Origin of the sequence: Hydrogenophaga taeniospiralis CCUG 15921, from assembly GCF_001592305.1 — a bacterium.
Lineage (GTDB): Bacteria > Pseudomonadota > Gammaproteobacteria > Burkholderiales > Burkholderiaceae_C > Hydrogenophaga > Hydrogenophaga taeniospiralis.
This window is the reverse complement of record NZ_BCWR01000005.1, coordinates 396440-508395: the sequence shown is the minus strand read 5'-3', so window position 1 is coordinate 508395 and position 111956 is coordinate 396440. Positions and strand designations below refer to the sequence as shown.

The following is a 111956-nucleotide window of genomic DNA, read 5'->3' as shown; positions in this document are numbered from 1 at the left end:
ACCGCGAACTGCACTGGCGCCAGCTGACGGCCGTGTTTGTCAGCGCAGCCAAAACCACCGCCGTGATCATGTTTCTGGTGGCAGCCGCCATGGTCAGCGCCTGGCTGATCACGGTGGCCGAGATTCCCCGCCAACTGATCGAGCTGCTGCGCCCCTTCATGGATCACCCCACGCTGTTGATGATCGCCATCATGCTGCTGGTGATCGCTGTGGGTACCGCCATGGACATGACACCCACCATCCTGATCCTGGCCCCCATGCTGATGCCTGTCATCAAGGCCGCCGGCATCGATCCGGTCTACTTCGGCGTGCTGTTCATCATGAACAACGCCATCGGCCTGATCACGCCGCCGGTGGGCACGGTGCTGAACGTGGTGGCCGGGGTGGGAAAGATGCGCATGGACGAGGTCACCCGAGGCGTGCTCCCCTTCATGGCGGCGCAATTTGCCATGATGTTCCTGATGGTGCTGTTCCCCTCCATCGTGCTGGTGCCCATGCGGTGGTTCACGGGGTAGTGCGCCTGGACCTGCGCCCCGTGGCGCAGGCGCAGGTCAGGCAGCGTGCAGAACACCATGCCTTGAAAGAGCTGGCTCTTAAAGCTCGGTAGTTTTCCCGAGTCCATCATCGCCAGCATGGCGCCGTACCGGTCTCACTGAGTTGAAGTGTTACTGGTCGGGGGTATTCCCGGATGCCCGATCTGTTATCGCAATACGGAAAAAAACGATTGGCGCTTATACCGGTGCCTCTTTAGCATCGCCGTCGCCAACTCGCCGAAATGAGCGAGAAGCAACGAGCCCGTCAAATCGTGAGTCCGTCCGTTAAACGACGCTGTACTTGCGATAGCGGGAATTGGGCAAGCCTTTCAAAACGACCGCCTGCCAATGAGGTGCGAACAAAAAAGAGGCTGCCTTCCACGGAGACAGGAAATTACTTGTGAAAACTTTTTTCAAATCGATTCGGTCGGCTGTTGCCGCCACCATGCTCACCGCTGCTTTCGGCGGCGCACAAGCGCAGTCGGCGGGTTACCTGCTGGTTCATTTCACCGGGGAATCCGCGCACGGTGAGCAAACCTACATGTCCGTCAGCACCGACGGCATGTACTGGACGGACCTGAACAACAGCCAGCCCGTCCTCAGGTCGACCGTGGGTGAGAAGGGCGTGCGCGACCAGACCATCGTGCGCTCACCCGATGGCTCCAAGTACTGGATCCTCGCCACCGATCTGCGCATCGCCAGTGGCAAGGGCTGGGACGCCGCCCAGCACAGCGCCAGCACCAAGCTGGTCATCTGGGAATCCACGGACCTCGTGCACTGGTCCGAACCGCGCCTGGTCGACGTCGCCGGCGCCATCCCGAACGCGGGTTGCGCCTGGGCGCCCGAAGCCATCTGGGACCCGGCATCGAACGCCTACATCGTGTACTGGGCGACCATCTCGCCGCTCAACGGCGTCGACAAGCCACGCATTTACTACGCCAAGACGACCGACTTCCGCACCTTCACCGCGCCGCAGATGTACATCGACCGGCCCGGAACGCAAGGCATCATCGACACGCAGATTCTTGAGATTCCAGGCAGCGTCGGCGGGTACAAGTACGTGCGGGCCTCGGGCGATGGCCAGATCACCGTCGAAGGCAGCCAGTCGGTGTTGGGCGCATGGACGACCATTGGCGATCTGTCTCAGATCGGCCTGACGGGCAGCATGGTGGAAGGGCCCATCCTTTTCCAGTTCAACAACGAGAGCAAGTGGGGCATGTGGGTCGACCAGTACGCTTCGGGCAAGGGTTATCTGCCGCTGACCTCGACCAACATGGGCAGTGCGCAGAACTGGCAGAAAGTACCGTCGGGCTCGTTCAACCTGGGATCGAGTCACAAGCGGCACGGTGGAGTCCTGAACCTGAGCGCCGCGGAGTTGAGCCGCTTGAACGCACAGTGGGGAGGAAGCACCCCCATCAACCGAATCCAGTCCTCCAACTTTCCGGACCGGTACGTGCGGCATGCCGGCTTCACGTCGGTGCGCATTGATGCGAACGTCTCGCCGCTGGATGATTCGAAGTTCCGGGTGGTGAAGGGCCTGGCGAACAACTCGGGCTACGTGTCCTTCGCCTCGGTGAACTTCCCTGGCTACTACCTGCGGCACAAGAACTTCGTCTTCGAGCTGGCGCCCTATGACGGTTCGCCGCAGTTCGCGACCGACGCGACGTTCAAGCAGGTGCCGGGCCTGGCTGATGCGGAGGCCTTTTCCTTCCAGGCCTATAGCCATCCGACGCACTACATTCGCCACTACGCCTACACGTTGCGCCTGGATGCCATCAGCAACCAGACCGGCCGCAGCGATGCCACGTTCGACGTAACCAACTAACGGAGATGCGCGCAGGCCGAAAGGCGGTCTGCGCGCGCTGGTGGCTTGGCAGATCCGGGGTCGGGTGCGGCGTGCTTGACCCCATGTCTTGAAAGAGCTGGCTCTTAAAACTCGGTCACGACCGTGGCCCCGGCCACGGCAAAGCGGTCCATGTTCATCAGCGCATCAATGGATTGCGCCAAGCTGATTTTTTCGCCGACGAGTTTTTCGGGCGACAGCTTGCCCGACTCCATCATCGCCAGCATGGCGCCGTACCGGTGGGCCTGCATGCCGTGGCTGCCCAGGATTTCCAGCTCGTGCGCGATCATCCGGCTCATGGGAACGGCTGGCGTGGTGTGGTCGCCCAGCATGAGGCCGACCTGCACATGTTTGCCCCGCTTCCTCAGGTTGCTGATGGAGTTGAAGCAGGTGGTGGGGTGGCCCAGCGCGTCCAGCGACACATGCGCGCCGCCCCGGGTGATCTCGCGCACGGCCTGCGCCACGTCGGCCACCTGCGTGGCATTCACGGTGGCCACCGCGCCCAGTGCGCGTGCCATGCTGAGCTTGTCGTCGGCAATGTCGATCGCCACCACGTTGGCGCCCACGGCGTTGGCAATCATGATGGCCGACAGGCCCACCCCGCCGCAGCCATGCACCGCCACCCACTGCCCGGCCGAGGTTTTGCCCTGGTCAACCACGGCACGAAACGACGTGGCAAACCGGCACCCCAGGCTGGCCGCCGTGGCGAAGTCGAGGGTTTCTGGAAGGGCCACCAAATTGATGTCGGCCTGGTGAATGGCCACGTACTCGGCAAACGAACCCCAATGCGTGAAGCCGGGCTGAAACTGGTGGTCGCACACCTGCTGGTGCCCGGCATGGCATTCGGGGCAATGCCCGCACGCCGCCACGAACGGCACCGTGACGCGGTCGCCGACCTTCCATTTCTGCACCTGCTTGCCCACCGCTTCCACCACGCCCGAGAACTCGTGGCCTGGCACGTGGGGGAGCTGGATGTCGGGGTCGTGGCCCACCCAGCCATGCCAGTCGCTGCGGCAGACCCCTGTGGCCATGACCTTGATGACCACCCCATGGGGTTCGGGTGTGGGGTCTGGAACCTGGGTCAAGCGGGGTGGGGCGCCAAAGGACTCGTAGAGGACGGCTTTCATGGGTTTCCAAGTGGGTGAATGATTCCATCAGTTTATGGATTTCATGTGGCGGTGTTTTGCGGTGTGCATCGAGTTTGTGGCGCATTTCGATAAACTCTTTCGCGGCCTGCTGAAGGCTGCTGAAGGAATCTTTCAAAAATGGACGCACTGGACAAAACCGACCTCGCCATGCTGGCCCGACTGCAACAGGACGGCCGGCTGGCCAACACCAAGCTGGCCGAGGAACTGGCGCTGAGCGAAGCCTCTTGCTGGCGGCGGCAAAAGCGCCTGGAAGAGCTGGGTGTCATCGAGGGCTACCAGGCCACCTTGAACCGCCGAAAGCTGGGCATCGGCGTCATGGCCTTTGTGCAGATCGTCTGCACCCAGCACGGGGAAGAAGTCACGGCCCACTTCGAGCGAATCATCCGGGCCTGCCCCAACGTGGTGGACTGCCACAACATCACCGGCGAGGCGGACTTCTTGTTGAAGGTCGTGGCCAAGGATCTGGACGACTACAGCCGTTTCGTGGACCGGGTCCTGCGGCAGTTGCCGGGGGTGTTGAGCATCCGGTCGAACATCTCATTGCGCGAGATGAAGGTGTCCAACCGCTTGCCGGTGCTGGATCTGCTTGGCAACTGATGGAGTGGGGGCTGGCTGGGTGCCGATACTTGGGGTCTTGGCAAGACCATTCACATCTCGCGCTGGTCGAGAGTAGGCGCCGCTACGGAAGTGGCACGCGAGTCCTGTTCCAGCTTGCCGCTGGCGAAGAAGTAGGGCGCTTCACCGCGCGCAGACACAAAAAGCCCGGTAGGGAAACCGTCCTAGCTTTTTCTCAGTGGTCGCCACTGAGGCGAGGGTCGATTTCAGGCGCTTCTAAGCTTTTGAGGGTGGCTATGTACCGTTCCTCATGCGGTAGTACGTGTGCAAGGCGCTCATATAAACGGCGTGCGTGTGACAAATGGGCTCTGGCTTTTTCGGGCGTTCCTCGGTGAACCAAGGTCAGTCCAAGCTGCATTTCACCATGTGCCAACACTTCCAGCGCCGCAGCCGTTTCGCCGTAGGTCTCTGTCAAGTCGGTTGCGGCGTTTACTTCTGCTTCAAAGGCCTGCTGCGCCTCATCCAATCTCTCCAGGGCTAGGGCCACGTTGCCCAGCCTTTCCATGGAGATCGACAGATCGCGCAGGCGTTCAGGTGTTTTGCCAAAATCGATGATCAAGGCACGGCGAATCGTCTCGCTCTCGCGGTAGGCCTGCTGGGCCTCGTCCAGCTGTCCCAGCGCTTGAGCCACCTCGCCCAATTTGCTCTTGGAGACGGACAGATCGCGCAGGCGTTCAGGCGTTTTGCCAAACTCGGTGATCAAGGTGCGGTGCAGCGCTTCGCTCTCGCGGTAGGCTTGCTGGGCCTCATCCAACTGCCCCTGCGCTTGGGCCACCTCGCCCAATTTGTTCTTGGAAACGGACAGATCGCGCAGGCGTTCAGGCGTTTTGCCAAACTCGGCGATCAAGGCGCGGTCTAGCGTCTCGCTCTCGCGGTAGAACTGCAGAGCTTCATCCAGCCGTCCCAGCGCCTGGGCGACCTCGCCCAGTTTGCTCTTCGAGACCGACAGATCGCGCAGGCGCTCAGGTGTTTTGCCAAACTCGGCGATTAAGGCGCGGCGCAGCGTATCGCTCTCGCGATGGGCATGCTGGGCCTCATCCAGCCGCCCCAGCGCCTGGGCAACCTCGCCCAGTTTGCTTTTGGAAGACGACAAATCGCTCAGGCGCTCAGGTGTTTTGCCAAACTCGGTGATCACGGCGCTACGCAGCGTCTCGCTCTCGCGATAGACCTGCTGGGTCTCATCCAGCCGCCCCAGCGCTCGGGCCACGTCGCCCAGTCTGTTCAAGGAGATCGACAGATCGCGCAGGCGTTCAGGCGTTTTGCCAAACTCGGTGATCAAGGCGCGGACTAGTGTCTCGCTCTCGCGGTAGACCTGCTGGGCCTCATCCAACCGCCCCAGTGCCTGGGCAACCACACCCAGCCTGATCAAGGAGATCGATAGATCGCGCAGGCGTTCAGGCGTTTTGCCAAACTCGGTGATCAAGGCGCGGACTAGTGCCTCGCTCTCGCGGTAGACCTGCTGGGCCTCATCCAGCCGCCCCAGCGCCCGGGCCACGTCGCCCAGTCTGATCAAGGAGATCGATAGATCGCGCAGGCGTTCAGGCGTTTTGCCAAATTCGGTGATCAAGGCGCGGACCAGTGTTTCGCTCTCACGGAAGACCAGCTGGGCCTCATCCAGTCGCCCCAGCGCCTGGGCTACCGCGCCCAGCTTGTCCAAGGAGATTGATAGATCGCGCAGGCGTTCGGGCGTTTTGCCAAACTCGGCGACCAAGGCGCGGCGCAACGTATCGTTCTCGCGGTAAGCCTGCTGGGCTTCACTCAGCCACCCCAGCGCTCGGGCCACGTCCCCCAGCTTGTCCAAGGAGATCGACAGATCACGCAGGCGTTCAGGCGTTTTACCTAGATCGTTGATCTGCTCTCTACTCCTGGATGTGGCTTCTTGGGCAATCTGCCAAGCCAGTTCGCTGTGGCCAGATGCTAAGGCTGCATCGACTGCTCGCGCAGCGCTCCAAGCAGAAATCTGTGCTTGGCCACCCTCACGGGCTGCCTGCCAATGCAACACGGCAGCGGGTAGCTCGCGACTTGGCGCTGATGGCGTCGGGCGCTCCACTGAACCTGTTTCTAATGCGAGTGGCGGCGAAGGGCTGTGGGTATCAAGGTAGACCGAAGGCTGGCGAATCGTCCACAGATCAGGTGCCGATTCGGCGGCCTGCTTGGTCCAGTCCAGCGGCAACACCAGAACCACCGTGCGGCTGTGCTCGCGTGCCATTGCCGCGCGTCGTTCATTGAGCCGATGCAGAAATTCTCGTCGGGCTCGATCCCAATGGGGGTCGCCCGGATGGCCATCCAGGTCCAGCCACAAGGGCATTCCCATGTCGACATGTGCACTTGCAGGGTTGATCGCCAAGGGCAGCAGTCGCTTGATCAGGGCAGATGCTTGTTTCGCTTCAGGCCGCTGAAAAGGGCGAACCTGTGCATGCATCAGCTCATTGGCCCTTTGGAACAGCGCCTGTTTTGCGTGAACATCGCTGCAAAAAACGAATACCAGCCCGAACTCCTGAGCCCATTCGAGGCTGCTTCTCAGCGTTTGCCACGCCGACTCAAGTGGCGGTAGCGGGCTGTTCATTCAGCTTGTCAATCAAGGGCCACAGAAGGGGATGGATATCAAACCACTCCGCTCCATTGCGGTAGTTCAGGATGACGCGGGTGTCGAAAAGGCGCGCCATCGTGCGCAAAGAGTCGCCGCGATCCGCGGCAATGGCGTTGTGGGTTCGGGCAATGTCGGCCAACAAAGGCCATTCGCTTTGCACGGTCAAGCGCTCGGTCTCGCCCCGGTTTTCATCGATGACCTGTTTGATCAGCGGGTCGTCCTCGCGCAAGGGCAAGCGGTCCAAGGCAAACTGCGCCTTGCCCACCACGCCAGACACCAGCCGCTGCATGAAATGGCGCAAGTCGCCACCTGAAGCCTTGGCCAAGGTGTCCAACGCCGAGGCGTCCAGCACCTTCTCCCAGTCGGCATACCGCCGGGTGATGAGGCTGCGCATTTTCTCCAAACCTTCGGGCCGGGGCTGGCGCCTGTGGGTTGTGGGGCTGCCGTTGGCGATGGGCTTGCCATAGACGCGCACGGAGGCCAGAGAGAAGCAGGTGATGAAGTTGCGCACATCGGCCAGCAAGGCGAGATAGGGCGGAACCGAATACACCACACTGGCGTTGGGAATGCGCAAACGGTCAAAATCCCCAGCAAACGTGGTGATGACGTGCTGAAACATGGCGTCCTGGTCGGCGCCGGAAACGCCACGCAGGCGTTCCAGCGAGTCCACAATCACGACCACGCGCTCACGGTGGGTTCGTTGGCGAATGAATTCAACGATTTCGCCAGCGAACTCTTGAACCTTTTTCGTCCATTCCAGCGGCGTGGAGAGGTTGCGAATCTTCGTCGCGACCGAAACCTGCTGTTCCTTGAGCTTGACCTTCAGGCCTTGCGCGGTAAATTCGGTCAACTCGACGTCGGACTGCAGCCAGTTTGAAAAGCGGGTCCACGCGCTGGCATGCAGAAAGTCCTGCTTGTAGTTCGCGTCTGCCCATGCGGCCAAGCCGGCCGTGACCAGGAGCAATACGCTCTCTACGGTGACCTTCTCGGTTTCCGTGATGAAGTCCAGGCTGTCAAATCGAATCACTTGGGCTTGTTCACCCAACAGCAATTGTTCCAGCCTGCGAAGCTCCGTGCTTTTGCCCGTGCCACGTTGCCCGCTGAAATAGAACAGGTGGCTGTCCAGCGCGGGGCGGGTCAGGATTTCTTCGAGCAATGCGCTGATCACATCTTCGTCGTCGCTTCCATGCAGGCCGGGTACGTACCGCGGGTCATCAGGCGCAATGGCCGTATCGACCTCCACCAACGCGGCTCGAAACTTACGAAGCTGATCTTTGTCCATGGCCTGAATTATCGGGCGCATTCAAGCCCCAAGTGCAACGCCAAGAAGAACATGGCTGACAAAGCAGGCGTGGTCGTGGTGGGCCGCGGTTTCATCAATGCTGACGTTCCGCTGTGCACAAGACGACGAGAGGTTGCTGTTGTGATCCTGGGATGGGCTACCCGCGCGGATCGCCGCAGGCAGCCAACTCCGGGTCCGCCTTGAGCCTTCGGTACAGCGTCGCGCGCCCCATGCCCAGCAAGGCCGCTGCCGCGGTGACGTTGCCCCGGGTCTGCTGCAGGGCGGTCGCCATGGCCTTGCGCTGGGCGTCGTGGACCAACAGACCGACCGCGCTGCCGGGTGGCTGCGAGGGCCAGGGCTGTGCCGGGGCCGCCGCAGCCGCTGACGGCGCCTGACCAAAGTCGTCCAGCGCCAGCGGGCGCAGCGGTTCGGCCACCGCAAAAGCCAGCGTCAGCGCGTGCTGCAGCTGGCGCACATTGCCGGGCCAGGGGCGCTGGCGCAACTGGGCCCGCAGCGGGTCGCCCAGGCGGGAAGCGTCGGCGCCGATGCGGTGGCACAGGCTGTCCACGATGGCGTCGAAATCGTCGCGTTCGCGCAGCGGGGGCACCGCCAGCACGAAGCCGCTGATGCGGTAGTACAGGTCTTCGCGAAAGCGCCCTTCGGCCACCAGCGCCTGCAGGTTGCGGTGGGTGGCGCAGACCACCCGCACGTCCACCGCGCGCGGCTGGGTGGCGCCCACGGGCAGCACCTCGCCGCGGTCCAGCACCCGCAGCAGGGCCACCTGCAGCGGCAGGGGCATGTCGCCAATTTCGTCCAGGAACACGGTGCCGCCCCGTGCCGCTTCGAACTTGCCGATGCTGCCGCCGCGCACGGCCCCGGTGAAGGCGCCTTCCACATGGCCGAACAGTTCCGACGCGATCAGCTCGGGGGTGAGCGCGCCGCAGTTGATGGCCAGGAACGGCGCCTGCGCACGCTGGCTGGCGTGGTGCAGGGCTCGCGCGGCCACCTCTTTGCCGGCACCGGTTTCACCCGTCACCAGCACGGGCAGGCCCGCTTCGAGCGCGCGCAACGCCACCGGGTGCTCCGGCGGTAGCGGGGTGCTGGCCCCGGCGGGGGCGGCGGCGCGGGGCGCGCTGACGACGGGGGCCACCGGGCTGGCCACCGCACGGGCCGTCGCGCGCTGGGCCAGGGGCAGGGAAACGCCTTGCAGCCGCACCCCGCCGTGCAGTTGCAGGGGGAGCCGGCCGGCCGGCTGGCGGCTGGTCCGGGAGGCCCAGGTGTCAAAGCGCCCTTCGAACAGGTCTTCGAAGGTGCAACCTTCGCGGACCACAGGCATGTCAAACAGGTGGCGGGCGGCGCCGTTGGCGGCGAGCAGCACACCGTCGCGGTCAAAGGCGAGGGCGGCGCCCTGGGTGTCGGCCAGCTCGATCCTCAGAAAGACGGGCAGGGCGTCGAACAGCCGGTGTTCGATCTGCTGGGCGCACTGGTGGGTGAGGCCCATGACGCCGGTCACCAGCTGCGGTGCGTCGCGGGTGACGTCCACCGTGCCCATCAGGCGCCCGCGCGGGTCGAACACCGGTGCGGCGCAGCAATGAAAGATCTGGTTGTTGGCGAAGTAGTGCTCGGGGCCCAGCACGCGCACCGTGCGCTGCTCGGCCAGCGCCACGGCCATGGCACTGGTGCCGATGGCCGCTTCCGACACGTCCACCCCGGGGCGAAAGGCCTGGCGCATGGGTTGGCAGTGGCGGTCCAGCGCGCCGGCCACCGCCAGCACCTGGCCCACGGTGTCGGTCAGCAGCACGGCGTAACCCACGTCGGACACACGCCCGGCCAGCACGTCGAGCTCGGGGCGGGCGGCCTGCAGCAAGCGGTGTTCGCGCTCCAGCAGGGCGCTCAGGTGGCTGCGCTCCACCGGGTCGAACACCACATGCTCCTGGGGCGCGCGGCCCGACTGGCGGCAACGCTCCCATGACCGCAGCAAGGGCTGCTCCAGCAGCCCGTCGGGCAGCCTGCCGTCGTTGAAATAGTGCTGGCGGGCTTCCCAGATGCGCTCGGGCCGGTAGTCGATGCGCGGACTCGGCAGGGTGGGGGCTGGGTCGTTCATGGGCGGCAGGTGAGAGGGGTTGATGCACTTTAGTTCATGCTGTTGGCTGCCTCATGCGGGTTTACCCGGCGTTGAGACGGATCGTCCCGGGTTGAGACGAAAAGCGCGTCTCGGTGAGACGTCTTCGCCGGGGCTGGCGTAGGAACGAACCCGTTGGACGGCCTCCGATGGACCCAAAACCCCGGACAAACCCGCAGAAAAATGGCGCGCATGCATTGGATTGCCGTTTTGGCACAGCGCTTGCAGAAACACCGCCGGTGACCCATCACGAACCTAAATACGGAGACAACCCATGAGTGCAAGCAGCCCCGCCATCTGGTCAGGCAAGATTTTCAGCAACGGATGGACAGACGCCGCTGGCGGCGTGCAGGCCGTGCGGGAACCCGCCACCGGCCAGTCCCTGGAACAAACCGGCATCGCCAATCCGGCCGACGTGAACCGCGCCGCCGCCAGTGCCAAGGCCGCCCGCGCCGCCTGGGCCGCCACGCCGTTTGACCAGCGCGCGGCGGTGATGCGCGAGGCCGCGCGTTTGCTGAAAGAGCGCGCCGCCGACATCAACATCTGGAACATCCGCGAATGCGGCTCCATCGGCCCCAAGGCCGAATGGGAACTGCACGCCACCTACGAGCAGATGCTGATGGCCGCCGCGCTGCCCATGCAGGCCAACGGGCAGCTGTTCCCCTCGTCCATGCCCGGGCGAACCAACCTCTGGCGCCGGGTGCCCATGGGCACGGTGGGGGTGATCGCCCCCTGGAACTTCCCGCTGCTGCTGGCCATGCGCTCGGTGGCGCCGGCGCTGGCACTGGGCAACGCCGTGCTGCTCAAGCCCGACGCCCAGACGGCGGTGACCGGTGGCCACCTGATCGCCCAGGTGTTTGCCGATGCGGGCCTGCCCGACGGTGTGCTGCACGTGTTGCCGGGCGGCCCCGAAACAGGGGACGCGGTGGTGCGCCACCCGGACGTGACCATGATTTCTTTCACCGGCTCGACGGCGGTGGGCAAGAGCATTGGCGCCACCTGTGGCGGGCTGCTGAAAAAGGTGGCGCTGGAACTGGGGGGCAACAACGCCCTCATCGTGCTGGACGACGCCAACCTGGACGCCGCCGCCTCCAACGGCGCCTGGGGTGCCTTTCTGCACCAGGGGCAGATCTGCATGCAGGCCGGGCGGCACCTGGTGCAGCGCAAGGTGGCCCAGGCTTATGCCGACAAGCTGGTCCAGCGAGCGAAGGCGCTCTACGTGGGCGACCCGCACGCCGGCCCCGCGCACCTGGGCCCCATCATCAACGCCAAGCAGTGCAACCGCGTGCAGGACATCGTGGACCGGAGCGTGGCCCAGGGTGCCCGGCTGCTGACCGGGGGCACGCACGAAGGCCTGTTCTTCCAGCCCACGGTGTTGTCGGGCGTGACCGCCGACATGCCCGCGTTCGCCGACGAGATCTTTGGCCCCGTGGCCCCCATCACGGTGTTCGACACCGAGGATGAAGCCGTCGAGCTGGTCAACGCTTCGCCCTACGGGCTGGCGGCCGCCATCCACAGCGCCAACGTGTCGCGCGCCATGTCCGTGGCCAACCGGCTGCACACCGGAATGATCCACGTCAACGACCAGACCGTGAACAACGAATTCCACGTGCCCTTCGGTGGCATGGGCGCCTCAGGCAACGGCGGGCGCTTTGGCGGCCCGGCCAACCTGGACGAGTTCACCCAGACCCAGTGGGTCAGCGTGATGGAGCAACCCATCGTCTACCCCTTCTGACCCACGGACACAGAGAGGACACACCATGATTCTGGACACCCCATCCCCGTTGAACCAGGCCCTGAAGATCGTCGGGCGTCTGTCGCGTCGCGACTTCATGGTCTTTGCCGGTGCCGCCGTGGGCGTGGCCGCCGGTGGCGCCGCGTCGGTGGCGCAGGCCCAGGCCCCGGCGCTCAAGAGCATCAACGCCGCCGAGGCCGCCATCTTCCGCCGCGTGGCCGAGGTGGTGCTGCCGGTGGGCGGCAGCCCGCTGGCGCCCTGGACGCCCGAGGGGCTGCTGGGCACGCTGGACGCGGCCCTGCTGGGCACCATGCCGCCCCACGTGCTGGCGGGCCTCAAGGGCGGGCTGCAGTACTTCAACGAAGGCCCGGTGGCGCAGCACGGCAAGCGCTTCACGGCGCTGGACGACGCCACGGCCACCGCCTTTCTGGACGCCTGGGGCAACGCCAAAGAGGTGCCACACCGTGCCCTGGCTTCGGGCCTGAAGAAGCTGGTGCAGCTCTCGTACTGGGCCAACCCTGCGTCCTGGGCGCCGCTGGAATACGACGGACCGATATCGAAACGCAACGGCCTGAAGTCCCTCGGCAACGCCCCGCTGCCCACGCGCTGAGCCCCCACATCGGAGACAACATGAAAAAACACGCGATCAAAGTTGAAAAGCAAGGCCTCAAGGTCACCCAGGCCGCGGACATCCAAGACAGCCAGCTTCACCTGAAGGCCGACGCCGTGGTGGTGGGCTCGGGGGCGGGCGGTGCCATCGCCGCCTACGAGCTGGCCAAGGCGGGCAAGAAGGTGGTGGTGCTGGAGGCCGGGCCGTACATCACCTCCGACAAGTTCCCCGAGATGCTGGCCGTGGCCATGGGCACGCTCTACCAGGACCATGGCGGGCAGACCAATTCGGCGGGCGACATCTCGGTGCTGCAGGGCGCCTGCGTGGGCGGCTCCACGGTGGTCAACGCCGCGCTGTGCTTTCGCACGCCCGACTACTACCTCAAGCTCTGGGCCAAGGAATTCGGCCTGACCAACCTCACCCCGGCGGTGATGAAGCCCATCTTTGAAAAGGTGGAGCGCAATCTGCACATCAAGACGGTGGGGCCGCAGGAAACCAGCCCGGGCGCGCTGCTGATCGGCCAGGGCATGGACAAGCTGGGCTACCCCCAGGGCAAGGCCCGGCGCAACATCAAAGACTGCGCCATGACCGGCTTCTGCTTCAGCGGCTGCACCACCGACCGCAAGCAGTCCATGCTGGTGACCTACCTGCCGTGGGCGGTGGCGCACGGCGCCGTCATCCATTCGGACACCCGCGTCACCGAGCTGCTGTCGAAAGAGGGCAAGGCGGTGGGCGTCAAGGGCGAGATCATTGACCCGGCCACCGGCCGCAAGAAGGCGGACATCCAGGTCGACGCGCCTCTGGTGGTGCTGGCGGCCGGCCCGATCCAGACGCCGTTGTTGTTGCTCAAGAGCGGGCTGGCCAACAGCAGCGGACAGGTGGGCAAGAACTTTGCGTGCCATCCGTCCATGTCGGTCACCGCCGAGTTTCCGCACGAGGTGCGCGATTTCCACGGCGCCACCCACTCGCTGTACATGGACCAGAACACCCTGCCCGACAAGGGCGGCTACATCCTGCTCAACGCCATCCAGGAGCCGGTGGAAGCCAGCTTCCAGGCCGAGCCGGGCACGGGCAAGCCGTATGTGGCCTATATGTCGGGCTACAAGAACACCATCCGCCTGATCAGCCTGATCCATGACCAGAACGTGGGCCAGGTGAGCTGGAAGGACGGACAGAAAGACATCAGCTACTTTGTGGACGACCAGGACTTCGAGTCCATGAAAAAGGGGCTGATCGCCACGGCCAAGATCCTGTTCGCCTCGGGCGCTAAGCGGCTGTACCTGCCCACCACCCACATCTCGAGCATCGACCGCGTGGAAGACGTGGACAAGGTCATCGGCGGCCTGAAGAACGAACCCGCTCGCTACAAGTACACCTCGTTCCACCCGCAGGGCACCTGCCGCATGGGGCGCGACCCGAAGAAGACGGTGGTCAACCCCCACGGCGAGACGCACGACGTGAAAAACCTCTACGTGGTGGACGCCAGCCTGCTGCCCACCTCCATCGGCTACAACCCGTCGGAGACGGTGTACGCGCTGGCGCACTACGTGTGCGAGCAGATGCTCAAGGCCAAAGCATGAGCGCCGCGCCGGGCCGTTCCCAAGCAAGCTCGCACCGCAGCCCGCAGGGCGAAGGTACTCCAGTGAGCTCCAAAGCATGAACCGACCCCATGACCAGTTCACCACCGTAGAGGGCCACCAAGTCCGGTACTGGCAGGTGGGCCGGGAAGGGCCGGGGGTGGTGTGCCTCCACGGCATCGGCTGCTCGGTGCTGGAGTGGGAACACAGCATCCACGCCCTGGCCACGCGGCACCGGGTATACGCGCTGGATCTGCTGGGGTGTGGGCTCACGGCCAAGCCCGCCGATGCGAGCTACGACGTGGCGGCCTTGGCCCGGTTCACGCTGGGGTTCATGGACGCCATGGGGCTGGATCAGGCGTCGCTGGTGGGCAACTCGCTGGGCGCTCGGGTGGCCATGGAGTGCGCTGCGGTGGCCCCGCAACGGGTGCGCTCGCTGGTGCTCTCGGCCCCGGCGGCCATGGACAACCCGACCCTGTTCGATTTCAGGCTGGCCTCGCTGCCGGTGCTGGGCGAGCTGCTCACCCGGCCCACCGCGTTCGGCACCGCCCGGCTGTGGCGAACGGCGGTGGCCGATCCGGCGTGCATCACGCCAGAGATGGTGCGGGAAAAAGTGGCGCTGGCCCGGCAACCGGGCGCGCAGGCGGCCTTCCTGAAAACCCTGCGGGGCTTGATCCACCTGGGCGGCTTTCGCTCATCGGTCATTGACGACTCCCATGCCAAGGCACGGCGCATCCAGGCGCCCACCTGCGTGGTCTGGGGCCAGCAGGACCGTTTCCTGCCCGTGGGCCACCTCGACACCCTGATGCGGCTGGTGCCCCACGCGAAGCCGGTGGTGCTCGCGCCCTGCGGGCATGCGCCCATGGTGGAGCGGCCGGCGGATTTCAGCGGGATCGCGCTGGATTTCCTGGCCGATCCAGGCGCACCCCTGCATCTCGCGCAGCAAGCCGGCCTCACTCCTGCCGGGTCTCGTAGTGAAAGACCTTGCTGACGATCTGCCAGCGGCCGTCCAGCTTGAGCAGGACGAGGAAGTCCGTGAAGAACTTGGGCGGGATGGAGCACTCCAGCTTGGCAAACGCCGTCACCGGGCCTGCGAATTCGATCGCCAGGATGCGGTCCGTGGGCGGGTGCCCCTGGCTGGCGGGTGAAGGCCGCTGCTCGACGACCGGGAAATACCGCGCCATGTCCAGGTGCAGCAGCGTGCCGTCGGTGGCGCAGAAGTAGTGCGCCTCGGGGTGGAAGGCGCGCTTCAGACGCGCGGTGTCGCTGTGGCGCAGCCCGGCAAAGTAGTCACCCAGCACCGCGGTCACGCCGCTGAAGTCGGGCGCGGCGGTGGTTGGAATGCCTTCGCCCTGCGGGCTGCGGTGCGAGCTTGCTTGGGAACGGCCCGGCGCGGCGCTCATGGCTTGCCCCGGCGGAACTCGGTCACCGTCAGGCCGCCCAGTCCCCAGTTGTCCAGATCCACTTCATCGATGACCACATGCGTCAAGGCCGGGTTCTTCTGCAGCACCCGTGTCAGCAGGTCTGTCACCCCGGCGATGAGCTCGGCTTTCTGTTCGCGCGTCACGCCTTCGCGCGTGACCTTGATGTTGACGTAAGGCATGTGGACCTCCTTCAACCCAGGCGCCGGACCGAGTCGGCGATGCGTTGCCCGAACAACCGTGCCGTCTCGAGGTCCCCGGCGACCATCTCGTCGGGCGTCGCGTCCGCCGGGGTAGCCGTCATCAGGCCGGCGAAAGAGGCCAGGTAGTTGACGTCGTCACGCGCCGAGGCCTTGGCGTTGCTGGGCATCATTCCCGTGCTCACCCAGAGCATGGCGTGTTGCTGCGACAGCGTGAACAGCGTGTGCAGGGTGGACAGCTTGTCGCCGTTGATGCCGGCACTGTTGGTGAAGCCCGCGGCGAGCTTGTCCTTCCAGCCCTGGCGGGCCCAGACGGCTGAGCTGGTATCCATGAATTTCTTGAACTGCCAGCTGACGCTGCCCATGTAGGTGGGCGAGCCAAACACGATGGCGCGCGATGCCGCCAGGCTGTCCCAGCCCTCGGGCGGCAGCTCGCCCTGCTCGTTGATGGCCAGCAGCGTGGCGCCGCTGCCTTGGGCCACCGCTTGCGCCACTTTGGCCGTGTGGCCGTAGCCACTGTGAAACACGATGCTGATCGGGGAGGTCATTGCCTGGGTTCCTTGTCCTTGTTGATGGGAGAGCGCAAGGTTATTGACTTCATTCAGGCAGATAAACTGCCTTCGCTTCAATTCATTCATTACATGGAGTAATTCATGGCCCGGCAATTCGACCCGGTGATGCTCGGCAGCATCGAGCTTTTCTGCCTGGCGGCGGAGCTGGAAAGCTTTACCGCTGCCGCGACGCAGGCCGGTCTCACGCCTGCGGCAGTCAGCCGGGCCATCGGACGGCTGGAGGCGCGCTTGCAGGTGCGCCTGTTCGTGCGCAGCACCCGCCGGATCCGCCTGACCGAGGGAGGTCGGGCCTACCTGGCGCAGTGCAGACAGGCGCTCAACCAGCTGGTGGAGGCCGAGCGCGAGCTGACGGGCCGCCAGGCGGCGCCGGCGGGTGTGCTGCGCATCAGCGTGCCCACCACCCTGGGGCACCACGGCGTGTTGCGCCTGCTGCCGGGTTTTCGCCGCCGCTACCCGCAGGTGCAGGTCGAGGTGCATCTGAGCAACCGCAACGTGGACTTCATCGCGGATGGCTTCGACCTGGCCGTGCGCGCACGCGCGCAACCCGACTCGGGCCTGGTCGCCCGCAAGTTGATGGACGCGGCGCTGGTGGTGGTGGCCGCGCCCGAATACCTGGCGCAGGCCGGGCGACCTGTGACGCTGGACGACCTGGCGCAGCACGAGTGCATCCAGTTCGTGCTGCCCGCCACCGGCCAAAGGGTGCCCTGGGCCTTTCGCCTGGACGGGCAGGACATCGATGTGAACACGGACGGGGGGTTCACTTGCTCGGAGGACCTGCTGGGTGTGGTCACCCTGGCGCGCGCCGGCGCGGGCTTGCTGCAGACCTACCGGTTCATCGTGGAGGAAGACCTGGCGCGCGGCGAGCTTGTTGAACTGCTGCAGCCTTACGCGGGGCGCTCACGGCCGTTCTCGCTCATCTATCCCGCCAACCGGCACATGCCGCTGAAAGTGCGAGTGTTCATCGACCACGTTCTGGCGGCCTTGGGCAACGGCCCGCTTCAGTCGGCACAGCATCCCCCCGGCTGACGGGCCCGGGGGCCAGCCGGGCTATGCCGCGGACTGCATGCGCAAGCGCCGCGCCTGTTCCTCGGCCTGCGCGTCGCCAATTTCGCGCAGCACGCCGCCCAGGTCCACCGCGCCTTGTGGGCGCGCAAAGTGGCCCGTCAGTGCCACGTCGGTGTCGAGCATGCCGCGCTGGTACAGGTCCCAGATCTCGGGGCCGTGGGAGGTGGCCAGCAGCTCGGGCGCGAACTGGCCGAAGAAGTCGCGCAGGTTGGCCACGTCGCGCAGCAGCATGCGCTGGGCGTGGTTGTTGCCCGCGGCGTCCACCGCCTGCGGCAGGTCGATGATCACCGGGCCATCGGCGCCGTCCACATGGCCCAGCAGGATGTTGAATTCCGACAGGTCGCCATGCACGACGCCCGCGCCCAGCATGCGCACCACCTCCACCAGCAGCGTGGCGTGGTGGGCGCGCGCGGCCTCGGGTGTGAATGACACGTCGTTCAGGCGCGGCGCGGCGTCGCCGTGGGCGTCGGTCACCAGCTCCATCAGCAGCACGCCGTCGTGAAAGTTGTGGGGCTGCGGCACCCGCACGCCGGCAGCGGCCAGGCGGTACAGCGCGTCCACCTCGGCGCTTTGCCAGGCGGCTTCCTGCGCCTGGCGGCCGAACTTCGTGCCCTTGGCCATGGCGCGGGCCTGGCGTGAGTTCTTCACGCGGCGGTTCTCGGTGTAGTCCACCGCCTGGCGAAAGCTGCGCTGCGTGGCTTCCTTGTAGATCTTGGCGCAGCGCGTCTCGTCACCGCAGCGCACCACGTACACCATGGCCTCCTTGCCGCTCATGAGCTGACGCACCACGGTGTCGATCAGGCCTTCTTCGATCAGCGACTGGAGTCTGGGGGGTGCTTTCATCCACGCATTCTGCGCCCCCGACCGGCCCGCCCCGTGGACCCCGGGCCTTTTGTTTATTCGACCGCCTGTTTTTTTAATGCATTCTGGTGGGTTGCAGGGCTCTGATGAATACCATTGGATTAGCCGAAAAAATGTTCTCTTATTCGTTTAATTTGTCAGCTGCCCTGCCGATAGTTGGATTGTGTGGATGGGAAGAATCGCTCCGCATAGGCACATTGATCCAATTGAAAGGGTAATAGCATGAAATACGCCAAATGGGTTTTGTCAATGGCCGCTCTGGCTGGCCTGGCCGCTTGCTCCACACCCGTGACGAACCCGGCCGTGGCCGAAGGATTCGACGCCAACATCACCCGGTTTTCGCACTCCGACGTGAATGAGGCCGCGAGTGCCTATGTGGCCTTGTACAAGCACACCATCGAAAAAACCGTTGCCCAGCGGCAATACCAGGAAGACCTGGCCTACAAGCACCTGACCGCCGAAGCCTGCTTTGACAGCCGTGCCAACCGCTTGCTGAACAAACCGGTTTCGCACCAGGAGAAGGAAGAATTGATTCTTTCTTATGTCTCGCGTGAAGAGCTGAAGCAATACCAGACGCTGTCCAAAGGCTATTTCAATCGCATCAATGCGCTGGAATTGCTGACCTGCGACACGGCAGGCCTCAAGGTGGCGTCCAACGCCATCCACAACTGATTCGCAACCCCCCACTGCCCAAAAGCCGGAACCCGATTCCGGCTTTTGTCGTTTGGGGGCTGCACCCACCGCAGAGGGTGGCCCGTTGAGCGGTCCCGACAGTTGGTAACAACGGCGCCCGCCCAGCCCTTGCCGCTGCACCATGGGGGCCCTATGCTGAACCCGGCAACCCTGCTGGAGTTTCATGCCCAAATCCCCTGTTTCCACGCCGCACCATCGGCAGCCCGACCGCCGAGCGGCCCTGGCGCAATACCGCTCACGCGCCAATGACTACGACAGGGAGCTGGCGCTGTTCGAACCCTTGCGCCGAGAGGCCATCGGGCACCTGAACCTGAGCCGCGGTGCCACCGTGCTGGACGTGGGCTGTGGCACCGGCCTGAGCTTTGCCTTGCTGGACGACGCGGTGGGCCGGAAAGGTCGCATCGTGGGCATCGAACAATGCCCCGAGATGATGGACAAGGCCCGCGAGCGTGTCGCCGCGCAGGGCTGGCGCCATGTGAGCCTGATCCAGGCGCCCGCCGAAACGGCGCGGCTGGACGCGCTGGCCGATGCGGCCCTGTTTCATTTCACGCACGACGTGCTGCGGTGCCCCGAGGCCATCGCCAACATACTGCGCCACCTCAAGCCCGGCGCGCGCGTGGTCGCCACCGGGCTGCAGTGGGCGCCGCTGTGGGCCTGGCCGGTGAACCTGTTCGTGCTGGGGGCGGCGCTGTATTCGGTCACCACGATGGACGGCCTGGGGCAACCCTGGAGCGGTCTGGCCGATCAGCTGGGCGCGGTCGATGTGGACAACAGCTGGATGATGGGTGGCATCTACATGGCCACGGGAACATGGCGGGGCGCCGAATAGCAGGGACGCTTGAAGTGAAACCCGGCCTCAGCCGCCCGGCGTTTCGCCCAGGGTGAGGACCCGGGCCAGCGGCACACCTTCGGGGGCCAGATAGTCCGCCAGCACCCAGGCCCGGCTGGGGTGATCGGCCGCGTCCTGCAGCAGCTCCAGCAAGAAGCGGATGGACGGTGCATCGAGTGCCGCAAAGGGCTGGTCGATCAGCGTGAGCGCGGTGCCAGCGGCAAACGCGGCGCAGAGCCAGACCTTGCGTTTGCTGCCGGCCGAGAGCATGTACAGCGGCTTGTCCAGATGGGGTCGCAGTGTGAAGCCCGCCACCAGCTCGGTGAGTGCGGCGCGGCTGAAGGCGGGGTAGTGGTGGCTCAGGCTGTCCAGGTAGCCGGCGGCGCTGATGGCGTCGTGCGCTTCGGTCTGCGGATCGATCCAGAACACCTGCTGGCGGTAGGCATCGTGATGCTGGTCCAGCCGCACGCCGTGCACGCTGAGCGTGCCGCCCTGGGCCTGCAGGTCGCCCGCCATCAGACCCAGCAGGGTGCTCTTGCCGCAACCATCGTCGCCACGAATCAGGCTGACGCCCGGCGGGATGTTGAAGCTCAGTTCCTGGAACAGGGTCCGGCCGGGCCAGCCGAAACTCAACCGGTCAACGAGCAGCACGGGGGGCTTGTCCATCACGGTGTGCCTCAGTATTGGATGTTGTAGCGCGTGCCTCGGTGGTTGAGCACGGCGCCGCGAGGGCCGATCACTTCCAGCTTGAGATCGGGCGCGATGTCCTGGCCTTCGTGCAGCACCAGGCCGTTGGCGATGAGCATGCGGTGGGCCGGGTTTTCGGAGTAGGTGGCGCCGCTGATCTTGACTTCAGGGCCCACGCCGCTGGCGTAGACGGGCAGCGTGCTGGCGGGGCGCGCGGGGGCTGTGGCGGGGGTGGGCGGCTTCGGCACGCCGACATCGGGGTTGTGCGCCGCTGTGTCGGGGGGCACTGGGGTGGCCACGGGCGGAGCGGCGACCGGCAGGGCCACAGGCGCTTGCAGCGGGGCAGGTGGCACAGCGGGTGGGGGAACGGGCGCGGGCTCGGGCGCCAGGATGGGCAGCGCGGAGGCGGGTGGTGGCGATGGTGGCGCCAGGGCCAGCCGGGCGGCGATCTGGGAGGCGGCTGTGGACGCTGCGGCAGGCTGTGGGGCGGCCGGTGCGCGGCCATTCCACCACCAGACCAGTGCCGCAGCGACCGCCAGCACCGCGGCGCCGAGCATGAGCGTGCGGCGGCCCATGGCCGGGGAGCCGGTCCGGGCTTGGATGGCCGTGCCGTGGCTGTGCAGGCCCGGCACGTGGCCACGCTCGCGCTCTCTTTCGGCGTCCGCGCGTTTGAGCGCATCAAGAATGTAGGACATGGGCGTTCCTCAGATGGTTGGCGACCTGAGGCGAGGCTCTTTCACGCCGCTGACCCGGTTGATTTGCATGAAGGTCATCGGACCCGCCAGGCCGTCTGTTTCCAGGCCTTGGCTGCGCTGAAACGCTTCAATTTTTCTTGTCAAATTGTTTGCCGATGCGATCATCGGTTGATTCGTCGCCAGTTGGTCGAGCTGCTGACGCAGCCAAGCACCTGCCGGACCGTCGTCTCCCCGACGAAGCACTCCTTGGTGTCCCGGCGGATGCTGCCACAGTGTGGCGTAGTCGCCTCGCCAGATGTCGGCCAGCACGCTCAGGGGAAGCCGCCATGCTTCAGATCCTGAATGCAGCGTGACCGAGTCCTGCGTGATGGCCGTCAGCAAGGCCCAGCGACCGTCATGGCCGGGAAGGTACAAGGTGAGCACCGCCGGGCGATCCATCTGAATCAGGCCATGCAATGTCATGCGATCGGTCCGGAAACATTGCAGGCCGAGTCGCAACGCGCTGGCACAGGGGTCGGCGCCTTCAAGCGGTTTGCTCCAAAGCACACCCAATTCGCGCAATCCGGCGAGTTCGCTGGTCAGCAAAGCGCTGGCTGTGGGCAGGCTGATGGAAGGCAGGGGTGCTTCTACCCGTGCAGTTGGGTCGGGGACGGGATCGGTGGCACTGACGTCTGACGGTGTTGAGGCGGCAGCGGGGGCCGGCACTGGCGTGGTGGTTGACGGGTTTGTCGCTGGTGGTGATGCGGCCACCGTAGGCGATGTGGGCTCGCTGATGTTTCCCGAGGGAGCCGGCGACCCGTGCCACAGCCAGAACAGCGCAGCGGCGACAATACCTCCACCCAATGCGCCCAGCAGCAGGTTTTTGGCGCCAGCGGTCCACCGCTGAACCCACACAGGGGTTGCTGAAGGGGGGAGGGCTTCGGATTCAAACACTTCGGTTGCTGCCCTATTCACCACGGCCTGGTCCACACGGGGCAAGCCATTGGCGTAGGCGCCCAAGAGGGAGCGGTCACAGAGCAGGTTGATGCGGCGGGGCACGCCGCGCGTGATGGTGTGAATGCGCTTCAGCGCCGTCGCAGAAAACGGTATCGGTCCACGCAGTCCGCCAATGCCCATCCGGTGCTGAATGTACTGACGGGTCTCCATCTCGGTGAGTGCACTCAGATGGAACCGGGCAATGACGCGTTGCGCCAGTTGCTCCAGTTCCGGCCGTGCAACCATCTGGCGGAGTTCGGGTTGCCCAATCAGGATCACTTGCAGCAACTTTCGCTCGGCGGTTTCCAGGTTGGTCAGCAGCCGCAACTGCTCCAGCACGTGAGGCGTGAGGTTTTGTGCCTCGTCAATGATCAGGATATTCTGCTGGCCCTTGGCGTGGCTGGCCAGCAGGTACTCGTTGAGCGGATCAAGGTGGTCCTTGATCGTGGCCGGGCCAATGCCTGTGTGCTGGACCGGGATCTGGAACTCGTGGCAGATCGTCTTCAGGAGGTCTGACACCGTCAACTTGGGGTTGAAGATGTAGGCCACCCGGCAGTGCTTTGGCAACTGCTCAAGGAAGCAACGGCAGATGGTGGTCTTGCCCGCGCCAATTTCACCGCTGAGCAATACAAATCCACCACCACCACGGATGCCGTAGAGCAGATGGGCCAAAGCCTCCCGATGGCGCTCACTCATGAAGAGGTAGTGCGGATCGGGAGCTATCGAAAAAGGCTCTTGTTTTAGACCAAAGTATTCGGCGTACATGGTCCAAGCATACCGGGCCCCTCAGGGCCGGGCAAACACGCCCGACCGCGGGCGGGTCGGGCGTGTAGGGTGCGGCAGCAGAGTGGCTTGGCTCAGGCCGCGAGCTGCATGGAGGCGGGCTTGCTGGCGGAGGCGCTGGTGGTTGTGCCGGCGCTGGCGGAGCCGCCCGAAGCCTTGGCGGCCGAGGCCACCGAGCATTCGATATCACCCGAAAGCTGGCCGCCTTCTTCGATCACGACCTTGCCGTAGCGGATCTTGCCGGTCACTTTGCCGGTGGCGTAGATCACCAGCTTCTGGCGCACCGTGAGGTTGCCATCGAACACGCCGCGGATCTCGGCGATGTCGATCTCGGCCGAGCCCTTGAAGGCCCCTTGTTCGGCGATCTGGATCACGCGCGAGTCCATCGTGGCCTCCACCAGACCCTCCACCACCAAGGTGTCGCAGTCGGTGATTTCGACGCCCTTGAGCTTGATGTTCGGGCCCACGGTCAGCTTGCTGCCGCCCTCGGGCACCACGGTGCTCGACGCCATCGAAGCGCTGCTGGCCACCGGGGCCGGTGCTGCGGGGGTCTGGGGCTGGGCCGGGGCTTGCGGCTGGGTGGAAACGCCGCTGCCGACCGCTCCGTAGCGCTGTGGGGTCTGGCCTTGGGTCAGGGGTTTGGGTAGTTCGGTTTCGCGTTTTCCAAAATGCAATGCCATGCCAGCTCCTTCAAAAAGTGAAGCGTTCATGCTAAGGGCCATGCGGCTTACATTCCTGCTGCGACCGTAAGAGTGGTAACGGGATGAACCGTACTTTCCGTTGCCGGTTTTGCATTTTTTCTTGTAACGGCTCGGGACGGGCGGCGCGCCTCGATGTCACGGATCAAGGCCCGCGCTTCGTCGCCTTCGGGGTTGTGGCGCGTGATGCCGTCGAACACCGTGGCCATCTGCTGTGACTGCTCCAGCCCCATGGTGAGCATCACCTGGTTGACCACCTGCTGGGCTTCCCGTGCAACCAGTTTGGCCTGCACGATCCAGAAGCGACTGCCTGGCGAGGGGTTCGTCCGCGCCACGCCCCCTTTTCAAAGCCCCAAGCCCCATGCGCAAACCTCGCCGGAGTGCAAAAACCTCTGCGCTTAGCACAATGCAAACCTTGGTTTATTAAAATATAATTAAAATTCTTGAGGTTGAAGCGACACGACAACAAATTATTACAAGCAATTTAATCTTTGGCAGACAAGCGATAAGTCGTGATATTTTCCGCACCCGCAATCGTTTGTTTTGAGCTTTTCCTCAAATTTCGTTCGATCCGCTTCGGCCCGAAGGCAGTCCAGGAGAGCCCGGAAGAGCCGGTCAGCAGACCACGGGTACCCGCAAGTGGCCCCATGTCGCGACTCAACGTTGCAGGCCCATCGACGACCACAGCGCAAGCTCTCCATACGACACAGCGGCCTTCCGTCCAACCAGCGCCTAGAAATGATGATGAAAATCAAGGAAAACAATAAGGACTTCACGGCACGGCGCTGTGTGCTCAAGGGAATGGCCGTCTTGCCGCTCGCTGGGACCCTCGTGGCCTGCGGCGGCGACCCCGGGAGCGCCAGCGTCGATGAGCCGCTCCTCGATGACACCCCACTCCCCGACGGTGGGGGGTCCCCGGGGGCGTCACACCCACCGTCTGCGAAGCCACATCCTCATCCGTCTACACCAGCCCCTGTGCCCGAGCCGGCACCAGCACCAGCACCAGCACCAGCACCAGCACCTGAGCCGGCGCCCGAACCAGCGCCAGCCCCCGAACCAGCACCAGTGGCGGCCGGGCATCCCGGTCTGCTGCACACCACGAGCGACCTTAAACGCATGGCGGAAATGGTCGCCGTCAGCCAGGAGCCCTGGCTGGGGGGATGGAACGTGCTGCTGGGCGGCCGCCGCGCCAACCTGAACGCCACGCCTTTCCCCTTGGAGGTGGTCATCCGTGGCGTTTCCGGCGCCGAGAACTACGGCGTGATGGTCACCGACATGATGCGTACCTACCACCTGGCGCTGCGCTGGCACATCTCGGGCGACGAAGCCTATGCCCGGGATGCGGTGAAGTTCCTCAACGCTTGGTCGTCCACGCTGAAGGAGCTGGGTGGCAACTCCAATCTGTATCTCTCGTCGGGCCTGTATGGCACCCAGTGGGCCAATGCCGCAGAGCTGATGCGCAACTATCCCGGCTGGGCGCCAGAGGACCGGGCCCGCTTCCAGGACATGCTGCTCAAGGTGTTCTACACGCGGGCCCACGAGTTCCTGACCAACCACAACGGCAGCGAAATCCGCAAGGTCACCCACTACTGGGCCAACTGGGACCTGGCCAACCTCTGCGCCGCGTATGCCATTGGCGTGTTCTGCGACCGGTCCGACATCACGGACTTCGCAGTGAACTACTACAAGAACGGCCGGGGCAACGGCGCCTCCGCCCACCATGTCTACTACCTGCACCCGGGGCACCTGGGCCAATGGCAGGAGACGCACCGCGACCAGGGCCACTCCACCCTGGGCATCGCGCTGGCGGGCTGCCTTTGCGAAATGGCCTGGAACCAGGGCGTGGACCTCTACGGCTATGCCAACAACCGCCTGCTGGCCGGTGCCGAATACGTGGCCCGCAACAACCTGAACGACCCGGCCACGATGCCCTTCGTGCCATATACGGGCGTGCACGGGACGGGCCTTGCCGCCGCCGGCACGGGCTCCCGCCGCCCTTGCTTCGAGCGCATCTACCACCACTACGTGAGCCGCAGGGGCCTGTCGGCCCCGTGGACCAGAGCGATGCTCGACCAGATGCGGCCGGAACGCATCGACGGCGGCGACGACCCCGGCATGGGCACGCTGCTGTACACGCGCAGCGCCGCCCCCGCCGCGCCCCCGAGGGGGCTCACGGCCTTTCTCAACGACGGCAAGGTGCTGCTGTCGTGGTGGGGCAGCGCGGACGCCACGCACTACCTCGTTCAGCGCTCGGGCTCCCGCAACGGGCCCTTCGCCACAATCGCCCAGGTCACCGAGCCGCGCACTTACACCGATGCGCCGGCCCCGGGCACCTGGTACTACCGGATCAGCGCGGTCACCCCCCAGGGCGAGCGGCTCGGGGTCGACAAGGCCCGCGTGGTCACCCCGGGCGAGCTGTGGCTGCACCTGCCCCTGAACGGCAATGCCGATGATGCCAGCGGCAATGGGCGACACGCCAAGTTGGAGGGAGGGACCAGCTTCGACACCGGCCGCGCCGGCGGTAACTGCCTGGTATTTGACGGCGACAAAGGACACGTGGCCCTGCCCGACGGAGCCGTGTCGGCCCTGGGCGACTTCACGGTCGCGGTGTGGGTCCAGGTGGACACCACCGCCGTCAACACCCGCATCTTCGACTTCGGCTCGGACGACGTGGCCTACATCGCCCTGTCCCCCCGCAGCGGAGAGCAAAAGCTCCAACTCATGGCGTCACGCGATCAGTTCTGGCCCGCGCAGCCCTTGGCCGCAGACCCGTTGCCCACGGGCCGCTGGGTGCACGTGGCCGTCACCCTCGCCGGGACAGTGGGCACGCTGTATGTGGACGGCCTGCCGGTCGCCACCCACAACGAGGTCTGGATGAACCCTTACCAGATGGGCCACACCAAGCAGACGTGGCTGGGACGCTCGCAATACGGGGGGGACCGGTACTTCAAGGGCCGCATGCAGGACTTCCGCATCTACAGCGGAGCGCTGTCGGCGGCTGCCATCGGGGCGTTGGCCCGTTAACGGTCTGGCCACAGGTGCGGGGCGCCGTGACGTTCAGCGTCAGGCGGCGCTGAACAGGTGCGCTGGCCGCGCTGCCTGCGCTACAGTGCCCGCACCATGACCGATCACTGGGTGCTGGGCAGCCGCCTGGCGCCGTCCATTGCCTTGCCGCTGCCCCAGGTAAGCGCGTTGCTGGCGCGCCTGGGCCAGTCGGACCGCCATGCCGTGGCCGAGGACCTGCTGCGGCTGGTGGGAGCGCAGGTGCCGCTGGCGCAGTGCACCATCTTTGCGTTCGAAGCGGGGCGGCGCCCGTCCATCGTGGCGGTGGGCGACCGCTCGCGCACGCAGGAGCTGCCGAACATCGCCGAGGCCTACGTGAGCCGCTTCCACCGGCTCGACGGCAGTGCCGCCGTGATGCGCGCCGAACTGGCCGCGGCGCAGAAGGCCGGCATGGCCGAGCCGCGCATCGTGCTGCACCGCCAGCGCGGCGAAGACATCGCCCACCCCGAGTACCGGCGCATCTGCTACGAGCTGCCGCAGGTGGCCGAGCGGCTGGCGGTGCTGGCGCTCTACGAGGGCCGGCGCTGGCTCTCGGTGAACCTGTACCGCGGCACCGAACACGGCCCGTTCGACGCCGCCGCCCTGGCCGTGGTGGATGCGTTTGCGCCGCTGATCGTGCACGCCGTGCGCCTGCACCACACCGGGCAGGCGGTGCATCAGGATGTGTCGGGCCTGCTGCTGGCGCGGCTGGTGCGTCGTTTTCCGGTGCTCACGCAGCGCGACCACGACGTGGTGGCCGCGCTGATGGACGGCCTGTCCACCGAGGCGCTGGCCGCGCGCCTGGGCCTGACGCTGGCCAGCGCCCGGACCTACCAGAAGCGCGTCCACAGCAAGCTCGGCGTGGCCGGGCAGCGCGAATTGCTGGCGCTCCTGCTCGACAGCGGCACCTGATCGGGGTCTTCCCTCAGCCGAACCGCGCAGTTCCCATATGGGGACATACACAGCAGAGGCCTTGCCTACACTGCGCCCATCGTCAGGAGACCCGCCATGCACCAGCCGCACGCCGAACCCCGGCGCTCCATCTACTACCCATACCAGGTGTTCGACGCCTGGCTGCCTTCACAGCACCCGCAGCCGCAGCACCACGCCGTGGTGATCGCCGGGGCCGGGCTGATCGGGCTGGTGGCGGCGCTGGAACTGGCCCGCCACGGCGTGAAATGCGTGCTGCTCGAATCGGAGCGCCAGGTGTCCGAAGGCAGCCGCGCCATCGTGTTCACGCGCCGTTCCATGGAGATCCTGCAGCAGGTGGGCGTGGCCGACCGCGTCACCCAGAACGGGCTACCCTGGCGCTTTGGCAACTCGTATTACCGCGGTCAGCGCGTGTTCCGCATGGAAGCCCCGCACGACCCGGACGACCGCTTCTTCCCCATGATCAACCTGCAGCAGCAGTACCTGGAGGAATACCTGATCGATGCGGTGCGGGCGAACCCGCTGATCGAGCTGCGCTGGGGCAACCGCGTGACCGCCGTGGCGCAAGACGGGCAGGGCGCCACGCTGGAGGTGGACACGCCCGAAGGCCCTTACATGCTGCAGACCGACTGGCTGGTGGCCGCCGACGGCGCGCGCTCCGGCATCCGCACGATGCTGGACCTGAAGCTCGAAGGCGCGTCCTACGAAGGCCGCTTCGTCATCGCCGACATCCGCATCGACCTGCCGCTGCCCACCGAACGCCTGGCGTTCTTTGACCCCGAGTGGAACCCCGGCAACACCATCCTCATGCACCGCGAGCCGCACGGCATCTGGCGCGTGGACTACCAGCTGCCGCCCGGCGAGGACCCCGAAGCCGCCCGGAGGCCCGAATCGCTCAAGACCCGCATCGACGCCCAACTGGCCATGATCGGCCACGCCGGCGTGCCCTGGGAGATGGACTGGTGTTCGGTCTATTCGGCCCGCGCGCTCACGCTGCCCAACTACGTGCACGGCCGCGTGCTGTTCACCGGCGACGCAGCCCACCTGCTGCCGATCTTCGGCGTGCGCGGCGCCAACACCGGGTTCCAGGATGCGCAGTGCCTGGCCTGGCGCCTGGCCTTCGTGGTCCGGGGTCTGGCCGGCGCGCCGCTGCTGGCGGGTTACAGCAGCGAACGCGTGGGTGCGGCGCGCGAAATCATCGACGAGGCCGGCAAGAGCACGCGCTTCATGACCCCGCCCACGCGCGGCTTCCGCCTGCTGCGCGACGCAGTGCTCTCACTCTCGCTCAGCGAACCTTTCGTGGGCCCGCTCTACCACTGGCGCACCTCGCGGCCGCACGAGTACCGCCACTCGCCGGCCAACAGCGCGGGTGACGACAACGCGCTGTTCAAGGCCGGGCCGGGCCACGGCGCGCCGCCGCAGAACGTGCGCCTGGGCGCCGACGACCACCTGCTGGACCACTTGGACCACCGTTTTTCTCTGCTGTACTTCACCGAAGCCGCCGCCGTGCCCGATGCGTTGCAAGCAGAGGTGAACCAACTGCGGGCACGGGGCCTGCCGCTGCGCATGATCGCCGTGGGCAGCGCCCAGCCGGTCGCTGGCGCCGATGAAACGCTGGCCGACGCCAATGGCCACCTGCGCGAGCGCTACGGCGTGCTGGCCAGCGGCGCGGCCTACCTGCTGCGGCCCGACCAGCACGTGTGCGCCCGCTGGATGAGCCTGGATGCGACGCGCCTGCGCGCTGCCCTGATCAACGCCGCTGGTCTGAAAAAAGAGGCATGAACATGAACCAGAACACCTTGACCACTTCCGGCCTGGAGCAGGTCTACGACGCGCTGGCCACGGCCATCGACGCGGCAGGCCCGGAGAAGACCGAGCTGTTTCTCGTCAAGCTCGCGCTGCTGAACGCCCACGCGCTGGCCGACCCGGCGGTGTTCCAGGCGCACATCGACGCGGCGCTGAAAGACCTTTGAAACCAGCAGCCCTATAAAGAGGCAGGGCAGGGGGTAAACCGTACACTTGCGGGTTATCCCCCGATTGCCCCCATGAACGCGCCCATCGACGTCTCTTTTTTCGCGCGCGCCGCCAAGCCGCTCACCAGCTACCGCCCCTATTGGGCCAAGCGGTTCGGCGTGGCGCCGTTCCTGCCCATGAGCCGCGCCGAGATGGAGCAACTGGGCTGGGACTCGTGCGACATCATCCTGGTGACCGGCGACGCCTATGTGGACCACCCCAGCTTCGGCATGGCGGTGATCGGCCGTGTGCTGGAGGCGCAGGGCTTTCGCGTCGGCATCATCGCCCAGCCCGACTGGCAGAGCGCCGAGCCTTTCAAGGCGCTGGGCAAGCCCAACCTGTTCTGGGGCGTGACCGCGGGCAACATGGACTCCATGATCAACCGCTACACGGCTGATCGAAAAATCCGCAGCGACGACGCCTACACACCTGGTGATGTGGGTGGCAAGCGGCCCGACCGCGCCGCCATCGTCTACAGCCAGCGCTGCCGCGAGGCCTTCAAGGACGTACCCATCGTGCTCGGCGGCATCGAAGGCAGCCTGCGCCGCATCGCCCACTACGACTACTGGAGCGACAAGGTGCGCCGCAGCATCGTGGTGGACAGCAAATGCGACCTGCTGCTCTACGGCAACGCCGAGCGCGCGCTGGTGGAGGTGGCGCACCGCATCGCCGCACGCGAACCGGTTGAACACATCACCGACGTGCGCGGTACCGCCTTCATCCGCCGCCCGCACGACCCCACGGCGGAGGGCTGGATCGAGATCGATTCCAGCGAGGTGGACCAGCCCGGCCACGTCGAAGACCACATCAATCCCTACCAGACCACCAGCGAACAGGCGCAGGCCCAGGGGCAGAGCTGCTCCAAGGAAGATGGCTCCCAACCCCCTCTCACGCCTGCGGGAGAGGGCCGGGGTGAGGGTTCTTCAGCCTACAAACCCATTACCATCCACCGCCCGTTAGGCGCCAGCGGTGTGGCCAAGCTGCCGCGCGACCGCAGCGTGATCCGCCTGCCCAGCTATGAGCAGGTCAAAAGTGACGCCGTGCTCTACGCCCACGCCAACCGTGTGCTGCACCTGGAAACCAACCCCGGCAACGCCCGTGCACTGGTGCAGGCGCACGGCGAAGGCGCCACGGCGCGTGACGTGTGGATCAACCCGCCGCCCATCCCGCTGACCACGGCCGAGATGGACTACGTGTTCGACCTGCCATACGCGCGCGGCCCGCATCCGGTCTACGCCGACGAACACGGCAAACACGACGGCGCGACCAAGATCCCAGCCTGGGAAATGATCCGCTTCTCGATCAACATCATGCGCGGCTGCTTTGGCGGCTGCACCTTCTGCTCCATCACCGAGCACGAGGGCCGCATCATCCAGAGCCGTTCGGAAGACTCGATCATCAAGGAGGTCGAAGACATCCGCGACAAGGTCGACGGCTTCACCGGCGTCATCTCCGACCTGGGCGGCCCCACGGCCAACATGTACCGCCTGGGCTGCAAGAGCCCGGCCATCGAAGCCGCCTGCCGCAAGCCCAGCTGCGTCTACCCCGGCATCTGCCAGAACCTGCACACCAACCACGATCCGCTGATCAAGATCTACCGCCGGGCGCGAGCGCTCAAGGGCATCAAGAAGATATTGATCGGCTCCGGCCTGCGCTACGACCTGGCCGTGAAGAGCCCGGAGTACGTCAAGGAACTGGTGCAGCACCACGTGGGCGGCTACCTCAAGATCGCGCCCGAGCACACCGAAGGCGGGCCGCTGTCCAAGATGATGAAGCCCGGCATCGGCAGCTACGACCGCTTCAAGACCATGTTCGAGAAGTACAGCGAAGAGGCGGGCAAGAAGCAGTTCCTCATCCCGTACTTCATCGCCGCCCACCCCGGCACCAGCGACGAGGACATGATGAACCTGGCCATCTGGCTGAAGAAAAACGGCTTTCGCGCCGACCAGGTGCAGACCTTCTACCCCAGCCCCATGGCCACGGCCACGGCGATGTATCACACCAGCCTGAACCCGCTCAAGGGCGTGCACCGCGACGATCGGGCCGAGAAGGTGGACATCGTGCGAGGCGACAAACGCCGCCGCCTGCACAAGGCCTTCCTGCGCTACCACGACCCGAACAACTGGCCGCTGCTGCGCGAAGCGCTCAAGACCATGGGCCGCGCCGACCTGATCGGCAACGGCAAACACCACCTGATTCCGACCTTCCAGCCTATGACCGACGGCGGGTACCAGAGCGCGCGCCGCAAGAACTCGACGCCGGGTGGCGCCAAGCCCAGCGAGCGGGCAGCTGCGGTGGTGAAGCCGGGCGGAATGGGTAAGGGCACAGCCTCAACCGGCAAAGCGCCGACCAAAGGCCGCATCCTGACGCAGCACACGGGCTTGCCGCCGCGGGCAGGAGCCAAAGGCCGGGGGCAGTAAGGCGCAACGCAAGAACGCGCTCCGAGCACATGCCCCCGTGGCTTTGGCCGGTTATCTGAAGTAGGCCCCCAGTGGTTTTGCAGGAGCCAAGTGATCGTTGCTCTCCATGGTCTTGGTCAGCGTAGACGCTGACGCCTGCTTGGATTCCATTCTGGTGTAGGGCGATCCTATACCCCAGCCGCTCGGGATGACATCTGGCGGTTCCGCAATGATGAATAGCTGCGTCGCATTGGCTGTCATGTAGCCGACATGGGTCTCCGTGGGAAAGGCCATGCTAATCGTGTCCACTTCTGCGCCTAAAAAACTGGCTTTTGGTCCCAGTTGGATTGTTGCGTTTGGGCCATTGGAAATAGCAGCCAATACGTTGTTGCAGGCGGAGTCGGAGTAGGCGGTCGTGTCGGAGCGAGTCGCGTTCAGTGATGTGGATGAGGCTTTTGTAAAACTGGAGGTGTCCCTTGCAAAGTATGTGTTGCCATTGTTGGCAACGTAAGGAAAGCAGGCAGATCGCCACGTTCCGACATACATGTCGACGGGGTCGTCAGAGCCCCCGCCGCAAGCCACCAGGGCGGAAGCCCCCACCGACGCCAGGAAAATTTTGAACAAACGATTCACGAATACCCTCCTTGAAAAAATGAATTAACCGAGACTGCTACAAATTGTAAATTACGGCGCTACACCGACAATCCGACGATGTTCTATCGATCCATTTTCTGGCGCCGCTTCACTGCCACCGCGGCATTCGCCGCCTTGTGCTCAGCGATCCCGGCCATGGCGGCGCCTGCCGATGCCGCCTCCTGCCCACCCCAACCCTCACCCCCCAGCCGCGAGCTGATGCAGAAGGCCCAGCGGCAGGCGACCGACCGGGGGTTTCTCTGGCGTATCAGCCGCGACGGGCGCGATTCCTTTCTGTACGGGACCATTCACGCCGGGCGGCCGGAGTGGTTTGCGCTGGGGCCGCGGGCAGAGGCTTCGCTGGCTCGTACGGGCCTGCTGGCGCTGGAGGTCAACGTGACCGATCCGGCGGTGCTGGATGCCTTGCGCGCCACTGCACAGGGGCCGGCGCGGTCGTTGCCGGCCGAACTGATGCAGTCGCTGCGCTCGGCCTGGGCGGCCGAATGCCTGCCGGCGGCGGCTCTCGATCAGGGGGCGGCGGAGTACCACGCCACCCTGCTGGCCGTGGCGCAGGCGCAGCGCCAGGGGCTGTTTTCGTTGTATGGCGCGGAGTCGGTGTTGCTGATGCACAGCCTGCGTGCCCAGCGCCCTGTGGTGGGGCTGGAGTCGGTGCAGACGCAGCTCTCGGCGCTGCTGGCGCGCGACGACGAAGAGGCCACCACCATGGTGCGCGAGATGCTGGCCGAGCTGCAGCGCCCCCAGGCCGTGCGCAGCCTGGAGCGACTGGCGCAGGCCTGGGCCAGTCGCGACCTGAAAGACCTGGAGGCCTACGCCGACTGGTGTGACTGCCTGAACACGCCGACCGACCGGGAGGTGTTTGCCCGCCTGGTGGGCGGGCGCAACCCCGGAATGGCCGAGGCGATCGAGCGGCTGCACGCCGAGGTGAGCGTGTTCGCGGCGGTGGGTTCCTTGCACCTGGTGGGGCCACAGGGGCTGCCAGCCCTTTTGGAATCCAAAGGATTCAAGATCAGCCGCGTGTTCTGATGGACGGCATCTTGCCGTGCGCGAAGGCTTGAGATATGTCATGAACTGTGCTGATTCCCCCCCGTCGCAACGGGTTCTCTCACACAATTCGTTACTTTCGGGCGACACCTGTCGCCCATTTTGGGGACATTTTCCATGGCACATCTGAACTGGACGCCCGATCTTGAAACGGGCATCCGTGAAATCGACGGGCAGCACAAGCGCATCGTCGACTACATCAACCAGCTCTACGACGCCCGCGACCACCACGACCGCGAGGCCGTGGGCGCGGTGATCGACGAAATGGTGGACTACACGCTGTCGCACTTTGCGTTCGAGGAGTCCCTGATGGCGGACGCCGGCTACATGTTTGCCGGCCCGCACAAGAAGGTGCACGATCTGTTCACGCGCAAGGTGGGCGAATACCGCATGCGCTTCGAGGCGGGCGAAGACGTGGCCTCCGAGCTGCACGCCATGCTCTCGCGCTGGCTGTTCAACCACATCCGCAACGACGACCGCAGTTACGCCGATGCGGTGAAGGTCTATCTGAAGAACGTCAGCCACGGCGAAGCCGACATGAAGGCACAGATCAAGGAAGAGCTGATCCGTGAGCTGCAACTGAAAAAGAAGCGCGGCTTCTTCGCGCGGATGTTCGGCCGCGACGACTGAACCCTGAACCCGGCCGTCGCAGGGTGGTCAAATGGGCTGAAATGGCGCAAAATGCGCCAAACAGGAGTCTTGCCATGTCCACCGCCGCCAGCCCGTTTGCATCCGTGAAACTGCCCACCGCCTTGGTGCAGCAGGCCCGAGAAGCGGCCCAGCCGCAGCGCCGTTCGATTGCGGGCCAGATCGAATACTGGGCCACCCTGGGGCGCATTGCCGACGAAACCGGCCTCACCGTGCAGGAGGCGCGCGAGGCAATTGCGCTCTACGACGCCCGCCACCGCGCTCCAGCAGACGAGTCTCTTGACGCCATCGAGGCGCGCTTTATGGCCGCCGAATCCACCGGCCGCCTGGCCCAGGCGGTGCGAGACACCGTATTGGCCAACCGCCAGAAAGCCGCGCCCACCCGCCGCGCAGCCTGACGCCGCGATCCTTTGGCCGCTCCGGTTTTTTACCTGCTGGCCGGCCCCAACGGCGCGGGAAAGTCCACGCTCTACCGCAGCGCGGTGGCCCAGGGCCTGATTCCCGCCAACGCCGAATTCGTCAACGCCGACTTGCACGAGGCGGACCATCTGCAGCATGTGGTGGACGCCGCCGAACGCTCGCGCCAGGCGCGCCAATGGGCCGATGCGCGGCGGGTGCAGTGTCTGGCCGAAGGCCGCTCGTTCGCCAGTGAGACGGTGTTTTCCCACACCTCCAAGCTTGATCTGATGGCCGCGGCCAGGCGCGCCGGGTTCAGCGTGGTGCTACTCGTGGTGTGCGTGGACGACCCGCAGCAACTGCTGGGCAGGGTGAGCCAGCGCGTGGAGGAGGGCGGCCACCCCGTGCCGCCCGAGCGCATTCTGGCGCGCTACCCGCGCACGGTGCGCCACCTGAGCGTGGCGGTGCGGCGAGCCGATCTGGCGCTGCTCTACGACACCTCGTTGCCGCCCGACCAGGTGTTTCAGCCGCCGCGGCTGGTGGCGCGGCTGCGCGGCGGCGAGCTGGTGTGGCAGGCCGACCCGCTGCCAGCCTGGGCCCGACAGGTGGTGTCGCCCGAGCCCATGCGATGAGCGGCCGAGGCTTCGGCTCGCGGGTCAGTCCGCGTAGTCCAGCGGCAGGGCGGTGGTGAACTTCAGTTCCTCCATGGCGAAACTGCTGCTCACGTCCGAGAGCTCGACCGAGCGGATCAAGCGCTTGTAGACCGCGTCGTAGGCAGCGATGTCGGGCACCACCACACGCAGCAGGTAGTCCACGTCGCCGCTCATGCGGTAGAACTCGACGATCTCGGGGATGTCGCGCACGGTGTCGCGAAAGCCCTCGAACCAGGCCTGGCTGTGCTGGTTGGTGCGCACCGCCACGAATACGGTGACGCCGAGGTTGATCTTGCGCGGGTCGACCAGCGCCACGTGGCGGGTGATGAAGCCATGCTCGCGCAGCCGCTGGATGCGCCGCCAGCAAGGCGTGGACGAGAGGTTCACCGCCTGGGCCAGATCGGCCAGCGGGGTTTCGGCGTCGCGCTGCAGGATCGTAAGAATCTGCCGATCAATCGCATCCAGTTTCTTTTTCATGTGATTTTGTAGAAATAGTTTCCCCATTAGGCCATTTCCTGCGCTGGAAAGGCAAGCCGGTTCTGCGTCCGTCCACGCACACTCCCAGCATTCACAACACGCTTTGGAGCACGCATGAAAACCATTGGCCTGATCGGCGGCATGAGCTGGGAATCGACCACCCTGTATTACCAGTTGATCAACCGCGAGGTGGCGCGTCGCCTGGGCGGCCTCAGCAGCGCCCGCCTGAACCTGGTGAGCCTGGACTTCCAGGACATCGCGCAACGGCAACGCGCCGGTGACTGGTCGGGCATGGCCGACATCCTGCGCCAGGCGGCGCGGCGTCTGCAGGAGACCGGTGCCCAGTGCCTGCTGATCGGCACCAACACCATGCACAAGCTGGCGCCAGAAGTTCAAGCGGCGTCCGACGTTCCTTTGCTGCACATCGCCGATGTGACCGCCGACGCCATCCTGGCTCAGGGGCTGGACGCGGTGGGCCTTATGGGCACGCGCTTCACCATGGAGCAGGACTTCTACGTGGAGCGGCTGGCTTCGCGCGGTATCCGCTGCGTCATCCCCGACGAGGCCGAGCGCATCGAGATCCACCGCATCATCTTCGAAGAGCTGTGCCAGGGCCAGCTGCCACCCGCATCGCGCGCCTGGCTCTCGGCCTGCATCGCGTCGCTCAAGGCACGTGGCGCCCAGGGCGTGGTGCTGGGCTGCACCGAACTGCCGCTGATCGTGGGGCCAAAAGACAGTTGCCTGCCCACCTTCGACACCACGGCGCTGCACGCCATGGCGGCCGTGAACTTCGCCTTGGCCGAGTGAGCGGCCCGGGGAGCGCATCGACATGTGTCAACTGCTGGGCATGAGCTGCAACACCACCGCGTCCATCCGGTTTTCGTTCACCGGGTTTGCCCAGCGTGGGGGCTGCACCGCCGACCATGTGGACGGCTGGGGCATCGCGTTCTACGAGCCCACCGGCTCGCGCATGTTTCTCGACGACCGGCCGGCGAGCGAGTCGATGCTGGCGGAATTCGTGCGCAGCTACCCGATCCAGTCGCGCACGGTGATCTCGCACATCCGCAAGGCCACGCAGGGCACCGTGAGCCTGGCCAACACCCATCCTTTCACCCGCGAGTGGCTGGGACAGAACTGGTTCTTCGCCCACAACGGCGATCTGCGCAACTTCCATCCGGCACTCGACGGCGGCTTCCTGCCGGTGGGCAACACCGACAGCGAGAAGGCGTTCTGCTACCTGATGCAATGCCTGCGGCAGACCTTCGCTGACCGGCTGCGTCCGCCGGAATGGACCGAACTGGCGCCAGTGCTGGCCCGGCTCAACCGCGAGGTGGCGCGCTACGGCAACTTCAACTACCTGCTGACCAACGGCGATGCGCTGTACGCCCACTGCTCCAGCCAGCTGGCCAGCCTGGAGCGAGCGCATCCGTTCCCCATGGCCCGGCTGGTGGACTGCGACATCCGCATGGACCTGGGCGCGCTCAATGGCGAAGTGGACTGCATGGTCATCATCGCCACCGAACCCCTGACGCTGGACGAACCCTGGCGCGCGCTGCGCACTGGCGAGAGCAAGGTGTTCGTGATGGGGCGGGAAGTCTGGTCGCACCACGAGCCCGAAACCATCCGCTTTCCGCAGCCCACCGGCACGGCAGGCCGGGCCTGGCCCTTGCCAAAGACGGGTGAAGCCGGGCTCGCGGCACCCGCCTGACATGCGCGTTCAGGCCGGCAAGGTGTGCAAGGGAATGTCATGGGCGGCGGCGAGCTGGTCGAGCTGCTGGCGCGTCTGGCCGGCCAGGAAGCGGGCGATGGCGGTGTGCACCTCGGGCCGGAACATCGTGCGCACATCGGCCATGGCCACGCCTGCGGCTGCGCAGAGGGACGCGGCAAAGTGCGGCTCCAGCGCAGCCACGGCCACACGGCCATCCTGGCAGGGGTAGACGCGGTAGCCCGCATGGGCGCCGCCCACCGAGCCGCTGGGCAGGGTCAGGCCCCAGTCGCGGGGCAGGGCGAGCCAGGCGGCGGCGTCCGAGAGCGCGACCTCCTGGAACGAACCCCTGCCACTCGTTTTCTGCGCCAGCACGGCCTTCAGGGCCGCCTCGCAGGCCATGAGCGCGCCGCCCATGTCGGCGAACAGCGTGGCCGGCAGCTCCAGCCCCGTCACCAGACCGGCGTCGGCCAGATACGTCAGGTCGTGCCCCGGCTCTTCGGCGCGCGCGCCGGGCGCACCCACGATGGCCACGACCGAGAGCTGCGGGTAGGCCTTGTGCAGCGCCTTCCAGGAGAGGCCCAGCTTGGCCAGCGCCGAGGGGCGGAACGAGGTCAGCAGCAGGTCGGTGCGCGCCAGTTCCCGGTGCAGCCGGGCCTGGCCCTTGTCGGTCTTCAGGTCGATGCTCAGGACCTTGATGCCCGCGTGCAGCGTGGCGTAGGCGGTCGGGTTGTACTGGCCCATCGGGTCGCCGCTGGTGCCTGCGGGCGCACCCTTGGGGCCGGGCGGCTCGGCCTTGATGCAGGTGGCGCCCATGGCCTTGAGGCGCATGAACGCGGCCGGCCCGGGCAGGTTGAGCGCGAGGCTGAGCACGCGCACGGCGCGCAGCGGCTTGAGAGCTTTGATCGGGGAGGGGGCGGGTGAGGACATGGCGTTACCGGTTGACGTTTACGTCAATGTACCGCCTGGTCAGGTCGCTTCGAAGCGCGAGCGCGACAACGCTGCGGCGAAATCCCGGTGCCAACGCAAACGCCACCGCCGGCACGACGTGACGTCACCCAGGATGCGGTGGAACCGGCTCTGCCGGGCCACTCGCATTGCCCCCTTGAGGGGGTGACGCCGCAGGCGGCGCGGGGGTGGGTCGTCTACTCGCCGAAATTCAGCGGCAGGCCGACGTAGTTCTCGGCGATGGTCTTGAGGCCCGCTTCCGAGTGCATGAGGTAGTCCAGTTCGGCCTGCTGCAGCTTGCCGTTGATGGCGCCTTCACCATCGAAGTTGTGCATGATCGACGTGAACCACCACGAGAAGCGCTCGGCGCGCCAGATGCGCTTGAGGCAGCGTTCGGAGTAATTGTCGATGCCTGCCTCGGTCTTGTCCTGGTAGAACTCGATGAGGGCATTCGACAGGTATTTCACGTCGGTGGCGGCCAGGTTCAGGCCCTTGGCGCCGGTGGGCGGCACGATGTGGCCGGCGTCGCCCGCCAGGAACATGCGGCCAAAGCGCAGCGGCTCGGTCACGAAGCTGCGCAGGGGCGCAATGCTCTTTTCCAAGCTCGGGCCGGTGACCAGCTTGTCGGCGGCTTCGGGGTCCAGGCGCCGCTTGAGTTCGGCCCAGAAAGCGTCGTCGCTCCATTGTTCGATCTTGTCGGTCAGCGGCACCTGCAAGTAGTAGCGGCTGCGCGTGTGGCTGCGCTGAGAACACAGGGCAAAACCCCGCGGGTGGTTCACGTAGATCAGTTCGTGGTGCACCGGCGGCGTGTCCGAGAGCAGGCCCAGCCAGCCAAAGGGGTAGACCTTCTCGAATTCCGTGATGGCCGAGCGCGGCGCGCTGGCGCGGCACACGCCGTGAAAGCCGTCGCAGCCGGCGATGAAGTCGCAATCGATGGAGTGGGTCTGGCCGTCTTTTTCGTAGGTGACGCGCGGCTTGGCGGTGTCGAAGTCGTGCACCTGCACGTTGGCGGCTTCGTAGACCGTGGGCAGGCCGGCGGCTGCGCGCGCGTCCATCAGATCGCGGGTGACTTCGGTCTGGCCGTAGACCATGACCTTCTTGCCGCCGGTGAGCTTTTCCAGATCGATGCGGTGGCGCACGCCGTTGAACAGCATGTCGAACCCGCTGTGCACCAGGCCTTCGGCATGCATGCGCTGGCCCACGCCCGCTTCGTCCATCAGGTCGGCGGCCACCTGTTCCAGCACGCCAGCGCGGATGCGGCCGAGCACGTAGTCGGGCGTCTGGCGCTCCAGAATGATGGCGTCGATGCCGGCCTTGTGCAGCAACTGGCCGAGCAGCAGGCCGGAGGGGCCTGCACCGATGATGGCAACCTGGGTACGCATGTGAGTGGGTTCACCCCCGCGCCGCCTTCGGCGTCACCCCCTCAAGGGGGCGGAACCAGCCGCCCGGCAAAGCCGGTTCGGCGGTTCCCTGGCATTGACAGCCTCTGGCGTGGCGGGTGGGCGAAAAATGTGGTTGAAGGAGTCTGCAGAATAGGTAGAAGCCATCGGGTTTTCAATGGATGAAGTCGATACCTGCGCGATCATCAGTGGTCTTGTGCGATCATCGCGCAGCATGAACAATGAACCGAAAGTCATCGCCAAGGCCGACTTCATCGAAGGCATGGCCAAGGGCATGGCCGTGCTGGAGAGTTTCGACACCGAACGCCAGCGGCTCAATGCCACGCAGGCCGCCGAGCGCGCCGGCCTGACCCGCGCGGCCGCCCGCCGCCACCTGCTCACGCTGGCCTACCTGGGCTATCTGGACACCGACGGCAGCCACTACTGGCTCTCGGCCAAGGTGCTGCGGTTTTCGGGCAGCTACCTCTCTTCGGCCCGGCTGCCACGCCTGCTGCAGCCCACGCTGAACCGGCTGGCGGCGCAGACGCGCGAGTCGTTCTCCGCCGTGGTGCTCGATGGCGACGAGGTGGTGATCGTGGCGCGCAGCGTGTCCATCGGCGGTCAGCGCCTCATGGCCTACGGCCTGCACCTGGGCGCGCGGCTGCCGGTGCACGCCACCTCCACTGGCCGTGTGCTGCTGGCCGCGCTGCCACGCGCCGAATTCAACGCCTGGCTCAAGGGCCGCGAACTGGCGCGGCTGACGCCGAAGACCATCATCGACCACAAGGCGTTTCGCGCGGTCGTGGCACAGGTGAAGGCCGACGACTACGCCGTGGCCAGCGAGGAACACGAACTCGGCGTGCACGCGCTGGCCGTGCCGCTGCGCAACATGCAAGGAAAAACAGTGGCAGCGCTCAACGTGGTGGCGTCGCCCGACCGATTGGAGTCGGCGGCCATGCGCCAGGACTTGCTGCCGCTTCTGCTGGACGCCGCGAGGGAACTGCGACCGTTGCTGTAAGCGGGCGAATATCGCCGCAGCTCCTATTGCCCGGTCGGAGGGGTCGCTGACAGATGGCGAGCAGTCAAGTCCATTTGCCAATTGCGCGCTCGACACGCGAGCAAAACGATTGGACCCCGACTTGGGTGAGCGATTCTGCTTTGTAAAGCGACAACATCTCGAACCGGCAGCGGGGCGCACAAGTGCCCAGCAGCGCCGTCTTGAGCACACGTTTCACAGGCTGCCAGAGAAGCAAGCGGTCAACCCACCACGGCGAGCCAAGAGACGTAACGGCCAATGCACTTCGCAGGTTGTGGAGCCGTGGCTTGATCGCGCCAAGATCGGTGGCGTGATCGTATGCAATGCCGGGTGCCCAGATGCGATCAAACCACCCTTTCAGGATGGCGGGAAAGCCAAACCACCAAGTGGGGAAAACAAGCACCAGGGCTTCGGCGGACAGCAAACGGTCGATTTGATCTTGGACAGCGGCAGAGTCGAACGCCGGGCTGTAGTAGCTTTGGCGTTCATTGACTGTCAAGGCGGGAGAAAAACCAGAGAGGTAGAGGTCTTCAATCATGACCTCGTGGCCGCCCGCTTTCAAGGCGGCAATGGCGGACTGTGCCATCGAATGACACAGACTGTCGGTGCTGGGGTGGGCGATGACGACGAGGCACTTCATGAGGCTGACTTTGATGTAGACGACTCATCAGTCATGACGGATGCAGCAAAGCCGGTGGGCACATCCAGGTCCATGTCGTCCCTGGCTTGGGACCAAGAATCGCTCGCCGCACTATAGCCGCATGGCGCGGCTTCACACCCCGAGGTACTGCTCCAGCAATTCTGGCTTTGACAGCAGTTCGTCCGAACTGCCTTCGAACGCCACCTCGCCCTTGACGAGGATGACGTTGCGGTCGGTGATCTGGGTCACGTGTTTCCAGTTCTTGTCCACGATGACGCTGCTGATACCGCTTTCGCGGATCAGGCCGCAGATGCGCCAGATTTCGCGCGCGATCAGCGGCGCCAGGCCTTCGGTGGCTTCGTCAAGGATCAGCACGTCGGGGTTGGTCATGAGCGCGCGGCCGATGGTCAGCATCTGCTGCTCACCGCCGCTGAGCTGCTGGCCGCCGTGGTTCAGGCGCTCGGCCAGGCGTGGGAAGGTCTCCAGCACGCGGTCGTAGGTCCAGTCGCGCTGGCCCTTGCAGCCGGCGCGGGCCGACATGACCAGGTTTTCCTTCACGCTGAGGTTGCCGAAGATGCCGCGGCCTTCGGGCACGTAGGCGATGCCTTCGCGTGCGATCTCGAAGGTGGAGGCGCCCGTCATGGGCCGGCCCTTGATAAGCACGCCACCACCGCTGGGCTTGACGATGCCCATGAGCGACTTGAGCAGGGTGGTCTTGCCCATGCCGTTGCGGCCCATGAGTCCAATGGTCTGGCCCTGGTCGACGGTGAAGTCCACGCCGCGCAGGATGTGGCTGGCGCCGTAGTGGGTGTGCAGGCCAGAGGCCTGGATCAGCGGCGTGGCTTTCATGCGTGGTCCTCTCCGAGATACGCCGCTTGCACGAGCGGATCGCTGCGCACCTCGGCCGGCGTGCCGCTGGCGATCACCTGGCCATTGACCATCACGGTGAGCTGGTCGGCCAGCGAGAACACGGCGTCCATGTCGTGCTCCACCAGCATCATGGCGTGGTCCTTCTTCAGCTTCTGCAGCAGGGCGATCATGCTTTCGGCCTCGGCCTGGCCCATGCCGGCCAGGGGTTCGTCGAGCAGCAGCACGGTGGGTTCGGTCGCCAGGGTCATGGCGATTTCGAGCTGGCGCTGCTCGCCATGGCTGGTGGTGCCGGCCGCGGTCTGGCTGCGGTGCGTCAGGCCAGCGAGCTCGATGGCACGCTCGCAGCGCTGGTTGACCCCGGCCATGGCCTGGGCCGAGCCGATCCAGCGCAGCGGGTTCCAGGGCCAGTGGCGCTCGCGCGATTGCGCGGCCAGCCGCACGTTGTCCCACACCGTGAAGGGCAGGAAGATGTTGGTCTTCTGGTAGCTGCGGCCCAGGCCCAGGCGCGAAATGCGCTCCGGACTCTGGCCGGCGGTTTCCGTGCCGTTGAGCGTGATGCTCCCCGAGGTGGGGGGCAGGTCGCCCGAGAGCAGGTTGGTCAGGGTGGACTTGCCCGCGCCGTTGGGGCCAATCACGGCATGGATGTGGTCGCGAAACAGATCCACCGACACGTCGTTCACGGCGGCCAGGCCACCGAAACGCTTGGTCAGGCTGCGGGCGGTGAGCAGGAGGTCACTCATCGTTGTTCCCCCCACCGCGACGCTGGAACTTCTCGCTCAGGCCGAGCAGGCCACGCGGCGCGAACACCACCACCAGCACGATGAAGCTGCCCATGAGCAGTTGCCAGTGTTTGGTGAGGTCTTTGAAGAAGTGCATCACGTATTCGAATGCGAAGGCGCCCACGATGGCCCCGGCGAAGTTGCCCATGCCGCCCAGGATCACCATCATGATGGCGTGCGCGCTCATGTGAAAACCCATGAGATCGGGGTTCACGAAGCCGGTCTGCGCGGCCCATAGAAACCCGGCCACGCCGGCCAGGGTGCCCGCCAGCGTGAAGGCGGCGAGCTTGTAGCCGAACGTGCCGTAGCCCACCGCACGCATGCGGTGTTCGTTGACGCGGATGCCCGCGAGCACCCGGCCAAACGGCGAGAACAGCAGGCGGCGCAGGAAGGCATAGACGGCCACCAGCATCGCCAGCGTGAAGTAATAGAAGGTGGTCTTGTTTTCCAGGTCGATGCCGGCCCAGCCGAACAGGGTCGCGTCGGGCCGGAAGTTGACGTACAGGCCGTCCGATCCCCCGAGCTCCTTGTTGTCGAAGAACAGGAAGAACACCATCTGCGCGAAGGCCATGGTGACCATGATGAAGTAGATGCCGTGCGTGCGCACCACGAAGAAGCCGATCACCAGGGCCGCCAGCCCGGCGCCGAGCGCCGACACCGGCAGCGCCCACCACAGGCTGATGGGGGCATCGGCCGGGGTCAGGAACGCCAGCGCGTAACCAGCCAGGCCGAAGTAGGCGGCGTGGCCGAGCGAGACCAGGCCGCTCACGCCCTGCAGCAGGTCCAGACTCATGGCGAAGATCGCCAGGATCATCATCTGCGAGAGCATCTGCAGGTAGAAGTCGGCGCTGTCGGAGGGCACCAGCGGAAACGCGGCGAGCGCGACCGCACCCAGCGCCAGCAGCACCTGCACGCTGCGTGGCAGTTTTTCGAGTTGGGCTTTGGGCGAACTCATTGTTTGAACAGGCCTTCAGGTTTGTAGAGCAGCACGCCGGCCATCAGCATGTAGACGGCCATGCCGGCGATCTGTGGCAGCAGCACCTTGCCGAAGGTGTCCACCAGGCCCACCATGAGCGCGGCCACCAGCGCGCCACGCACCGAGCCGATGCCGCCGATGACGACCACCACGAAACACATGATCAGCACCGAGCTGCCCATGCCGGGGTACACGCTGGAGATGGGCGAGGCGATCATGCCGGCGATGGCGGCCAACGCCACGCCAAGCGCGAACACCACGCCGTGGATCAGGCGGATGTTGATGCCCAGCGCCTCGGTCATTTCGCGGTTGAAGGCACCGGCACGGATCTTCATGCCGAGGCGGGTTTTCGAGATCAGGAGGTACAGGCCCAGCGCCAGCGCCACGCAGACCGCCGAGATCACCAGCCGGTAGACCGGGTAGGACAGGTTTTCCGTGAGCGGGATGGACCAGTTCACGAGTTCGGGCACGGGCACCGAGTGCACGTCGTCGCCCCAGAGGATGGAGCGCACCTCTTCAAAGATGTAGATCAGGCCGAAGGTGAGCAGCACCTGATCGAGGTGGTCGCGGTGGTAGAAGTGGCGGAACAGCAGCCACTCCAGCGCCCAGCCCAGAGCCACGGCGAGCAGCGTGCCCACCACGATGGCCAGCACCAGGCTGTCGAACTGCGAAGCCAGAAACCAGGCGAGGTAGGCGCCCAGCATGTAGAAGCTGCCATGGGCCAGATTGACCACACCCATGATGCCGAAGATCAGGGTGAGGCCGGCGGCCAGCATGAACAGCAACAGGCCGTATTGCAGGCTGTTGAGGAGTTGAATCAGGAAATTGGCAAAGTCCATGGCAGACCCGAAAGGTCAAGGATGCCGCCGAACCGGCTTTGCCGGGCGGCTGGCATCACCCCCTGGGGGGTGATGCCGAAGGCAGCGCGGGGGGTTAGCTCAATTTGCAGCCGGTGGCCGGGTCGGCCACGGCCTTCTGTGCCACGCCGATCACCTTGTTTTCCTTGTTTTCCACCTTGCGCAGGTACATGTCCTGGATGGGGTTGTGGGCCTTGCTCATGGTCCACTGGCCACGCGGGCTGTCGATGGTCGCGCCTTCCATGGCCGCGTACAGCGCCTTCTTGTTGGACAGGTCGCCCTTGACCGCGTTGGCGCCCTTGACCAGCAGCAGGCCGGTGTCGTAACCCTGCACGGCGTACACGTCGGGCTGGGCCTTGAAGGTCTTGGCGTAGTCGAGGCGGAATTTCTTGTTGCGCGGCGTGTCCAGCGAGTCGCTGTAGTGCATGGTCGTCAGCACGCCATCGGCGGCCGGGCCGGCGGCTTCGAGCACGCCCTCGGTCAGGAAACCCGAGCCGTAGAGCTGGATGTTCTTGTTCAGCCCGGCGGCAGCGTAGTCGCGCAGGAACTTGGCGGCGCCACCACCCGCGAAGAAGCAGGCCACGGCGTCGGGCTTGAGCGAAGCGATTTCGGTCAGCAGGGCCTGGAACTCCACGTTGGGGAAGGGCAGGCCGAGCTTCTTGACGATGGTGCCGCCCGCGGCGGTGTAGCTTTGCTCGAAGCCTTCATAGGCTTCTTCGCCAGCGGCGTAGTTCCAGGTGATCCAGACCGCCTTCTTGTGGCCCCGTTCCATCATGGCTTTGCCCAGCGCCAGCGTGGGCTGGGAGTTGCTGAACGAGGTGCGGAACACGTTGGGGGCGCACTGCGCGCGGGTGGCCACATGCACGCCGGCGTTGGGGATCAGGTTGAGCACGCCGCTGTCGCGTGCCACCTTGTGGATGCCCATCTGCACGCCCGAGTGCACCGTGCCCACCAGCACGTCGACCTTGTCGCGCTGCACCAGGCGGTTGGCGTTTTCGATGCCCTTGGCCGGGTTGGACTCGTCGTCCACTTTGAAGAACTCCACTTCACGGCCGCCGAGCTTGCCGCCTTGTTCGTTGAGCGCCATACGGAAGCCGTTCTCGATGGCCACACCGAGCTGCGCAAACGTGCCGGTGTAGGGCAGCATGAAGCCCACGCGGACCTTGTCGGACTGGGCCCGGACGATCTGCGGCAGCAGCAAGCCGCTGGAGGCGGCGCCGATCACGGCGGCACTGCGGGTGAGGACAAGACGGCGGGTGGTCATGGGGGTTCTCCTGGTGGGTGGTTTCAAGGGTCGGATCACTGTATGCGGGCGGTGTGGTCTTGGGGATAGTGAATTACCCGTACTTGATATCTAAACTATTGATGCATGAATGGCGTCGGTTTCGGTGCCTGTGGGGCATACCACTTGGTGATTTATATTGCATTCCACTGGTCGAACCATGCCGCCTGTGAGTGGCTCGGTTGATGCACTATATTGCATGAGGTGGGGTTTGAAGCCCCGTGAAAACCCTCGGTGTGTTGCACGGAATGGCGCGCACGAGCGCACGCAGGAATCAGACGACGCGACGTTCCAGCGGGGGGAATGAAGAGATTGGGGAGGGGGCGGCGAGCGCGTTCGCGTGGACGCTGCTCGCACAGAAGTGGCCTGCCCGGAGGGACTCGAACCCCCGACCTGCTGCTTAGAAGGCAGCTGCTCTATCCGGTTGAGCTACGGGCAGACGGGTGACAGCCGATACAAAAAGGGCCCACATCGTGGGCCCTTTTGTTTTCGATCAATGGTCGGAGCGGCGGGATTCGAACTCGCGACCCTCTGCTCCCAAAGCAGATGCGCTACCAGGCTGCGCTACGCTCCGACTAAGCGGCGAATTGTACCCGCTGGCGGACCCGCTTCCGGCCGGGCCATGGATTTTTGTTCAGTGTTTCTTGTACTGCGTCTGTCCGAACAGCACGTCGCGCGCTTTGTCGTCGGTGAGTGGCTGGCGCGCACCGGCCAGGACGGCCACGCCGCGCGCCACGGCCGGCCGGGCCGCGATGCGGTCGAACCAGTCTTTCAGCCGGGGGTAGTCGGCCCAGTCAATGCCCTGGTTCTGCCAGCTGCGCAGCCACGGGAAGATGGCGATGTCGGCCACGGTGTACTGGTTGCCCGCGATGTACTTGTGATCGGCCAACTGCTTGTCCATCACGCCATACAGGCGCCGGGCCTCGTTGGTGTAGCGGTTGATGGCGTAGTCGATCTTTTCTGGAGCGTAGATGCGGAAGTGGTGCGCCTGGCCGAGCATGGGGCCGACGCCGCCCATCTGGAACATCAGCCACTCCAGCACCTTGAATTTGGCCCGGTCTGACTTGGGCAGGAACTTGCCGGTCTTGGCGGCCAGGTAGAGCAGGATGGCGCCCGACTCGAACAGGCTGATGGGCTTTCCGTCGGGCCCCTCGGTGTCGACCAGCGCGGGGATTTTGTTGTTGGGACTGATCTTGAGAAACTCGGGCTGGAACTGATCGCCCCGGCCGATGTTGATGGGATGGACTCGCCAGTCCCGCCCCAGGCGCAACCCGCATTCTTCCAGCATGATATGAACCTTGTGCCCATTGGGTGTGGGCCAGGAGTAGACGTCGATCATGGGTCGCGTGCCTCTTTCTTTTGATGGGGTGGTTGTTTGTCCGCCCGAACGACTTTACGGGAAAACCATTGGCGATGTTTGAGCGGTTTCAGAATCTGCTGCGCGCAGGCAGCGACGGGCTTTCGACCGATGCGGTGCAGAGCTGGTCCGAAGCGCGTTCGCTGAATTTCACGCACATGCCCGAGGGCGGCTTCGCCCTCGGCGGCATGCTGCTCGGCCGGCCGCTGCGGGTGGAATACGGTCCGCCCGCGCGACCGTTCATCCGCGGGCGGGAGATCTCGGCACGGGCCGAACTGGCGCTGGACACGGCAGCGACCGTGGTGCTGATGAACCGCCATCTCAAGCTGCAATTGACCGAGCAGGCCCACCGTTTTTACGAGCAGGTCACGGACGAGCTGCAGACCGTGACCGAGCCGCTGCCCGAGGAGATGCGCTGGGTGTCCATGTACCGAGACCTGGGCTGGGAGGGGCCGGACCCCGCGTTCTGGGCCCGCTACGCGGTGCTGGCCGATGCGGCTGACACCGCGAGGTACTGGGTCGATGACGCGATGGTGGCCCGGTTGATGGCATGGCCGGAGGGGGGCGTCGATGCGCAGACACCGGTGTTGCTGATGCTCATGCGCGGCAAAACCTATCTGCGCATGCAGGTGCCGGGCAAGAACCCCACCGGCAGCGTGCTGCACGCGCTCGAACTGTTCGAGCAGGCGTGCGCTCAGGCGATGGCTCTGCCGTAGGGCTCCGGGAGTTGGGTCAGCGCGGGCGGTTTCAGCAGCCGCGCGTGACCGGCATGTCCACCTCGGCCTTGATCAGGATGTGTTTGGCCAGCTCCAGCTTGGCGATCGACTGGCGGTGCACCTCGTCCGGGCCGTCGGCCAGGCGCAGGGTGCGCTGGTTGGCGTAGCTGTAGGCGAGCGGGAAATCGTCGCTCACGCCGCCGCCGCCGTGCGCCTGGATGGCCATGTCGATGACGTCGCAGGCCATGTTGGGCGCCACCACCTTGATCATCGCAATTTCGGCCTTGGCCACCTTGTTGCCCACCGTGTCCATCATGTACGCGGCCTTGAGCGTGAGCAGGCGCGCCATCTCGATGCGGCAGCGGGCGTCGGCGATGCGTTCGTGCCAGACCGACTGGGCCGAGATCGGTTTGCCAAAGGCGACACGGCTGTTGAGCCGCTTGCACATGAGTTCGAGCGCGCGTTCGGCCGCGCCGATGGAGCGCATGCAGTGGTGGATGCGGCCCGGGCCGAGGCGACCCTGGGCGATCTCGAAGCCACGGCCTTCACCGAGCAGCAGGTTGCGCGCCGGCACGCGCACGTTCTTCAGCACCACCTCCATGTGGCCGTGCGGCGCGTCGTCGTAGCCGAACACCGTCAGCGGTCGCACCACCTCGATGCCGGGGGTGTTGGAGGGCACCACGATCATGGACTGCTGCGAGTGGCGCGGTGCGTCGGGGTTGGTCTTGCCCATCACGATGTAGACGGCGCAGCGCGGATCGCCCGCGCCCGACGACCACCACTTGCGGCCGTTGATCACGTAGTCGTCGCCATCGCGTTCGATGCGGCACTGGATGTTGGTCGCGTCCGACGAAGCCACCTCGGGTTCGGTCATGAGGAAGGCGGAGCGGAACTCGCCCTTGAGCAGCGGCTCCAGCCACTCGTCCTTGATGTCCTCGCTGGCGTAGCGCTCCAGTGTTTCCATGTTGCCGGTGTCGGGCGCGGAGCAGTTGAACACCTCGGCGGCAAACGGCACGCGGCCCATGATCTCGCACAGCGGTGCGTATTCCAGGTTGGACAGGCCCTCGGGCGCGCGCGGGCTGCGCGGCAGGAACAGGTTCCACAGGCCCGCGGCGCGTGCCTTGGGTTTGAGCTCTTCGATGATCTTGGTGGGCAGCCAGGCGTTGCCCTGGGCACGGTTCGCGGCGATCTCGGCAAAGAAGCGGCCCTCGTTGGGATAGATGTGCGCGTCCATGAACGCCAGCAGGCGTTCGCGCATGTCCTTGACTTTGTCGGTGTAGTCGAAATTCATCGTGTCTCCAGTGGGGATGGGCTTGAACAGAAAAGGGGTCAGACGGCGCCGGCGAAGCGCCAGGCCATTTCGGCCAGGGGCCGGGCGCCCGCGGCGGACGACACGGCCTGCGCGCTGGAGGCGGTTCCCGTCTCGACCCGCTTGGCGATGCCTTGCAGGATGGCTGCCAGGCGGAACAGGTTGTAGGCGAGGTAGAAGTTCCAGTCGGCCTTGAGCTGTTCCGGCGTGGCAAAGCCCGTGCGTTCGCAGTAGAGCGCGATGTAGTCGTCTTCGGTGGGAATGCCCAGGGACTGCAGGTCCAGGCCGCCGATGCCGCGGAACGCGCCGGGCGGGATGTGCCACGACATGCAGTGGTAGCTGAAGTCGGCCAGCGGGTGACCCAGGGTGGAGAGCTCCCAGTCCAGCACCGCGAGCACGCGCGGCTCGGTCGGGTGGAACATCAGGTTGTCGAGCCGGTAGTCGCCGTGCACCACCGACACCAGGGACTCGTCGCGCGCCATGGCGGGGATGTTCTGCGGCAACCACGCCATGAGCCGGTCCATCTCGGGGATCGGCTGGGTGATGGAGGCCACATACTGTTTGCTCCAGCGGCCGATCTGGCGCTCGAAGTAGTTGCCGGGCTTGCCGTAGCCCTCCAAACCGACGGCCACCGGATCCACCGTGTGCAGCGCGGCCATGACGCGGTTCATCTCGTCGTAGATGGCGCCTCGCTGCTCGCGGCCCATGCCGGGCAGGGACTGCTCCCACATCACGCGGCCGTCCACACACTCCATGACATAGAAGGCACGGCCGATCACCGATTCGTCTTCGCACAACACGTGCATCTGCGCCACTGGCACGCCCGTGCCGTGCAACGCGCTCATGACGCGGAATTCGCGCTCGATGGCGTGGGCCGAGGGCAGCAGCTTGGCCACCGGGCCGGGTTTCGCGCGCATCACGTAGGCACGCTGCGGCGTGATGAGCTTGTAGGTCGGGTTGGATTGCCCGCCTTTGAACATCTCCACCGTCAGCGGGCCGGCAAAGCCGTCCAGGTGGGCCGCGAGCCAGCGCTGCAGCGCCGCGACATCAAAAGCGTGTTGTCCGGAAACGGCACGTGTGCCGGTGAAGCTCTGGGAATCACTCATGCGCGGGTCTCGGTGGGGTTCGGGCACGCGCAACCCTGCGCGGAAACGATGGGCTCGGCCGCGGGGCGGGACCGGCGGTTCAGGATTCGGCTTCGGCGATGCGCATCAGCATGTCGCGGTTGCGCACCACCAGGCCGCCCTGTTCGATGCGGATGGCTTCTTCGCGTTCCATCGACTTGAGTTCCTGGTTGACGCGCTGGCGCGAAGCACCGAGCAGCTGCGCCAGTTCTTCCTGCGCCAGCTGCAGGCCGATGCGCATCTCGTTGCCGTCCGACAGACAGGGCACGCCGTAGCTGCGCACCAGGTGCAGCAGCTGCTTGGCCAGCCGAGCGCGCAGGGGCAGGGTGTTGAGGTCTTCCACCAGGCCGAACAGCGTGCGGATGCGGCGCGCCTGCAGCCGCATCAATGCTTCGTACAGCTCCACGTGCATGCCGAGAATCTTCTGGAAGTCGTTGCGGGCCACGCAGAGCAGGGTGGTGGCGCCATGCGCGTAGGCATCGTGCGTGCGCTGGTCGCCGTCGAACATGGCCACATCGCCAAACCACACGCCCGGCTCCACGTAGGTCAGCGTGATCTGCTTGCCCGAGAGCGAGGTCGAACTCACGCGCACCGCGCCCTTGGCGACCGCTGTCCATTCGGTGGGCGGATCGCCGCGGGCGACGATGAGGTCGCCATCCTTGAATCGCTTGACGTAGGCGCATCGGAGTATGTCGTGACGCAGGGAAGGTGAAAGACTGCTGAACCAGCGACCACTGTTGATCGCCTCGCGTTCTTCCATTGTCAGAATCGGTTCGTCCATCGGCTGTCTTATGAGTGACTGGGGGTGTGCCCCATTGTCGCCACTGCGACCAGGGCGGGCATCAGGGTTTGCATGAGCCGTGTCCCGCAAGTGTCCTTGCGGTCGCCGGACGGCGGCGCGTGGCTCAGAGGTAGTTGGCGCGGCGCTTTTCGAGGAAAGCCGCGATCCCTTCACCCGCGTTCGCATGGTGCAGGTTGCGCACGAAGTGGTCACGCTCGGCGCCGAGCTGGGCGTGCAGCGAACCGGTCATCGCTTCGTTGGCGAGTTCTTTGATGCTGGCCAGCGCATTGGGCGCGCGGGTGTTGAGCCGTTCGCACAGCGCCAGCGCGTCGTTCAGCGACTCACCCAGGGCGCTCACCTGGTTGATCACGCCGAGCTGCTGCAGCCGCTCGGCGCTGATGCGCTCGCCGCCCATCAGCAACTGCAGCGCGGTGGCGCGGGGCAGGGCGCGCATGAGACTCCAGGTGGCCCCGCCGTCGGGCGACAGGCCCACGTTGCTGTAGGCCATGACGAACACGCTGTTGTGCGCCGCGACCACGAGGTCGCAGGCCAGCGCCAGCGAAAAGCCGGCGCCCGCGCACGAGCCTTCAACGGCCGCCACCACCGGTTTGGAAAAGGCACGGATGGTCTCGATCCAGTTGTGCAGACCTTCGACGCTCTGCGTCTGGACTTCGGGCGGCTGCTGGCGGTTGTCCATCAGCCGTTGCAGGTTGCCGCCGGCGCAGAAGTGGTTGCCCTCTCCGGTGATGACGACGCTGCGCACCTCCGGGTTGTTCTCGGCCACGTTGAGCGCCTCCACGCCAGCGGCGTACAGGTCCGGTCCCAGGGCGTTGCGGTGCTCGGGGTTGCTGATGGTCAGCACCATGGTCTGGCCATGGCTGTGGCTTTTGAGGCTGGCGGTCATGAGGTGTAAAGCGGGTTCAGAGATCGTTGAGATGTCGCGTGCGCAGGAGTGGCTACACCTCCTCGTGCGTCAGGCTCAGACCGAGGGCGCCGCGTCGGCGCAGCCAGGGCGACGGGCGGTAGCGGGGATCGCCATACACGGTCTGCAGGTTGAACAGGATCTCCAGCACATTGGTGGGGCCGATGCGGTCACCCAGGGCCAGCGGCCCCATGGGGTAGCCCAGTCCCAGCGTGACGGCCACGTCCAGGTCGGCCGGTGAGCAGATGCCCTGCTGGCACATGTCGGTGGCGATGTTGACGATGGTGGCCACCACACGCTGCGTCACGAAGCCGCCGCTGTCGCGGATCACGCTGACCGCCTTGCCGTCGCGGGCAAACAGGGCATGGGCGGCGTCGCGCATGTCGGGGCGGGTGGCCGGGTTGGTGGCCAGCACTCGGCGGCGTGTTGATGCGTCGTCCAGCATCATGTCGATGCCGATGGTGCGGGTGGCGTCCAGCCGCTCCACGGCGGCCAGCGTGGTCACATCCAGCCCGAGTGGCGCCACCAGAATCAGCGCGCCGGCCGAGGGCGCCGCCGCGGTTTCGATGCTGGCCCCCAGATTTTTCAGCAACTGGTAGAGCTCGGCGCGCCGGGCCGCCTTGGGCGACACCCAGACCGGCGGCAGCGCCGACACCTCGGGAACGGGCGGATCGGCAGGCATCTGCGCCGCGCCGTTGTCGTACCTGTAAAAGCCCTCGCCCACCTTTTTGCCCACCACCCCGCCAGCCAGGCGCTGGGCGGTGATCACGCTCGGGCGGTAGCGGGGTTCCTCAAAGTACTGGTGGTAAATGGATTCCATCACCGGGTGCGACACATCCAGCGCGGTCAGGTCCATCAGTTCAAACGGGCCGAGGCGAAAACCCGCCTGGTCTTTCAGGATGCGGTCGATGGTGGCGAAGTCGGCCACTTTTTCACCCGCCACGCGCAATGCTTCGGTGCCGTAGCCCCGGCCAGCGTGGTTCACGATAAAGCCCGGGGTGTCTTGTGCCGATACGGGGGTGTGCCCGAACTGGCGCGCGTAGTCCGTGAGTTGCTGGCACACGACGGCGTCCGTCTTCAGGCCCGCAATGACTTCCACCACCCGCATCAGGGGAACAGGATTGAAGAAGTGAAAACCAGCCAGTTGGCCGGGCCTCTTGAGCCCGGCGCCAATCGCTGTGATCGACAGCGACGAGGTGTTGCTGGCCAGCACCGTTTTAGGGCCGACCAGGTTCTCCAGATCGGCGAACAGGCGCTGCTTGACGTCGAGTTTTTCAACGATGGCCTCGACCACCAGATCGCAAGGGGCCAGGGACTCCCAGGTGTCGGCCAGACGGACGCGGGACACGCAGGCATCGTGTTCGGTCTGTCCCAGTTTTCCCTTGGTCAGCAGCTTCTGCCAAGTGTCCCGCAACGCGCTCAGAGCAGCGTCGGCGGCACCGGTCTGGGCGTCAAACAGCAGCACCTCGCTGCCGGCCTGTGCACTCATTTGAGCGATGCCACGACCCATGGCACCGGTGCCCACGATACCGACGGTTCTGAAAACGGGTTGCATATGAAAGTATTATTTAAGGCGAAACAGCGGCAAGCTATGACAGAATGTTCCGACAAAGAAATGAAGGGTCTCTGACGTGCGCCAGATCTGGACAGCCTGTATTTTGCTATCAACTGCTTTGAGCAGTTCGGCGGTAACGTTGGGGAGGCACAGTGGGGCAGCCGTGATCGGGCGCCCGCTGGACGTGCGCGTGCAAGCGCTGCTGAGCCCCGGGGAGGATATTGACGCTCAGTGCATACAGGCCGAAGTGCTGTACGGCGACACCCGGGTCGCCGCCGGGGCAGTGCGCAGCACCCCTCAGAGATCCGCCCCCGACGCCGGAGCTTCGGTGCGCATCCAGTCGAGCGAGCCGGTCACCGAACCGATTGTCACGATCCTGGTGCGGGCGGGCTGCGGCACGCCATTCACACGCCGCTACGTCCTGCTGGCCGACCTGATCAGCGAGCCGGCCAGATCGGCTGAGCCGAGCCCGCCAGCGACGGGGACCGGCACCATGGCCTTGCCGCCAGCATCCTCGGCCACTGGCGGCCAAGGGGGGGCAGCGGCACCGGCGGCTCCTGCGAAGCGTCCGGATGCGGCAGCGAGGGCGACCAGTCCCAGCCCATCTGGCGCTAGACCGGTCCGACCACGCCCTCCGAGCGTGGTGCGTCGACCGGCGGAACCCGCACGACCTACCGGGCCGCGTCTGCAACTCGATCCCCTGGATCTGAGCCTGAACATCGAGCGCGATCCGGTGCTCAGACTCTCACCCTCCCTGCTCAGCGAGCCGACCACATCGGAAGAAGAGCGTGCCGCAGCCGGCTTGCTGTGGAAAGCCATCAATGCGTCGCCGGAAGAGATCCTGCGCGATGCCCAGAAGATGGCAGTGCTGGAGGCCGAGTCCAAGGGGTTGCGTGAGGAGGAAGTCCGGAACAACGCGGTCATCAGCGAACTCAATGCCCGCCTGGAACAGGCCCGTTCCCAGCGCTACCTGAACTGGCTGGTGTACCTGCTCGGCGCCTTGTTGTTGCTGGCCTTGCTGGCATTGTTCGTGGTGTGGCGGCGCAAGGGTCCGCAGGTCACGGATTCCGATGCTTCCCGAGCCTGGTGGGCCCCCAGCGCCTCCAGCAAAGCCGAAAAACGACCGGTGGTGCGCTCGGGCGTACCCAGGGCCGGGGCTCTGGACATCGATCTGAATCTTGACCGGGAGTCCTCGTTCGATGAATACAGCCCGCTGTCCGAGGTGGGTGTTGAAAGCGTGCCGGGACTGCCCCCGAAGGACAAACGCGAGTTCGCACCGAGTCTGATCGGTGTTTCGCGTTCGGTGGCGACCGAAGAGCTGTTCGACGTGCAGCAACAAGCCGATTTCTTCGTCTCCCTGGGGGAAGTCGAGCAGGCCATCCAGGTGTTGCGTCATCACTTGGCCGAGAGCCAGGAGCCCAGCGCACTGGCTTATCTGGATTTGTTCAAGCTCTATCACAAGCTCAACCGCCGCAACGACTACGAAGCGCTGCGTGAAGAGTTCAACCGCATTTTCAACGCCGGTGCGCCGCCATTTGATCAGTACACCGATGAAAGCCGTGGCCTGGAAGCTTATGAGGCGGCGTTCAGCCGTATCCAGGCGCTGTGGCCTGGCCCCAAGGTGCTGGAGGTGATCGAGCAGTCGATCTTCAAAGAGCACAACGACACGGAAGCCGAGGTCTTCGATCTGGAAGCCTATCGCGAATTGCTGCTGCTGCATGCGATTGCCAAGGAAATGATCCAGCACGACTCGGAATCACCCAAACCTGCCAACGGTTTTCAGCACACAGCCATGCAACCGCTCAAAGCCGCCGGTAGCAAGGCGCTGGCCACATCGGTGGCCGAGGCGGCTGCGTCCGGGCGTCAGACCGAACCATTGGATCTGATGCCACCGGTCTCACCTCGCCTGGGGCTGGATGTGGATCTGGACGAACTGGCGGAAATGTCCGCCTTCGAAGCGTCGTTGCCTGAAGTGGCCGTGCCGGTGGAGCCTTCCGCGCCATCCGTTCCTGCGCCGGGCAAACCCTCGTTCACGATGGCCGAGGGCAATCTGATCGACTTCGAGGTGCTGGACTTCATGCCCCCCGATGGCGAGTCGCAGAACAAACCGGCCGACCCGAAGAAGTGACGTCAGAAAAAACGCCGGATCGATCCGGCGTTTTTTGTGTCACGAGGGAATCCCAGGGCTTTTCGATGTTTCAGCGGCGCACCTGCAGCGCCCCCGGATTGACGATGTTGGTCGGCGTGCCTTTGATGTAATTGACCACGTTGTCAAACGCGGACGAGAAATAGGTTTCATAGCTCTCCTGCTCGACATAGCCGATGTGTGGCGTGCAGATGCAGTTCTCCAGACGCAGCAAAGCATGGCCCTGAAGGATCGGTTCGGACTCGAACACATCCACGGCGGCCATGCCCGGGCGACCACGGTTCAGGGCCGCCAGCAGAGCCTCGGGTTCCAGAAGCTCGGCACGAGAGGTGTTCACCAGCAACGAGGTCGGCTTCATGCGGGAAAGATCCTCCAGCGTGACGCTGCATGCGTTGGTCTCACCCAGGCGAAGATGCAGTGACAGCACGTCGGAAGACTCGAAGAGGTCGATCTTGTCTTTCGCGATCTCGTAACCATCGGCCGAGGCCCGCTGCCTGGAGGCTTCGCTGCCCCACACGATCACCCGCATGCCAAAAGCCCGACCGTATCCGGCCACCAGTTGACCAATGCGACCGTAGCTCCAGACACCCAGGGTCTTGCCCCTGAGCACCATGCCCACGCCGAAGTTCACGGGCATGGACGACGACTTCAGGCCGGCCTGTTGCCAGGCACCATGTTTGAGGTTGGCCACGTACTGGGGAATGCGCCGCATGGAGGCCATGATCAGGGCCCAGGTCAGCTCGGCCGTGGCAAAGGGTGCGCCCACGCCCTCGGCAACGGCAATGCCCCGTTCGGTGCAGGCATTGACGTCGATGTGCCCGCCGACGCGACCGGTTTGCGCGATGAGCTTGAGCTTGGGCAACTTCTCGACGAGCTGTCGGGTGATCTGGGTTCGCTCCCGGATCAGCACCAGCACGTCAGCGTCGCGCAAACGGATGGACAACTGACCCACGCCTTTGACGGTGTTGGTGAAGACCTTGGCCGGATAGGCCTCGAGCTTTTCGGCGCAACGCAGCTTGCGGACCACGTCCTGGTAGTCGTCAAGAATCACAATATTCATGGGGGCTATTGTGCCCGCATGGTCAGGCGCCCCCGCACCGGGACTGGCCCTGCGAACCAACCCCGATCAAGACGGCGAGGATGCGCTGTTGATCGGGGCCAGGGCCAATCAAGGTTCAGGTATGCCGGGCCTCGGCTAGATGCTCCAACGCGGCCAGCCGGTCCAGTTCGGCACAAACATCGTTGATGCGGCCCGAGATCACCAGACGCGGACCACTGCGGTCGCTGGCGGATGCTTCGTCCGAACGCAGCACACGCACATGACAGGCCCGGTGGGCGGCTGGCGGCTGAATGGCTCTGTTGCCGGTGGCCATGCTGTTGTTGGCGGAGGGGGTCGAGACATCAATGGTGCGACCCAGCCAGCCTGCACGGGTGAAATGCCGCACCACCTGCGACATGATGCGCGGTGTGGTTGGGCGTTGCGGGGCGGCGGGCAACCAGCAGTCGATCAACTGCAACGGTGCGCGCCAGGTGTTGGTGGTGAAGCGGATTCCCATGCGTAACTCCAAAAAAGGGGTTGAACACAGGCAGGATTGCGAATGGGGTCGCCAGCGCAGGGATGTGTCGGGCCAGTGAACATGCACGAGCCCGACCAAACGCCCGCCACCTGCTGAGGCGACATGGACCCGGTGGGTCAGATCTGGAAGCTGTTGCGGATCAGTCCGACGGCCAGGCCCTCGATCTCAAAAGGTTCGCCCGGTTCGACCACGATGGTCTTGTAGTCCGGGTTTTCGGCGTGCAGTTCGATCAGATGCTGGCGCCGCATGAAGCGCTTGACAGTCACATCGTCGCCCAGCCGGGCCACCACGATCTGGCCATTTTTGGCTTCTTTGGTGGCCTGTACGGCGAGCAGGTCACCGTCGATGATGCCCACGTCGCGCATGGACATGCCACGCACCTTGAGCAGGTAGTCGGGTGTGTGCTGAAACAGGCTGCGTTCGACGTGGTAGGTTTGATCCACGTGTTCCTGGGCCAGGATGGGTGAGCCCGCCGCCACACGGCCCACCAGGGGCAACATCAACTGCGTCAGGCTGGGCAAGGGCAGCGTCAACTGGCGCCCACGCGACTCGTTGATGGACTGGAGGTCTTCGCTGCGCAGCCGGATACCGCGCGAAGTGCCGCTGACCAGCTCGATCACACCTTTGCGCGCCAGCGCCTGCAGATGCTCTTCGGCCGCATTCGCCGACTTGAATCCCAGCTCCGTGGCGATTTCGGCCCGGGTGGGTGGCGCGCCGGTGCGGGCAATGGCGCTCTGGATGAGTTCCAGAATCTGTTGCTGGCGGGCCGTGAGCTTGGGCGGGTAGAACGCGGACTCGATCATGGAATACCTCTTGTAGGGGCGTCGGGCGCTGCCAGGAGCGTGCAGCAAAGGGGGCGGAAAGCAGCTCCGGCATGAATGGCGCCGGGCGGGACTGTCTTCTTATCCAGTGGCTGTATTTTTAACCAGTTTCAACGTCTTTGCAAGCAACGGATAAAAAAGTGAGCGGACAACAAAAAGCCCGGCATCGGGCCGGGCTTGGGGTGGGTGGCGGTGGGCTTATTCAGACAAGGCCGCGAAGGCGCGTGCGGTGATGTCGTCCACCGAACCCATGCCGCTGATGGCGCGGTATTTGGGCGCGGCAGCGGCATCGGTTTTGGCCCAGTTGCTGTAGTAGTCCACCAACGGGCGGGTCTGCGCGCTGTAGACATCCAGGCGCTTTCTCACGGTTTCTTCCTTGTCGTCCTCGCGCTGGATCAGCGGTTCGCCGGTCACGTCGTCCCGGTCGGCGACCTTGGGGGGATTGAACTTGACATGGTAGGTGCGGCCCGAGGCGGGGTGCGAACGGCGTCCGCTCATGCGCTCGATGATGGCGTCGAACGGTACGTCGATTTCGAGCACGTAGTCCAGCTTCACGCCAGCGGCCTTCATGGCGTCGGCTTGCGGGATGGTGCGGGGAAATCCGTCGAACAGGAAACCATTGGCGCAGTCGGGCTGGCCAATGCGTTCCCTGACCAGATTGATGATGAGATCGTCGCTCACCAGGGCGCCCGCCTCCATGACGGCCTTGGCCTGCTGGCCCAGAGGCGTGCCGGCCTTGACGGCGGCGCGCAGCATGTCACCCGTCGAGATTTGGGGAATGCCGTACTTCTGGCAGATGAAAGTGGCTTGCGTTCCTTTGCCGGCACCCGGAGCGCCCAACAGAATCAGTCTCATCACGTTCCTTTTTCAGAGTTTCAATGCGGAGGCCACGTGTCTCTCGTGGCGGCCCCCTGGGCCGGGAGCCGGGGGCGACCGGTCGAGGATAGCACGGGCATCCCGGGCGCTGGCTTACAGCCAGAAGGCCGGATTTGAGAGTGAAATCAGCGTGCGCCCAGCAGTGCGCGGACCCGTTCCAGGTCCTGTGGGGTGTCCACGCCGGGGCCGGGTGCCACCGGGCTCAGATGCACCGCAATGCGTTCACCATGCCAGAGCACGCGCAGCTGTTCCAGCGACTCCGTGATTTCCAGTGGGGCGGGTTCCAGCCTGGGGAATCGGCGCAGAAAACCGGCGCGGTACCCATAGATGCCAATGTGGCGCAACGGCGCTGGCGAGGGGAGTGTGTTGCTCGGTGCCGCCCCATCCAGCGCCGCCATGCCGTCGCGCCACCAGGCGATGGGTGCCCGGCTGAAGTACAGCGCAGTCTGGGCCCGGTCCAGCACCACCTTGACCACATTGGGGTTGAGGAAGTCGGCCATGCTGTCCACCGGGTGCGCGGCGGTGCTCATGACGCAGTCGGGGCGGCGCTGGAGCTCCGCCGCCACCGCGTTGATCAGCGCGGGCTCGATCAACGGTTCGTCGCCCTGCACATTGACCACCGTCTCATCGTCGGCCATGCCGAGCAGGGTGCAGGCTTCGGCCAGGCGGTCGCTGCCCGAAGGGTGATCGGTGCGGGTCAGCAGGACCGGGATGCCATGGGCTTCACAGGCCTGCACGATGCGGGCATCGTCCGCGGCCACCACGCAGCGGGTGGCGTGGCTCAGCCGCGCGCGTTGGGCCACGCGCACCACCATGGGCAGGCCCGCGATGTCGGCCAGGGGTTTGTCGGGCAAGCGGCTCGACGACAGCCGGGCCGGGATCAGGACGGTGAAGCCCGTGTTCTCGGCGGGGCGGCTCATGGAAGCGGCGCGGGTGCCGGTGGGCGGGCCGCTTCTTCCTCGGTCAGGGTACGGGCCACGTGTTCGAGCAGGATAGGGATGCCATCGCGTACAGGATAGGCCAGACGCGCGCTGCGCGAGAGCAGTTCCTGTTTCTCGCGGTCGTAGATCAGCGGGCCTTTGGTGACCGGGCAGACCAGCAGTTCAAGCAGTTTGGTGTCCATGCCGCGATGATAGTCGGGCCGGCACGGGCCATGCGTCTCAGCGGCGGTTTTTCAGGGCGGCCAGGCGCTCACCGACGGCGGTAAAAAACGCCGCTTCGGGCACGAGCTCCAGCGGCACCGCCCAGGCATCGACCGAGCCTGCGGCTCCGCCGTCGGGGTGCAGGGCGAACAGCTTGACCGAATCCTTCTCGGTGCATACCACCGTGGTGGTGGGGGACGCCAGCAGGGCTTCATAGACCGCCTGATCCGCATGATCGGGCAGCGCCACTTCGCGCGCCAGCGTGAGGCCTCGGGCGCGCAGCATGTCAAAGAACACCGCGGGTCGGGCAATGCCGGCCACGGCGGTCAGGGCCTTGCCTTGAAGTGCTTCGAGGGCGATGCGCTCACCGCCAACGCCCACGGCGTGGTCCGCCAGGCGGCGCACCGCATGGAACACGGGCACACCCGCAGCCGATGGGACCACGGGGGCGGCGCGGTCCTGCCTGTGTTGAATCAGCACCAGGTCGGGGCTGAACGGTGTGCCAGGAGCCGGGGGCCATGGCTCGCGCAACAGCCCGGCGGGCAGCAGCCAGCCGTTGCCGGTGCCGCGTTCGTCAAACACTGCGATGCTCAGATCGCGCGCCAGTGCCAGGTGCTGCAGTCCATCGTCGCAGAGCAGCACATTCACCTGCGGGTGCGCCGCGAGCAGCGCCTGCGCAGCGTCGATCCGGCGCCTGGCCACGAAAACCGGCACCCCGGTGGCGCGGCGGATCAGCGCAGGTTCGTCGCCGCTGTCCGCTGCGGGCGTGTCTGGGCCGACCTCGGTCACCTTTTCGCTGCGGCGGCCATAGCCGCGTGAGATCACACCCGGCTGCCAGCCGAGTGCGCGCAGCTGCTGCACCAGCGCGATCACCGTGGGGGTTTTGCCCGCACCGCCCACGACCACATTGCCCACCACGACCACCGCAACGGGCAGGCGCCGGGTTTTGAAGACGCCAATGACGTACAGCCGGCGCCGCAGGTCCGTAAGCATGCGGTACAGCAGCGAGAGCGGCCACAGCAGCCTGGCCCGAGGACCACGCTCCTGGGCCGTGGCCAGCCAGCGCGCTTGCCGGTCGGCTGGCCCGGGGTTCATGTGGGGAGAAGGGTTCAGGACTTGCCGCGGGCGGCCTTGCCACCCGATGACTGCTGGGTGGCAAAGGTGATCTGCACCAGGCCTGCGCGTCGTGCGGCGTCCATCACGTTGATGACGGACTGGTGGGTGGCCGCTGCATCGGCGCTGATGACCACCACCACCTCGCGGTTGTCCTGAGCGGACAGCGACAGCGCGCGCGTGAGCATCTCGACCCCACTGCCTTCGAGCAGCTGTTTGTTGATCGAGTAGCGCCCATCGTTGCTGACCGAGACGATCACTTCCTGGGGGTTCTCGCGCTGCGCCTGCGCGTCGGCCACCGGCAGGTTGACCTGCAGCTCGGTGAACTTGCTGTAGGTGGTGGTGAGCATCAGGAAAATGAGCACCACCAGCAGAACGTCGATGAACGGGATCAGGTTGATCTCGGGCTCGTCACGGGAACCGGGTCGAAAGTTCATTTGCGCAGGCTCAACAAATGCCGCACAAAGCGCTCGGCCGCCAGCTCCATGGCCAGCAGGTAGTCGTCCACCCGGGCCCGGAAATAGCGCCAGAAGATCAGCGCGGGGATGGCGATCATCAGACCAAACGCGGTGTTGTAGAGGGCGATCGAGATACCGTGCGCCAGCTGGGCGGGGTTGCCGCCGCCGGGCATTGCGCCCATGCCGCCTTCGCCGCCCTGCGAGCCGAAGATCTCGATCATGCCGATGACCGTGCCCAGCAAGCCCAGCAGGGGCGCGGCCGATGCGATGGTGGCGAGCGCTCCCAGGTAGCGCTGCAGCTTGGCAGCGGCCTGGCGACCGGCGATCTCGAGGTTGGCGCGCAGATCGTCTTCGGTGGCCACCGGGTTGCTGTTGAAGGTGCGGAACCCGCTGGCGAGCACATGGCCCAGCACCGAGTTCTGTTCCAGCTGCTTGACCACGTCCGGGCCGGGTATGCCGCTGCGCGACACCATGATCGCTTCATCGAGCAGTTTGGGCGGGGCGATTTTGGCGGTTTTCAGGCTGATGAAGCGCTCGATGACGAGGGCCATGCCCAGCACGGAACAGATGATCAATGGCCAGATCGGCCAGCCGGCGGCTTGTATGATGGAAAGCAAATCAGGGCTCCAGGAAAGGCCGACGCGTTGCGGCCGAAGGGCGGTCCGGCGATTATGGCTCAGCCTCCAAAGCGGTCGGCTCAAGTGCAGACCAGCGCCCCGCAGCCCAGCGAACGCCACCCCACCATCGCGCTGCGAACGGGCCTGCCGCGATGCACAGATTCTGTGGATAACTTTGTGAAGAACCCACCCCATCCCATCCCTCAAGCCGCACCAGGCCTCGCTCCAGACAATTCGATGACAAAACAGGCAGCAGAAACTGCTTTGATTTCAAGGGCTTGGCGTTCGGGCCAGTTGGAGCGCGGTCTTTCGGGTCGCCGCCCAAGAAATCACGCGGATTGTGGACACTTTTGGTCTGGAGAGCCCTGTGTCTGAGCCATTTTCAGGTTCTGATGCAGCACCGGCGCGCCGTGTCTGGGCGGTTGGGCCGCTCATGCGCGCCATTGCGGACACTTTGTCCGCGCGCTTCAACCCGGTGGCGGTGCGTGGCGAGATTTCCGGTTTCTCGCGTGCGGCCAGCGGGCATTGTTACTTTTCGCTCAAGGACGACACCGGGCAGGTCCGCTGTGCCCTGTTTCGCCGCTCGGCCGAACAGCTGAGCTTTGCCCCGCGCGACGGGCAGGTGGTGGAGGCCCAGGGAAAACTCGACGTGTACGGTCCGCGCGGCGACCTGCAACTGATCGTGGACAGCCTCAAGCCTGCCGGCCAGGGGGCACTGTTCGAGGAATTCCTGCGCCTCAAGGCACGGCTTGAAGCCGAGGGGCTGTTTGATGCGGCCCGCAAACGGGCGCTGCCGCCCCAGCCGCGCAGCATTGGTGTGGTCACTTCGCTGGGGGCGGCGGCCCTGCGCGACGTCATCACCGCGCTGCGCCGACGTGTGCCGCACCTGCCTGTGGTGGTGTATCCCGCGGCGGTGCAGGGCGCACAGGCACCGGCCGAACTGTGTGCGGCGCTGCAGACGGCCTACCGCCGCCACGAGCAAACGGGTGAAAGCGCCGTGCTGCTGCTGGTGCGGGGTGGCGGTTCGCTGGAAGACCTGTGGTCGTTCAACGACGAAACACTGGTGCGCACCGTGGCGCGGGCGCCCATGCCCGTGGTCTGTGGCGTCGGCCACGAAACCGACTTCACCCTGGCCGATTTCGTGGCCGACCTGCGCGCGCCCACCCCCACGGCCGCGGCCGAGCTGTGCGCCCCCACACGCGAGGCCCGCCTGGGCGAGCTGGCCTATCTGGGCGAACGTCTGGCCGAGGCCGCCTACGGCGCCATCGACCAGCGCGCGCAGCGGCTGGACCGGCTCGCTCAACGCCTGGGCAGGCCCTCGGGTCGACTGCACGACAACCACCAGCGGCTCATGGGTCTGCAGCACCGCCTGCAGCGTGGGCTGCTGCTGGCGGCACAGCGTCAGCAAAACCGGCTGCAGTCCCTGCAAACCGCCTTGCCACTGGCCCTGCGGCGGGCGCAGGAGCAGCACAGTGCGCGCCTGCAGCGCCTGGATGCGGCCCTGGGTCTGCTCGATCCGCACCTGGTGCTGGAGCGGGGCTACGCGTTCCTGACCGACGCACAGGGCCTGGCCATCACCCGTGTGGCCCAAACTCGGGCGGGGCAGGCCTTGCGGGCCACGCTCTCCGATGGCGAACTGGGCCTCACGGTGAATTTGTAAGGGATGTGAGCCCAAGAAACCCTGATCTCTGCTGTCTCTTTGTGCGTGCCTACAATGCGCGATCGTCTTGCTGGAGGGCTTCGCGCCCGGCCCGGCGTTCTTTCTCTCACAACACAACCACCACACGAGGAACCCCCCATGGAACACACCTTGCCCGCACTGCCTTATGGCCTGGACGATCTGGCGCCCCACTACAGCCGCGAAACGCTGGAGTTCCACCATGGCAAGCACCACAACGCCTATGTGGTCAACCTGAACAACCTGCAAAAGGGCACCGAGTTCGAGGCCATGGACCTGGAGTCCATCATCAAGAAGTCCAGCGGCGGCATCTACAACAACGCCGCCCAGATCTGGAACCACACCTTCTTCTGGAACTGCATGAAGCCCAACGGCGGCGGCGAGCCTTCCGGCGCGCTGGCCGCGGCCATCAATGCCAAGTGGGGCAGCTACGCCGCCTTCAAGGAAGCGTTCGTCAAGAGCGCGGTGGGCAACTTCGGTTCTGGCTGGACCTGGCTGGTGAAGAAGGCCGATGGCTCGGTCGACATCGTCAACATGGGCGCTGCCGGCACCCCGCTGACCACCGGCGACAAGGCCCTGCTGACCGTGGACGTGTGGGAGCACGCCTACTACATCGACTACCGCAACCTGCGCCCCAAGTTCGTCGAAACCTACCTCGACAAGCTGGTGAACTGGTCGTTCGCCGAAGCCAACTTCGCCTGAAAGCGGTTTTCAGGCTGACAGAAAAGGGCTCGAAGGCCATGCCTTCGGGCCCTTTTTGTTGCCCGTCGGCGCCGTGGTGTGTGCGCCCAGTCGGTGCTGATGTGTCCCTGATTTCGTTGGCTTTCGGGGCATTTTTGCCGATTCGCACAAAAAAAGTTGGTCAATCGATCTCAAAAATTCGCATTGTGAGATTGCAGTTCAAAAAGCGGGGTTTGGGTCAGAGCGCTGAAAGCAAAATCTCGGACTATCCGCCGATTCGGTTGGCCTGCCACACGGCCAGCGGGATGCCTACAACGATATCTGGAGAAAACCGTGAGCAACCAGCAACCCACCATCATCTACACGTTGACCGACGAAGCGCCGTTGTTGGCCACCAGCGCCTTTTTGCCCATCATCCGCACGTTCACCGCGCCCGCTGGCATCAACGTGGTCTCCAGCGACATTTCGGTGGCGGCACGCATTCTGGCCACGTTTCCCGAATGCCTGACGGAAGAACAGCGCGTGCCCGATGCGCTGGCCGAGCTGGGCAAGCTGACGCTGCGGCCCGAGGCCAACATCATCAAATTGCCCAACATCAGCGCCTCGGTGGGCCAGTTGGTCAACGCCATTAAAGAATTGCAGTCCAAAGGTTATGCGCTGCCCGACTATCCCGAGTCGGCCAAGTCGCCCGAAGAAGAGGCCATCCGCGCCCGTTACGCCAAGTGCATCGGCAGCGCCGTCAACCCCGTGCTGCGCGAAGGCAACTCGGACCGTCGCGCACCCAAGGCCGTGAAGGAATACGCCCGCAAGAACCCGCACAGCATGGCCGAATGGAGCCAGGCTTCGCGCTCGCACGTCTCGCACATGCACGCCGGCGACTTCTACCACGGCGAAAAGTCGATCACCCTGGACAAGGCGCGCGACGTGAAGATGGAGTTGATCACGAACAGCGGCAAGACCATCGTGCTCAAGCCCAAGGTCTCGCTGCTCGACCGCGAGGTGATCGACAGCATGTTCATGAGCAAGAAGGCGCTGGAAGCGTTCTACGAGAAGGAAATCGAGGACGCCCACAAGACCGGCGTCATGTTCTCGCTGCACGTGAAAGCCACCATGATGAAGGTGTCCCACCCCATCGTGTTTGGTCACTGCGTGAAGATCTTCTACAAGGACGCTTTCGCCAAGCACGGCGCCTTGTTCGACGAACTGGGCGTGAACGTCAACAACGGCATGGCCAACCTGTACGACAAGATCTCCACGCTGCCGCAGAGCAAACAGGACGAGATCAAGCGCGACCTGCACGCCTGCCACGAGTACCGTCCCGAACTGGCCATGGTGGATTCCGCCAAGGGCATCACCAACTTCCACTCGCCCAACGACGTGATCGTGGACGCTTCCATGCCCGCCATGATCCGCAACGGCGGCAAGATGTGGGGTGCCGATGGCCGGCTGAAGGACGTGAAGGCGGTCATGCCCGAGTCGACTTTTGCCCGCATCTACCAGGAGATGATCAACTTCTGCAAATGGCACGGCGCTTTCGACCCCAAGACCATGGGCACCGTGCCCAACGTGGGCCTGATGGCCCAGCAGGCCGAGGAATACGGCTCACACGACAAGACCTTCGAGATTCCCGAAGACGGCGTGGCCAACATCACCGATCTGGCCACGGGCGAAGTGCTGCTGAGCCAGAACGTGGAAGCCGGTGACATCTGGCGTATGTGCCAGGTCAAGGACGCCGCCATCCGCGACTGGGTGAAGCTGGCCGTGACACGCGCGCGCAACTCCGGCATGCCGGTGGTGTTCTGGCTGGACCAGTACCGTCCGCACGAGGCCCAGCTGATCACCAAGGTCAAGATGTACCTGCACGAGCACAACACCACCGGTCTGGACATCCAGATCATGAGCCAGGTGCGTGCCATGCGCTACACCCTGGAGCGTGTGGTCCGAGGCCTGGACACCATCAGCGCCACCGGCAACATCCTGCGCGACTACCTGACCGACCTGTTCCCCATCATGGAACTGGGCACCTCGGCCAAGATGCTGTCCGTGGTGCCGCTGATGGCGGGCGGCGGCATGTATGAAACCGGCGCCGGCGGCTCGGCGCCCAAACATGTGCAGCAACTGGTGGAAGAAAACCACCTGCGCTGGGATTCGCTGGGTGAATTCCTGGCACTGGCGGTTTCGCTGGAAGATCTGGGCATCAAAACCGGCAACAACCAGGCCAAGATTCTGGCCAAGACGCTGGACGCGGCCACCGGCAAGCTGCTGGACAACAACAAGAACCCGTCGCCCAAGACCGGTCAGCTGGACAACCGCGGCAGCCAGTTCTACCTGGCCATGTACTGGGCCCAGGAGCTGGCCGCGCAGTCCGAAGATGCTGCTCTGGCCGCCCATTTCGCACCGCTGGCCCAGAAACTGGCGGAGAACGAACAAACCATCGTGGCCGAGCTGGCTGAGGTGCAGGGCAAGCCGGTGGACATCGGCGGGTACTACAAGCCCGACTTTGACAAGCTGGCCGCCGTGATGCGTCCGAGCCCCACACTGAACGCGGCGCTGGAAACCGTCCCCGCTTAAGGCACTGAAGGCCGTTCCACCGTTCCGGTGGACGCGCCGTCATCGACGACGGCTGATCTCAAAAGCGACCCGGATGGCATGGCCGTCCGGGTCGCTTTTGTCTTTGTCCTTGTGGGCGAACGGGGTGCGTCATGCGGCCGGGGCCGATGCAGAGCCCACAGCCTTCGCGGCCTTCGGTTATTTGCGGCGCTCGAAGGGCGCACCACCCAGCCGGGAGCCCGACTTGAGCCCGCGTTTGGCAAACCAGCCCTTGTTCATTTCCAGCACATAGCGCACCGGTTGGGTCGAGCAGTGCGAGTCCAGCGTCTGCGGCTTCATGTCGGCCAGGTTGACGATGGTGCCGTCATCGGCCACGAAGGCGGCGGTCAGCGGCAGCAGTGTGTTTTTCATCCAGAAACACTGGCCCGCGGGCTGCTCGAAGACAAACAGCATGCCCTCATTTGCCGGCATCTCCTGCCGGAACATCAGGCCGATGGTGCGCTGCTCCGGCGTGGCCGCCAGCTGGGCGTTGATCAGGTGCATACCCGCCGAGAGTGTCACGCGTGGCAACTGGAGCTGGGGGGTGTCCTGGGACCAGGCGGGGAGTGCGAAAACGGCCAGCAGGCAGGAGAGTTGGACGAGCAGTCGGTTCATGAGGCGATGGCGGTGGTCATGGGCAGTTCACATTGTCCGCCATTCGCCGTGGTAGGGCCGAGCCGGCTGGTTCCAGGGGCGGCGCCTGGCCCGGGCAGAACAATCGGCACTAGAATTTGCGAGCACGATCCCGTGCGGCCACCGGACCCCATCAACATGGGCCGGCGCCTCACCCCATAGCCTCTCACGGAGACCCGTCCCCATGTACCAGCACATCACCATCCCTGCCCAAGGCGAGAAGATCACCGTCAATGCCGACATGTCGCTCAATGTGCCTGACCAGCCCATCGTGCCGTACATCGAAGGCGACGGCACGGGTCTGGACATCACCCCGGTGATGCTCAAGGTGGTGGACGCGGCCGTGGCCAAGGCCTACGGCGGCCAGCGCAAGATCCACTGGATGGAGGTGTACGCCGGTGAGAAGTCGACCAAGGTCTACGGCCCCGACGTGTGGCTGCCCGAAGAAACCCTGGCCGCGTTGCGCGAATACGTGGTCTCCATCAAGGGTCCGCTGACCACCCCCGTGGGCGGCGGCATCCGATCGCTGAACGTGGCGCTGCGCCAGGAACTCGATCTCTACGTCTGCCTGCGCCCGGTCCAGTACTTCAAGGGCGTGCCTTCGCCGGTGAAAGAGCCGGAAAAGACCAACATGGTGATCTTCCGCGAGAACTCGGAGGACATCTACGCCGGCATCGAGTACGAAGCCGAGTCCGACAAGGCCAAGAAGCTGATCAAGTTCCTGATGGAAGAGATGGGCGTGACCAAGATCCGTTTCCCGAACACCTCGGGCATCGGCATCAAACCGGTGTCGCGTGAAGGGACCGAGCGCCTGGTGCGCAAGGCCATCCAGTACGCGATCGACAACGACAAGCCCAGCGTGACCATCGTGCACAAGGGCAACATCATGAAGTACACCGAAGGGGGCTTCCGTGACTGGTCGTATGCCCTGGCCCAGAAGGAGTTTGGCGCCGAACTGATCGACGGTGGCCCGTGGTGCAAGTTCAAGAACCCGAAGTCTGGCAAGGACATCGTGATCAAGGACAGCATTGCCGACGCTTTCCTGCAGCAGATTCTGCTGCGCCCAGCCGAGTACTCGGTGGTGGCGACGCTGAACCTGAATGGTGATTACATCTCCGACGCCCTGGCCGCGCAGGTGGGCGGCATCGGCATTGCCCCCGGCGCCAACCTGTCCGACTCCGTGGCCTGTTTTGAAGCCACCCACGGCACGGCACCGAAGTACGCCGGCAAGGACTACGTGAATCCTGGTTCCGAAATCCTCTCCGCCGAAATGATGCTGCGCCACATGGGCTGGAAGGAAGCCGCGGACCTGATCATCAGTTCGATCGAGAAGTCCATCGCCAGCAAGAAGGTCACCTACGACTTCGCCCGCCTGATGGACGGCGCCACCCAGGTGAGCTGCTCCGGTTTTGGTCAGGTCATGATCGACAACATGTGATCCGGCACCGCCCCGCAGCGGACCCGGGTCACCGGGCGCTGCCTCGGGGTGGTGAAAGAGCGCGAAAAACCGCCAGGAAGCCGGCTTCCTCGGCGGTTTCGTTTTTGGGCGCGCGCCTCACAATGGAGCATGCCCAACAGCGGATCCTGGCGCCAGTCCAGCGCCTCCCTCCCAAACCCCATGCCAGGGGAAGCGAGCGGGCGCAGGCATTTCATTTGCCTTCGCCGCGCAGGGGATGGGTGTGCGCCGCTAGAATCAAATTCATGGCCACCCAGAACCCCAGAAAACCACCCAATCCCGTTGCCCCGCCCAGTGTGGGCAGCGATGATTCCGTGGTGCTTGAGCGCCGCACGCAGCGCGTCAAACCGCCCCAGATGTTCCAGGTGGTGCTGCTCAACGACGACTTCACGCCCATGGAGTTCGTGGTCCACGTTATCCAGGAGTTCTTCAGCAAGGACCGCGAAACCGCGACCCAGATCATGCTCAAGATCCACCTGGAGGGCAAAGGCATCTGCGGCGTTTACACCCGTGACGTGGCCAGCACCAAGGTCGACCAGGTGCTGCAGGCGGCCCGCTCGGCTGGCCACCCGCTGCAGTGCTTGAGTGAACCGGTTGAATAAATAACAACACACCCCACCTGATGGTCTGCTACCGCGTAATCTCTATCCCTGAAATCCGCGTTTCCTATCACCCACAGCCCTAAAGGAAGTGTCCATGATTGCCCAGGAACTTGAAGTCAGCTTGCACATGGCCTTCGTCGAGGCTCGGCAACAGCGACACGAATTCATTACCGTCGAGCACTTGCTGCTCGCGCTGCTGGACAACCCCAGCGCGGCCGAGGTGCTTCGCGCCTGCTCGGCCAACGTCGACGACTTGCGCAAGTCGCTGGCGAATTTCATCAAGGACAACACCCCACAGGTGGCCGGCACCGACGAGGTGGACACCCAACCCACGCTCGGTTTCCAGCGTGTGATTCAGCGCGCGATCATGCACGTGCAGTCCACCGGCAACGGCAAGAAGGAAGTGACGGGCGCCAATGTGCTGGTTGCCATCTTCGGCGAAAAGGACTCTCATGCTGTCTACTACCTGCACCAGCAGGGCGTGACGCGCCTGGACGTGGTCAATTTCATCGCTCACGGCATCCGCAAGAGCGATCCGCCCGAGCCCACCAAGTCGGGTGAAAGCGCGGCCGAGAACGAAGAGGCCGGTGAAGCCAAGAGCAACGAAAAGGCCTCGCCGCTGGAGCAGTTCACCCAGAACCTCAACCAGTTGGCCAAAGACGGCAAGATCGACCCGCTGATCGGCCGCGAATACGAGGTCGAGCGTGTGATCCAGATCCTGTGCCGCCGCCGCAAGAACAACCCGTTGCTGGTGGGCGAGGCCGGTGTGGGCAAGACCGCCATCGCCGAGGGACTGGCCTGGCGCATCACCCAGGGGGACGTGCCCGAGATCCTGGCCGAGTCGCATGTGTATTCGCTCGACATGGGGGCGCTGCTGGCCGGTACCAAGTACCGCGGTGACTTCGAGCAGCGCCTGAAGGGTGTTCTCAAGTCGCTCAAGGACAAGCCCAACGCGATTCTGTTCATCGACGAAATCCACACCCTGATCGGGGCCGGCGCGGCCTCGGGTGGCACGCTGGACGCGTCCAATCTGCTCAAGCCGGCACTCTCCAGTGGTCAGATGAAGTGCATCGGCGCGACCACCTTCACCGAATACCGCGGCATTTTCGAAAAAGACGCCGCGCTGTCGCGCCGTTTCCAGAAAGTGGATGTGGTCGAACCCACGGTGGAACAGACGGTGGATATTCTCAAGGGACTCAAGAGCCGCTTCGAGGAACACCACAACGTCAAGTACGCCCTGGCGGCGCTGCAGGCGGCGGCCGAGTTGAGCGCCAAGTACATCAACGACCGCCACCTGCCCGACAAGGCGATCGACGTGATCGACGAAGCGGGCGCGGCGCAGCGCATCCTGCCGGCGTCCAAGCGCAAGAAAACCATCAGCAAGGCTGAGGTCGAAGAGATCGTGGCCAAAATCGCACGCATCCCGCCGGCCAACGTGTCCAACGACGACCGCGGCAAGCTGCAGACGCTGGAACGCGACCTCAAGAGCGTGGTGTTTGGCCAGGACAAGGCGCTGGAAGTGCTGGCATCGTCGGTCAAGATGGCGCGTTCGGGCCTGGGCAAGAGCGACAAGCCGATCGGCGCCTTCCTGTTCAGCGGCCCCACCGGCGTCGGCAAGACCGAAGCCGCCAAGCAGCTGGCCTACATCATGGGCATCGACCTGATCCGCTTCGACATGTCGGAGTACATGGAGCGCCATGCCGTGAGCCGCCTGATCGGTGCGCCTCCCGGTTACGTGGGCTTTGACCAGGGTGGCCTGCTGACCGAAGCCATCACCAAGAAGCCGCACTGCGTGCTGCTGCTCGACGAAATCGAAAAGGCGCACCCCGACATCTTCAACGTGCTGCTGCAGGTGATGGACCACGGCACCCTGACCGACAACAACGGGCGCAAGGCCGATTTCCGCAACGTTATCGTCATCATGACGACCAATGCCGGCGCGGAGACCATGAACAAGGCCACGATCGGGTTCACCAACCCGCGCGAGGCTGGCGACGAGATGGCCGACATCAAGCGCTTGTTCACGCCGGAGTTCCGCAACCGTCTGGACGCCATCGTGGGCTTCAAGGCGCTGGACGAGAACGTCATCATGCGCGTGGTGGACAAGTTCCTGCTGCAGCTCGAAGGCCAGTTGACCGAGAAGAAGGTGGAAGTCACCTTCACCGATGCGTTGCGCAAGCACTTGGCCAAGAAGGGCTTCGATCCGCTCATGGGCGCACGTCCGATGCAGCGGCTGATCCAGGACACGATCCGTCGTGCTCTGGCGGACGAACTGCTGTTCGGGCGCCTGACCGAAGGCGGCCGGCTCACGGTGGACCTGGAAACCAAGACCGACGAAGCCGGCAAGGAAACCCAGGAAGTCAAGCTCGACATCCAGCCGCTGCCGAAGAAAGAAGGCAAGGCCAAGCCGGAAGAGGCCACGGCGGGTTGATGCCGGGCGCCCTGGCGCACACAAAACAAAGGCCCGGACATCCGGGCCTTTGTTTTTGGGGCTGTTGAGCGGTCAGTGCGTCCGCCAGGCCAGCACGGTGTCGGCCCATTTGTTGCCGAGTTTGGCCTCACCGCTGGCGTTCGGGTGGACGCCGTCGTAGTTGTCCGCCACCGAATAACCCGCAGCCTGGTTCACCACGGCGATGGGCGAGAGCGCTGAGTTGCGCGACGCCGCCAGGCCGTCGATGCCGCGGTTCAGTGCCGCTGTTCCTGCGGTGTCGGGGGCGGCCGGAATGATCTTGGCCAGCACGATGTGGGTGTCGGCCTTGCCTGCCCGGATAGCGTCGATCACGCTTCCCAGCTCCGCGATGATGCCGGCGGCGCTCTGGCCATTGAGCACGTCGTTGGTGCCCAGGTGGAGCAAGACCACGTCGGGGCGGGCGTTGCCGACCTTGCCGGCTACCAGGGGCGCCAGTTCGTGGGCATGGTAGTCCCAATAGCCTTCGTGGTCCTGGTCGAAATCGGGGTTGGGGGCGCTGGTTTGTGGGCTGTCGCGGTAGCCGCTGGAGACGCCGGTGCGGCTGCCCACCAGGTCCACCGAGCAGCCCGCGGCGTTCAGGCGTTGCCAGAGCACCCGGCGGTAGCTGTTGTGTCCCGCCTCGGCCTGGGTGACCGAATCGCCCAGGGGCATGATGCGCAGCGGGCCACCTTCGCCGCCACAGCTCGCGACCCTGAGCGCCGATGTGGCGTTTCCCGAACCATCGTCAGAGTCGCCACCGCCACAGGCGCTGAGCACCGCGGTGAGCAGCAGCATGGCGGCACGGGAGGGGGTCTTTTTTTGAGGCATGAAGCATCCAGGAGAAGGTGGTTTGATGGGCTGCCGATGGGGAATCGGTTTTGCAGGTGGCTCATTGACGCAGATAGGCCGCGCGGATGTGTTCCATGCGTCGGCGGTTCAGACCGGTGTCCTCTCTGCCCAGGCGGCTTGCGCTGCGCACCTCGATCACGCCCCGCGCCGGATTGAACCAGAACTCGAGGTCGTCCACGAATCTGAGCCAGCGTGTCCGGGCCTGCGCGTAGAGGTAGTCCGGCCGCTGTTCGACCAGCGTGATGCCGGGCTGCCCCTGCAGCACGGCGGCCAGCGTGCGCAGCGAGGCGGCGGCGTCGCCATGTTTGAGGGGCAGGGGCGGAATGAGAGCGTGGGCCCGTTGGGGGTGGTCCGGATACAGATCGGCCTGGCTGGAGACGCTGTTGCGCGTGAGGGACGGCGGCTTCAGTCGACCTTGCCTCACACCGAGATCCGAAGGCTGATGGCCGCTGAACCAGTCGAATTGGGCGCCGATCAGGAGCACAACGGCCAGGGCGAGCAGGCCGTACAGCAGTGTTTTGAGCAGACCCACGCAGGGAGCCGGAAAGTTCGCAGGGAAGGGCGGAAAAGTCGCCGGGTCAGCGTTTGCCGCCCAACAAGCTTCCCAACACCCCCCGCACGATCTGCCGGCCGATCCCGCTGGCGACGCTGCGGGCCGCGGTCTTGGCCATGGTTTGCACCAGGCCGTCGTATTGGCCGCCGCGTGGACCCGTGCGACCGAACAGGGCCTCATTCAACATGCCGCCAATGCCGCCGCTGCCAGCCGCTTCGGCAGGCTGTTTCGCCACACCTGGAATGCGCGGGGTTTTGGGCACGCCAGCCGCCTCGGGCTCCGCTGGGGCGGTGCGTGCGTCCACATGGGCACGCAGGATTTCGTGGGCGCTTTCGCGATCCACCTCTTTTTCGTACACCCCGGCCACCAGCGAACCCTGCAGCAGGCTCTGGCGCTGTTGCGCGGTGATGGGGCCGAGCTGGCTGCCCGGGGGCACCACATACACGCGCTCGGTTTCGCTGGGACGGCCCTTGCTGTCGAGCAGGCTCACCAGCGCTTCGCCCACGGCGAGTTCTGTGATGGCGGCTTCGATGTCCAGGCCGGCTTTGGGGCGCATGGTCTCTGCCGTTGCCCGCACGGCTTTCTGGTCGCGCGGGGTGAAGGCACGCAGGGCGTGCTGCACGCGGTTGCCGAGCTGGCCGAGCACGCTGTCGGGAATGTCCAGCGGGTTCTGCGTCACGAAATACACGCCGACGCCCTTGGACCGCACGAGGCGCACCACCAGCTCGATGCGCTCGATCAGCACTTTCGGCGCTTCATTGAACAGGAGGTGGGCCTCGTCGAAGAAAAACACCAGCTTGGGCTTTTCCGGGTCACCGATCTCGGGCAACTGCTCGAACAGCTCGGACAGCATCCACAGCAGAAAGGTGGCGTACAGGCGCGGTGAGTTCATCAGCTTGTCGGCGGCGAGGATGTTGACCACGCCTTTGCCGTCCACCGTCTGCATGAAGTCGCTGATGTCGAGCATGGGCTCGCCAAAGAACCGGTCGCCGCCTTGCTGCTCGACCTGCATCAGGCCGCGCTGGATGGCGCCGATGCTGGCCGCGCTGATGTTGCCGTATTCGGTGGTGAACTGCTTGGCGTTGTCGCCCACGTGCTGCAGCATGGTGCGCAGGTCTTTCATATCCAGCAGCAGCAGGCCGTTGTCATCGGCGATCTTGAACACGAGGTTGAGCACGCCGGCCTGGGTGTCGTTGAGGTTGAGCATGCGCGCCAGCAGCAGCGGCCCCATGTCGCTCACCGTGGCCCGCACCGGGTGGCCCTGTTCACCGAACACATCCCACAGCGTGGCGGGGCAGGCCTGGCTGGTGGGCAGGGTGATGCCGCGGTCCTTGAGCACGGCGCTGATCTTTTCGCCGAAGCTGCCCAGCTGGCTGATGCCGGTGAGGTCGCCCTTCACGTCCGCCATGAACACCGGCACGCCGATGTTGGAGAACTGCTCGGCCAGGGTCTGCAGGGTCACGGTCTTGCCGGTGCCGGTGGCGCCGGTGATGAGGCCGTGTCGGTTGGCCAGGCCCGGCAGCAGATGACACTGGGTGGTGGCGTTCTGGGCAATCAGCATCGGTTCGGCCATGATGGATGGGGTCCTTCTGGGGGCAAGGTGGGTGAAAACGTAAAATCGCCTGCTTATTAGATCAAACCCGAAACGGGGATAAGGAATCTTTCGTGGCCGGACACAGCAAATGGGCAAATATTCAACACCGCAAGGGTCGCCAGGACGAAAAGCGGGGAAAGATCTGGACGCGCGTCATCCGTGAGATCACGGTGGCCGCCCGCACCGGTGGCGGTGACCCGACGATGAACCCGCGTTTGCGGCTGGCGATCGACAAGGCCAAGGCCGCCAACATGCCGGCCGACCGCATCAAGTACAACGTGGATAAGGCCTCGGGCAATCTGGAAGGGCAGGCCCTGGAGGAAATCCGTTACGAAGGCTACGGCATCGGCGGCGCGGCGATCATCGTCGACACCATGACCGACAACAAGGTGCGCACCGTGGCCGAAGTGCGCCACGCCTTCAGCAAGTTCGGCGGCAACCTGGGTACCGAAGGTTCGGTGGCGTTCCAGTTCAAACACTGCGGCCAGATCATCTTCGCTCCCGGCACTTCGGAAGACCAGGTCATGGAAGTGGCGCTGGAAGCGGGCGCCGAAGACGTGATCACCGATGACGACGGCGCCATCGAGGTGCTGACCGCCTACACCGACTTCGAAGCGGTGAAGAACGCGCTGGAGGCTGCCGGCCTCAAGCCTGAGGTGGCCGAGGTGACCATGCGTCCTGAAAACACCATCGAACTGACCGGTGAAGATGCCGCCCGTATGCAGAAGCTGCTGGATGTGCTCGAAGACCTGGACGACGTGCAGGAAGTCTTCCACAACGCCGAGCTGTGATCCCCCCTGCGCCGCGCTGCGCGCGTCACCCCCCCCAGGGGGCAACGCGATGCGGTCCGGCAAAGCCGGTTCCGCCGCGTTCTCGATGGGGCATTGCGCTCCGACACTGTGATTGAATTTTGGAGATAGGTTTGAAAGTCCTGGTGATTGGCGGCGGTGGCCGCGAGCACGCGCTGGCGTGGAAACTGAAACAGTCCGAGGGCGTGAGCCAGGTCTTCGTGGCACCCGGCAACGCCGGCACCGCACGGGACGCCGAACTGACCAACCTGTCCGTGACGGACAAGGTGGCGCTGCGCGAATGGGCCCAGGCCAACAACGTCGCGCTCACGGTGGTCGGCCCAGAGGCCCCGCTGGCTGCGGGCGTGGTGGATGAGTTCCGTGTCCATGGCCTGCCGATTTTCGGCCCTACGAAAGCCGCCGCGCAGCTGGAAAGCTCCAAGGCCTTCTCCAAGGCCTTCATGCAGCGCCACGGCATCCCCACGGCCGAGTACCAGACCTTCACCGACCCGGTGCAGGCGCACGCCTTTGTGGATGCCAAGGGCGCACCGATCGTGATCAAGGCCGATGGCCTGGCGGCGGGCAAGGGCGTGGTGGTGGCCATGTCGCTCGCCGAAGCGCACGAAGCGATCGACTTCATGCTGCTGGACAACACGCTGGGCGTGGCCCACAACGAAGGCGGCGCGCGCGTGGTGATTGAGGAGTTCCTCACGGGCGAAGAGGCCAGCTTCATCGTGCTGTGCGACGGCGTGCGTGCACTGGCGCTGGCCACCAGCCAGGACCACAAGCGCCTGCTGGACGCGGATCAGGGGCCGAACACCGGTGGCATGGGCGCGTATTCGCCCGCGCCGGTGGTCACGCCCGAGGTGCACCAGCGGGCCATGGACGAGGTGATCCTGCCGACGCTGCGCGGCATGGCGGCCGACGGCATTCCCTACACCGGCTTCCTGTATGCCGGCCTGATGATCACGCCCGACGGCCGCGTGAAGACGCTGGAATTCAACTGCCGCATGGGCGACCCGGAAACCCAGCCGATCATGATGCGCCTCAAGAGCAACCTGGCGCAGGTGTTGCTGGCCGCCACGCGCAGCGAGCTCGATCGGGTCGCCCTGGAGTGGGACCCGCGTGTGGCGCTCGGCGTGGTGCTGGCAGCGGCAGGCTATCCGCTGAGTCCGCGCAAGGGCGACGTCATCACCGGCCTGCCGGCGGATGCGCCCGATCTCATGGTGTTCCACGCCGGCACCAGCGAGTCCAGTGGGGATGTGGTGGCGTCGGGTGGCCGGGTGCTGTGTGTCACCGCGCTGGGCGACACCGTGGCCAGCGCCCAACGCAGAGCCTATGACGCGATCGACCGCATCCGCTTTGACGGCATGCAGTTCCGCCGCGACATCGGTTACCGCGCGGCGTGATGCCGCGCCTGGCCGGGGCGACCCGATTTCCGCACATCCGGACACCTGCATGAGCCAACAGACCCAAGAGGTTCGCGACTACCTGACCGACTTGCAGGAGCGCATCACATCCACCGTGGCCCTGATTGATGGCGGCCGTTTCGTGGTGGACAAGTGGAAGAAGGCGCCCGGCGAATCGCTGCAAGGGCAGGGCATCACGCAGATCCTGGAGGGGGGTGCGGTGTTCGAGCGCGCCGGCTGCGGTTTTTCGCACGTGAAGGGCCCGCGCCTGCCGCCCTCGGCCACGCAGCACCGGCCCGAGCTCTCGGGCGCGCCGTTCGAGGCCATGGGGGTGTCGCTGGTGTTCCACCCGCGCAACCCCTACGTGCCCACGGTGCACATGAACGTGCGCATGATCGCCGCCAAACCCCAGGGCGGCGCGCCGGTGTACTGGTTCGGCGGTGGCATGGACCTCACGCCCTACTATGGTTTCGAGGAGGATGCGGTGCATTTCCACCGCAGTTGCAAAACCGCGCTCGACCCGTTCGGGGTGGACAAGTACCCGCGGTTCAAGGCCTGGTGCGACGAGTACTTCTATCTCAAACACCGTGATGAGCAACGCGGCATCGGTGGCGTGTTCTACGACGACTTTTCCGAGCTCGGGTTTGCCGGCAGCTTTGCCATGACGGCCTCGGTGGGTGATGCGTTTCTCGATGCCTACCTGCCCATCGTGGACCGGCGCAAGAACATGCCCTATGGCGAGCGCGAGCGCAACTTCCAGCTGTACCGTCGCGGACGCTATGTGGAGTTCAACCTGGTCTGGGACCGGGGAACCCATTTTGGCCTGCAGTCGGGCGGGCGCAGTGAGTCCATCCTGTTGTCCATGCCGCCGCTGGTTAGCTGGGCCTACAACCGCAAGAGCAAAAAAGGCACGCCGGAAGACCGGCTGTACAAGGAATTCCTGGTGCGCAAGGACTGGATCTGATGGCCCAGGCCAGCACCATGACCGCCCGACGCCCGCGAGTGGGCATGTTCGGCGGCGCCTTCGATCCACCCCACTGGGCGCATCGGGCCCTGGCGGACGTGGCGTTGAGCCAGCTCGGGCTCGACGTGCTGCACATCCTGCCCACGGGACAGGCCTGGCACAAGGCACGCGTGCTGTCGCCGGCCCAACACCGGGTGAACATGTGTCAGCTCGCCTTTGGCGATCTGCCCAACACCCGCATCGACGAGCGGGAAATCCACCGCGCCGGCCCGAGCTACACCGCCGACACCCTGAAAGAACTGGCCGCCGAGTACCCGGGTGCGGAGCTCTTCCTGGTGCTCGGGGCCGATCAATTGCTGGCTTTCAAGAGCTGGGTGCGCTGGCCCGAGGTGCTGGCGCAGGCCACGCTGGCCGTGGCCAACCGCGCGACCAACATCGGCGCCGACGCCACGCTGGGCCCGCAACAGGAAACGGATCTTTCGGGCGTGGACCTGCCATTTCGGCGGCTGGACATGCCGTTGCAAAACATCAGTGCCACCGCCGTGCGCGCCCATCTGGGGCAGACCATCAGTCGCAGCGACTCGCTGCAGGTTCTGGTGCCCGAGGCCGTCGCAAGCTATATTTCACTCCATCACCTTTATCAGAATCCTTCATGACCAGCGAAACCACCGGCAAAAAAGACATCCAGAAACTCCAGCGCGCCATTGTCGATGGGCTTGAGGACGTCAAGGGTCAGGACATCGTGGTCTTCAACACGGAACATCTTTCTCCTCTGTTCGAGCGCGTGATCGTCGCCAGTGGCACGTCCAACCGGCAGACCAAGGCCTTGGCCGCCAGCGTGCGCGACGCCGTGCGCGAGGCTGGCTTCGACAAGCCTCGCATCGAGGGCGAAGACAACGGAGAGTGGATCATCGTGGATTGCGGCGCAGCCGTGGCGCACGTGATGCAGCCCGTGATCCGGCAGTACTACCGCCTGGAAGAGATCTGGGGCGCCAAGCCAGTGCGCCTGAAGCACGGTGCGGAAAAGGCGGCCGAAGCCAAGCCCGCCGCCAAGACGGCGGCCAAGACCACGAAGAAGGGCGCCGCAGCCAAGGAAGTCAAGCCGATCGACGCCAAGTCGGTGGCACGCAAGGCCGCCAAGGCGGCTTCTGCAGCTGTGGCGGCCGCACCCGCCAAGGCCGCTGCGAAGACGACCACGCGGGCGACCGGAAAACCCGCGGCCAAGACCGCCGCGAAGCCTGCGAGCCGCAAGACTGCCACCGGCGCCGTGCCGGCCAAGGCCCCGCTCAAGACCGTGGTGGTCAAGCCCAAGAGCGCCACGCGCCCGGCCGCCAAGTCGGCAGCCAAACCGGCGGTGAAACGGGCGCCTGCCGCCAAGACCGCGGCCAAAGCGGCACCCAAGAAAAAGGCATGAAGCTGGTGATCGTCGCGGTCGGGCAGCGCATGCCCGACTGGGCCCAGACCGCCTACGACGACTACGCCAAACGCTTTCCGCCCGAGCTGCGGGTGGAGATCAAGACCGTCAAGACCGAACCGCGCGGCTCCAAGACCGTTGAGACGCTGCTGGCGGCCGAGCGCGAGCGCATCCAGGCGGCCCTGTCGCGCGGCTGCCGCGTGGTGGTGCTGGACGAGCGCGGCACGGCGCTGACGACCAAGGCACTGGCTCAGCAATTGCAGCAGTGGCAGCTGGATGGCGATGACGTGGCCCTGGTGATTGGCGGACCCGACGGCCTGGAACCGGCGTTCCGTGCGTCCGCGCACCAGCGCATTCGCCTGTCCGACCTGACCTTGCCGCACGCGATGGTGCGGGTGCTGCTGATCGAGCAGTTGTACCGGGCGTGGTCGATCAATGCCAACCACCCGTACCACCGAGAGTGAATCTCGTTCCCTGCGCCTCACTGCCGTGCGGGTTGCGGCCTTCTTGCGTGCCGTTCCACCTTGGGGCGGTTCGGTGGCGGAACATTCCCCTGCGCTGATCCACAGATCTAGGTTTCCCTATGTCCGATTTCATCTACCTCGCCTCCCAGAGTCCGCGACGCCTGCAACTGCTCGAACAATGGGGTGTGCGCTGCGAACTGCTGCTGCCCAACGCCGATGAAGACGTGGAGGCGCTGGAAGCGGTGCTGCCCGGCGAGGCGCCTGCGGCCTATGTGCAGCGTGTGACCGCTCTCAAGCTGGTGGCATCGCTGACCAGGCTCCAACGCCGCGGCCTGCCGCCCGCGCCAGTGCTCTGCGCCGACACCACGGTGGCGTTGGGCCGGCGCATCCTGGGCAAACCGGCCGACGCGGCGGAGGCCTGCCGCATGCTGGCCGATCTGGCGGGTCGCCGCCATCGGGTGCTCACGGCGGTGGCCGTTGGAAAACCCGGTGCCCGCGGCGCACGGCAATGGAGCGCGCTGTCCACCTCGTGGGTGAGTTTCGACGCCCTCACACCCGCGCAAATCCGGCGCTACGCCGACAGTGGCGAACCGCTGGGCAAGGCCGGTGCCTACGCGATCCAGGGGCGTGCGGCGCTGTGGACACGCCACATCAGCGGCAGTTATTCGGGCATCATGGGCCTGCCCGCGCACGAGACGGCGCAGGTGCTGGGTGCCGCCGGCGTGCGGCTGGTCTGAGCCGCTCATCCGACCACAACAGAGACAAGCGAAGCCATGAGCCAGGACATTTTGATCAATTGGGCGCCCCAGGAAACCCGCGTGGCGGTGGTGGAGCAGGGCGCGGTGCAGGAAGTGCATCTGGAGCGTACGCTGGAGCGCGGCCTGGTGGGCAACATCTACCTGGGCAAGGTCTCGCGGGTGTTGCCGGGCATGCAGTCGGCTTTCATCGACATCGGTCTGGACCGCGCCGCGTTCCTGCACGTGGCCGACCTCATGCCCAACATCGCAGCCAAACACGCCGCGCCGCGTGAGCGCAGCCAGGCCGTGTCCGCCAACGAGATATCAGCCCCGCCGACGTCGAACGGAGGCAACGCGCGCGTGCTCACGCCCGATCCGGTGCTGCCCATCGAACGCCAGATTTTTGAAGGCCAGGCGCTCATGGTGCAGGTGCTCAAGGATCCGATCGGCACCAAGGGCGCGCGCCTGACGGCGCAGATGAGCATTGCGGGGCGGCTGCTGGTGTTCCTGCCGCAGGACAACCACATTGGCGTGTCGCAGAAGATTCCGCCGGCCCAGCGTGAAGCGCTGCGCCAGCGCCTGGTGCGGCTGACCGCCACGTCCGACGGCAGCGCTGCGGGCGGCTTCATCCTGCGCACCAATGCCGAGGACGCGACCGACGAAGAACTGATAGAAGACACAGCCTACCTGCGCAAGACCTGGTTGCGAATCAAGGAGGCGTCCACGCGCCAGCCGCCCGCCACGCTGCTGCATGAGGACCTGAACCTGATGCAGCGCGTGCTGCGCGACCTGGTGAGTGCGCAGACGCAGTCGATCCGCATCGATTCGCGCGAACAGTATGGCCTGCTGAAGGCCTTCGCGGCCGAGTTCATGCCCGATACGGTAGGCAAACTGCAGCACTACAGTGGTGAGCGCCCGATCTTTGACCTGTTCAACATCGACGAAGACATCGTGCGTGCGCTCAGTCGCCGAGTCGATCTGAAATCCGGCGGGTATCTGGTGATCGACCAGACCGAGGCGCTGACCACGGTGGACGTGAACACCGGTGGTTTTGTGGGGGCGCGCAATTTCGACGACACGGTGTTCCGTACCAATCTCGAAGCCGCCCAGACGATCGCGCGCCAGCTGCGCCTGCGCAACCTGGGTGGCATCGTCATCGTGGACTTCATCGACATGGTGCGCGACGACCATCGGGAGGCGGTGCTGACCGAGTTCCGCAAGCAGCTCGCGCGCGACCGCGTCAAGACCATGATCGGCGGGTTCTCGCAACTGGGTCTGGTGGAGATGACGCGCAAGCGCACACGCGAGTCGCTGGCCCAGATGCTCAGCGAGCCCTGCGCGGCCTGCAGTGGCAAAGGGGTGGTCAAGACCGCGCGCAGCGTGTGCTACGACATCCTGCGCGAGATCCTGCGCGAGGCGCGTGCCTTCAACCCGCGCGAGTTCCGCGTGGTGGCTTCACCTCAGGTGGTCGAGTTGTTCCTGGACGAGGAAAGCCAACACCTGGCCGGCTTGAGCGACTTCATCGGCAAGCCGATTTCGCTGCAGGCCGAAGGCTCCATGACACAGGAACAGTACGACATCGTGTTGCTTTAGAGCTCCCGGCTCCACGGGCTTCTTGCCCGGCTGTCTGTGCGATGGCGCACATCGTTGTGTTTAAGCGCCTCGATGCCGTGACGACCTGCTTGTGCCTTGATAATCCAGCGGTGACAAGAGATGGGTGCATTTTCATCAAGCATGTGTCTTTTCCTCGGTATTTTTTATCTTCCTTTGTCTGGAAAAATCATGAAACTCACACCATTGAATTCGGTACTGCTGGCCAGCGGCTTGCTGGTGACCTCGATCGGCCACGCCGGCATGGTTAACGACTCGCACGGGAACGTGGGCTACGACACTGCCGCGGAATGCGACGCCGCGGTGCAGTCGGGCCAGGCCCGCTTCTACCAGCCATCGACCACCATGCCAGCGCTCAAGCGCAAAGGTGAAGCGACGGTTCGCACCGCGCGCCTGTCGGATCTTGGTCCGCAGTACAAGCTCGGCGCGTGCGACCTCGGTGTGGGTCGCCAGAACGGCCGCAACGGCGTCGCCAAGGCACTGCGTGGCAAGTACATCCCCTACAGCCCCGACATGCCCATCAACCTCTACGCCGACAAGGCGGGTGTGGCCGTCCGTGCCAGCATGGCCCGGTGCGACAACCGCTTCTCCGATGTGATGCCCCGCGCGGTGCCGGTACCCGCTCCCGCACCGGTTGCTGCGCCTGTGGCAGCCACTCCGGCTCCGGCCCCAGCGCCCGAACCCGTCGCAGCCGCGCCGGTGGCCGCACCCGTTGAAGCCGCTCCGCCGCCTGCCCGCATGTCGCCCTACGTGTTCGGCACGGTCGGCTCGGTGCACGACAGCGTGATCCATCACGAAATCGACCCGCTCCACAGCGTGGGCGCCAGTGCCAGTGAAACCGGTGTCCAACTGGGCGCAGGTCTGCAGTTCAACGAGCTGCTGGGCGCCGAAGTGTTCTACCAGGGCGGCAAGAGCCTCGAGTATCCCGCCGCGAATGGCTATGTGAACGCGCTCTCGACGCGGGTGTTCGGTGCACGTGTGACCGTGGGCACGAACGTGACCGACGATCTGCGTCTGTTCGCCAAGGCCGGCGTGGCCAACGTGAAGCACAGCAGCTCCAAAGGCACGCATTGGACCCAGGTGCCCGGTGCCTCCCATTCGGACAGCCAGACCCGTCCTCTGATCGGCTTTGGTGCCACCTACGGTCTGACGGAGAACCTGTCGGTGCGCTTTGATGCCGACCACGTCTTCAAGCGTCGCAAGAACAACGCCGGCTGGGGCAATCTGGACTACTTCGGCGTGGGCCTGCAATACAACTTCTGAACCCGCTCGGAAGTCTCGACTGGAACCGGAGCCACCTGCACAGGTGGCTCCGGTTTTTTCATTCCTGCTCGACTTCCGGCTTGAAACCCTGCGCATGCAGCCGGGCGTACAGGCCGTCGGCACGCAACAGCTCGCGGTGCGTGCCCTGTTCCATGATCTGGCCGTTGGCCAGCACCACCACGCGGTCGGCGTGTTCGATGGTGGACAGGCGGTGCGCGATCACCAGGGTGGTGCGGCCCTTCATGAGGCGAGCGAGCGCATCCTGCACCAGCCGCTCGGATTCGTTGTCCAGCGCCGACGTGGCCTCGTCCAGGATCAGCACCGGCGCGTCCTTGTAGATCGCGCGCGCGATCGCCAGGCGCTGGCGTTGCCCACCGGAGAGTTCGGCGGCGTTGTGGCCCACGGTGCTGTGCACGCCCTTCGGCAGGCGCCCGACCAGATCGCCCAGGTTGGCCGAGTCGAGTGCCGCACGCACGCGGTCTTCGTCGATCTCGTCGTCCGCAGCGCCCAGTGCCACATTGGCCGCCAGGGTGTCGTTGAGCATCACCACGTCCTGGCTGACCATGGCGAACTGGCGGCGCAGGCTGCCCAGGTCCCAGTCGGGCAGCGCCACGCCATCGAGCAGCACCTCGCCGCGCTCGACCTCCACGAAGCGGGGCAACAGGTTGGCCAGGGTGGTCTTGCCGGATCCGGAGGGGCCCACCAGCGCCAGTACCTCACCGGGGTGGATGTGCAGATCGATGCCCCGCAGCGCGGTACGGCTGGCATCGTCGGCGTCGTTCGGAGCCGCTCCGTCTTTCGCGGGATAGCGCACCCACACCTGCCTGAGCGAAATGTCGCCCTGCGCATGCGCGGCGGTGTGTGTGCCGCCGGTCTGCTCCGGTGTGTGGTCGATCAGATCCAGGCCCCGCTCCAGCGCGGCCAGACCACGCGTGATGGGGCCGGCGATCTCCGCCAGGTGCCGGATCGGCGCGATCAACATCAGCATGGCGGTGACGAAGGCCACGAAGTTGCCCACCGTCACCCCGCTGCTGCTGCTCTGCCACAGCGCGACCGCGATCACGGCCGACAGCGCGGCGGCCGCCAGCAGCTGCGTCAACGGCGTCATGGCGGCCTGTGCGATGGTGGATTTCAAGGCCAGCCGCCGCAGCGCCATGCTCAGGCCGTCGAAGCGGTGGGTCTGGCGCTGCTGCGCACCATGAAGCCGCACCATGCGGTGAGCCAGCGCGTTTTCCTCGACCACATAGGCCAGTTCATCGGTAGCGTCCTGGCTCGATTTGGTGAGCTTGTAAAGGCGGCGCGAGAGCACGCGCATGATCAGGATCAGCCCCGGAAACAGCAGCAGCACAATCAGGGTGAGCTTCCAGTTCAGGTACATCAGGTAGCCCATCAGGGCCAGCAGGGTCAGGCTGTCCTTGGTAAGCGTCAACAGGGCCGACACCAGCATGGTGGACCCGGTCTGCACCTCGTAGACCAAGGTGTTGGAGAGCTTGCTGGCGCTCTGGCGGGCAAACAGCGTCATCTGTGCATGGTTGAGCTTGACGAACATGGCCCGGCGCAGATTCAGCAGGCCCAGGCTGGCGGTGTAGGACAGCGCGTACTGCGCCACGAAACCGGCCATGCCCCGGATGCCGAACAGCCCCATGAGCGCCACGGGCACCATCCACAGCGCGATGTTGCCCTGGGCGAACCCCCGGTCCAGCAGTGTCTTGAGCAGCGCCGGAATCATGGGTTCGGTGGCCGCCCCCAGCAGGGTACCGATGGCTGCGAGAGCGATGCCGGCGCGGGCGGAGCGGAAATACGGCCACAGTCGCATCAGGCGTTGCCGGATCGTCTCTGCCGACGAGGAAGGCGTGGATATCGGATGGGTCAAGGCGGTGTGGGCCTGTCGGCTTTGGGGAGTGTCGGAAGATCGGTCCGGGCTGTAGGGAGGGTGCCCGGCCACACCGCAGGTGGGTCGACAGCACATCTTGTCACGGAGCCGGTGCCCGGTTCCGTTATTATCCGTTGTCGGACCCGCAGGACGCGCCTGTGGCGTTGTTTTCGGCCCTCCCCAACCTTGTGACGAATGCTGGATTTGAACCCATCTGACTGGCGACTTTCCCGACGCGGTATGCTCAGTGGCGCCGCAGCCCTCCCTCTGATGGCGATGCCTTGGCAGGCTGCCCAGGCCCAATTCCGTGTTGAAGTATCCGGCGCCGGCATGACGCAGATACCGTTCTCCGCGGTCAGCTTTCGGGAGAATGCTCAGGTCGATCAGGACATGGCCGCCATCGTGCGGGCCGATCTCGAGCGCAGCGGGCAGTTCCGTTTTGTCGAGCCCGTGCCCGCCCGCATGGACGAAACCTCCCTGCCGGACCTCACGCCCTGGCGAAGCAAGGGCGCCGACGCCATGTTTGCCGGCAGCGTGACGCGCCTGGCCGATGGCCGTTACGACGTGCGGTTTCGCCTGTGGGACGTGGTTCGCGGGAAAGACCTCGGCGCGCTGAGCTACCCCGTGGCGACGCAGGATCTGCGCAGCGCGGCCCATGGCATTGCCGACTACATCTACGAAAAGCTCACCGGTGAAAAGGGCGTTTTTTCCACCCGCATCGCCTATGTGACCAAGGCCGGCTCACGCTACGACCTGTGGGTGGCCGATGCCGATGGAGAAAATGCGCGAGCCGCGCTGACCAGCGCGGAACCCATCATTTCCCCCAGCTGGGCCCCTGGCGGATCGCATCTGGCCTACGTATCGTTCGAGTCGCGCAAGCCGGTGATTTATACGCAGGAGGTTGCTACGAAAAAGCGCCGACTGCTGGCCAACTTCCGCGGCTCCAACAGCGCGCCATCGTGGTCGCCCGATGGTCAACAGCTGGTGGCCACGCTGTCGATTTCCGGCAACGCGCAGATCTACGCCATGGCGTCCGGCGGCGGCGAGCCCCGCCGGCTGTCCCAGAGCTCCAGCATCGACACCGAACCCGTGTTCAGCGCCGATGGCCGGACCATCTTCTTCGTCAGTGATCGCGGCGGATCGCCGCAGATCTACAAGATGGGCGCACAGGGCGGCAGCCCCCAGCGCGTGACCTTCACGGGCAACTACAACATCTCGCCCTCGCCAAGCCCTGACGGGCGCTGGCTGGCCTTCGTTTCGCGCGTGGGCGGCGCCTTTCGCCTGCACGTGATGGACTTGGCCAACGGCAACGTGACCGCTGTCACCGACACCAGCGCCGATGAAAGCCCGAGCTTTGCGCCCAACAGCCGCATGATCATCTATGCCACCCGGGACAAAGGCCAGGAGGCGCTTATGACCACCACCGTCGACGGCCGCATCAAAACCCGGCTCGCTGGTGCGCGCGGCGATATTCGCGAGCCCGAGTGGGGCCCCTTCACCCGCTGAGGGCCGCGGGCCCCCGGTTCACCGTATCCATTCCATTGCACACCCGTTCAGAAAGGGAAATCCTCATGTTGAAAAAGTCCAACCCCGACGCTCCTGCCTCGATCCGCAACACGTCCCGCTGGCTGACCTGGCTTACCGGCGCCGTGCTGGTGGTGTCGCTGGCCGCCTGTGGCTCCAGCGTGAAGCTCGACGATGTGCCGGTGGAAGATCGCGGTACCTCGACCGGTGCGGCAAATGGCCAGGGCGGGCAGGGCAGTGGCGTGGATCCGAACGGTGTTGCCGGGGTCGAAGTGCCGGGTATGGATTCCCAGCAACCCGCGGGGATGGCCCGTGTGATCTACTTCGACTACGACAGCTACGAGGTGCGCGCCGATTTCACCGCCACGCTGGAAGCCAATGCCCGCTATCTCAACGCCAATCGCAACCGCAAAGTGGCCCTTGAAGGACACACCGACGAACGCGGCGGGCGTGAATACAACTTGGCACTGGGTCAGAAACGCGCCGAAGCCGTGCGCCGTGCACTGACCTTGTTGGGTGTGCCCGAGACGCAGATGGAGCCCGTGAGCTTTGGCGAAGAAAAGCCTGCCGTGCCGGGTTTTGACGAAGACTCGTTTGCCAAGAACCGTCGCGTTGAACTGACCTACCGCTGATCACCATGCGTTTTTCCCTGACTTCTGCGGCGGCGATGCTGACCATTGCGGGCTGGTGGCCACTGCAGGCACATGCCTTGTTCGAAGACGACGAGGCGCGCAAGGCCATCATCGAACTGCGGCAAAAGTTCGAAGCCAAGAGTCAGACCACCGATGCCGCTTTGGCCGAAGCCCGCGAGAGCGGGGCAGCCCATCGCCGCAGCCTGCTGGAGCTCTCCAATCAGATCGAAGAGTTGCGCGGCGAACTGGCCCGGCTGCGTGGACAGAACGAACAGCTCGCGCGTGAGGTCTCCGAGCTGCAGCGCCAACAGAAGGACGCGCAGGTCGGTATCGACGAGCGTCTGCGCCAAGTCGAGCCGGTGCGGGTGTCTCTGGATGGCCTGGAGTTCACGGCGACACCGGAGGAAAAACGCGATTTCGATGCAGCCATGGAAGTGCTGCGCCGCTCCGACTTCGTGCGTGCATCGCAGGCCTACGCGGCCTTCATGCGCCGTTATCCGGACAGCGGCTACACCCCGTCGGCCTTGTATTGGCTGGGCAATGCGCAGTACGCGAACCGGGCCTACAAGGACGCCATCGACAGCCACCGCCGTCTGGTGTCGCAGTATCCCACCCACCTGCGTGCGCCCGAAGCCATGCTCGCCATGGCCAACAGCCAGATTGAAATGAAAGACAGCAAGACGGCACGCCGCACGCTGAACGATCTGGTGAAGCAGCATCCACGGTCCGAGGCTGCGGCAGCGGCCCGCGAACGGCTGGCGGGTCTGCGCTGACGCGCCAGCGCCCGCCCGTGCGGGTCCCGTGAAGCAGCAGGCCCCTCGCGGGCCTGCTCCTACAATGGCGGCCATGGAAATCGCCGACCTTCACAAACTGCAGACCCTGGTGCTTTGGGCTGCTTTCGCGGTTTCCGCCGCGTTTGGATTCATTGCCCAGCGCACCCATTTCTGCACCATGGGGGCCATCAGCGACATCGTCAATATGGGGGCGTGGACGCGCATGCGCATGTGGGGCATGGCCGTCGGCGTGGCCATGATCGGCTTTTACGCCATGGGCTGGCTGGGCTGGATCGACACCAGCAAAACCATCTATTCCTCGGGTCGCATCATCTGGTTGTCGGCGCTGGTGGGTGGTGTGCTGTTTGGGTTCGGCATGGTGCTGGCATCGGGTTGCGGCAGCAAGACGCTGGTGCGCATCGGGGCTGGCAGTCTCAAGTCTTTGGTGGTGTTCTTCGTCATGGGGTTTGCCGCCTTCGCCACACTGCGTGGAGTGTTGGCGGTGGTCCGGGTCAACACGCTGGACCAGATCGCCTTCGACATCACCGCGGGCGGCACCGTGCCCGTCTGGGTCGCGGGCGCTCTGGGCGTCAACCCCGCGTTGGTAGGGTTGCTGCTGGCCTTGCTGGTCGGCGGCGCCCTGGTGCTGTGGGCCTTGACCGAGTCGGAATTCCGTACCGGCAGCAATCTGCTCGGTGGCGTGGGCATCGGGCTCATGATCGTTGCCATGTGGTGGGTCAGTGGTCACCTGGGGTTCGTCTACGAACACCCGGAAACCCTCGATTCGGTGTACCTCGCCACCAACACCGGGCGCATGGAGTCGCTGACCTTCACCGCGCCAATGGCCTACACGCTGGACTGGCTCATTCTGTTCAGTGACACCTCCAAGGTGTTGACGCTCGGCGTCGTCAGCGTGGTCGGGGTGGTGGTGGGCGCTTTCGTGCAGGCACAGGTGGGACGCAGTTTCCACTGGGAAGGCTTCCGCAACACGCAGGACACGGCACTGCACCTCGGTGGCGCCTTCTGCATGGGCGTGGGCGGAGTCACGGCGCTGGGTTGCACCGTGGGCCAGGGCCTTTCCGGTCTGTCCACCCTCAGCCTGACGAGCATGATCGCCGTGACGGGCATTGTGCTGGGAGCGATCGCCGGTTTTCGCTTCCAGATGTGGCTGATCGAGCGTGAGTGATCGCGCATGACGTTTCAGCCCAACTCCCTCATGACCTTTCTTGCTTGGGCCCACTCATGAGCGTCGATTTTGAGCGCCGCTTTGGGGGCTTGCGCCGGCTCTACGGCGTGGAGGGTTCCCAGCGCATCTTCGACGCGCACGCGGTGGTGGTCGGCATCGGGGGCGTGGGCTCCTGGGCCGTCGAAGCGCTGGCGCGCAGCGGTGTGCGACGTCTCACGCTGATCGACATGGACCACGTGTCCGAGTCCAACATCAACCGGCAGATTCACGCGCTCGACGCCACGCTGGGTCAATCGAAGGTGCTGGCCATGCGTGAGCGGGTCTCCCAGTTCCACCCGGACTGCGTGGTCGACGTGATCGACGACTTTGTGACCCCGGAAAACTGGCCCCAAGCGCTGGAGGCACTCGGTGTCGAAGCCAACGCGGGCAGCCTGGGGCTCATCGATGCCTGCGACCAGGTGCGCGCCAAGACCACCCTGGCCGCCTGGGCGCTCAAGCAGCATACGCCCTTGGTGACGGTGGGCGCCGCGGGAGGAAAGCGCCAGCCCCATGCGGTGGAAATGGCGGATCTGGCCGACACCACGCACGATCCGCTGCTGGCCCAGTTGCGCTACCGTTTGCGCAAACACCATGGCGCGGCCCGGGCGGGGCGCATCGGCGTGAACTGCGTGTTCAGCCGCGAAGCCGTGGCGGCGCCCGATGCATCCTGCCAGCTCGATGCGGGCGACGGCTCACTCAATTGCCACGGCTATGGTTCAGCCGTGAGCGTGACCGCCACTTTCGGTCTGTGTGCGGCAGGGGCGCTGATGAACGCGTTGGCGGCCAACGCACACAAGATTCCATCGAGTCTTCAAAAGACCCAAAAATGACGCTATAATTTGAGGCTTCGCAGCGAGGCTGAAAGCCAAAGTTTCGAAGCCCGTGGGACGTTAGCTCAGTTGGTAGAGCAGCGGACTTTTAATCCGTTTGTCGTGGGTTCGACCCCCGCACGTCCCACCAAAATCATGGCGTAAAGCCTGAAAAGCCTGCTATCTCATCGGTAGCAGGCTTTTTTGTTTGTGCTCCGTTGCCAGACCGTTGCCAGAATGCAAATTGGCCACCATGGTACGGCGCGGGAGGTGATGGGGAATCCCCTATGGCATGAAGCACCGCGCGATCTACGATCTTGACTCCATTCACTTCATGGACGCTCTCAGCGTAGACCTATGCCGATGCGACTCGATCCAACCTCGCTGCGACTTGTAAACCTTCGAGAGTGCAAGCCCGGCACCTTCATTTGGTATTGGCATGGAGCCAACAGCACGTTTGAACAGGGCGTCTGTTTGGCACCTCAGCAGGAACGACCCCAGGAGGTTTCTCTATTGCGCCTGACGGGCACCAGTCCATTTGTTATCGAGCCGTTTCCCGCTCAAATGAAGGTGCCGGTAATCGCGGTCGCATCGGGACCGTTTCGTCTGAATTTTTCCCGCTCATCATTGACTCAGGATCACCCGGCCAGTCCCGGAACGCTCGTCATTGCTGACGATGCCGCATACGTGTTCTCCAAAGGGAAGGGCAACGATGGCTTCGTGTCGGACTTCTATGTTTCCCTCAAGAACTGGTCATGCACAGAGCATTTGCAGGCCACCAGACAATTTCGCGCATCTGAATGGAGCCTCGTGCAAGCAGATGAGGGTGGTTGTTGCGAAGATTGGCCCTTGATCGAGTTTCAAAGATCGTCGTAGTGGCTCCTGTCTGATGCCTCGACCATCCGGCCGTCTCTGGGCACTGCGGGTCATTGCAGACCGTGCCCCGCCGTTTCCCGTTCCTGCGCAAGAACTGGCATTTGATGAATTCAAAATGCCCCTCGCTGGCACCTCTACGCCCGGAAACCCCGTTCAAACCTCGTGGCCGTGGATTTGATTGGGTTTGATTGTTTCCCTCTATGGGAAAAAATTCCACGCGTGGGAGGAGGCGCGGCTTCCCGCTGATCGGGTTCTGGGATTTGAAACCTCCCCCCCCGGGTCTGTGTGGTCGTGGATGCCCTGTTGCCGGTCCTGGCGAGCGCTGGAGCCGCCTTCCCTGGCGGGGTGGTGCTGGTGTGGCCGCGTGGTGCTTGCGCGCCTTGTGGGCCGTTCTGCTGTTCAACGGCCAGCGGCACGCTTTTCGCGCTGGGTCTTGGCCTCATGGCACCCGCACTTCTTTCCATGCTCCCACCAGACGCACCTCACCCGAAGGTTGCTGTCGTCCTCTGATCCGCCATCCTCGACCGGGATTTCATGGTCCAGCTCGAACCCGTTGGGGAAGTCGGTCAGCTTGCCGCAGTCCACGCAGTACGGGTTCGCGGTCCACATGCGAAGGCGACGGGCTTGTGACCATCGACCCCACACACGTTGATCAGATCGGGATGGCGCCGGGCGGATCGTGGGGCCCAGCGTTCGGATGCTGCTCTTGAGCGTGCGCAGTCCGGTCTTGGACTTGGTCATGGCGTGAACCCTTTTCTTTGTGCGGCCCTGGCCGTCGCTGGGGTCAGGCCAAAATCGTTGAGCATCATTCGGTACTGAGCAACCATCGCCGCTCGCGGCTGCTGCCCCGCAGATAGCGTTCGGCAGATCGCACCATGCACGCAGCACAGGTGCCCGAGCACTACGCTCGATGCCGCATTGAGGAGCCCGCAGTTCATCAGGATCGGGACCAACCGGTGCCACTCGCGCACCGCTTCCGCGTTCAGCAGCCAGTCAGGCGGTGCGGGGGTGTGCTGCAACAGGGGCAGCGCGGCGGTAGCCACTGGCCGGCCCAGTCGTCGGCTACCGGTGATCAGCTTGAGCGCGTACGGTTTCCCAGGGTTTGCCATCTCAAATTCCCAAATTTCTGATGCGAGCGCGTGAAAAAACGACTGAGGGCACGGTGTCCCGGAGGCCTTGCCCGGATTCAGGCGATGGCCCCCCGGGCTTCACGGTCCGCAATCGGCTCATGCCGTGGCCTCTCGGTGGCCGCACACGATGAACTGGCGAGCACATATCGGGCAACGCTCATTGGCGCAGCCGATCACGTGGAGTTCACCGAGCTGCACGCCGCAATCGTTGCACTGCTCGGGCAGGTCGTGTTCGTGGGTGCCGTAGGCCTTGCGCATGAATGGCACGTTGAAGTAGCTCACCTGTTTGATGAGCTGGGCCAGGCGCTGCCTTTGCGCCCAGACCTCGCGCCAGTTCTCGGGGAGTCGTTCGGTGCTCATGACGTTCTCCTGTCTCGGACATAGGACACGGCATCACGGGTTGAGCCGCTGAAAACGATCTGTTTGTTTCGCGTGTCCTGCAGCTCAACCCTGCCGCTGCCGTTCTCACGGACGTAGAGGCCGCGATCACGGGCAAGGCTGATCAAAAATCCGACATCGCTCTCACGTGCGGGCCTGCCCGCCGACATTGAACCCGTCGCCATCAGTGGACCTTCTCCGCGACCTGCTGGGCCATCATGGCGCAGGTTGCATCCACGGCACGCTGCAGGGCATCGCCGACCGAGTAGTGGGCGGCCAGCAGCGCCGCTTCGTTGGAAGTGATCATGCCGCGCGCGACCAGGGATTCAAGCTGCTCGCGGTGCTGCGCGATCAACAGCGCTTGGACCGGCTCGCGGTCGAAATGGAATTCGCTTTCCATGCTGCGCCCTCAGTGAATCCGACCGGACAGAAAGGCTTCGAGGTGCTGCACCTCGGCATCGACCGCCTCCTGCAAGGCCTTGGAGCGCGTGAGCGCACCCACTGCCTGATCGGCCTGGCCTTGCGTCCATTCGCCGGTTGCGACCTGCTGTTGAAAGCCGGCGGTCATCTTTGCGACCAGGGAGCCCTCGATGGCCTGGCGGTCGATATCCCATTCTGGTAATTCCATGGTGTGCTCCTGTTGGGTCAAGCGAAAGGTGCCCAGCCCGAGCCCTCGCGCGGTGGGTAAGTTTTGCCGGCGGCGATGTCTTTCACAGCGATGAAAAGCATGCCCTTGTAGCGAGTGATCGCGCCCTCGCTGTAGTGGTTCGTCAAGTCGAAGCTGCCCGCGAATCGCACCTGATGTTTCGCTGCGTGCTCGGTGACTTCCTGCAGCTTGACCGCCTGCTCTTCCAGCTTTTTGATGCGGTCGGTAGCGGCGCCCAGTTGGCGAACCAGCCATAGGTTGGTTGTCATCAGCGTGCCCATTGACGCCGTGCCGTCCCAATTCAGTCCGCTTTTTTCGTAGTTGTGGCGGACTTCGGCCACCTCAAGGTCGAACTCTTTTCGAGCCTCGGTGCGTGGGCGCGCCTTGTTGATCGTCTCAACCGATTTCGCCCATGCGACCTTTTCGGCGTTCGTCGCGCTGTCGCCGGGGTAGACGGGCATGGCGAGCTTTGACAGATCGGCGGCCTCTGCCGCGCGCTTCGCCGCAATCGCCTCTTTCAGGTTGGCTCGGACTTCCTCAATCGCCGCCGCGCTGGGCCCGGTGCCCTGGCGGCGGCGGCGCCAGGCCGTGCCCTCGGGTTTGGTTGCGCCGGCCATGATCAAGCCGCCTCGACGGAAACCACGCCATCGGTCGGGCCAACCACGTTCCACCAGCGCTCCGCCAGGACGGCCGTGCTGTCGGTCTGAAACATGGAAACCAGCTCGTAAGGTGCAGCCGGCGCGGCGCGCATGTCCACGGTTGCTTCGCCGCTCGACTTGATCTGCATGCCGCCATCCCAGACCGCGAATCTGGATGCCGGGAAAACCTGCATGCCGCTCATGCCATCGACGGCCACCACGTGAATGCCAGGCGCGAACTCGCCACCTCGAACACCCATGCCCCGGTTTTCAACAGTGGTTGCCAGGTAGTGCGCATCGGATTGGTTGACCGCGACCACAAAGCCATTCGAGCCGCCAGCGGCCTGCAGGCCAGCGCGCAGGCTTGCCAGCGGGTTCGCACCAGCCGCGACCACCGAAGTCCCGGAATCGACGAATGCGCTCAACACGGCGCTGTTCAGCGCCCTTGTCACCGCGCTTTCAAGCTCACGCTCGAACATCGCGCGGCCGGCTGCGCTGGTGTGGCGGGCCAACTCGTTGGACATGACGATCATCGCGGTGGACTTGATGGGGGTCACGTCGCCCAGGTTCAGCGACAGATTGAGCGTCGGTTTCGGGTTTCCCTCGGTGGTCGTATTGCCCACGCTGTCGCTTGCGATGATGACGCTGCGAAGGTTGGCCGGGATCGTCTTCGCGTACTTCATGATCTGGTCCAGCAGCGAGAACTGCGCGATGCTGGCGACGTAGGCTTCGGCCAGGGTCTGGGCCGCCGGACCGGCAAAAATGCCATCGACATCGAGAACCTCGGCGACGGCCTTGGAAACCCATTCGTTTCGCGATGCCTTGAGCACGTTCAAGGCCACGTCTTTTTGACGGTTGTGCGCCAGCATCGTACGGGCGATCTCGACAAAGGCGGCGGCCTTCGTCTCGGTCGGGTTCTCGGCCTCGGTGAGCATGTTCAGGGCGGCGGTGGCGCGGGCCGCGTATGCGCGTTCGATAATATCCATTTCGGGTTCCTTGAAGGGTTGGGTTTCGATGAAAACCAGACTACGCCGGTCACTCAAAATTGCTGCGAATTGGCAATTTTTCGCAGCCGCTCGATAGGCTCGGGCAGATGGCCATTGGCCTGGGGCACGCTGGCGCAGCGTTCACGCAGGAGGTCAAGCACGGCGCTGCTGGCCAGAACCCAAGCTGCACCCAGCGCGCCGGCAGTAGCTGCCTTGTGCGGGCCGGTGTCCAGCCTGAACGCGTCATCAACTGCGGTGGCCAATATCTCGGGCAACACTGCAGCCAGTTCGAGCAGCGCAGCATCCCGGGCACTGGCACCGGACCACATGCGCACCGCCTCGGGATCGACCAGCATCACGCGACCGCGCCCACGTTGACCACGCTGTACACACGGTGCACCACGCGCCACCAACCGGCGCAGCTGACCCGGGCTCAGGTCCAGCTCTGCGGCGGCCTGCTCGACCGGTAGACCGGGCCGGTCGGTTTCGGTCTGGTCGGTCATGTTGGTAGCTCCAACTGCCCGCCAGCGCTCGGCGTCGGAGAAAAGGTGGAAACCATTTCCACCTTTTTCGGTGCGCTCGGCATAACAGGTGCCGCCTCGCGCCAGTCGTCCAGGTCGGCCACGAACTCGTCGGCAATGTCCCGCGTTCCTGCGGCAAAGGTCATTTCCCACTCAAGGTTTGCGTGCTCGTGGTCGCTGTCGTTGATCAGGTAGTCGGCCAGGTGCCCGACGCGGTGTTGCAGCACCCTCAGACGACGGCACAGCGTTTCGATGCGGCGCGCGGTCGTTACGTCACTCGTGGGCACCAGACCCAGCCGCTCGGCTATCAGCCGGACCTGAATCGGATGGATGTCCACGACATTGACCTCATTGCCAACCGGGTCGACGTTCTCCAGCCTCACGTTGCCGTTTGGCAGTGAGGTTATGGTGAGTTGCGGAATGTCCTCGGTCACTTTGCGCCCTTCGCTCTTGGGCTGTGCTGCTGAGCACTCGGGTGCAGGTCAACAGCCGGGGTAACCGGTGCGGCAGATGGCTTCTCTAGATGGTCACCGTGAGACGGTGTAGAGAGACGGCCAAAAGTGGGGCTCATAGCACCGTGAGACGGTGTAGGCGGCGCTCTCCCTACACCGTGAGACGGTGCTATAGCGGCCCTCTCTACACCGTGAGACGGTGTAAGGCTTGCGTTTTTTCGGTAGGCGCCGCGCTCGAATGTTTCGACTGCACCGGGGTCATACGTTGGGTGTCGGTCCAGCACGTACCAGGTCACGGCGTACCAGCTTGCCTTGTTGGGCCGATGGCCTTGGACAGTCTCGTGAATGAAGCCCGCCGCAAGTAGCTCGCGCTTGGCGCGCGTGATTACATCGGTGCTTGTCCAACCGCGTTTTGCAAGGTAGACACCAGATGCCAACAGCATGCCGTTGTTGTTGCGCACGTACTGCCGGGCGAATTCCCACAGCAGTGACCTCGCTGGATGGCTCAGGCGGGCATAGGCAGGGCAGTCCAGTACGGCCCATGGCAGGGCCACAAAGCCGCCAGGGTCGCGCCCTGTGTCGCCTTTCCTGCCCTTGTTGCGTCCATTGGCCATTTATCGGACCTCCCCCCCAAGGAAGTGATAACGGTTATCACCCATGGGAAGGTCTGATGGCTTCTTTGCCATTTATCGGACCTCCCCGGCTTGGCAGCGTGGGCGTGTAGCGATAGACTGGCGGCTCTGTGGTGTCCTATCGGCCCCGGTTCGCAGTTGGCGCTGCAGCCGGGGTTTATCTTTTGGTGGGCCGGCCATGGCTTCATAGTTCATCGGGTCGCCCCCACCTGGCGCGCGAACGCATCCAGGGATTCGACATTCGGGCAGTGGCGGCTCATGGTGTGGTCACACACAAGCCAGCCGCCCGTGGTGCAGTCATAGCAGTGGATGCCGCGCAGCGCGAGCTGTGCCCGGAGCGTTGCCACGGCCTTATCCAGCTGGCGCTGGGTCTCTTCGTCGTGGATGGGCGTGCTCATGAAGCACCCCCCGCCTGCTGGCCATCCGCGCCTTCATCGCGCCGGGCCGTGGTCCGGGCCAACACACGCCCCAGGGCATCGAAGAAGTCGTCGCGCCAGCTCTTCCGGTCTACCGCTGGGCGGTCAGCCTTCACCGGCTTGGCCGGGCGATCCCACCGCTGCCGGGCCTTGCCGGTCGGTGTCATTCGCCCAATGGAGTGCTCCATTGATGCCGCGTGCGACTCGATCTTGCCGGCCACCTTGGCGTCGTGCTTGGCCCGTCTGGCGACGGCGCGTAGGTCGGCGAGTTCACGGCAAAACTCGGTCCTGCTTTCGCTCCAGGTGAACCATCCGCCAGAAGCTGCGGGCCGCGTTTGGACGCCCAGCACTTCGAGGTCGGCCACAAGCCGGTGTAGGTCTACCTGGCTCACGCTGGCCGGCGCCGCTGGTCCGTCGCCTGCCAGGCGGTCGCAGATCGCGGCCCATGCTGCAGGACCGCCCATGGCGCCGTCGTCCAGCCCCTGGGGCGCGCTTTCCGGGCCGGGTGGGGCGGTGATGGCTTGAGGCCCGTCCGGTGCCTCTGAGGGCGCCAGGCCCGGAGCGATCACGCGGGCACTCCCGCGCCTTCCTTGGCCAGCTTCGCCTCGTCTTCAAGGCGCTGCTGCCACTCCGTCGCTGCCTTTGCGCTGATGAATGTCCGCCTGCCCAGCTTGTAGGTCGGCAAGCGCCCGGCGGCGATTTCTGCGAAGAGCTTGGTGCGCCCGACCTGAAAGATGGAAACGAATTGAGCGATGGTGTATGCCTGCTGTGTCACGATCAGACCCTTTCGGTTTTGGTGTCCGACTCGCTACGAGTGGAATCACCATGAACGTATTGGGCACCCGTGCACACGCATGCGTCACATACGTAAACGCTCAACCGTAGGCTCAAAAAAAGCAAAACTCCTGACAAATCAAGGGGTTACGCTGGTCTGCGATTGCGCCGAATCCATAGAGGTGATGTGGTGTCAAACCTTCGCCCAAAAGATAACCCCTTGAAAAATCAAGGGGTTATCTCGGTTGGATGACTGCGGTGTTTAGTCGTCGTTGATCTTGTCCTTCTGCACGTTGTCTACGGCGCGGGGGCTACCCGGGATGGTTCAAGTCCCGGGCTTTGAGCCGCAGCTTTCCGATCTCGTCGAGCGTGTCCACGATCTCAGCGGATAGCTCGTGTATCAGCCCGAGATAGGCGGACCGCATGTGTTCGGGCAACGCGCGGAAGCACGGCCCAGCGTCCCCGGACAGATGCCCGGTCAGTGCACACAGCTGGTTCGCCTTGCGACAAATCGCGTCGTCAAGGTCAAGAATCGTTCTCGTATCATTCGAGGTAACCATGGCGAAAGTCCTTCTTTCGTTGTGGCCAGGGGCTCGGGAGGTGTTAGCGCACCATCCGCGCCCCGCCTTTTTTGCCCTGCATAGACCGGCGCAGGGCTTGCCGGTTTTCTATGCGCGCCGCAAGGCAACCACCTTGCCGCCCTTGACGGGCTGCAGCTGCTGATACAGCTTCTTCAACGCTTCCAGTTTCTCGGTCATGTAGTCGTGGCCGTCATAGTGGCGAGCCTGCACACCGGCCACGCCATGCGACTGCAGGCGACCCCGTATTTCTGAGCTGATCCGCGCACTGGCGAGCAGGGTTTCAACGCCGCTGCGGATTCGCTTCGCCTGAAAGTCGGGGATCAGATCGCCCACGGCATCCACAGCCCACGCGCTCAGTGAGGTGGCGGCCAGGTGGGTTTCTCCGCCATCGGTGGATATGGCGAACTCTCCCGCTGGGTCGCACTGTTTGAGCGCTGCAGCGGCCTGTGTGGTCAACGGGATGGTGTGCGGCCGTGGTGCGCTTCCCGGGCGGCCCTTGCCGTCGTACAGCGTGAATGCGGCCGGCGCAATGTCGGCGGTGCGCAGGTTGACCAACTGCTCTATTCGCTGGCCACCGGTCAGCAGGTGCAGGCGCAAGGCGGCGCCTTTGAACCCCTCCAGTTCCTTGATGGCCTGCCAGTAGGCGCGCATTTCGTCAGCGCTCAGTGGGTGCTTGTCGGGCTTGTTGGCCGACTCGTCGGGCTCGGTTTCCGCCACCGGGTTGGTGGTGACGCCGTAGGCCTTGAACGCCACGGGAATGCTGGGCTTCGACTTGGCCGCCTTGGCCGTCTGGTAGGCGGCGCGGGCATAGCTGCGCAACTTGTTGGCGGTGCGGCCCTTACCGGCCTCAATCAGCGTGCGCATCATGTCGGCGAACTGCTCGCCTGTCACATCCTTGGCGGGCAGCTGGGCCACCTGGGGCCATGCCTCGAAGATGTGCAGCTTGAAGATGCTGCGGGCGTCCTTGTGTGATCGCCGACCGATGGCCTCCAAGTGGTCGCAGTAGGCCTCCAACAGTGTCCGCAGCGTGTGGGTGGCCGCCAGCCGCCGGGCCTCTGCTGTGGCGCGTCTGGCGTCGTTCTGTGCGGCCAGCAGGGCAGGGCGCCCGCCTTCATCCCGGTGCTGGTGGTGTTCCAGCGCCAGATTCTCAGCGGCGCGCACGGCGGCGGCCAGGGAGTAGCCGGCCTTGGTGGGCGCAAGGCTCTTGGGAGGTGCGCCCGAATCGTAGATGCCGATGGGCACGCGCTCGCTGGTACTGCCGATGCTGTACCGCCAGTACAAGGCAACCGCGCCGGAAACCTGCTTCCTGGCCTGCAGGGCGCCCATGGGCTTGACCTTGGACAGCGTGGTGAACACGCCGGGCGCGAGGTCATTGATGCTGATTTTCGTCGTCATGTCGTGTAGTCCGTTTGTTTCCCGTTGCCAGACCGTTGCCAGAATTTAGGCGAATGGTCACGAACGCTTACGGACTACTGTGAACTACAAGGCGATAAAAATCAAGGGCTTATGATCGGTTGCCAGTTCGCGACTGTTCGCGGTTGACCGGGTTGGTAGGACTTTTAATCCGTTTGTCGTGGGTTCGACCCCCGCACGTCCCACCAAAAACACGGCGTAAAGCCTGAAAAGCCTGCTATCTCATCGATAGCAGGCTTTTTTGTTTGTGCGGCTCGGGGGCTCAGAGGCCCAGGATTTTCTTGGCCTCTCCCAGCGCCTTCATCGAGGCGCCGTGATCGCCCGCCTTGTGCAGGCGCTCACCATCGGCGCGCAGGGTCATCACCTTTTCCTGGTCGGCCGCCGCCAAGGCAGGTTTCGTCGCCAGCTTGGCGTCGATGGCCTTCATCTCGGCCGGGCAGCTATTGGCCAGTGCCATGCCCGTGAACACCAGGGCACAGGACGTCAACAACAGTCTCTTCATGACAAACCCCTCAAACGCCCAGCACATGCTGGGGTCGGGATTGTTTCAGAGCTGCAGGGTTGACACCAGTATCCAGGATTGACCGCGTTGCCAACCGAGGATTCTGGTCAATCCAGGGTTGCGCGGGTCACTTCTTCTTGATGAAGCCATAGATCACGAGCAGCAGTATTGCGCCAATCACGGAGGCAATGAAGCCGGCCGCCTGTCCTGGTGCATACAGCCCGAGCGCCGCGCCCAGGTAGCTGGCCAGAAACGATCCGGCCACGCCCAGGATGGCGGTCATGATCCAGCCCATGCCGTCGTGGCCGGGTTTGAGGGCGCGTGCGACAAAACCGGCGATGAGACCGATGAAGAGGGTTCCAAGCAAGGACAACATGGGCGGTCTGCCTTTCGAGCAAAGGTGGTTGAGAAATCAGGGTGGAAAACACGCCCGACTGTAGCGTCGAGCGGGTGCTTTCGTTGTGGCGGGCGGTGCCCGGGCCGAGCCGCCGTGATGGGTGTCGCCCTGATATAGCGTCCAGGGCACGGGCGCCACCCCCCGTCCGGGCTCAACCCGCGTTCATCGCGTCAAGGGCTTCCGTGAGTTCCAGCCAGCGACTTTCCAGCGTGTCGATCTCGTCGTTGACGGCTTTCAGGCGACGGCCCGAGTCGGCCATCGCCGCCGGGGTGGCGGGTTGGCTTAGGAGGGCCTCCAGTTGCGCCCTTTCCTGCGCCAACGTTGCCGTGCGCTTCTCGTTGTGTTCCAGCTCCTTCTTCAGGGGGCGGGTCTGTTCGGCCAGCTGCTGGCGGCGCTGGGCATCCTGTCGGCGTTGGTCCGGGTTGCGGGCGGCGGCGTTGGCAGGTGCTGCGGCCGAGGCCTGCGGTGCTGGGGCCGCGGCTTTCGGGGCGGGTGCCGGCACGGCGGCGACGCCACGCGCCTGATCGCGCTGTTCCTGTCGCTGGGCCTCGCGCGACTGTTTGGCCATGTCCAGCAGGTAGCGCTGGTAGTCGTCCAGATCGCCGTCGAAGGGAGCGATGCCACCGCGCGAGACCAGCCAGAACTCGTCGCACACGGCGCGCAGCAGCGCGCGGTCGTGGCTGACCAGCATGACGGTGCCTTCGAACTCGTTGAGCGCCATCGACAGGGCCTCGCGGGTTGCGAGATCCAGATGGTTGGTGGGCTCGTCGAGCAGCAGCAGGTTGGGGCGCTGCCAGACGATCATGCACAGCACCAGGCGCGCTTTTTCGCCTCCGCTCATGCTGCCCACGGCCTGTTTCACCTGGTCGCCCGTGAAGTTGAAGCTGCCCAGGAAACTGCGCAGGTCCTGTTCGCGGGTGGACTGGCCGCTGAGCCGACCTTGCGCCGTGCAGTCGCGCACCAGACGGATCATGTGCTCCAGCGGGGTGTCGGCCGGGCGCAGCACGTCGAGTTCCTGCTGCGCGAAATAGCCGATGTTCAGGCCCTTGCCTTCGATGATCTCGCCACTGATGGCGGCCAGATCGCGCGCGATGGTCTTGACCACCGTGGACTTGCCCTGGCCGTTGGCGCCCAGGATGCCGATGCGCTGGCCGGCCAGCACCGAGCGGCTGACGTTGCGCACGATGACGGTGGGCTCGCCGCCGTCTTCCAGCGGCGGGTAGCCGAAACTGACCTCGTGCATCGCCAGCATGGGGTTGGGCAGGTTCTGCGGTTCGCTGAACTCGAAGGTGAACTCCGCATCGGCCAGCACCGGGCCGATCTTCTCCATGCGCTCCAGCGCCTTGACCCGGCTTTGTGCCTGCTTGGCCTTGCTGGCCTTGGCCTTGAAGCGGGCGATGAACTTCTGCAGGTGCGCCACCTTCTCCTGCTGCTTGGAATACGCCGTGGCCTGCAGCGCCATCTGCTCGGCGCGCATGTCCTCGAACTTGCTGTAGTTGCCGCCGTAGCGCGTGAGCAGGGCGCGCTCGATGTGGATGGTGACGTCGGTCACCGCGTCGAGAAACTCGCGGTCGTGGCTGATCACGAGCATGGTGCCTTCGTAGCGCTTGAGCCAGGCCTCCAGCCAGACCAGGGCGTCCAGGTCCAGGTGGTTGGTGGGTTCGTCGAGCAGCAGCAGGTCGCTCGGGCACATGAGCGCGCGCGCGAGCTGTAGGCGCATGCGCCAGCCGCCCGAGAAGCTGTTGACCGGGCGTTCCAGCTCGTCGGTGCGGAAACCCAGGCCCAGGATCAGGGCCTGCGCGCGCGCCGGGGCGTCGTGTTCCCCCGCGTCGTGCAGCGCCATGTAGGCGTGGGCCATGCGCTCGCCATCGCCGCTGTCTTCCGCCGCCTGCACCTCCTGGCGCGCGGCGAGCAGGGTCACGTCGCCTTCGATGACGAACTGGGTGGCCGGCATGTCGGTCTCGGGCATGTCCTGCGCGACTTGCGCCATGCGCCATTGTGCGGGCACGTAGAAGTCGCCCTTGTCTTCGTGCAAGGTGTGGTTGAGCAGGCCAAACAGGCTGGACTTGCCCGCGCCGTTGCGACCGACGAGGCCAACTTTTTCGCCGGGGTTGATGGTGGCGGACGCGCCATCGAGCAGGACCTTCGTGCCACGACGAAGGACCAGATTTTTCAGTGTGATCATGGGTGGGGCGCAGGCTGGACAGCCAGCGCCGAAAGGGATTCGGAGGTGAGAAGAAGAACCTGGTCGTCACCGGCGCTGGTGGACAACCACACGGCTTCGAGCTGCGGGAAGGCCGCTTCGAAGTGCTCGCGTTCGTTGCCGATTTCCAGCACCAGAACACCCGTCGGAGAGAGCCGCGCGGGCAGGTCGCGCAGCAGCGCGCGGATGAAATCCATGCCGTCGGCGCCGCCGGCCAGGGCCAGCGCTGGCTCGGCGGTGTATTCGGCGGGCAGCTCGCGCATGCTCTGCGCGTTCACGTAGGGCGGGTTGCACAACACCAGGTCGTAGGGGCCGGGGCAGGCCGCGAGCCCGTCGGATTCGATGAGTGTGATGCGGTCCTGCAGCCGGTGGCGTTCCACGTTGATGCGGGCCACGGCCAATGCGTCGGCAGAGATGTCGGCGCCGGTGACCTGCACGTCGGGCCAGGCCATGGCGGCCAGCACGGCCAGGCTGCCGTTGCCGGTGCACAGGTCCAGCACTCGCGTGGTGTGTTCGCCCAGCCAGGCATCGAAGCCGCCGTCGGCGATCAGCTCGGCGATGAAGCTGCGCGGCACGATGGCCCGCTCGTCGATGTAGAACGGCACGCCCTGCAGCCAGGCCTCGCGCGTGAGGTAGGCGGCGGGCTGGCGGGTCTCGATGCGGCGGGTGATCAACGCGGCGACGGCCTGCGCGGCCTCGTCGGTCACGGGCAGCGTGGCCAGCGCGTCGAGGTCGCTGTCGAGCGGCAGCCCGAGTTGCCACAGCACCAGCCAGGCCGCCTCGTCGTGGGCATTGGTGGTGCCATGCCCATAGGCCAGTGAAGCGGCGGCGAGGCGGCGCTGCGCCTCGGCCAGGGTGTGTTGCAGGTTCATGGGGCGGGTCAGCAACCGGTGCCGGCCTGTCGGGCCAGTTGGTCCAGGGTGCGGCGGTAGATGTTCTTGAGCGGCTCGATGTCGGCCACCGCAACGTGTTCGTCGATCTTGTGGATGGTGGCGTTGGGCGGGCCGAGTTCGATCACCTGGGGGCAGACCTGGGCGATGAAACGCCCGTCGCTGGTGCCGCCGGTGGTGGAGAGCTGGGTGTCGATGCCGGTCTCGGCCCGGATGGCCGCACGCACCGCGTCGACCAGAGGGCCGGGTTCGGTGAGAAAAGGCAGGCCGCCCACGGTCCAGTCCAGATCAAAATCCGTGCAGGCCCGCAGTCCCTGGCGCTGCAGGATGTCCGCGACGCGCTGCTGCAGGCCTTCGGGCGTGGACGCGGTGGAGAAGCGGAAGTTGAAGTCGATCACCACGGTGCCGGGGATGACATTGCTCGCGCCCGTGCCGCCGTGGATGTTGCTGATCTGCCAGCTGGTGGGCGGGAAGAAGGCGTTGCCGGCGTCCCAGACGGTGGCCACGAGCTCGGCCAGGGCAGGCGCCACCATGTGGATGGGGTTCCTGGCGAGCTGCGGGTAGGCGATGTGACCCTGGATGCCCTTGACCGTGAGCTTGCCGCTCATGGTGCCGCGGCGGCCGTTCTTGATCATGTCGCCGGTGCGCTCCACCGAGGTGGGCTCGCCGACGATGCACCAGTCCAGCCGCTCACCACGCCTTTGCAGTTCGCGGCAGACGATCACCGTGCCGTCGTTGGCCGGGCCTTCTTCGTCGCTGGTGAGCAGGAAGGCGATGTCGATGCCGGGGGCTGGGTTCGATGCGATGAATTCTTCGCAGGCCACGACCATGGCCGCCAGCGAGGCTTTCATGTCGCTGGCCCCACGGCCATAGAGCTTGCCGTCCCGGTGCGACGGCACGAACGGGTCGCTGGCCCAGGCCTCCAGCGGGCCGGTGGGCACCACGTCGGTGTGGCCGGCGAACACCAGGGTCGGCTGGTCGCCGCGGCCGCGGCGGGCCCAGAGGTTGGTCACGCGGAAATCGGCTGGGCCGCTCTCCAGCGTTTCACAGGCGAAGCCCAGGGCCGACAGGCGCGACGCGAGCTGCGCCTGACAACCCGCGTCCAGGGGGGTGACCGAGGCGCGGGCGATCAGTTCTTCGGTCAGGCGCAGGGTGGCGGTCATCAGAATTTGACGTCGAGGGTGAACTCGGTGAAGGTGGCGCTGTCGCCGTTTTCCTCTTCGTTCGGCGTGGCCTGCTGGTTGCTGCGCGAGGTGTTGAAGTCGTTCTGCAGACGCCACATGAGGTTGCTGGGCGAGTCGGCGTGGGCCAGGCCCTCGTTGCGCGACACCAGACCGTCCACGATGAGCCGGGACAGGTCCTGCTCGAAGCTCTGCGAGCCTTCGGCCAGCGACTTTTCCATCGCTTCACGCACGCCGGAGAAGTCGGCTTTCTGAATCAGGTCGGCGATCAGCGCGGTGTTGAGCATGACTTCCATGGCCGGCACCCGCCCGCCCGTGTGCGTGCGCAGCAGGCGCTGCGAGACGATGGCGCGCAGCGCGGAGGACAGGTCACCCAGCATGGTGGGACGCACTTCCACCGGATAGAAGCTCAGGATCCGGTTGAGCGCCTGGTAACTGTTGTTGGCGTGCAGCGTGGCCAGGCACAGATGGCCCGACTGGGCATAGGCAATCGCCGCCGACATGGTTTCGCGGTCACGGATTTCGCCGATCAGGATCACATCGGGGGCCTGGCGCAGTGCATTTTTCAGACCGATCTGCAGAGACTGGGTGTCGGTGCCGATTTCGCGCTGGTTGATCACCGATTTGCGGTTGCGGTAGACGTACTCGATCGGGTCCTCGATGGTGAGGATGTGGCCGGTGGAGCGGTCGTTGCGGTGGTCGATCATGGCCGCCAGCGTGGTGGACTTGCCCGCGCCGGTGGCGCCCACCATGAGCACCAGACCACGTTTTTCCATGATCAGCTCGGACAGGATCGGCGCCACGTTGAGCGAGTCGAGGGTGGGCACGTCACCCGGTATGAAACGGATCACCACGGCGTAGTTGCCCCGCTGGCGAAAGGCACTGACGCGGAAGTTGCCCACGCCCTCCAGCGGCACGGCCATGTTGAGCTCGCCGGTCTCATGCAGCTCTTCGATGCGCGTGGCCGGCACGATCTCGGCGAGCAGGTTGCCGGGCGCGTCCGGCGGCATCACCTGGCTGTTGATCGGGATGGTCTGGCCATTGATCTTGATCATGGCCGGCGCATGCGCCGAGAGATAGACGTCCGAAGCCTTCTTTTCGGCCATCAGGCGCAGGATGCGTTCCATGGTTCCGCTGCTCATTCCAGACCTTTCAAGAACTCAAAAATAGAAAAACTCATCGGCGACCGTGCCCCAACCCGGAACACCGCGGATCTGGCTTTGCCAGTCCGCAGGTGTTGCCCCTTGAGGGGCGGAGCGCAGCGACGGGGGGGGCAAATTCAGTCTCTCAACAAGTCGTTCAAGCTGGTCTTGGCGCGCGTCTGCGCGTCCACGCGCTTGACGATGATGGCCGCGTAGAGGCTGTATTTGCCGCCGTCCTTGGGCAGGCTGCCGCTGATAACGACCGAGCCCGATGGCACGCGGCCGTAGCTCACCTCGCCGGTGGCGCGGTCGTAGATCGGGGTGCTCTGGCCGATGTACACGCCCATGGAGATCACCGAGTTCTCTTCGATCACCACGCCTTCGACCACTTCGGAGCGTGCCCCGATGAAGCAGTTGTCTTCGATGATGGTCGGGCCGGCCTGCAGCGGTTCCAGCACACCGCCGATGCCGACGCCGCCCGAGAGGTGCACGTTCTTGCCGATCTGGGCGCAGGAGCCCACGGTGGCCCAGGTGTCGACCATGGTGTTTTCGTCGACATAGGCGCCGATGTTCACGTAGCTGGGCATCAGGATCGCGCCCTTCGCGATGAAGCTGCCGCGGCGCGCCACGGCCGGCGGCACCACGCGCACCCCGGTGGCTTTCATCTCGGCTTCGCTCAGGTCGGCGAACTTGGTGGGCACCTTGTCGTAGAACGCCAGGTCACCGCTGCGCATCAGCTCGTTGTCTTTCAGGCGGAACGACAGCAGCACGGCCTTCTTGATCCACTGGTGCACCGTCCACTGGCCCACGCCTTCGCGTGTGGCCACGCGCAGCGTGCCGGCGTTGAGTTCACTGATCACGTGGTCCACGGCGTCCATCACCTCCTTGGGGGCGGAAGCGGGGGAGAGGTCGGCGCGGTTGTCCCAGGCGTTGTTGATCAGGGTCTGCAGTTGTTGGGTCATGGTGTCTCGGACAGTTGGGATGAACGGAGATGAAAAGAAGAGAGAGGATCAGTCGTTGTGGAACACGAACGCCTTGATGCGCCCGGCGGCTTCCAGGCATTCGGCGGGTTCGGCCACCAGCGCCATGCGCACGCGGCCCCGGCCAGGGTTGACGCCCCCCGCCTCGCGGGCGAGGTAGCTGCCCGGCAAAACCGTCACATTGTATTGAGCCAGCAGCTCACGCGCGAAGGCCTCGTCGGCGCTCAGGCCGGGCACCCGGTCGACAAAAACGTCCGGCACACCGGCCCAGAGATAAAACGCCGCATCGGGCAGCGCCACGTCCAGCACGGAGGCCAGCAGGGGCGTGACCTGGGCGAACTTCTCGCGGTACTGGCGGCGGTTGTCCACCACGTGCGCTTCGTCGCCCCAGGCCACCCGGCTGGCGGCCTGCACCGCCGGGCTCATGGCACCACCGTGGTAGGTGCGGTAGAGCAGGAAAGGCTTGATCAGCGCCGCGTCGCCGGCCACGAAACCGCTGCGCAGGCCGGGCACGTTGCTGCGTTTGGACAGGCTGGTGAACATCATCAGGTTCTTGAAGTCCGTGCGGCCGAGCTTCACCGCGGCCTCCAGCCCGCCCAGGGGCGGCTCGTCGCGGAAATAGATCTCGCTGTAGCACTCGTCCGAGGCGATCACGAAGCCGTAGCGGTCGCTCAGCTCGAACAGTTTTTGCCACTCGTCCAGCGGCATCACGGCGCCGGTGGGGTTGCCGGGTGAGCACACGAAGATCAGCTGCGTGCGGGCCCAGACCTCGTCCGGCACGCTGTCCCAGTCCACCGCGAAGTTGCGCGCCGGGTCGCTTGCCACGTAATACGGCTGGGCGCCGCCGAGCAGGGCCGCGCCCTCGTAGATTTGATAGAACGGATTGGGAAACACCAGCGTCGCGCCGGGCTGGGTGGGGTCGATCACGGTCTGGGCAAAGGAGAACAGCGCCTCGCGCGAGCCGTTGACCGTCAGCACCTGGGTGGCCGGGTCCACCGTGACGCCGTAGCGCCGCTGCAGCCAGCCCGCGCAGGCCTCGCGCAAGGCCGGTTCGCCAGCGGTGGCGGGGTAGCCGGTGAGTCCGGTGTCGAGCGCGGCGGCCAGCGCGTCCTTGAGCATCTGGGGTGTGGCGTGTTTGGGTTCGCCGATGCCCAGGCTGATGGGCCGGTAGTCGGGGTTGGGTGTGACGCCCGCAAACAGCTGGCGCAGCCGTTCAAAGGGATAAGGCTGCAGGAGAGACAACTTGGGATTCATGGGGTCGATTATCCCGGGGGCGTGCGCAGCGGCGTCGGCGTGGGGTCGGGTACAGGCCCCAGGGCGGGTGGACACGGTATCATGCGGCTTGCGATCCGGCCCCGGGTGTGGCCGGATTTTCGTTTCAAATCAAACAGTTAGCGTCCTGCGACCGAACTCCCGTGCGTCTCAATTCGATCAAGTTGTCCGGCTTCAAGTCGTTCGCCGAACCCACCAACTTCATGCTGCCGGGTCAATTGGTGGGCGTGGTGGGCCCCAACGGTTGCGGCAAGTCCAACATCATGGACGCGGTGCGCTGGGTGCTGGGCGAATCCAAGGCGTCCGAACTGCGTGGCGAGTCCATGCAGGACGTGATCTTCAACGGCACCAACAATCGCAAGCCCGCCAGCCGCTCCAGTGTGGAGCTGGTGTTCGACAACAGCGACCACCGCGCCGGCGGCCAGTGGGGCCAGTTCACGGAAATCGCCGTCAAGCGCGTGCTCACGCGCGACGGCACCAGCAGCTACTACATCAACAACCAGCCGGTGCGCCGCCGCGACGTGCAGGACGTGTTTCTCGGCACCGGCCTGGGACCCCGTGCCTACGCCATCATTGGCCAGGGCACCATCAGCCGCATCATCGAGAGCAAGCCCGAAGAGCTGCGCCTGTTCCTCGAAGAAGCCGCCGGCGTCTCCAAATACAAGGAGCGCCGCCGCGAAACGGCCAACCGGCTGGCCGACACGCGTGAAAACCTCACCCGGGTGGAAGACATCCTGCGCGAGCTCAACGCCAACCTCGACAAGCTGGAAAAACAGGCCGAGGTGGCCGCCCGCTACAACACGCTGCAGGCCGGCGCCACGCTCAAGCAGCAGCAGCTGTGGTTCCTGAAACGCAGCGAAGCCGAGGCCGATCAGGTCAAGGTGAAGACCGACGCCGCCCAGGCGGTCAACGACCTCGAGTCGCGCACCGCCGACCTGCGCCGCATCGAATCCGAGCTGGAGACCATCCGCCAGGCGCACTACGCCGCGGGCGACCAGGTGAACCAGGCGCAGGGCAAGCTGTACGAGGCCAGCGCCGAGGTGGGCAAGCTTGAAGCCGAGATCCGCTTCGTGGTCGAAGGCCGCACCCGTGTGGAACAGCGCCTGCTGCAACTGAAGGAGCAGATGGCCTCGTGGTCCACACGCAGCCAGGACGCCAGCGTCGAACTGGAGCAACTGGCCGAGGCCGTGGTCGAGGCCGAGGAAAAGTCGGTGGTGCTCGCCGCCCAGGGCGAGGAGCAGGCCGGCGCGCTGCCCGCGCTGGAAGACGGCCTGCGCCAGGCGCAGAACCGCGCCAACGAGCAACGCGGCAGCGTCACCCAGGTGCAGCAGCAGATCCAGGTGTTGGCCGCCGAGCAGCGCAACGTGGAAGAGCAGAGCCGCCAGCTCAACCAGCGCCGCGAACGCCTGATGGCCGACCGCAACGCCCTGGCCGCGCCCGACGAGGCGCGCCTGCTCAGCGCGCAGAGCCAGTTGGCGGTGGCCCAGGAAGCGGCCGAACTGGCCGACGCCGTGCTGCACGAACTGCAGGACAGCGTGCCCCAGCTCGACGAGGACCGCCGCGCCGCCCAGCAGGCGGTGAACCAGGAATCGGCGAAACAGTCCGACCTGTCGGCCCGCATGGAAGCGCTCAAGGCGCTGCAGGACAAGGTCAAGACCGACGGCAAATTGAAGCCCTGGCTGGCCAAACACGGGCTCGATGGCCTGCAGGGCCTGTGGAGCCGCATTCATATCGAAACCGGCTGGGAAAACGCCCTCGAAGCCGCGTTGCGCGAGCGCCTGGGCGCGCTCGAAGTGTCGCGGCTGGAGATGGTGCGAGCCTTCGGCAACGATGCACCGCCCGCCAAACTCGCTTTCTACAGCCCGGTGTCCGCCGGGGTGGCCACGGGCAGCGCCAGCGGCCTCAAGCCCCTGGCCGACTGGCTGCGCCTGAACGACGCGGGGCAAAAGGCCCTGCTGGCCGACTGGCTGCAGGGTTGCCTGACCGCGGCGAATCTGGACGAGGCGATGGCGCAGCGCACCCAGCTGCAGGCCGGCGAGGTGATCTTCGTGCCCAGCGGCCACGCGGTCAGCGCCCACAGCGTGAGCTTCTACGCGCCCGACAGCGAGCAGGCCGGCCTGCTGGCCCGGGCGCAGGAAATCGAACACCTGGAAAAAGAGTTGCGCGCCCAGGCGCTGATGGCCGAGCAGGCCCGCACGACCCTGGTGCGCGCGGAAGCGGCCTACACCGACGCCTCGCAGCGCCTGGTGAGCGCGCGCCGCGAAGGCGCCGAAACCCGCAGCCGCGCGCACGAGCTGCAGGTCGAGACCTTGCGTCTGACCCAACTGGCCGAGCAGACCCGTGCGCGCAGCGAGCAGATCGCCGTCGACCTCGCCGAGGTGGACGCCCAGCTCGATGAGCTGCAGGAACGCCGGGTCACCGCCGAAGCCCGCTTTGAAGAGCTGGACATGCAGCTCGCCGACAGCCAGGAACGCCACGCCCAGCTCGACGACCAGGTGATCGACGCCGAACGCGCGCTGAATGCCGCCCGCGAGCAGCAGCGCTCGCTGGAGCGCAGCGCGCAGGAAGCCACCTTCGCCCTGCGCAGCCTGCAGGCGCGCCAG

110 protein-coding genes and 3 tRNA genes (2 of these 113 running past the window's edge) are annotated in these 111956 nt (G+C 65.1%); 47 read left to right on the top strand and 66 right to left on the bottom strand.

Features of this window, described 5'->3' with window-relative positions; translation table 11 throughout:
- Positions 1-515: the final stretch of a TRAP transporter large permease subunit gene (locus HTA01S_RS08920; RefSeq protein WP_068169504.1), read on the top strand. 766 nt of this gene lie to the left of the window's left edge; 515 of the gene's 1281 nt are visible here — the last part of the coding sequence; its start codon lies beyond the left edge, outside the window; the stop codon is at positions 513-515.
- Positions 516-933: 418 nt separating this feature from the next.
- Positions 934-2358: a glycoside hydrolase family 43 protein gene (locus tag HTA01S_RS08915; RefSeq protein ID WP_245638036.1), complete on the top strand. Its 1425-nt coding sequence runs from the start codon at positions 934-936 to the stop codon at positions 2356-2358.
- A 104-nt stretch (positions 2359-2462) separates the two neighbouring features.
- On the opposite strand, the gene HTA01S_RS08910 is transcribed toward HTA01S_RS08915, so the two are convergent.
- On the bottom strand, positions 2463-3503 hold the full coding sequence (locus HTA01S_RS08910; protein WP_068169500.1) for a zinc-dependent alcohol dehydrogenase family protein: 1041 nt from the start codon (positions 3501-3503) through the stop codon (positions 2463-2465).
- 138 nt (positions 3504-3641) lie between these two features.
- Between HTA01S_RS08910 and HTA01S_RS08905 the strand changes: the two genes are divergently transcribed.
- Entirely contained in the window at positions 3642-4121 is a 480-nt protein-coding gene (locus tag HTA01S_RS08905; RefSeq protein WP_068169497.1) for an Lrp/AsnC family transcriptional regulator, read from the top strand.
- Positions 4122-4314: 193 nt separating this feature from the next.
- On the opposite strand, the gene HTA01S_RS08900 is transcribed toward HTA01S_RS08905, so the two are convergent.
- The 3 genes from HTA01S_RS08900 to HTA01S_RS08885 form a co-directional block, all read right to left on the bottom strand.
- Positions 4315-6705 carry a tetratricopeptide repeat protein gene (locus HTA01S_RS08900; protein WP_157572030.1) on the bottom strand — a complete coding sequence of 797 codons (2391 nt, stop codon included), beginning with the start codon at positions 6703-6705 and terminating at the stop codon, positions 4315-4317.
- A complete protein-coding gene (locus HTA01S_RS08890; RefSeq protein ID WP_157572029.1) occupies positions 6680-8011 on the bottom strand; it encodes a hypothetical protein in 1332 nt (443 codons plus the stop codon). The genes HTA01S_RS08900 and HTA01S_RS08890 overlap by 26 nt, the downstream gene beginning before the upstream one ends.
- Positions 8012-8168: 157 nt before the next feature.
- Positions 8169-10115, bottom strand: coding sequence for a sigma-54-dependent Fis family transcriptional regulator (locus tag HTA01S_RS08885; protein WP_068169484.1), 1947 nt, complete (start codon positions 10113-10115; stop codon positions 8169-8171).
- 292 nt (positions 10116-10407) lie between these two features.
- Here HTA01S_RS08885 and HTA01S_RS08880 point away from each other — a divergent pair, with 292 nt between their 5' ends.
- The 4 genes from HTA01S_RS08880 (at position 10408) to HTA01S_RS08865 (ending at position 15046) form a co-directional block, all read left to right on the top strand.
- A complete protein-coding gene (locus HTA01S_RS08880; RefSeq protein WP_068169482.1) occupies positions 10408-11868 on the top strand; it encodes a benzaldehyde dehydrogenase in 1461 nt (486 codons plus the stop codon).
- Between the two features lie 25 nt (positions 11869-11893).
- On the top strand, positions 11894-12478 hold the full coding sequence (locus tag HTA01S_RS08875) for a twin-arginine translocation signal domain-containing protein (protein ID WP_068169477.1): 585 nt from the start codon (positions 11894-11896) through the stop codon (positions 12476-12478).
- Positions 12479-12498: 20 nt separating this feature from the next.
- Positions 12499-14058 (top strand): FAD-dependent oxidoreductase, encoded by a 1560-nt coding sequence (locus tag HTA01S_RS08870; protein WP_068169475.1) that lies wholly within the window; start codon positions 12499-12501, stop codon positions 14056-14058.
- A gap of 76 nt (positions 14059-14134) precedes the next feature.
- Positions 14135-15046: an alpha/beta fold hydrolase gene (locus tag HTA01S_RS08865; RefSeq protein WP_068169472.1), complete on the top strand. Its 912-nt coding sequence runs from the start codon at positions 14135-14137 to the stop codon at positions 15044-15046.
- Here HTA01S_RS08865 and HTA01S_RS08860 read toward each other — a convergent pair.
- From HTA01S_RS08860 to HTA01S_RS08850, 3 genes are read right to left on the bottom strand one after another with little or no spacing between them, the layout of a single operon-like run.
- A complete protein-coding gene (locus tag HTA01S_RS08860; RefSeq protein ID WP_084235956.1) occupies positions 15009-15458 on the bottom strand; it encodes a nuclear transport factor 2 family protein in 450 nt (149 codons plus the stop codon). The genes HTA01S_RS08865 and HTA01S_RS08860 overlap by 38 nt on opposite strands.
- The gene (locus HTA01S_RS08855) at positions 15455-15658 is read right to left on the bottom strand and encodes a tautomerase family protein (RefSeq protein ID WP_068169469.1); all 204 of its coding nucleotides are present in this window, start codon (positions 15656-15658) and stop codon (positions 15455-15457) included. Before HTA01S_RS08855 ends, HTA01S_RS08860 begins: the two co-directional genes overlap by 4 nt.
- Before the next feature lie 11 nt (positions 15659-15669).
- Positions 15670-16224, bottom strand: coding sequence for a flavodoxin family protein (locus tag HTA01S_RS08850; RefSeq protein ID WP_068169466.1), 555 nt, complete (start codon positions 16222-16224; stop codon positions 15670-15672).
- A 105-nt stretch (positions 16225-16329) separates the two neighbouring features.
- Here HTA01S_RS08850 and HTA01S_RS08845 point away from each other — a divergent pair, with 105 nt between their 5' ends.
- Positions 16330-17274, top strand: a complete 945-nt coding sequence (locus HTA01S_RS08845; RefSeq protein WP_068169461.1) for a LysR family transcriptional regulator — start codon at positions 16330-16332, stop codon at positions 17272-17274.
- Between the two features lie 21 nt (positions 17275-17295).
- On the opposite strand, the gene HTA01S_RS08840 is transcribed toward HTA01S_RS08845, so the two are convergent.
- Positions 17296-18156, bottom strand: a complete 861-nt coding sequence (locus tag HTA01S_RS08840; protein ID WP_068169458.1) for a PA4780 family RIO1-like protein kinase — start codon at positions 18154-18156, stop codon at positions 17296-17298.
- A 240-nt stretch (positions 18157-18396) separates the two neighbouring features.
- On the opposite strand from HTA01S_RS08840, the gene HTA01S_RS08835 reads away from it, so the two are divergent.
- Positions 18397-18846 (top strand): hypothetical protein, encoded by a 450-nt coding sequence (locus tag HTA01S_RS08835; protein ID WP_157572028.1) that lies wholly within the window; start codon positions 18397-18399, stop codon positions 18844-18846.
- A gap of 184 nt (positions 18847-19030) precedes the next feature.
- Complete coding sequence (locus HTA01S_RS08830) at positions 19031-19696, top strand: class I SAM-dependent methyltransferase (protein WP_068169453.1); 666 nt, start codon at positions 19031-19033, stop codon at positions 19694-19696.
- Between the two features lie 27 nt (positions 19697-19723).
- On the opposite strand, the gene HTA01S_RS08825 is transcribed toward HTA01S_RS08830, so the two are convergent.
- The 5 genes from HTA01S_RS08825 to HTA01S_RS25925 all read right to left on the bottom strand — a co-directional run bounded on the left by HTA01S_RS08825 (position 19724) and on the right by HTA01S_RS25925 (position 23827).
- Positions 19724-20362: an ABC transporter ATP-binding protein gene (locus HTA01S_RS08825; RefSeq protein ID WP_068169450.1), complete on the bottom strand. Its 639-nt coding sequence runs from the start codon at positions 20360-20362 to the stop codon at positions 19724-19726.
- A gap of 11 nt (positions 20363-20373) precedes the next feature.
- The gene (locus tag HTA01S_RS08820; RefSeq protein WP_068169448.1) at positions 20374-21078 is read right to left on the bottom strand and encodes a general secretion pathway protein GspB; all 705 of its coding nucleotides are present in this window, start codon (positions 21076-21078) and stop codon (positions 20374-20376) included.
- 9 nt (positions 21079-21087) lie between these two features.
- A complete protein-coding gene (locus tag HTA01S_RS08815; protein ID WP_068169444.1) occupies positions 21088-22818 on the bottom strand; it encodes an ExeA family protein in 1731 nt (576 codons plus the stop codon).
- A 92-nt stretch (positions 22819-22910) separates the two neighbouring features.
- Positions 22911-23516, bottom strand: coding sequence for a bactofilin family protein (locus tag HTA01S_RS08810; protein WP_068169441.1), 606 nt, complete (start codon positions 23514-23516; stop codon positions 22911-22913).
- A gap of 47 nt (positions 23517-23563) precedes the next feature.
- Positions 23564-23827, bottom strand: a complete 264-nt coding sequence (locus tag HTA01S_RS25925) for a hypothetical protein (protein WP_245638035.1) — start codon at positions 23825-23827, stop codon at positions 23564-23566.
- Positions 23828-24650: 823 nt separating this feature from the next.
- On the opposite strand from HTA01S_RS25925, the gene HTA01S_RS08800 reads away from it, so the two are divergent.
- From HTA01S_RS08800 to HTA01S_RS08780, 5 genes are all read left to right on the top strand, one after another.
- Positions 24651-26558 (top strand): LamG-like jellyroll fold domain-containing protein, encoded by a 1908-nt coding sequence (locus HTA01S_RS08800; RefSeq protein ID WP_068169436.1) that lies wholly within the window; start codon positions 24651-24653, stop codon positions 26556-26558.
- A 96-nt stretch (positions 26559-26654) separates the two neighbouring features.
- Positions 26655-27488, top strand: coding sequence for a helix-turn-helix transcriptional regulator (locus HTA01S_RS08795; protein ID WP_068169673.1), 834 nt, complete (start codon positions 26655-26657; stop codon positions 27486-27488).
- A 96-nt stretch (positions 27489-27584) separates the two neighbouring features.
- Complete coding sequence (locus HTA01S_RS08790) at positions 27585-29288, top strand: FAD-dependent monooxygenase (RefSeq protein ID WP_068169433.1); 1704 nt, start codon at positions 27585-27587, stop codon at positions 29286-29288.
- 2 nt (positions 29289-29290) lie between these two features.
- Positions 29291-29479 (top strand): DUF2783 domain-containing protein, encoded by a 189-nt coding sequence (locus HTA01S_RS08785; protein WP_174545181.1) that lies wholly within the window; start codon positions 29291-29293, stop codon positions 29477-29479.
- A 72-nt stretch (positions 29480-29551) separates the two neighbouring features.
- Positions 29552-31939 (top strand): YgiQ family radical SAM protein, encoded by a 2388-nt coding sequence (locus tag HTA01S_RS08780; protein WP_068169424.1) that lies wholly within the window; start codon positions 29552-29554, stop codon positions 31937-31939.
- A gap of 51 nt (positions 31940-31990) precedes the next feature.
- Here HTA01S_RS08780 and HTA01S_RS25185 read toward each other — a convergent pair whose 3' ends face one another.
- On the bottom strand, positions 31991-32551 hold the full coding sequence (locus tag HTA01S_RS25185; RefSeq protein ID WP_157572027.1) for a hypothetical protein: 561 nt from the start codon (positions 32549-32551) through the stop codon (positions 31991-31993).
- Positions 32552-32629: 78 nt separating this feature from the next.
- On the opposite strand from HTA01S_RS25185, the gene HTA01S_RS08770 reads away from it, so the two are divergent.
- The 4 genes from HTA01S_RS08770 to HTA01S_RS08755 all read left to right on the top strand — a co-directional run bounded on the left by HTA01S_RS08770 (position 32630) and on the right by HTA01S_RS08755 (position 35289).
- Positions 32630-33595: a TraB/GumN family protein gene (locus tag HTA01S_RS08770; protein ID WP_068169419.1), complete on the top strand. Its 966-nt coding sequence runs from the start codon at positions 32630-32632 to the stop codon at positions 33593-33595.
- Between the two features lie 135 nt (positions 33596-33730).
- Positions 33731-34243 (top strand): bacteriohemerythrin, encoded by a 513-nt coding sequence (locus HTA01S_RS08765; protein ID WP_068169416.1) that lies wholly within the window; start codon positions 33731-33733, stop codon positions 34241-34243.
- Between the two features lie 74 nt (positions 34244-34317).
- Positions 34318-34659, top strand: a complete 342-nt coding sequence (locus HTA01S_RS08760) for a TA system antitoxin ParD family protein (RefSeq protein WP_068169415.1) — start codon at positions 34318-34320, stop codon at positions 34657-34659.
- Positions 34660-34671: 12 nt separating this feature from the next.
- Positions 34672-35289, top strand: coding sequence for an AAA family ATPase (locus tag HTA01S_RS08755; protein ID WP_068169411.1), 618 nt, complete (start codon positions 34672-34674; stop codon positions 35287-35289).
- Positions 35290-35313: 24 nt separating this feature from the next.
- On the opposite strand, the gene HTA01S_RS08750 is transcribed toward HTA01S_RS08755, so the two are convergent.
- Positions 35314-35775, bottom strand: coding sequence for an Lrp/AsnC family transcriptional regulator (locus tag HTA01S_RS08750; RefSeq protein ID WP_068169670.1), 462 nt, complete (start codon positions 35773-35775; stop codon positions 35314-35316).
- A gap of 126 nt (positions 35776-35901) precedes the next feature.
- Between HTA01S_RS08750 and HTA01S_RS08745 the strand changes: the two genes are divergently transcribed.
- Positions 35902-36594: an aspartate/glutamate racemase family protein gene (locus tag HTA01S_RS08745; protein ID WP_068169408.1), complete on the top strand. Its 693-nt coding sequence runs from the start codon at positions 35902-35904 to the stop codon at positions 36592-36594.
- Positions 36595-36616: 22 nt separating this feature from the next.
- Positions 36617-37495 (top strand): class II glutamine amidotransferase, encoded by an 879-nt coding sequence (locus tag HTA01S_RS08740; RefSeq protein ID WP_084235954.1) that lies wholly within the window; start codon positions 36617-36619, stop codon positions 37493-37495.
- Between the two features lie 9 nt (positions 37496-37504).
- On the opposite strand, the gene HTA01S_RS08735 is transcribed toward HTA01S_RS08740, so the two are convergent.
- Both HTA01S_RS08735 and pobA read right to left on the bottom strand, forming a co-directional pair.
- Positions 37505-38422, bottom strand: a complete 918-nt coding sequence (locus HTA01S_RS08735) for a CoA transferase (protein WP_068169406.1) — start codon at positions 38420-38422, stop codon at positions 37505-37507.
- Positions 38423-38637: 215 nt separating this feature from the next.
- Positions 38638-39822: a 4-hydroxybenzoate 3-monooxygenase gene (pobA, locus tag HTA01S_RS08730; RefSeq protein WP_068169404.1), complete on the bottom strand. Its 1185-nt coding sequence runs from the start codon at positions 39820-39822 to the stop codon at positions 38638-38640.
- A 232-nt stretch (positions 39823-40054) separates the two neighbouring features.
- On the opposite strand from pobA, the gene HTA01S_RS08725 reads away from it, so the two are divergent.
- Positions 40055-40837 (top strand): IclR family transcriptional regulator domain-containing protein, encoded by a 783-nt coding sequence (locus tag HTA01S_RS08725; RefSeq protein WP_068169668.1) that lies wholly within the window; start codon positions 40055-40057, stop codon positions 40835-40837.
- 64 nt (positions 40838-40901) lie between these two features.
- Here the strand turns inward: HTA01S_RS08725 and HTA01S_RS08720 are convergent, their stop codons facing one another.
- From HTA01S_RS08720 to HTA01S_RS08680, 9 genes are all read right to left on the bottom strand, one after another.
- Entirely contained in the window at positions 40902-41495 is a 594-nt protein-coding gene (locus tag HTA01S_RS08720) for an NAD(P)H-dependent oxidoreductase (protein WP_068169401.1), read from the bottom strand.
- A gap of 132 nt (positions 41496-41627) precedes the next feature.
- The gene (locus HTA01S_RS08715) at positions 41628-42344 is read right to left on the bottom strand and encodes an ABC transporter ATP-binding protein (RefSeq protein ID WP_068169398.1); all 717 of its coding nucleotides are present in this window, start codon (positions 42342-42344) and stop codon (positions 41628-41630) included.
- The gene (locus HTA01S_RS08710; RefSeq protein ID WP_068169396.1) at positions 42341-43105 is read right to left on the bottom strand and encodes an ABC transporter ATP-binding protein; all 765 of its coding nucleotides are present in this window, start codon (positions 43103-43105) and stop codon (positions 42341-42343) included. Before HTA01S_RS08710 ends, HTA01S_RS08715 begins: the two co-directional genes overlap by 4 nt.
- Positions 43098-44099, bottom strand: coding sequence for a branched-chain amino acid ABC transporter permease (locus HTA01S_RS08705; protein ID WP_068169394.1), 1002 nt, complete (start codon positions 44097-44099; stop codon positions 43098-43100). The genes HTA01S_RS08710 and HTA01S_RS08705 overlap by 8 nt, the downstream gene beginning before the upstream one ends.
- Positions 44096-44959, bottom strand: coding sequence for a branched-chain amino acid ABC transporter permease (locus HTA01S_RS08700; RefSeq protein WP_068169391.1), 864 nt, complete (start codon positions 44957-44959; stop codon positions 44096-44098). Before HTA01S_RS08700 ends, HTA01S_RS08705 begins: the two co-directional genes overlap by 4 nt.
- Before the next feature lie 94 nt (positions 44960-45053).
- Positions 45054-46241, bottom strand: coding sequence for an ABC transporter substrate-binding protein (locus HTA01S_RS08695; RefSeq protein ID WP_068169388.1), 1188 nt, complete (start codon positions 46239-46241; stop codon positions 45054-45056).
- Positions 46242-46621: 380 nt separating this feature from the next.
- Positions 46622-46698, bottom strand: a tRNA-Arg gene (locus HTA01S_RS08690).
- Positions 46699-46756: 58 nt separating this feature from the next.
- Positions 46757-46833, bottom strand: a tRNA-Pro gene (locus HTA01S_RS08685).
- Positions 46834-46893: 60 nt separating this feature from the next.
- Positions 46894-47598: a glutathione binding-like protein gene (locus tag HTA01S_RS08680; RefSeq protein ID WP_068169384.1), complete on the bottom strand. Its 705-nt coding sequence runs from the start codon at positions 47596-47598 to the stop codon at positions 46894-46896.
- Between the two features lie 68 nt (positions 47599-47666).
- On the opposite strand from HTA01S_RS08680, the gene HTA01S_RS08675 reads away from it, so the two are divergent.
- On the top strand, positions 47667-48332 hold the full coding sequence (locus tag HTA01S_RS08675) for a hypothetical protein (protein ID WP_157572026.1): 666 nt from the start codon (positions 47667-47669) through the stop codon (positions 48330-48332).
- A gap of 31 nt (positions 48333-48363) precedes the next feature.
- On the opposite strand, the gene HTA01S_RS08670 is transcribed toward HTA01S_RS08675, so the two are convergent.
- The 5 genes from HTA01S_RS08670 to HTA01S_RS08650 form a co-directional block, all read right to left on the bottom strand.
- The gene (locus HTA01S_RS08670; protein ID WP_068169380.1) at positions 48364-49623 is read right to left on the bottom strand and encodes an acyl-CoA dehydrogenase family protein; all 1260 of its coding nucleotides are present in this window, start codon (positions 49621-49623) and stop codon (positions 48364-48366) included.
- A gap of 38 nt (positions 49624-49661) precedes the next feature.
- Complete coding sequence (locus HTA01S_RS08665; protein WP_068169377.1) at positions 49662-50747, bottom strand: phosphotransferase family protein; 1086 nt, start codon at positions 50745-50747, stop codon at positions 49662-49664.
- A 79-nt stretch (positions 50748-50826) separates the two neighbouring features.
- On the bottom strand, positions 50827-51546 hold the full coding sequence (locus HTA01S_RS08660) for a Crp/Fnr family transcriptional regulator (RefSeq protein WP_068169374.1): 720 nt from the start codon (positions 51544-51546) through the stop codon (positions 50827-50829).
- Between the two features lie 124 nt (positions 51547-51670).
- Positions 51671-52450, bottom strand: coding sequence for an oxepin-CoA hydrolase, alternative type (locus HTA01S_RS08655; protein ID WP_068169371.1), 780 nt, complete (start codon positions 52448-52450; stop codon positions 51671-51673).
- A gap of 52 nt (positions 52451-52502) precedes the next feature.
- On the bottom strand, positions 52503-54023 hold the full coding sequence (locus tag HTA01S_RS08650) for a 3-hydroxyacyl-CoA dehydrogenase (protein WP_068169368.1): 1521 nt from the start codon (positions 54021-54023) through the stop codon (positions 52503-52505).
- Positions 54024-54213: 190 nt separating this feature from the next.
- Between HTA01S_RS08650 and HTA01S_RS08645 the strand changes: the two genes are divergently transcribed.
- On the top strand, positions 54214-56151 hold the full coding sequence (locus HTA01S_RS08645; protein WP_157572025.1) for a hypothetical protein: 1938 nt from the start codon (positions 54214-54216) through the stop codon (positions 56149-56151).
- Between the two features lie 70 nt (positions 56152-56221).
- Here the strand turns inward: HTA01S_RS08645 and HTA01S_RS08640 are convergent, their stop codons facing one another.
- The 9 genes from HTA01S_RS08640 to HTA01S_RS08600 form a co-directional block, all read right to left on the bottom strand.
- A complete protein-coding gene (locus HTA01S_RS08640; protein ID WP_068169361.1) occupies positions 56222-57229 on the bottom strand; it encodes a D-2-hydroxyacid dehydrogenase family protein in 1008 nt (335 codons plus the stop codon).
- 115 nt (positions 57230-57344) lie between these two features.
- A complete protein-coding gene (locus HTA01S_RS08635) occupies positions 57345-57725 on the bottom strand; it encodes a hypothetical protein (protein WP_068169358.1) in 381 nt (126 codons plus the stop codon).
- A 137-nt stretch (positions 57726-57862) separates the two neighbouring features.
- Positions 57863-58549 (bottom strand): transcriptional repressor LexA, encoded by a 687-nt coding sequence (lexA, locus tag HTA01S_RS08630; protein WP_068169351.1) that lies wholly within the window; start codon positions 58547-58549, stop codon positions 57863-57865.
- Between the two features lie 216 nt (positions 58550-58765).
- On the bottom strand, positions 58766-59422 hold the full coding sequence (adk, locus tag HTA01S_RS08625) for an adenylate kinase (protein ID WP_068169349.1): 657 nt from the start codon (positions 59420-59422) through the stop codon (positions 58766-58768).
- A gap of 146 nt (positions 59423-59568) precedes the next feature.
- The gene (gene kdsB / locus HTA01S_RS08620; protein WP_068169346.1) at positions 59569-60363 is read right to left on the bottom strand and encodes a 3-deoxy-manno-octulosonate cytidylyltransferase; all 795 of its coding nucleotides are present in this window, start codon (positions 60361-60363) and stop codon (positions 59569-59571) included.
- On the bottom strand, positions 60360-60566 hold the full coding sequence (locus HTA01S_RS08615; RefSeq protein WP_068169343.1) for a Trm112 family protein: 207 nt from the start codon (positions 60564-60566) through the stop codon (positions 60360-60362). The genes kdsB and HTA01S_RS08615 overlap by 4 nt, the downstream gene beginning before the upstream one ends.
- Before the next feature lie 37 nt (positions 60567-60603).
- A complete protein-coding gene (gene lpxK / locus HTA01S_RS08610; protein WP_068169339.1) occupies positions 60604-61680 on the bottom strand; it encodes a tetraacyldisaccharide 4'-kinase in 1077 nt (358 codons plus the stop codon).
- A gap of 14 nt (positions 61681-61694) precedes the next feature.
- Positions 61695-62135: an ExbD/TolR family protein gene (locus HTA01S_RS08605; protein WP_068169336.1), complete on the bottom strand. Its 441-nt coding sequence runs from the start codon at positions 62133-62135 to the stop codon at positions 61695-61697.
- Positions 62132-62773, bottom strand: coding sequence for a MotA/TolQ/ExbB proton channel family protein (locus HTA01S_RS08600; RefSeq protein WP_068169333.1), 642 nt, complete (start codon positions 62771-62773; stop codon positions 62132-62134). Before HTA01S_RS08600 ends, HTA01S_RS08605 begins: the two co-directional genes overlap by 4 nt.
- A 433-nt stretch (positions 62774-63206) precedes the next feature.
- Between HTA01S_RS08600 and xseA the strand changes: the two genes are divergently transcribed.
- From xseA to HTA01S_RS08585, 3 genes are all read left to right on the top strand, one after another.
- A complete protein-coding gene (gene xseA / locus HTA01S_RS25920) occupies positions 63207-64433 on the top strand; it encodes an exodeoxyribonuclease VII large subunit (RefSeq protein WP_068169330.1) in 1227 nt (408 codons plus the stop codon).
- 138 nt (positions 64434-64571) lie between these two features.
- Positions 64572-65153 (top strand): superoxide dismutase, encoded by a 582-nt coding sequence (locus HTA01S_RS25915; RefSeq protein WP_068169326.1) that lies wholly within the window; start codon positions 64572-64574, stop codon positions 65151-65153.
- Between the two features lie 312 nt (positions 65154-65465).
- Entirely contained in the window at positions 65466-67703 is a 2238-nt protein-coding gene (locus HTA01S_RS08585; RefSeq protein ID WP_068169323.1) for an NADP-dependent isocitrate dehydrogenase, read from the top strand.
- A gap of 177 nt (positions 67704-67880) precedes the next feature.
- Here the strand turns inward: HTA01S_RS08585 and HTA01S_RS08580 are convergent, their stop codons facing one another.
- Positions 67881-68336 carry a DUF192 domain-containing protein gene (locus HTA01S_RS08580; RefSeq protein WP_068169320.1) on the bottom strand — a complete coding sequence of 152 codons (456 nt, stop codon included), beginning with the start codon at positions 68334-68336 and terminating at the stop codon, positions 67881-67883.
- Between the two features lie 202 nt (positions 68337-68538).
- On the opposite strand from HTA01S_RS08580, the gene icd reads away from it, so the two are divergent.
- From icd to clpA, 3 genes are all read left to right on the top strand, one after another.
- Positions 68539-69792, top strand: coding sequence for an NADP-dependent isocitrate dehydrogenase (icd, locus tag HTA01S_RS08575; protein ID WP_068169318.1), 1254 nt, complete (start codon positions 68539-68541; stop codon positions 69790-69792).
- 263 nt (positions 69793-70055) lie between these two features.
- A complete protein-coding gene (clpS, locus tag HTA01S_RS08570; RefSeq protein WP_068169315.1) occupies positions 70056-70412 on the top strand; it encodes an ATP-dependent Clp protease adapter ClpS in 357 nt (118 codons plus the stop codon).
- Between the two features lie 94 nt (positions 70413-70506).
- A complete protein-coding gene (gene clpA / locus HTA01S_RS08565) occupies positions 70507-72843 on the top strand; it encodes an ATP-dependent Clp protease ATP-binding subunit ClpA (RefSeq protein ID WP_068169311.1) in 2337 nt (778 codons plus the stop codon).
- 72 nt (positions 72844-72915) lie between these two features.
- On the opposite strand, the gene HTA01S_RS08560 is transcribed toward clpA, so the two are convergent.
- The 3 genes from HTA01S_RS08560 to HTA01S_RS08550 all read right to left on the bottom strand — a co-directional run bounded on the left by HTA01S_RS08560 (position 72916) and on the right by HTA01S_RS08550 (position 75836).
- Positions 72916-73689: an SGNH/GDSL hydrolase family protein gene (locus tag HTA01S_RS08560; protein ID WP_084235952.1), complete on the bottom strand. Its 774-nt coding sequence runs from the start codon at positions 73687-73689 to the stop codon at positions 72916-72918.
- Between the two features lie 61 nt (positions 73690-73750).
- The gene (locus HTA01S_RS08555; RefSeq protein ID WP_068169303.1) at positions 73751-74242 is read right to left on the bottom strand and encodes a DUF1499 domain-containing protein; all 492 of its coding nucleotides are present in this window, start codon (positions 74240-74242) and stop codon (positions 73751-73753) included.
- Positions 74243-74288: 46 nt separating this feature from the next.
- Complete coding sequence (locus HTA01S_RS08550) at positions 74289-75836, bottom strand: helicase HerA-like C-terminal domain-containing protein (RefSeq protein WP_068169299.1); 1548 nt, start codon at positions 75834-75836, stop codon at positions 74289-74291.
- A gap of 92 nt (positions 75837-75928) precedes the next feature.
- On the opposite strand from HTA01S_RS08550, the gene HTA01S_RS08545 reads away from it, so the two are divergent.
- From HTA01S_RS08545 to HTA01S_RS08510, 8 genes are all read left to right on the top strand, one after another.
- A complete protein-coding gene (locus HTA01S_RS08545; protein ID WP_068169296.1) occupies positions 75929-76648 on the top strand; it encodes a YebC/PmpR family DNA-binding transcriptional regulator in 720 nt (239 codons plus the stop codon).
- A gap of 131 nt (positions 76649-76779) precedes the next feature.
- Positions 76780-78054 (top strand): phosphoribosylamine--glycine ligase, encoded by a 1275-nt coding sequence (gene purD, locus HTA01S_RS08540; RefSeq protein ID WP_068169294.1) that lies wholly within the window; start codon positions 76780-76782, stop codon positions 78052-78054.
- Positions 78055-78103: 49 nt separating this feature from the next.
- Complete coding sequence (hemF, locus tag HTA01S_RS08535) at positions 78104-79018, top strand: oxygen-dependent coproporphyrinogen oxidase (protein WP_068169290.1); 915 nt, start codon at positions 78104-78106, stop codon at positions 79016-79018.
- On the top strand, positions 79018-79674 hold the full coding sequence (gene nadD / locus HTA01S_RS08530) for a nicotinate (nicotinamide) nucleotide adenylyltransferase (protein WP_245638034.1): 657 nt from the start codon (positions 79018-79020) through the stop codon (positions 79672-79674). Before hemF ends, nadD begins: the two co-directional genes overlap by 1 nt.
- Entirely contained in the window at positions 79671-80432 is a 762-nt protein-coding gene (gene rsfS / locus HTA01S_RS08525; protein ID WP_068169287.1) for a ribosome silencing factor, read from the top strand. Before nadD ends, rsfS begins: the two co-directional genes overlap by 4 nt.
- On the top strand, positions 80429-80896 hold the full coding sequence (gene rlmH, locus HTA01S_RS08520) for a 23S rRNA (pseudouridine(1915)-N(3))-methyltransferase RlmH (protein ID WP_068169285.1): 468 nt from the start codon (positions 80429-80431) through the stop codon (positions 80894-80896). The genes rsfS and rlmH overlap by 4 nt, the downstream gene beginning before the upstream one ends.
- A 119-nt stretch (positions 80897-81015) precedes the next feature.
- Positions 81016-81633, top strand: a complete 618-nt coding sequence (locus HTA01S_RS08515) for a Maf family protein (protein WP_068169282.1) — start codon at positions 81016-81018, stop codon at positions 81631-81633.
- Positions 81634-81669: 36 nt separating this feature from the next.
- Complete coding sequence (locus HTA01S_RS08510) at positions 81670-83226, top strand: Rne/Rng family ribonuclease (protein ID WP_068169280.1); 1557 nt, start codon at positions 81670-81672, stop codon at positions 83224-83226.
- Here the strand turns inward: HTA01S_RS08510 and HTA01S_RS25500 are convergent.
- Positions 83223-83369, bottom strand: a complete 147-nt coding sequence (locus HTA01S_RS25500; protein WP_169804756.1) for a hypothetical protein — start codon at positions 83367-83369, stop codon at positions 83223-83225. The two genes, HTA01S_RS08510 and HTA01S_RS25500, sit on opposite strands and share 4 nt — an antisense overlap.
- Before the next feature lie 46 nt (positions 83370-83415).
- Here HTA01S_RS25500 and HTA01S_RS08505 point away from each other — a divergent pair, with 46 nt between their 5' ends.
- A complete protein-coding gene (locus tag HTA01S_RS08505) occupies positions 83416-84507 on the top strand; it encodes an outer membrane protein (protein ID WP_169804755.1) in 1092 nt (363 codons plus the stop codon).
- Between the two features lie 58 nt (positions 84508-84565).
- Here the strand turns inward: HTA01S_RS08505 and msbA are convergent, their stop codons facing one another.
- Positions 84566-86323, bottom strand: coding sequence for a lipid A export permease/ATP-binding protein MsbA (msbA, locus tag HTA01S_RS08500; RefSeq protein WP_245638042.1), 1758 nt, complete (start codon positions 86321-86323; stop codon positions 84566-84568).
- Between the two features lie 297 nt (positions 86324-86620).
- Here msbA and tolB point away from each other — a divergent pair, with 297 nt between their 5' ends.
- The 7 genes from tolB (at position 86621) to HTA01S_RS25180 (ending at position 92219) form a co-directional block, all read left to right on the top strand.
- Positions 86621-87886, top strand: a complete 1266-nt coding sequence (gene tolB, locus HTA01S_RS08495; protein WP_068169268.1) for a Tol-Pal system beta propeller repeat protein TolB — start codon at positions 86621-86623, stop codon at positions 87884-87886.
- A 65-nt stretch (positions 87887-87951) separates the two neighbouring features.
- Positions 87952-88536: a peptidoglycan-associated lipoprotein Pal gene (gene pal / locus HTA01S_RS08490; RefSeq protein WP_084235949.1), complete on the top strand. Its 585-nt coding sequence runs from the start codon at positions 87952-87954 to the stop codon at positions 88534-88536.
- Between the two features lie 5 nt (positions 88537-88541).
- Entirely contained in the window at positions 88542-89309 is a 768-nt protein-coding gene (ybgF, locus tag HTA01S_RS08485; RefSeq protein ID WP_068169265.1) for a tol-pal system protein YbgF, read from the top strand.
- Between the two features lie 73 nt (positions 89310-89382).
- Positions 89383-90495 (top strand): YeeE/YedE family protein, encoded by a 1113-nt coding sequence (locus tag HTA01S_RS08480; RefSeq protein ID WP_068169655.1) that lies wholly within the window; start codon positions 89383-89385, stop codon positions 90493-90495.
- Between the two features lie 56 nt (positions 90496-90551).
- Entirely contained in the window at positions 90552-91364 is an 813-nt protein-coding gene (locus tag HTA01S_RS08475; RefSeq protein ID WP_068169263.1) for a tRNA threonylcarbamoyladenosine dehydratase, read from the top strand.
- Between the two features lie 54 nt (positions 91365-91418).
- Positions 91419-91494: transfer RNA gene (locus HTA01S_RS08470), tRNA-Lys, on the top strand.
- Positions 91495-91706: 212 nt separating this feature from the next.
- Positions 91707-92219: a hypothetical protein gene (locus tag HTA01S_RS25180; RefSeq protein ID WP_157572024.1), complete on the top strand. Its 513-nt coding sequence runs from the start codon at positions 91707-91709 to the stop codon at positions 92217-92219.
- 737 nt (positions 92220-92956) lie between these two features.
- Here HTA01S_RS25180 and HTA01S_RS25170 read toward each other — a convergent pair.
- The 20 genes from HTA01S_RS25170 to dapC form a co-directional block, all read right to left on the bottom strand.
- On the bottom strand, positions 92957-93328 hold the full coding sequence (locus HTA01S_RS25170; RefSeq protein WP_157572022.1) for a hypothetical protein: 372 nt from the start codon (positions 93326-93328) through the stop codon (positions 92957-92959).
- Positions 93329-93445: 117 nt separating this feature from the next.
- Complete coding sequence (locus HTA01S_RS08460) at positions 93446-93709, bottom strand: hypothetical protein (RefSeq protein ID WP_068169258.1); 264 nt, start codon at positions 93707-93709, stop codon at positions 93446-93448.
- Between the two features lie 202 nt (positions 93710-93911).
- Entirely contained in the window at positions 93912-94127 is a 216-nt protein-coding gene (locus HTA01S_RS08455) for a hypothetical protein (RefSeq protein ID WP_068169253.1), read from the bottom strand.
- Between the two features lie 9 nt (positions 94128-94136).
- Positions 94137-94355 carry a hypothetical protein gene (locus tag HTA01S_RS08450; protein WP_068169251.1) on the bottom strand — a complete coding sequence of 73 codons (219 nt, stop codon included), beginning with the start codon at positions 94353-94355 and terminating at the stop codon, positions 94137-94139.
- Positions 94356-94372: 17 nt separating this feature from the next.
- Positions 94373-94990: a hypothetical protein gene (locus HTA01S_RS08445; RefSeq protein WP_068169247.1), complete on the bottom strand. Its 618-nt coding sequence runs from the start codon at positions 94988-94990 to the stop codon at positions 94373-94375.
- A 2-nt stretch (positions 94991-94992) separates the two neighbouring features.
- The gene (locus HTA01S_RS08440; protein WP_068169245.1) at positions 94993-95997 is read right to left on the bottom strand and encodes a hypothetical protein; all 1005 of its coding nucleotides are present in this window, start codon (positions 95995-95997) and stop codon (positions 94993-94995) included.
- 53 nt (positions 95998-96050) lie between these two features.
- Positions 96051-96500 carry a hypothetical protein gene (locus HTA01S_RS25165; protein WP_157572021.1) on the bottom strand — a complete coding sequence of 150 codons (450 nt, stop codon included), beginning with the start codon at positions 96498-96500 and terminating at the stop codon, positions 96051-96053.
- Positions 96497-96952, bottom strand: a complete 456-nt coding sequence (locus HTA01S_RS08430; protein WP_068169237.1) for a histidine phosphatase family protein — start codon at positions 96950-96952, stop codon at positions 96497-96499. The genes HTA01S_RS25165 and HTA01S_RS08430 overlap by 4 nt, the downstream gene beginning before the upstream one ends.
- 841 nt (positions 96953-97793) lie before the next feature.
- A complete protein-coding gene (locus HTA01S_RS08425) occupies positions 97794-98000 on the bottom strand; it encodes a hypothetical protein (RefSeq protein ID WP_068169234.1) in 207 nt (68 codons plus the stop codon).
- Positions 97997-98383: a hypothetical protein gene (locus HTA01S_RS08420; protein WP_157572020.1), complete on the bottom strand. Its 387-nt coding sequence runs from the start codon at positions 98381-98383 to the stop codon at positions 97997-97999. Before HTA01S_RS08420 ends, HTA01S_RS08425 begins: the two co-directional genes overlap by 4 nt.
- Before the next feature lie 200 nt (positions 98384-98583).
- Positions 98584-98793 carry a MerR family transcriptional regulator gene (locus HTA01S_RS25670; protein WP_068169229.1) on the bottom strand — a complete coding sequence of 70 codons (210 nt, stop codon included), beginning with the start codon at positions 98791-98793 and terminating at the stop codon, positions 98584-98586.
- A 667-nt stretch (positions 98794-99460) separates the two neighbouring features.
- Entirely contained in the window at positions 99461-100768 is a 1308-nt protein-coding gene (locus tag HTA01S_RS08405) for a site-specific integrase (protein ID WP_245638033.1), read from the bottom strand.
- Positions 100769-101048: 280 nt separating this feature from the next.
- Entirely contained in the window at positions 101049-101288 is a 240-nt protein-coding gene (locus HTA01S_RS08400; protein WP_068169649.1) for a hypothetical protein, read from the bottom strand.
- Positions 101289-101415: 127 nt separating this feature from the next.
- The gene (locus HTA01S_RS08395; protein ID WP_068169224.1) at positions 101416-101664 is read right to left on the bottom strand and encodes a GlsB/YeaQ/YmgE family stress response membrane protein; all 249 of its coding nucleotides are present in this window, start codon (positions 101662-101664) and stop codon (positions 101416-101418) included.
- Positions 101665-101836: 172 nt separating this feature from the next.
- The gene (locus HTA01S_RS08390; protein ID WP_068169220.1) at positions 101837-103870 is read right to left on the bottom strand and encodes an ABC-F family ATP-binding cassette domain-containing protein; all 2034 of its coding nucleotides are present in this window, start codon (positions 103868-103870) and stop codon (positions 101837-101839) included.
- On the bottom strand, positions 103867-104760 hold the full coding sequence (gene prmB, locus HTA01S_RS08385) for a 50S ribosomal protein L3 N(5)-glutamine methyltransferase (RefSeq protein WP_068169216.1): 894 nt from the start codon (positions 104758-104760) through the stop codon (positions 103867-103869). Before prmB ends, HTA01S_RS08390 begins: the two co-directional genes overlap by 4 nt.
- Before the next feature lie 8 nt (positions 104761-104768).
- Positions 104769-105941 (bottom strand): succinyl-diaminopimelate desuccinylase, encoded by a 1173-nt coding sequence (gene dapE / locus HTA01S_RS08380; protein WP_068169213.1) that lies wholly within the window; start codon positions 105939-105941, stop codon positions 104769-104771.
- Positions 105941-107101, bottom strand: coding sequence for a PilT/PilU family type 4a pilus ATPase (locus tag HTA01S_RS08375; RefSeq protein ID WP_068169210.1), 1161 nt, complete (start codon positions 107099-107101; stop codon positions 105941-105943). Before HTA01S_RS08375 ends, dapE begins: the two co-directional genes overlap by 1 nt.
- A gap of 137 nt (positions 107102-107238) precedes the next feature.
- A complete protein-coding gene (gene dapD / locus HTA01S_RS08370; RefSeq protein ID WP_068169206.1) occupies positions 107239-108063 on the bottom strand; it encodes a 2,3,4,5-tetrahydropyridine-2,6-dicarboxylate N-succinyltransferase in 825 nt (274 codons plus the stop codon).
- A gap of 48 nt (positions 108064-108111) precedes the next feature.
- The gene (gene dapC / locus HTA01S_RS08365; RefSeq protein WP_068169202.1) at positions 108112-109335 is read right to left on the bottom strand and encodes a succinyldiaminopimelate transaminase; all 1224 of its coding nucleotides are present in this window, start codon (positions 109333-109335) and stop codon (positions 108112-108114) included.
- A gap of 161 nt (positions 109336-109496) precedes the next feature.
- Between dapC and smc the strand changes: the two genes are divergently transcribed.
- A protein-coding gene (gene smc / locus HTA01S_RS08360) for a chromosome segregation protein SMC (RefSeq protein WP_068169200.1) crosses the window boundary here: on the top strand, positions 109497-111956 show its 5' portion. Its footprint extends 1062 nt past the window's final position; the window shows 2460 of its 3522 coding nt (coding positions 1-2460); it begins with the start codon at positions 109497-109499; its stop codon lies off the right edge, out of view.

Coding starts and splice junctions, on each gene's coding strand:
- HTA01S_RS08745 (WP_068169408.1), top strand. CDS start 35,902: ATGAAAACCATTGGCCTGATCGGCGGCATGAGCTGGGAATCGACCACC.
- HTA01S_RS08780 (WP_068169424.1), top strand. CDS start 29,552: ATGAACGCGCCCATCGACGTCTCTTTTTTCGCGCGCGCCGCCAAGCCG.
- HTA01S_RS08670 (WP_068169380.1), bottom strand. CDS start 49,623: ATGAATTTCGACTACACCGACAAAGTCAAGGACATGCGCGAACGCCTG.
- icd (WP_068169318.1), top strand. CDS start 68,539: ATGTACCAGCACATCACCATCCCTGCCCAAGGCGAGAAGATCACCGTC.
- HTA01S_RS08890 (WP_157572029.1), bottom strand. CDS start 8,011: ATGGACAAAGATCAGCTTCGTAAGTTTCGAGCCGCGTTGGTGGAGGTC.
- HTA01S_RS08900 (WP_157572030.1), bottom strand. CDS start 6,705: ATGAACAGCCCGCTACCGCCACTTGAGTCGGCGTGGCAAACGCTGAGA.
- HTA01S_RS08400 (WP_068169649.1), bottom strand. CDS start 101,288: ATGAAGAGACTGTTGTTGACGTCCTGTGCCCTGGTGTTCACGGGCATG.
- HTA01S_RS08875 (WP_068169477.1), top strand. CDS start 11,894: ATGATTCTGGACACCCCATCCCCGTTGAACCAGGCCCTGAAGATCGTC.
- HTA01S_RS08710 (WP_068169396.1), bottom strand. CDS start 43,105: ATGAGTGACCTCCTGCTCACCGCCCGCAGCCTGACCAAGCGTTTCGGT.
- HTA01S_RS08760 (WP_068169415.1), top strand. CDS start 34,318: ATGTCCACCGCCGCCAGCCCGTTTGCATCCGTGAAACTGCCCACCGCC.
- HTA01S_RS08840 (WP_068169458.1), bottom strand. CDS start 18,156: ATGAAAGCACCCCCCAGACTCCAGTCGCTGATCGAAGAAGGCCTGATC.
- HTA01S_RS08660 (WP_068169374.1), bottom strand. CDS start 51,546: ATGGACGAACCGATTCTGACAATGGAAGAACGCGAGGCGATCAACAGT.
- HTA01S_RS08655 (WP_068169371.1), bottom strand. CDS start 52,450: ATGACCGCCAGCCTCAAAAGCCACAGCCATGGCCAGACCATGGTGCTG.
- xseA (WP_068169330.1), top strand. CDS start 63,207: ATGCGCGCCATTGCGGACACTTTGTCCGCGCGCTTCAACCCGGTGGCG.
- nadD (WP_245638034.1), top strand. CDS start 79,018: ATGGCCCAGGCCAGCACCATGACCGCCCGACGCCCGCGAGTGGGCATG.
- HTA01S_RS08475 (WP_068169263.1), top strand. CDS start 90,552: ATGAGCGTCGATTTTGAGCGCCGCTTTGGGGGCTTGCGCCGGCTCTAC.
- HTA01S_RS08795 (WP_068169673.1), top strand. CDS start 26,655: ATGACCGATCACTGGGTGCTGGGCAGCCGCCTGGCGCCGTCCATTGCC.
- adk (WP_068169349.1), bottom strand. CDS start 59,422: ATGAGACTGATTCTGTTGGGCGCTCCGGGTGCCGGCAAAGGAACGCAA.
- dapE (WP_068169213.1), bottom strand. CDS start 105,941: ATGACCGCCACCCTGCGCCTGACCGAAGAACTGATCGCCCGCGCCTCG.
- HTA01S_RS08715 (WP_068169398.1), bottom strand. CDS start 42,344: ATGAAAGCCACGCCGCTGATCCAGGCCTCTGGCCTGCACACCCACTAC.
- HTA01S_RS08450 (WP_068169251.1), bottom strand. CDS start 94,355: ATGGAATTACCAGAATGGGATATCGACCGCCAGGCCATCGAGGGCTCC.
- HTA01S_RS08580 (WP_068169320.1), bottom strand. CDS start 68,336: ATGAACCGACTGCTCGTCCAACTCTCCTGCCTGCTGGCCGTTTTCGCA.
- HTA01S_RS08640 (WP_068169361.1), bottom strand. CDS start 57,229: ATGAATATTGTGATTCTTGACGACTACCAGGACGTGGTCCGCAAGCTG.
- HTA01S_RS08515 (WP_068169282.1), top strand. CDS start 81,016: ATGTCCGATTTCATCTACCTCGCCTCCCAGAGTCCGCGACGCCTGCAA.
- HTA01S_RS25180 (WP_157572024.1), top strand. CDS start 91,707: ATGCGACTCGATCCAACCTCGCTGCGACTTGTAAACCTTCGAGAGTGC.
- HTA01S_RS08445 (WP_068169247.1), bottom strand. CDS start 94,990: ATGGCCGGCGCAACCAAACCCGAGGGCACGGCCTGGCGCCGCCGCCGC.
- HTA01S_RS25500 (WP_169804756.1), bottom strand. CDS start 83,369: ATGCTTGATGAAAATGCACCCATCTCTTGTCACCGCTGGATTATCAAG.
- HTA01S_RS08845 (WP_068169461.1), top strand. CDS start 16,330: ATGGCCCGGCAATTCGACCCGGTGATGCTCGGCAGCATCGAGCTTTTC.
- HTA01S_RS08510 (WP_068169280.1), top strand. CDS start 81,670: ATGAGCCAGGACATTTTGATCAATTGGGCGCCCCAGGAAACCCGCGTG.
- HTA01S_RS08550 (WP_068169299.1), bottom strand. CDS start 75,836: ATGGCCGAACCGATGCTGATTGCCCAGAACGCCACCACCCAGTGTCAT.
- HTA01S_RS08815 (WP_068169444.1), bottom strand. CDS start 22,818: ATGTACGCCGAATACTTTGGTCTAAAACAAGAGCCTTTTTCGATAGCT.
- msbA (WP_245638042.1), bottom strand. CDS start 86,323: ATGCGACTGTGGCCGTATTTCCGCTCCGCCCGCGCCGGCATCGCTCTC.
- HTA01S_RS08505 (WP_169804755.1), top strand. CDS start 83,416: ATGAAACTCACACCATTGAATTCGGTACTGCTGGCCAGCGGCTTGCTG.
- rsfS (WP_068169287.1), top strand. CDS start 79,671: ATGACCAGCGAAACCACCGGCAAAAAAGACATCCAGAAACTCCAGCGC.
- HTA01S_RS08910 (WP_068169500.1), bottom strand. CDS start 3,503: ATGAAAGCCGTCCTCTACGAGTCCTTTGGCGCCCCACCCCGCTTGACC.
- HTA01S_RS08785 (WP_174545181.1), top strand. CDS start 29,291: ATGAACCAGAACACCTTGACCACTTCCGGCCTGGAGCAGGTCTACGAC.
- tolB (WP_068169268.1), top strand. CDS start 86,621: ATGCTCAGTGGCGCCGCAGCCCTCCCTCTGATGGCGATGCCTTGGCAG.
- HTA01S_RS08770 (WP_068169419.1), top strand. CDS start 32,630: ATGTTCTATCGATCCATTTTCTGGCGCCGCTTCACTGCCACCGCGGCA.
- HTA01S_RS08480 (WP_068169655.1), top strand. CDS start 89,383: ATGGAAATCGCCGACCTTCACAAACTGCAGACCCTGGTGCTTTGGGCT.
- HTA01S_RS08835 (WP_157572028.1), top strand. CDS start 18,397: ATGAAATACGCCAAATGGGTTTTGTCAATGGCCGCTCTGGCTGGCCTG.
- HTA01S_RS08820 (WP_068169448.1), bottom strand. CDS start 21,078: ATGTCCTACATTCTTGATGCGCTCAAACGCGCGGACGCCGAAAGAGAG.
- rlmH (WP_068169285.1), top strand. CDS start 80,429: ATGAAGCTGGTGATCGTCGCGGTCGGGCAGCGCATGCCCGACTGGGCC.
- lexA (WP_068169351.1), bottom strand. CDS start 58,549: ATGATCGAGTCCGCGTTCTACCCGCCCAAGCTCACGGCCCGCCAGCAA.
- prmB (WP_068169216.1), bottom strand. CDS start 104,760: ATGAACCTGCAACACACCCTGGCCGAGGCGCAGCGCCGCCTCGCCGCC.
- kdsB (WP_068169346.1), bottom strand. CDS start 60,363: ATGAGCCGCCCCGCCGAGAACACGGGCTTCACCGTCCTGATCCCGGCC.
- HTA01S_RS25915 (WP_068169326.1), top strand. CDS start 64,572: ATGGAACACACCTTGCCCGCACTGCCTTATGGCCTGGACGATCTGGCG.
- HTA01S_RS25170 (WP_157572022.1), bottom strand. CDS start 93,328: ATGGCAAACCCTGGGAAACCGTACGCGCTCAAGCTGATCACCGGTAGC.
- HTA01S_RS08650 (WP_068169368.1), bottom strand. CDS start 54,023: ATGCAACCCGTTTTCAGAACCGTCGGTATCGTGGGCACCGGTGCCATG.
- HTA01S_RS08560 (WP_084235952.1), bottom strand. CDS start 73,689: ATGCCTCAAAAAAAGACCCCCTCCCGTGCCGCCATGCTGCTGCTCACC.
- HTA01S_RS08460 (WP_068169258.1), bottom strand. CDS start 93,709: ATGAGCACCGAACGACTCCCCGAGAACTGGCGCGAGGTCTGGGCGCAA.
- pobA (WP_068169404.1), bottom strand. CDS start 39,822: ATGCGTACCCAGGTTGCCATCATCGGTGCAGGCCCCTCCGGCCTGCTG.
- clpA (WP_068169311.1), top strand. CDS start 70,507: ATGATTGCCCAGGAACTTGAAGTCAGCTTGCACATGGCCTTCGTCGAG.
- HTA01S_RS08865 (WP_068169472.1), top strand. CDS start 14,135: ATGAACCGACCCCATGACCAGTTCACCACCGTAGAGGGCCACCAAGTC.
- dapC (WP_068169202.1), bottom strand. CDS start 109,335: ATGAATCCCAAGTTGTCTCTCCTGCAGCCTTATCCCTTTGAACGGCTG.
- HTA01S_RS08905 (WP_068169497.1), top strand. CDS start 3,642: ATGGACGCACTGGACAAAACCGACCTCGCCATGCTGGCCCGACTGCAA.
- HTA01S_RS08425 (WP_068169234.1), bottom strand. CDS start 98,000: ATGAGCACGCCCATCCACGACGAAGAGACCCAGCGCCAGCTGGATAAG.
- HTA01S_RS08790 (WP_068169433.1), top strand. CDS start 27,585: ATGCACCAGCCGCACGCCGAACCCCGGCGCTCCATCTACTACCCATAC.
- HTA01S_RS08850 (WP_068169466.1), bottom strand. CDS start 16,224: ATGACCTCCCCGATCAGCATCGTGTTTCACAGTGGCTACGGCCACACG.
- HTA01S_RS08665 (WP_068169377.1), bottom strand. CDS start 50,747: ATGAGTGATTCCCAGAGCTTCACCGGCACACGTGCCGTTTCCGGACAA.
- HTA01S_RS08700 (WP_068169391.1), bottom strand. CDS start 44,959: ATGGACTTTGCCAATTTCCTGATTCAACTCCTCAACAGCCTGCAATAC.
- HTA01S_RS25165 (WP_157572021.1), bottom strand. CDS start 96,500: ATGACCGACCAGACCGAAACCGACCGGCCCGGTCTACCGGTCGAGCAG.
- HTA01S_RS08860 (WP_084235956.1), bottom strand. CDS start 15,458: ATGAGCGCCGCGCCGGGCCGTTCCCAAGCAAGCTCGCACCGCAGCCCG.
- HTA01S_RS08680 (WP_068169384.1), bottom strand. CDS start 47,598: ATGATCGACGTCTACTCCTGGCCCACACCCAATGGGCACAAGGTTCAT.
- ybgF (WP_068169265.1), top strand. CDS start 88,542: ATGCGTTTTTCCCTGACTTCTGCGGCGGCGATGCTGACCATTGCGGGC.
- HTA01S_RS08870 (WP_068169475.1), top strand. CDS start 12,499: ATGAAAAAACACGCGATCAAAGTTGAAAAGCAAGGCCTCAAGGTCACC.
- pal (WP_084235949.1), top strand. CDS start 87,952: ATGTTGAAAAAGTCCAACCCCGACGCTCCTGCCTCGATCCGCAACACG.
- HTA01S_RS08440 (WP_068169245.1), bottom strand. CDS start 95,997: ATGGATATTATCGAACGCGCATACGCGGCCCGCGCCACCGCCGCCCTG.
- HTA01S_RS08800 (WP_068169436.1), top strand. CDS start 24,651: ATGGCGGAAATGGTCGCCGTCAGCCAGGAGCCCTGGCTGGGGGGATGG.
- HTA01S_RS08735 (WP_068169406.1), bottom strand. CDS start 38,422: ATGTCCTCACCCGCCCCCTCCCCGATCAAAGCTCTCAAGCCGCTGCGC.
- HTA01S_RS08725 (WP_068169668.1), top strand. CDS start 40,055: ATGAACAATGAACCGAAAGTCATCGCCAAGGCCGACTTCATCGAAGGC.
- HTA01S_RS08395 (WP_068169224.1), bottom strand. CDS start 101,664: ATGTTGTCCTTGCTTGGAACCCTCTTCATCGGTCTCATCGCCGGTTTT.
- HTA01S_RS08720 (WP_068169401.1), bottom strand. CDS start 41,495: ATGAAGTGCCTCGTCGTCATCGCCCACCCCAGCACCGACAGTCTGTGT.
- HTA01S_RS08825 (WP_068169450.1), bottom strand. CDS start 20,362: ATGGACAAGCCCCCCGTGCTGCTCGTTGACCGGTTGAGTTTCGGCTGG.
- HTA01S_RS08615 (WP_068169343.1), bottom strand. CDS start 60,566: ATGGACACCAAACTGCTTGAACTGCTGGTCTGCCCGGTCACCAAAGGC.
- HTA01S_RS08455 (WP_068169253.1), bottom strand. CDS start 94,127: ATGGAAAGCGAATTCCATTTCGACCGCGAGCCGGTCCAAGCGCTGTTG.
- HTA01S_RS08885 (WP_068169484.1), bottom strand. CDS start 10,115: ATGAACGACCCAGCCCCCACCCTGCCGAGTCCGCGCATCGACTACCGG.
- HTA01S_RS08695 (WP_068169388.1), bottom strand. CDS start 46,241: ATGACCACCCGCCGTCTTGTCCTCACCCGCAGTGCCGCCGTGATCGGC.
- HTA01S_RS08405 (WP_245638033.1), bottom strand. CDS start 100,768: ATGACGACGAAAATCAGCATCAATGACCTCGCGCCCGGCGTGTTCACC.
- HTA01S_RS08830 (WP_068169453.1), top strand. CDS start 19,031: ATGCCCAAATCCCCTGTTTCCACGCCGCACCATCGGCAGCCCGACCGC.
- dapD (WP_068169206.1), bottom strand. CDS start 108,063: ATGACCCAACAACTGCAGACCCTGATCAACAACGCCTGGGACAACCGC.
- HTA01S_RS08765 (WP_068169416.1), top strand. CDS start 33,731: ATGGCACATCTGAACTGGACGCCCGATCTTGAAACGGGCATCCGTGAA.
- hemF (WP_068169290.1), top strand. CDS start 78,104: ATGAGCCAACAGACCCAAGAGGTTCGCGACTACCTGACCGACTTGCAG.
- HTA01S_RS08705 (WP_068169394.1), bottom strand. CDS start 44,099: ATGAGTTCGCCCAAAGCCCAACTCGAAAAACTGCCACGCAGCGTGCAG.
- lpxK (WP_068169339.1), bottom strand. CDS start 61,680: ATGAACCCCGGGCCAGCCGACCGGCAAGCGCGCTGGCTGGCCACGGCC.
- HTA01S_RS08605 (WP_068169336.1), bottom strand. CDS start 62,135: ATGAACTTTCGACCCGGTTCCCGTGACGAGCCCGAGATCAACCTGATC.
- HTA01S_RS08855 (WP_068169469.1), bottom strand. CDS start 15,658: ATGCCTTACGTCAACATCAAGGTCACGCGCGAAGGCGTGACGCGCGAA.
- HTA01S_RS08880 (WP_068169482.1), top strand. CDS start 10,408: ATGAGTGCAAGCAGCCCCGCCATCTGGTCAGGCAAGATTTTCAGCAAC.
- HTA01S_RS08810 (WP_068169441.1), bottom strand. CDS start 23,516: ATGGCATTGCATTTTGGAAAACGCGAAACCGAACTACCCAAACCCCTG.
- HTA01S_RS08375 (WP_068169210.1), bottom strand. CDS start 107,101: ATGAGCAGCGGAACCATGGAACGCATCCTGCGCCTGATGGCCGAAAAG.
- HTA01S_RS08740 (WP_084235954.1), top strand. CDS start 36,617: ATGTGTCAACTGCTGGGCATGAGCTGCAACACCACCGCGTCCATCCGG.
- clpS (WP_068169315.1), top strand. CDS start 70,056: ATGGCCACCCAGAACCCCAGAAAACCACCCAATCCCGTTGCCCCGCCC.
- HTA01S_RS08390 (WP_068169220.1), bottom strand. CDS start 103,870: ATGATCACACTGAAAAATCTGGTCCTTCGTCGTGGCACGAAGGTCCTG.
- HTA01S_RS08635 (WP_068169358.1), bottom strand. CDS start 57,725: ATGGGAATCCGCTTCACCACCAACACCTGGCGCGCACCGTTGCAGTTG.